The organism is Blautia pseudococcoides, assembly GCF_001689125.2.
In the GTDB taxonomy this organism is placed as follows: Bacteria; Bacillota; Clostridia; order Lachnospirales; family Lachnospiraceae; genus Blautia; species Blautia pseudococcoides.
The window spans coordinates 2,172,202-2,287,544 of sequence record NZ_CP015405.2 but is presented as its reverse complement, the minus strand read 5'-3'; the positions used below and the strand labels follow the sequence as shown (position 1 = coordinate 2,287,544).

The window sequence follows — 115,343 nt, the reverse complement described above, 5'->3', positions numbered from 1 at the left end:
AAGCCAGGAAAGTCTGTCAGGAATACCCAAGGCAGAGTAAGGCGATCAGGGTGCAGCTCAAAAAACTTTCCAATCTCGAAAAGAGGCAGGAGACGGATTTGGACTTGGTGTCCGGCTGTTTCGGGGAACTGATGGCAGAAATATTTGTTATCCGGGAGGATGTCTGGGAAGACTATTTAAGGAAATTCGGTTTTTATCTGGGAAAATTCATTTATATTATGGATGCCTACGATGACCTGGAAAAGGATATGGAGAAGGGCAGTTATAACCCTCTGAAATACCTTCATGAATCCTATCAGGAGGATAAAGAAGGATATGAGAAAGAAGTATATGATATCCTTCTCATGATGATGGCTGAGGCCAGCGGTGCCTTTGAGATGCTTCCCTGTGTTAAGGAGGCGGAGCTGCTTCGGAATATTATCTATTCCGGTGTCTGGTCAAAATATAATAAATTAAAAAAAGAAAGACAGGAGATAAAAGAGAACCATGATTAACAATCCTTATGAAGTGCTGGGCGTTTCACAAAATGCCAGCAATGACGAAATTAAGAGAGCATACCGGGATTTGAGCAGAAAATACCATCCCGATTCCTATGTAGACAATCCGCTGGCAGGGCTGGCAGAGGAGAAGTTCAAGGAAGTACAGGAAGCGTATGACCAGATCATGCGTGAGAGGGACGGAGGCTACCAGAGCGGTTACGGCAGCGGTTCAGGAAGCAGTTACAGCTCCGGAGGATACAGCCAGCAGAACTATGCGTCACAGGAGGACGGCGTGCAGCTTCAGGCAGCAGCCAACTACCTGAATGCCCGCCAGTACCAGCAGGCCCTCAATGTGCTTTCCCGCATACAGAACAGAAGTGCCCAGTGGTATTATTTGAGCGCAGTAGCCAACATGGGAATGGGGAATAACGTGAATGCCCTGAATATGGCAAGACAGGCATCCAGTATGGAGCCGGGCAATCCGGAGTATTCCAATCTGGTGAACCGCCTGCAGTGGAACAGCCAGCGCTACCAGGGCGGCGGCAGCCCTTACGCAAACAACGGCGGCTCCTCCTGTGGTACAGGTAACTTCTGCTGCGATCTATGGTGTGCTGACAGTTTGTGTGAGTGTATGGGAGGAGATCTTTGTCCATGCTTGTAAATGGAAAGAAAATGGCCGTGTCCGGCCTTCTGATGGCACTATCAGTAGTCATGATCATACTCAGCGGTGTTCTGGACTTTAACACTCTATTCTTTCTGGCAGCGGCAGCCTTCTGTGTAGGGATCATTGTCCGGGAATATGAGCTTAAGACTGGAATTGTTTTTTTTGCAGGAACTCTGCTTTTGGGTTTTCTTCTGGCACCTCAGAAGCTGTACTGTATCACTTTTGCCATGATGGGAGCTTATGTGCTTTTTGTGGAGGGCCTGTATCGTTTCCTCGGAAGACACCAGAACATAAAAAATCCGAAGCTGGTCTTTGGGGCAGGGAAATTTGTGATTTTTAATCTGATGTATCTGCCTGCACTTTTTCTGTTTCCCAAACTGCTTTTTGCAGGTGAGATATCAGGAAAAGTGATGCTGTTCTTCCTGTTGGGCGGTCAGATCGCCCTGTTTCTGTTTGACAAGGCGTATGAATACTTTTTGATCCGCATGTGGGGGAACTGGCGCGGAAAATTATTTGGGAGAGGGTAAAAAATGATGACAAATGAAATCATAGAAGATTATATAAAAATCCTGGAATCTGAACTGGTTCCTGCCATGGGGTGCACAGAGCCCATCGCGCTTGCGTACGGCGGTGCCAGGGCAAGGGAGATTTTGGGCGGAATGCCTGAAAAAGTCATTGCCAAATGCAGCGGCAATATCATTAAAAATGTACGCTGTGTGACCATACCTAATTCCAAAGGTCTGGTTGGTATAGAGGCCGGGGTACTTCTGGGCATTGCCGGCGGAAATGCCGGGAAGCAGATGGAAGTCCTGGAGGATGTTTCAGACGCGGATATTGAGATGGCGAAACAGATGCTGAAAAAAGGTGTCTGTAAGGTGGAATTCCTGGACAGTCCCAGTGTGCTTCATATTATCTTGGAGTTGTACACAGAAGAGCACAGCGCAATAGTGGAAATCCGTGACGGACACACCAACATCACCAGCATCCGAAAAGACGGAGAAGAACTGCTGAAGGGTGCCGCAAAATTTGAGTATGATGATACAGATGAGAGAAAAGTCATCCTGAATATGGAAAATATCAAGGAGTTTGCCGACACGGTGGATCTTTCCAAAGTGCAGCATCTCATTGAAAGACAGATCACCTGCAATATGGCCATTGCCAATGAGGGCATGAAGGGGGAATACGGTCTGGGGCTTGGGAAACTTCTGGTGGAATCTTATCCGGATACCACGCTGAACCAGATGAAAGCCTATGCAGCAGCAGGTTCAGAGGCCAGAATGGGCGGATGTGACCTTCCGGTCATCATCAATTCCGGTTCCGGCAACCAGGGCATTGCCTCCTCCGTACCGGTGGTGGTGTATGCCAGGATCAAGCAGGTGGACCAGGAGACGCTTTACCGTTCCCTGGTATTCTCCAATCTGCTGACGATCTACCAGAAAACTTATATCGGCAAGCTGTCCGCCTTCTGCGGTGCGGTTTCCGCTTCCTGCGCCAGCGGTGCGGCTCTCACCTATATGGTGGGCGGTACTCTGGACCAGATAAAAATGACGGTGGAAAATACACTGGCTAATATTCCGGGCATTATCTGTGACGGAGCGAAAATCTCCTGTGCAGCCAAGATAGCTACCAGCCTGGATGCAGCCATTATGGCCCACAACCTGGCAATGAAAAACAAAGTCTATGCCCCTTACACGGGAATCCTCCAGGAGGACACCCCTGAGACCATCAGTTGTGTGGGATACATAGGCAAGGAAGGCATGAAACAGACTGACAAAGAGATTCTGAAGATCATGATTGAACATAACGAATAAAACATAATGAATAGAAGGGATAGTAATGGAATTTTTACGTTTACTGGCCGGGCCGCTCATCGGAGCGGTCATTGGCTACTGTACAAACTATATTGCAGTGAAAATGCTTTTTCGCCCCCTGTATCCGGTGAAGATCGGAAATTGGACACTGCCCTTTACACCGGGTATTATTCCCAGAGGAAAAAGTAGACTGGCGAAGGCTCTGGGAAGTGCGGTGGGCGACCATCTGATCACTAAGAAGGACCTGGAAGATATGCTTTTGTCCGAGGGTGTGAAAAGTACCATTGTCAGCCGGATCAGCCAAGGCATACAGAACGTGCAGAACAGTGATGATACGGTTGAGGGTTTCCTGCAGCACTATGTGGAGCAGGATGACTATGAGACCATGCGGGGAAAACTGGAGGATTTTATTACAGACCGCATTACAGAAGGGCTGGACAAGCTGGATGTAGGTGCGATCATCGCGGAGGAGGGGGCCAGGGAAGTGAAGCAGAAATTCCAGGGCTCTATGGTGTCCATGTTCCTTACGGATGATCTGATCAACTCCATTGCGGAACCGATCGGCAGAAAAGTGGGGGATTATATCAGAGAGAACGGCCATGTCAAGATCCACCCGGTTGTGGTTGGGGAGATCGCGGCTGTGGAGAGCCGCAGGATCAGCGATATTGTGGAATCCCTCCCTCTGGGTGAGGAGAAGATCCGCGCCCTGGTGGAAAGCATCTACGTGAAATTTGTAGGTGACAAGGCAGGCGAACTGGCAGAAAAGTTCCAGATCGCAAAAGTAGTGGAGGAAAAAGTAAACGGCATGGACGTGCTGGAAGTGGAGAATATCCTCATGTCTATTATGAAGAAAGAACTCAATGCTGTCATTAATCTGGGCGCATTGATCGGATTTATCATCGGACTGCTGAATCTGCTGCTTTAAGATGGATGAACGGATATGGAATAGGAGAGCCGGGATGGATAATTTTCAGGTGTATTTGAAGCATATGGAGAGCCGCGGGCAGAATATGGTGCTGCTTCTGCGTGTGTCCGGAAAATATCTAAGCACCTGCTGTCCGGAAATACTGAAAAAACGCTTAATGGTGGTGCTGCATATCTTGCTGCACCATTTTTTTCCGGGGAAACGTATGAGTTGGGAGAAGTCATCCGGGATGGGAAGCTGTATCCCGTCCTTTCCTATATCAGTCAGAATTACAGGAGCCCGATCACGCTGGATACAGCTTGCGGCCCAGGGTGCCTATCTGTCCTATGTTTACCTGCATGCAAATAAAAAATATCATTACTAAGCTAAGAAATACTACAAGCAATGCCGAACAGTGCCCTTTACAAAACATAGACTGATAAGTAACGTTTCAAAAGCAGAAAAGAACTGACGATATTGAAATAATTTTCATATTGCCTAAACAATACACTGGAAATTGAGGAGGTACATAACCATGAAAAAATTGATTGCATTTTTGTGGGCTGAATTAAACAATGCACCTATTCTTCCTGAATATATTAATAATGACGAATTGTCCTCACTACCATTTAAGGAACAATGCTTGTATGTGGTAGAGGTGTTTCAGAAGATTGCTGAAAGAAGAAATATAAAACTGAAACTTACAAGAAGAAATGATTTTCAAATTTGAAGTTGTAATAAAGATTATTTATATAACGAATGGAGGTATACCTTTGGAAACAGTAGAATTAAGATTTCAATATACTCAAAGAGAATATATAAGAGCAGAAAGGCAATATTTAATTTCTAGTAAAATTATTCATAAATATGATATTGCTTTAGTCGCTGTATTTTTGCTGCTGTCGGTAGTTTATATGCTGTTCACCTCTTTTAGTATATTTAGTATTTTAATATTTGGATTGGTAATTGTTGTAACTGCATTGGGAAGCTATTTATATATTCTAATGCCTATACTGAAATTCAAACAAACTGCAAAATATCATGAGGAATATACGCTGGTATTCTCTAAGGAAACAATTAAATTTAAAACACAAAGCATTGAATCAGAAATGAAGTGGGATATTTACTCTGCACTATGGGAAAGCCATGATTTTTATTACTTAATGCAAGCACCACGAATATATACGTTAATTCCAAAAAGAGTTTTTAAAGACCTAAACGAAAAACAACTATTTGAAGAAATTGCACAATCAAGAGTAAAAACAACAAAACATGTATAATGAACATACCCCACAATGTAACAACTTCCAGTTTATATGACTATAGAAGATAAAAAAATAGAATTTGTAAGGAGGTGAAACCATAATGTGCATGGAATGCTATATTGATGAAAAGAGAATTACACCGTTGTTAAATCCGATAGAATGTTTACAAAATCATACACAGTATATCTGTGGGACTAACAAGGGGGGCACAAGAAACCTTATATCCTACAAGGCAGGAAACGCTGTATTCATAAGGCGAAAACGCATTTTATAGGGTGTGAAATAAAAAGTCCCTATTTCTCATATGAAAAATTGAATAAGAAACGGGATTTCCATTTCCTATATGGAGCAAAAGAAGTGTTTCATTCCATAGTTGGTAGATATAGAGGCAGGAAAAATCAACGGTGTTGTAACGAAAGACCTTTCCCGACTTGGCATGAGATACCAGCCGTAAAGTAAAATCGGCGTTTAAGACGAAATTTGCAGAGGGCCCGGCCTTTTCTTTGAAACGGAGTATGTGCCGGACAGAGGTGTTTTCTGTCCGGCACACTTACGTCAAAAGCCTTTAACTGCCGTTTTCTTTTTCCAGGTTCCGCAGATGCAGATATACGGTATTTTTAGAAATGCCAAGGCTTTCTGCTGCTTTGATGACAGCGTCTTTCATATTGAAAATACCTTTTTCGTACAGGAGATGGATAATCTCCTTATTTTTATTGGTAGTGGAGATCATAGGATTGGCGTATATTTTTGTTTTGGCCTCATCCAGGGCGGAGGCGATCAGGTCCTCCACATTGTCGCTGAAGGTCTCTGTCACACCGGGGACAATACTGCTTGCAGGGGTGAAGCTTGCCAGGATGCTGGCAAAAGAAACCTCTGTGTGGAAATTAATGCAAAGCAGGCCGATGATCCGTTTCTTTTCCCCAAGGATAGGAATGGTGGCGGATTTCAGGGTGTTGCCGTTTTTCTTATTAAAGTAACACAGGGCGGCCGGCTCTTTTTTCTGACGGATATTGTCCAGCATTTTCAGTGCCAGATCTGTGATGGGAGCGCCCTCCACACGTCCGGTGTAATGTCCGTTAATGATTTTTATGACAGAGTGCTCCAGGTTCTCCAGGCTGTGGAGAATCAGTTCATATCCGTCCCCTAAATATTCTGCAAGTCCGTCCAGGACTGTCTTATATGATTCCAGAATGGTTTTATCTGTTTCTGTCAGGGTAAGGTAATTCATGGCAAAATCCTCCTTTCGTTTTATTATAACTTTTTTATGAAGGAAACGCAATATAGACTGAAAAATATTTCAGTGAAAAGAGTAAAACAATGAAAAAACATCTATTGACTAAAAAATAGTTTAGTGATATACTCTTTAATATGATAAAACGACAGAGAAATGGGGGACTGAAATTATGGAAATTATCAGTACAGAAAAAGCACCGGCCGCGATCGGCCCGTATTCACAGGGAATGAGAACGAATGAACTTTTGTTCACTTCAGGACAGATTCCCATTGACCCGTCTACCGGTGAGGTTATGGAGGCGGAGATCACCGCTCAGGCAAAGCAATCTATTGAAAATGTAGGTGCTGTGCTTGCAGCAGGAGGCAGCAGCTTTGAAAAAGTGGTCAAGACCACCTGTTTTCTGGCGGACATGAAGGATTTTGCCGCGTTTAACGAAGTTTATGCAAAATACTTCACCACCAACCCGGCCCGTTCCTGTGCGGCGGTTAAAACACTGCCAAAGGGTGTGCTCTGTGAAGTCGAGGTAATTGCTGAACGTTAGAGAGGAGGAGAGGAAGCATGCATTTGCTGGAGACTTTTTTAGAGAAGACGGAACGGGTACCGCTTATGCCGGCTCCCACACCGCTCCATGGTCTGCACAGGCTGGAGGAGCAGTGGAGATATCCCGGAATTTATATCAAACGTGATGATATGACAGGTATCGGTCCCGGAGGCAACAAGATAAGAAGTCTGGAATACATACTGGGAGAGGCGGTAAAGGAGGGCAGCAGGACGATTCTGGCAGCAGGGCCTGCCCAGTCCAATCTCTGTACCCTGACGGCTGCGGCCTGCGCCAAATTGGGACTGGACTGCGAACTGGTCCACAACGGTACAGAGCCGGAGAAGAAAGAGGGGAATCTGCTGCTGAACCGGATCCTTGGGGTGAAATCCTATTTTCTTGGGGATGTGGATTCGGATGCCCGCAATGCCTTTGTGGAGGAACTGTTTGAAAAATACCGCAGAGATGGGAAAAATCCCTATGTGGTGAGAAATGGAGCAACCACAGGACGAGGGGCTCTTGGGTACACGGCAGCAGTGCCGGAGCTTATGAAACAATGTAAGGAGCAGGGGATCAGCACCATGACCATTTTCGCACCGGGAGGAAACGGCGGTGTGGCAGCAGGGCTGGTGTATGGGAATGCAGTTATGGGAAATCCCTTCCGTATTGTAATTGTCAGTGTGGAGGATGACAGGGAAAACCTGCGAAAACACATTGCGGATACTGTTCGGGAGGTGGAGGAGATAACGGGAATCCCGGCAGGAAAACCTGTGGAAGAGCTCTGTTTTATTGAGGATGGTTTCCGGGGCCGGGGCTGGGGCGCAAATACCAGTGAGAGTGCCAAGGAGATCTTTTCGTTTGCCAGAGCTGAAGGTGTTTTTATTGAAAACATTTATAACAGTAAAGTTCTGGTCGGTATGAGGGACTGGCTGGAAAGGGGAAAAACAGAGGGGCCTGTCTGTTATCTGCATACAGGAGGCTTTGGTTCTCTGTTTGCCCAGTATTGACACGAAAGAGGAGGGAAAACTATGGATTACGGATTTTTGACTTTGATTCCGCCAATCATTGCCATTGCATTTGCCATCGCGTTTCGGAAGGTGGCGCTTGCTCTTTTGATTGGTATTTTTTCCGGAGAACTGATCCTGTGCGGATGGAATCCGCTCACCGCTGTGAATGAGATGGTGAATCAGATTTTAAATGTCTGCGCAGACACCGGAAACCTGAAAACATTTTTATTTACAACACTGATGGGTGCATTTGTTATTCTGGTGCGTGTGTCAGGCGGCGTCAATGGCTTTGTGACGTATCTGACAGAGCAGGGCAATAAGGTTAAGAATAAAAAGATGGCTATGATGATCGCTTATATTATCGGTATCATTATTTTTATCGACGGGCTTTTAAGTATCATGTTCACAGGTGTTGTGACAAGGCCGCTGATTGACAAGTATAAAGTTTCCAGAGAAAAGCTGGCCTATATCTGTGACTCCACATCAGCACCGATCAATGCCATTATCCCGCTGAACTCCTGGGGCGCTATGCTGATGGGACTGATCGGGGCGGAGATAACGGCGGGTGTGATCACCGGGGATCCTATGAATCTTCTGATTCGGAGCCTGCCCTTCCAGTTCTACAGTATTGTTTCCCTTATCATGGTATTGTTCTATATATTAAGCGGAAAAGACTGGGGACCCATGAAAAAAGCGGAGGAGCGTGTGCGCACTACAGGAAAGCTGTATGACGACGGCGTTGTTCCCCTGCTTAACGACAGCGAGGGCTTTGATGAGCTGGTAGAACCCGGAAAAGAGAACAAGTGGAATATGATGCTGCCGCTTATTGTACTGATCGGCGGAACTTTTATCGGTCTGCTTGTCACAGGTAAGGGAAATATCACAGAGGGTGACGGAACTACATCCATTCTCTATGCAGTTACCATTACACTGCTGGTTATGTGTATCTTCTACACAAGACAGAAGATCATGACAGGAAAGCAGTTTGGGGATTTTGTATTGAAAGGTGTCAGCAATATGCTTACCCTTGTTATCCTGCTGGTTTTGGCATTTGCCATCGGCGGTGTGATCAAGACATTGGGAACAGGCACTTTCCTTGCAAGCCTGATCGGAGGCAGAGTCAGCGGTGCTTTCGGACCTGCTATTATTTTCCTGCTGGGCGCAGTTATGGCTTTCAGCACAGGCACAAGCTGGGGTACTTTCTCCATTATGATGCCTATAGCGATTCCAATGGCAGTTGCCATGGATTCCAATATTCTGCTGGCCATTGGCGCGGTTGTCTCAGGCGGTATTTTCGGAGATCACTGTTCTCCGATCTCAGATACAACCATTCTGTCCTCCATGTCGGTGGGCACGGACCTGTTCTCACATGTAAAGACGCAGCTTCCTTATGCAGTCGTGACGGCGGCAATTGCTACGGTGCTGTATGTGGTATGTGGTCTGGTGATGTGATTTTGTATTCATAATAAGGCGTCTGCCATCCGGGATACGGAGGGCAGGCGCTTATTTATTTTATGGTTCAATTTTGTCATCCGGAAAAGTAAGCAAGCCTGAGGTGGAGGAGTAAAATTCAGGGGTATTATACATTTGACAAGGGGGAAAGGAGAGGGTAGACTGGAAGAAAAGTGAAAATGGAGGCAGATATGGCTAAAGCAAATATGAAAGTCCGCCTGGCGGCCAGCGCGGAACAGGTTTGGAAGGCAGTTACGGATAATAAGAATTATGCCTGGCGCAGTGATTTGAGCCGGATAGAGGAGATGGGGGACGGCAAAACTTTTGTAGAGTATACAAAGAGCGGATTTCCCACAACATTTACGATCACAAAGAAAGTACCGTTCCGTCAGTATGAATTTGATATAGAAAATGAAAATATGAAAGGCCATTGGACAGGGTTGTTTCGTGAGAGCGGGAATGGGACGGAGATGGATTTTACTGAGGATGTGGAACTGAAGAAGCCGTTTTTGAAGTTCGCTGCAGGGAATAGTATGTGGTGGATAACTGATATGGGCACAAATTTATTAATTCCATTTAATAGTAGAGAATACGATATTTACCCATTGATAATTAATGACTCAGAAGAGATTTGTGTGAATGTTGGTGATAGGACATCTTCTTATACCGGAATAATTAAGACGAATGCTTTAATACAAGAACATGAAAAAAATAAATTTATTGCGGCATATTCATGCGGAAGTTATACATTTTCATGTGCCCCAAATTTTATATACCCATTGTCATATTATATTTTAATGGTGGATGAAGAGAATATTAACATATTACAAAAAGGCAAAAATGAAGAAGAATATATAGCAAGGTTATTTGACTAATAATGGAGTTGTTTGTGGATATACAGTGAAACATATTAATTAATTGATTTAAATAAATAATTAGAAGAATAAACTGAGTTTATATAAAGCGCACTTGATATCTATAACCAAAAGCTGTTTATGTATATACATATTTATTTAAATAAATCGAGTTATTAATGATTGTATAGGGGGGAAGAAATGATCTTCTTAAAAAAACTTCATAATGGTTTTTACGCATTGAATATGACATTCCAGGCATCACCTTTGTCAGCTATACTATATGTCATTTTGATAATTATTGAAGCTTTATCTTCAACTGCAGGTATGACGTTAGCAACAGCAGATTTTGTTAATACGGCAACAGAAATTTTGTTACGTGGGTTTTCAAAGTATTTAATTTACAAACCTCTTATTAATCTTCTATTGTTGTTGGGCATTATTAATACAGTTGGTACGTTTATATCATTAACTAGGTCAAGTATAAAACGGAATATTCAATGCAAATTCAGTCCAATGATTACAAAAAAGCTTTCATCGTTAGAATTTAAGCATATCGAGAGCAAAGATAGTTGGGAATTAATTTCTCGAGTATCAGATAATACGATTACTCTATTGATGGAAGTATATGATGCTTTTATGTCATTATTAAAAATTATTATATATATTATATCAGTATTAGGAATAATAATGGCTTATGTTTGGTGGGCAGCAATATTAATTTTTCTTTTTTCTGCGCCTTTGATGTGGCTTTCTGTACGTGCAGGAAGAAGAAACTATCAAGCAACTAAAGAATCAGAGGTATATAATAGACGTGTAAAGTATCTTGAGGATGTTATTACTGGCAAGGGCAATATAGAAGAGCGTACTTTATTTGGTTATGGAAATTATGTAAGTGATAAGTGGCAAGAGCAGTACGAAAAAGGACGTAAATATAGATTAAAAGTAAGCGCAAGACATTTATTACTCACAAGGGGATCTTCATTAGGATTAAACGTTATTATTGTATTGGTGGCATTGACTTTAATTAACCCAGTAATATCAGGTTATTTGTCAAGTGGTATGTATATGGGCTTGATTGGTGCTATTATTGGAGTTTTACACTATATGGGATGGGATATGGCGAGGTCACTAGAAACTATTGCTAATGCTAACGAATTTATGAAAGAATTTAAAAAATATTTAGAACTAGATGAATCCGAGGGCGCATTGCGCAAACCAGATGTTGAGCCTATAGTATTTTCTAGCTTGGAATTTCGGGGGGTTAGTTTTAAATATCCGAGTGATAAGAAATATATATTAAAGAATCTTTCTTTTAGACTAGAGAGTGGAAAGAACTATGCGTTTGTTGGGAAAAATGGGGCAGGAAAGACTACAATAACGAAGTTAATGACAGGTCTATATAAAGAGTATGAAGGGGAAATTTTATTAAATGGAAAAGAGTTGCGGGAGTATTCTGCTGGAACTCTTAAAGCAACATTTTCAATCATATATCAAGATTTTTCGAAGTATTATGTATCACTTAAAGATAATATAGTAATTGGTGATATCAGCGGAAGTGAATTGGACAGACGTATATGTGAAGTTATAGATGATGCCGGATTAAAAGATATAGTAGTAAAACTAAAAAATGGTACGAATACTTTACTGGGAAGGGTAAAGGAAGATGGACAAGATTTATCAGGCGGAGAGTGGCAACGAGTAGCTATAGCCCGTTCACTCATTAGTCGTGCGCCCATTAAAATAATGGATGAACCTACAGCTGCGCTTGATCCAATATCTGAAAATCAGTTGTATACTAAATTAAGAAGGCTTATGGAGGGGAAAACGACTGTATTTATTAGCCATCGATTAGGTTCAACAAAATTGGCTGATAAAATACTGGTAATAGAAGATGGGCATATTCTTGAATCTGGAACACATAATGAACTTATCGCTGCAAAAGGACAGTACTCGGAAATGTTTGAAGCGCAAAGGAGTTGGTATAGTTGAAGGGTGAAAAGTACAGTTTTATTAAAATAATTGTTTTAACTGTTAAAATGCAATTTAAAGCAGTTCCGGGTCATATGATAGTGTTTTTATTGCTAGCTTTTTTGGAAGCTTTGGGATTAACAATTAGAGTGGCAGCAATGCAAAGGCTTTTCGATGTTATTGCAATTGCAGCAGAGGGTAAACGAGATTTTACTGATTGTATTATGCCGTTATTTGTTTTGGTTGTAGTTACATGTGTTCAGCAAATAATGAATGGTATGAAGTTTTTTCATTGGAATGTAATTGTAGATAAATCCGCTGGAATTAATAACAAGAAATTATTTGAAAAAATACAGAATTTTAGTGCAGAACAGTTTGAAGATGCATTTTTTCTAGATAGCTTAAATAAAGCTAAAGAAGGAATTAAACCATTGACTGTTACTAGTCTTTTTATAATGAATCTTATATTTTTTGATGGTGTATATATTGTATCTATGGGGGCATATTTATTTAATTTAAAACCTGTTTTGCCGTTGACCTTATTGTTGGCTTTTATTCCTGCTTTTTTGTCTCAGGTATTTCGTATAAAAGGCTTTGCAAAGTTAGAGGAACAAAGCGCACCATTACGAAGAGAGTATGACTACTATAAAAAAATATTAAATGACAGGCAGTATATTAAGGAGACACGTACCCTAGGAGCGTTTGTATACTTTTTTAAATTATTTAATGATACGTTAATTAAATTAACAAATAAACAATGGGAAATAGAAAAAAAAATAGTTGTTCGAGAACAATTATTAAACAGTGTAACATACATTGGTATGGGTATTTCTACATATTTGTTATTTGTAGCAACCATATCAGGAGAAATTTCAGTGGGAGCTTTTGCGGCAATATTTGCTGCATTAACTCAAATATTTGACATAATGCAGACTATAATGACATGGGATATTAGTGGTATTAATAAAGATATCGGCAAGGTTACAAATCTTATAAAGATATATGATTCTGCAGAACTGTCAGGCTTATCAGGCACCCACGATTTTAGTAAAGGGATAATAGCTAAAAATGTGGGATTTATTTATCCGGGTAGAAACGAAATGGCTTTAGCTAATGTGTCAGTAACTATTAGGGATGGGGAGTTTATTGCAATTGTAGGTGAAAATGGTTCAGGGAAAAGTACATTGGTAAAAATTCTAACGGGACTATATCGTCCGTCAGTGGGAACGGCTATAATTGGTGAACTTGATAGTGAGGTTATAGCTCCACGTTATATATATAATGAAATATCAGGTGTATTTCAAGATTACCAGCGATATAAAATGACGCTTGCTGAAAATGTGTCTATTAGTGAGATTGGCATAGGAATGGATGAATTAAGGATTAAATCTACCTTAATGGATGTGGGGATTAACACAAAATATAACGAGATAAATTTAAATACAGTATTATCACCAGAATTTGGGGGTATAGACTTATCAGGTGGGCAATGGCAACGTTTAGCAATAGCACGTGGACTATATCGACACTATAAATTTATAGTTTTGGATGAACCAACTGCTGCAATAGACCCAATAGAGGAAAATATGATATATACACAATTTAAGAAATTAACTAAAAGAAAGTGTGCTGTGGTGATAACGCATAGATTAGGAACTGCAAAACTTGCTGATCGAATTGTGGTAATGGATAATGGAAGGATTGTTGATACAGGAACTCATGAAGAACTATTATCCCGTTCAGGTAAATACAAAGATATGTGGAATGCACAATCAATTTGGTATAAAAGAGAGGATATAAAGTATTAAATATATGTTGGTATTATGAAGATAAATCAGTAAATTAAGGCCGAAAAGAATGTAAGATAGGCAGACTCTTAGTAGACGAGGTACAAGCTGATTTCTGACTCCTTGAAGCAGCAGCCGGTGGTTCTGTGTATCGACGAAACCATGGTTTTTAAGTTTGTTAAAAAGTTGCTTGAGGAAGTGTTAAAGTTTTTTGACCTTCCAGCGAATAACGGCTCCAATTACTGGCCGGGCACTTTTTCGGAATATACAATTGCCTTATCGGGGGAGGTTTTTTAAAAAAATGTGAAGAGAGCGTATAGGAACTTCGCTTTTTTCTAAACGAATAAATTTGATATCAGGTATTTATGCTACTTTCGTGTACAATACCGCCGACATGCCGACATATGTAAAGTGGTGTAGAATTAGATATAAAAATGAATGGAGATTATCTTATCTAAGTTAGTTTTAATAAGTTTTTTGTTTAGTAATGACGAACTTTTCAGTATTATTTTATTTATCCATGTATCAGAATGAGGGGGTTAAAGATGGAAAAGTATAAAAAGATAGAAGAAATCTCGTATTGGAGAGAATTACTAAGTAAGTATAAAGAGTTTAGCAGTTTTAAGGAGGGTAGTGATAACAGTAATTTATTTAAACAAGAATGGGGTGTAGTTAGTGAGGTTATAACAAAGAAGCTTCAAGATCTGATTAAAAAAAATGATATATCGTTAAACACCATTGCGGAGTTGGCATGGGGGATTTCCCTATCGAGTCCAGGAACTGCCCTCGTGCCATGCCTAAAACTGCTCTGAAGTTTTGTTTGATAAACGATTAAGAGGTACCGCACCGAAGTGTGATTCTCTCTCCTTTACGGTAATTCCCCAGCGATAACTGAGCGGACCGTGTGATCATCAATCAACTTCTTGTTGTGCTGGGCGGCATTCATCAGGCCATGGGTATATACCTTATCGATCGCCCGCGCTGATTCGGCAGAATACTGATAGATCTCATCGATTGCTTTATTAGTAAAAATGTCCTGTGTACCATCGGCGTAACGAAGGTGGCATTGAATATATTTATCTATCTGTGCCCGGTCATACTGGGGAATCTCACAATCCTATCCTCAGTCCAAGTAAAACTATGGCAATATCTCGAAGCTCTACAGGTTTATTGTGTTCTGAACGAAATGTATTGATTCTCTGTTGAATAATCCGGTGTAAGGAAATCATAATTCCGGTGAATGGAAATCAGCATATAAATGATATTCTATGTGCCTTGATTTATCAAGGCTGCAAGCACCGCCAATGGCGGCAAGGCCTTGACAAAACAATCCTCATAGAATGATATGTAGTCAAGCTGATTTAAGGTGATTTCCGATAACCAGATTAATGCTTTCCATATTTCCGGACATGTGATATTTTTGAAGCAGAATATTCATCTGTAACGTAAACGCACCATAGTGGGTACTGCCATTATGGTGCGTTTACAAACAGAATCTATAAACTGGGCAATCGAAGCATTGAATACTATGCCTGGGATTGGAAGGCATAGCGCAGATGCACCTGCGGCTATCATTGGAGTGGAGCCGCAAAAGGGATTCGGAGGATATGAGAAAGAATGCAGTATTTCTCATCAGGGTGAATTGACAAAGGGGATAGATTCCATGATGGAAGGTATGATCATGATGATCGCGCTGTTGGTTTTAGGGGCTGTGATTCTGGGTGGTGTCATGCTCTATAATCTGGGTGTCCTTTCTTATTTGGAACGGTACCGTGAATTTGCCACCATGAAGGTTCTCGGGTTTGGAGATGGGAAAATACAGAATGTTATGATTGAGCAAAATGTGTGGCTTTCTGCTGTGGGCATACTTCTGGGACTTCCGGCAGGATACGGACTTCTGGTGTATATGCTGTCCACGATTCCAGATTCCATGGATGTGCCGATATATATAAGAGGAATATCCTGGATCTTCAGTGCCGCCGGAACTCTGGCACTGTCCTGGCTCATCAGTCTTGCTGTGTCCAGGAAAATTCCCCGTATTAATATGGTGGAAGCACTGAAGGCAAAAGAATAGAGTAGTAGAACAAAAAGGAAGCAGATTATATTTTCTGCTTCCTTTTCCATGATTATATTACCACAAAAACAGCGTTTTTTCAAGGCTTGTATTGATATCCCGGCAGGGTTATAATGATCGTTACCATTTACAGGCTGGCCTGTAAAGCGTAACGCTGTCTGCCCCGTAAAAAGCTGTCATCAGCCAGGGGCAGCCGCAGACAACCGTACAGTGCTGCATAAGCCCGGCAATCCTGTACAGGGAAAGCCGGCCTCAGGAATAACAGGAGGAATTGCCATGGAAAAACAGATTTTTGAGATGCTCACTAAGAAGCGGCAGAAGGATGAGCTGACAATGCTGGACGCTTACAATCAGAGGACAGAGAAATTTGGACTTGCGCTTTCCGAACAGGAGGCAAAAAAACTGATCGTAAGCAGGAATAACAGCCTGAAAAAGTATGGAAGGGTGGAGTTTGGCAGAGGAATACTGGATAAGATCATCTACAGCTTCTGTGATTCTCAGTATATCAGCCAGGACACGTATCTTGCCACATTAACAAGGCTGCAGGACATTTTTTACCGCTTTAAAAATGAATCTCAGGACAGGCTGACAGATGATGAATTGATGACGTTTATGAGACAGCAGTATGAGTCCGTATGTTTTGGGGATTTGGATTATCTGGAAAATACCTGCCTGGAACGTTTTTCAAGGGCTGTCCGAGAAGGGAATCTGGGATTTATACAAACCGGCGGTGCGGATGCTTATGACGAGCTCAGCGAGGAGGAGCGCTGGGACCCGGAGCTTTACCAGTCTGTTTTGAAGGAACTTTTTTGGGAGTAGAAGTAAATGACAGATATGACAGGAAGGGGAATATATATGGAATACCCGTTGGAAGAATTACTGCCTTTGACGGCATGGCTTGCAGATAAATACACCTCCAAAGAGAGCAGCTCTGTGACGTATGAAACCGCTCAGATGCTCATGGAGGCTGTGCTATATTGCGTACAGGAATATGAAAATATCACTGCAAGCGCATTGCTGTCAGAACATGCGGTGAAGGCAGAGGATGCATATAAGATCGGTTATGACAGGGTGGTGGAGAAAGTCCATAAGGCAAAAGAAATCTTTCATGATCTGACTGGAGATTTCTGCGATTACGGCTGCAGCAATTACAGGGGAACCCTGCTGGAAGGAATGCCCGCGTTCTTTATTGCCTATGATGCCAGATTCAGACCACAGGACCATTTGCTGACACTGGACTATCCAACTGTGAATTTTCGTGGGGAAATGTGCGGAATTGATATCATTTATCAATATTTATGTGATATAGTAGTGGAGAGAGGACTTTTGGAATGTTTTCCGGAACAGGCTGTGAGACGCCTTTTGAAGCAGGTGCAGGGCAGAACAGGCACCTCATATATGGGAAACCTAAGTGAGATGGTGCTTGTCACGGCATTTGGTTGTATGATCGCTGACAGGCGGCTTATGGAGCTTTCACTTTCTGATCAGGATATTGAGGCGGCAGAACAGTATTTTTCAGGTGATAACCTGCAAAAAACAGAGGGAAAACTGAAAACACTATTACGGATCCTGGCTGAAAAATCAGGCAGACAGGAGTGGGTTCCATATTTTTACAGCTTATGCCATGAATATGCCGTCAGAATCCAAAACGGCATAAAGTATGGGACGTTGGAAGCGGTATTTTTTGGGTCGTGAGCGGCTGCAAATGTGGTCGTACTCTGTGAAATTACCGAGCGTGGATGGAAACAAGGAGAAAACATGGAACGTAAGACAAAATATGCGCTTCCCTGGATCATTTATTTGGGAAGTTTAATGGGATTCGGCCTTGCTAAATTTATTCTGCGGGGAATTGGGGTTGAATTCAGAATGTGGGTGCAGGCTCTTTTATGGGCTTTGGCCTTTCTCTTCCCCGCCCTCCTGATCGGATATTATCTGACCAGGATAAAGTATAAAGTGGTGGCTGCGGTATTGACAGTTATCTATGCTGTTTTGGCAGTGATCGTATTTTTAGTGGGATTTGTTTACTTTCTGCTCAAGTCTCCCGAGGAGCATGATATTGGTTCCCGTATGCTCTGTGTGACAGAACAGTCAGGCGGAGATTCGACAAATTATACATACTGGGACAAGATATCTTTTTTTGGAAGGAAACAATTTGAGTGGGACGAGGAGAGGGATATCAAGCTGCTGGAGGAGAAATACAACATGCAGTTTGAGAAGAGATCCGGGGCATATATGACGGAAAAATATCCTATGGCAGCAGTTCATATTCTCAGATATCCTACTGTTTCGGGCAGTGAAGTCGCAGATGATTTTATAGAAAACATTGAAACATATTATTTTAAAGAGACATATGAGGCAGAGGGATTTCGCACAGAGTGGAGTGAAAACCATCTCATTATGAAGAATGAAGCGGAACTTAAACAGGTTTCAAAAGAGGCGGCAAAAATGATTTCCGATGCCATAGAAGATCCCATTTTTGAAAAATTTCCCGGTACTCTGCAGGTACAAATAGAGATAAAAGGGAGCAAAAGTGTATGCAGTCTGAACTTCAGCGGCAAGAAAAAATCTACGGATGAGGAAAGGGGAGGAGATTACTTTACAGATGCTGAGATTGTAGAAGAGACCCTGGAGGAGACTTACAATGCGTTGCTCTACTCCCTGGAGGAAAGTGATAGGATGGACCAGATAACTCAGGATACGGAGGAAGAAAACAAAAACTATGCCAGCCGTGTGGAGGAGGCTTACGACTGTTTGTATGAGAATAAGCTTTCAAAACAATTCACAACATCAGAAAAAACATATAATGCGAAGGGGAATTTTTACGCCATTTTGGGCGGGGATACGGCTGCTTATGTAAATAAAAATGATATTCCGTATGAGGTGACTGTGGTATACGACAGAGTGTCAGATGATGGGGAATCTTTACTATTTATCATGTATAAAAAGTATAATGAAAAATCAGATACTGCGGCTGGTTACTCTGTGAATGCGGAAGAGGGGAAGATTGAAGAGTATGATGTCCCATGGTACTGAAAATGAAAATATTGAGGAAGGCCCAGGCGGCTGACGCAGAGATTATTTGAAACACGTGTCCGACAGCGATTTCCAAACTAAGAGCTGGCAGACTATTTAAAAGATCACACACCACATTTGATTATAAAAGGGAGAGAAAGCCTGTGAAAGAAACGAAAAATGGCATACGCATAAGAATGGCAGAGCCGGAGGACGCTGAGATTTTACTGGAAATCTATACACCATATGTAAAAAATACCTGTATCACGTTTGAATACCAGGTGCCTTCTGCGAAAGAATTTGCAGGAAGAATGACAGAAACTTTGAACAAATATCCATACCTTGCCGCAGAACAGGATGGTGAAATAATTGGCTATGCATATGCATCCCCTTTTAAGAGAAGGCCGGCCTATGACTGGGCGGTGGAGACGACTGTTTATCTGAAGGAAAATGTCAGAGGAAAAGGCGTAGGCCGCCGGCTCTACACAGCGCTGGAAGATATTCTCAGGAAACAGAACATAACCAATGCCAATGCCTGCATTACATATCCAAATCCGGAAAGTATCGCATTCCATGAAAAAATGGGTTACCGGACTGTAGGACATTTTACAAAATGCGGATATAAAAACGGACAGTGGCTTGATGTGGTGTGGATGGAAAAATTTCTGCAGAAACATCCTGGGAGGCCAGCGGCAGTGATTCCGGTGGGCAGCCTGCGATTATAAACATGTAATTATGAGGGTACGGAACCGTTACAAAATGATATCTATATAAAGGGGGAAATACTTTGACAAGTAATGAAATCCTGTCAGAATTAAAAGCACTAAGTTCAGAAAAATACAAAGCCAATGTAGTAAAACTCGGTATTCCCGAAACATACAGTATCGGTGTGTCTACGGCAGATGTCAGGAAGCTTGCAAAAAAAGCAGGCAGGGACAATTCCCTGGCTCATGAATTGTGGAATACAGGATACCATGAGGCGAGGCTCCTTGCGGTACTGGTCATTGATAAAAAGAAGTTTACGCTGCAGGAGGCAGAGACACTTATGTACGATGTCATCTCCTGGGATTTGTGCGACCATCTGTGTAAGAATCTGCTCATCAAGATGAAAGGGTATGAAGAACTCATAGAAAAGTGGTGTGACTCTGAAGCGACCTATACCAAACGGGCTGCATTCACTCTCATGGCCACTGCAGCTATCCATGAAAAAAGTCTGAAAAACCATACTCTGGATCATTACCTTGAGCTTATCCGGATGAACTCCGATGATGAGAGAGAACACGTAAAAAAATCAGTATCGTGGGCGTTAAGAGAAATCGGAAAAAGAGATTTCGACTATCAGGAAAAGTCTGTACTGCTGGCTCATGAACTGCTGGAAAATGGAAACAAAGCCCAGAAGAGGATAGGAAAAGATGCTTTGAAGGAGCTGGAAAATTTGGTGAAGACAGAAGGGCGCAGCCGTCTGATCTCAGCAGATTCCCAGATGGGAAAAGAAATAAAGTCATGACCAGAAGGGGCGCAGGCCCCTTCTGGTACAACAATGTTAATCGTCTGTCTTAGACTGATAAGCGATAAGCACAATATCCTTATCTGTTTCTTTATTTAACTTATTCTGAAGTTCATTGATCTCAGAAACACAGTCCTCTGAGATTGAAGCTACCTGATAATCATTCTCCATAGTTATCACCTCCATGCATATAGTTTGCGAAGAAAGTGATAAATTATAACAAACCCGATTAAAATTAATCTTATAATATTTTCTGGAGCACATACCTTGGCAGACCACCGTAGAGATCAGCGGTCTTTACAATCTCATAGCCGTTACTTTGCATATTATGCAGGCTATAGCGGTTGTCAGGATGTACAGTCGCCAGAAGCCGGTTCCTCAGAACAGGGGAATCAGCAAGCATTTCCTCCGCCTTATGGAGCATACGGGACTGAAGGCCGTTTCCCTGCCAGGAAGGATGCACAACCGCCATATCCATATGGACAGTTCTCTGCAGTTCTTCCTCTGAATAATTCAGTAAATATCCCAGATTTTCCTCCGAAAGTCCCGGAAATTTTATAAGAAAAAAACCTGCCAGAGAACTACCTGAAACAGGCTCTGACACAATCGTAAAGCCACATGTCTCAATATGTTTTTTTATATATTCTTCACAATCAGAACAAAACCATTCCGGATGCTCCATAGCCTTTTGAGCATCTTTCATAACTGTCATAATACCGGGAATATCCTTATATTCAGCTTTCCTAATAACAAATTCCATATCTATACCCTTTCTATGCCTGCCGCGTCCCCGTTTTTTTACTTACCGGATGAGAAAACCGGGGCTGTTGGGACAGTAAAAAATCACCCCCATCTGCAAGGCAGAACCCCCATAAAATACAAAAAATAAGTGAGCGCCAGCATATCCGCACTTCCCCCCGGGCTGATACGTTCCTGCACAAAATATGCATCCAGTTTTGGGATTACGGCAAGCTGTTCCTCATAAGAAGCACATTCCAGAAAACGTGCCAGTTCTGCCTGTATCTTACCTGCCGTATCATAGCCGGAACGGGTGATCAGATTGGAATCTTCTGTATCTGCCATGTAGTGCAGAAGCACGATACACCCCGCTTCATTCATGGTATAACCATGGGCCAGCACCTGTTTAAAAAGAGGATATCCCATATGAAAAAGTGTAGGAAAACCAAGATGGGCCTCCCCGCGGATTCCGGTAATGCCATATCGCATATACAGGCGCTCCCCGTGACTCACATCTTTGGACGGCCGGGATGTACAGAGCATCTTATAATCATCCAGAAGGTGGACCAGCATATGCTTGACAGTGGTTTCCAAGTCCTGAAATGCCTCCGCCGGTTTTGCATATTTGGTACAGCCGTTCAGCCGGCAGGACCCGCCTAACCCACGGGACGCCATATCATACCCCAGGGCACAGCAGAGAATCCCGCCTGAGAAGATCATGCCTTTATGGGTATTGACCCCTCCTGTTGCCTGCCTCATAGCGGTTTCTGCAGCCATGCCAAGCGGACGGACAGAGGCAAACAGTTCCGGCAGTTCATCCTGACTTCCCCCATCCAGCGCAAACTCCATACCCCGGCGGGCCGTCTCGATAAAATAAGAAGTAAGTGCATAGGCACTGTCCCGGAAGGTATACCGGTCCATATCTGTGTGGGCCCCATTATGTACAAGGTCCACCAGGCCCGGTTTCAAAGTTGTGTTTACCTCATAAAAAAGTGCTTTCTGCATCAGCAGTCCCACATGGACGGAAAAACGCTCCGCAAAAAAATCCCTGATAAGAGCAGTTTCCCGTTCCACCAGTTCCTGTGCCGTATGCGTACGGGAGCGTCCGCACAGAAAAGCCGGATTATCACAGAGAAGACAGGTGCGCCCCGCATAACCGAGGGATTCCCTGGACACCTTAATGCCGTCAGACTGAAGTACATCAATGTCAAACAGACGTCCCACAGGATGTGTCTCCTCCAGTTCCGTGAGATATTCTTTACAGATATGCGCAATTCCCGGTTCCTTTTTTACGGAAAAGAAAGCCTCATATCCTGTGTTCTCCCGGACTTCCCGGAAGCCTGTGATATGTGCTTCCAGCCACATAAGGCATTCCCGGATGGCCGCAAGGCCAGCTTCGTAGGCCAGGATCGTATAGGGAAAGACTTTGACCGGGCCTACAATATTCAGGGTGAAGCTGATAAGCGCAGCCCCGTCCCCCTCTAAATCGCTCAACATTTCATTTTGTATGGCTGCCCGCTGTTCTCTGGCATCCAGCACCTGCTGCAGGGTGATGGCAGTACCTGTGCATAAATCTGTATGGTTCATGATTGTCTCTCCAATAGTTGTTTTCTAAGTGCAGTTCCCGCATCTGATACCAGATAGCAATAAGTCGTGTCAGGCACCAGGGAGCGCACAGACTCCATATCCCCTGCCAGAAACTTTTCTCGCACAAGGGTTGCGCTGATGACCGTATTCCCGGATGTCTTCCGGGGAATCTCCACCACTTCGATGCCATAGGCGGGAAGGGTTTGCTTCATCTGTTCATTATATGCCCTGGTGACCAGGGAAAACGGCTCCTCACCCACAAAACGCTTTACAATATGAAAGGCCTTCCGGAAATAGTCACCGAAAATTTTCAGATCCAGTTCTGCAGCCTTGTCCGAGGCCCCGGTCTTATCCTTCAGAAAGTAATCGGGAAAGGTGGCATGGGATATGAGATATTCGGAACTGCCGTGGACGATCACATTTTTAAGGTCTTGACAGCCCTCCTTAACGAGACGGAGCCTGACGTCAGCAGGAAATTCTGAGGCGTCGGCGGAGAGCACAAAGACATGCAGCAATTCACATGCCTTTGCAGCCGTTTCCGTCAGATACCGGTGTCCAAAGGTAAAGGGATTGGCGTTCATGACAATGGCCCCAGCCTCTTGGGCCTGTGGAGCAGGGCAGCGGGCCAGTTCTTCCTCCAGATAAAGAGAAATGCCGTCCTTTCGGTTCTCCAGCAGGAGCATGGAATCTGTCCCGGTTATGGGATAAAAGCCCATATCACCAAATATGACCTGATATTCCGGTTTCGTAAATAAAAACAAGTGGGAGATGCCACAGCCGTAAGCCTGCTTGATAAGCTGTGTGACAATTCCAGGCAGAAGCCCTTCCCCCTGATAAGAGGCGTCTACTGCAATGCATTTTAAGATATTTTCATGTCTGGAACCACAGCCTATGATCTCTCCGTCCTCTCTGCACAGAAGGACAGAATAGACAATCTCTGCGTCATAGGTCAGGCCGCTTTTTTCCAGAAACTCTTCCATTTTCTTTCGTTTCCGTCCCCGGAAAGGAAATCCCTCCTCCAGGTAACTGTTCGTCAGTTCCATAAGTAAATCCTCCTGTCTGTTACCCATTATTTAAGAAAAAACGTTTTACGTCAAGAGATTCTTGGAAATTAGACAAAAAACCAGAAGAATTTCAACGGTTTTTCAACGGAAATGATATACAATAGTCTCATCAGACAGAGGACAGACAAAAAAACGCACAAAGAAGTGTTGTAGATAAAAGGTAACTATTCAGTAGGTCGGCGCATCCACTGCGCTGACCGTAAGAGCCTGTAACTGTGAGGGTACTGAACAGTTACGATAAAAGAAAAAAGCAGGAGAGGATGAATAGAATGCTGCTCAGATGTATGATTAACGGAGAACAGGTGGAGAAGGAGACAGAGCCGACGAAACGTCTGCTCGATTTTCTGCGTGAGGACTGCGGGCTGACAGGCGTGAAAGAGGGCTGCAGCGAAGGCGAGTGCGGTGCCTGTACGGTACTGCTGGATAAAAAAGCTGTGACAAGCTGTACAGTTTTCGCTGGACAGGTCATGGACCGGGAGATCACCACCATTGAGGGACTGGAGAAAAACGGCGAGCTGGATGCGTTGCAGGAGGCGTTTATCAAGATGGGGGCTGTTCAGTGCGGTTTCTGCACACCGGGTATGATATTGTCCTGTAAGGCTCTGCTCTATGAAAATCCCCATCCCACAGTGGAGGAGATAAAGAGAGCGATTGAGGGAAACTTGTGCCGCTGTACAGGATATGAGAAAATCGTGAAGGCAGTCAATGCCGTGGGAGAGGGGGAGATCAAGTGAGTTTCCACATGCCGCATAATTTGGATGAGCTGGCTGCTGCCCTGAGAGAAAAAGACGAAAACACTTATCTCTGCGCAGGGGGGACAGATCTTGTCATCCATTTGAGAAAAGAGAAAATTTTTCATTATTCTTTGATTGACCTGACGCATCTGCCGGAATTGTCCCAGATTACAGAGACAGAGGATATGGTTATCATCGGCGCAGGCGTCACCATGACAGAGCTGGAGCAAAGTCCTGTTATCAGAACATGGATACCGGCTCTTGCAAAAGCCGCTTCCATGGTAGGTTCCACTCAGATCCGGAACCGGGCAACCCTGGGGGGGAATATAGCCAACGCGTCCCAGAGTTCAGACACCACACCGGTGCTCCTGGCTTATGGCGCAGAAGCGGAGATCCTGGATGAGAGCGGGACAGTGACAAGGCGTCTGACAGATGATTTTGTGGAAGGCCTGGAGAAGACCAGCCTTGGAGAGAGAGAAGTTATCCTGAAGTTTGTGGTCAGGAAACAAAAGGCTCTGTCAGGTTTTGCAAAAGTGGGTGCCAGAAAAGCAGTTACTATATCAAAGATCAATGGCTGTATCTGCACAGAGATCAAAGAAGGGTGTATGATACATCCTGTAGTATACCTGGGGGCAGTCGGCGCAAAAGCAAGCCGTGCCCGTCTGATAGAGGAGTGCCTGGAAGGCAGCATGCTTTCCGGCTGTGATGAGGAAAAAGTGCGGGACGCCGTGTATGCGCAGATTGAGGAAAACATCCCCGGCAGGCCCTCAAAGCACTATAAAAAATCAGCCGCTTTCGGGGTCATTGACCAGATTCTGGATGACCTTCGCAGGGCAGAAGAGGAGGCGGGCAGATGAGGGAAGAAAAGAAACGTGATTTAAAATATGTAGGAAAGAGCTACATCCGGGAGGATGTGTACGACAAGGCCAGAGGAAAGACGCAGTATACCTGTGACAGGCAGATCGCCGGCATGCTTTATGCCAGGCTGGTTCTGAGTGAGAAGGCAAATGCTGATATTACGGTTCATACGGAAAAGGCAAAGCAGGTGCCCGGTATCCGGGCGGTTTTTACCCACGCCAATGTCCCGAAAATAACCTATAACCCTCATAACTGGTCAGCCTGTCTGGATGCCCCTATGGACCAGTATATTTTAAGCGGGAAGGCCCGGTATGTGGGAGACCATCTGGCGCTTGTAGTTGGGGAATCCAAGGAGGCCGTGGATGAGGCGGTCAGCCTTGTGGAGATTGATTATGACGAAGCAGCTCCCATCATAGGTCTTGCTGCTGCCAGAGAAACAGACGGTATGCTGGCTTTTGAAAAAGAAGTGAGCTGCGGGGATTACGGGGCGCTTACCGGGGACGGGAAAGAGTCGGAGGAACTGGTGGTTATCCGCACAGAGGGCAGTACCCAGAAAATCCATCATAGCGCCATTGAACCCCATATTGCACTGAGTGAAATCGACGAAAGCGGGAATCTGGTACTCTGGACACCCTGTCAGACCGTATATCAGGTCAGATACCACATCAGCCATCTGCTGGGAATCCCTTATTCCAGGGTGCGGGTCATCAAGGCTGTGATGGGCGGTTCCTTCGGAGGAAAAGGCCAGACTGTGGTGGAGCCGGCCTGCGCATTTGCCACATGGATTCTGAGACGTCCGGTCATGCTGTATATGGACAGACAGGACGCAGTCATGGGAACCAGAAGCAGAAACGCGTCCGAAACCTGTGTAAAAACTGCAGTTACCAGAGACGGTATCATCAGGGGCCGCAGAATTGATACAGATATTGACGGCGGCGCCTATTACACCAACGCGTCAGCCATCGCTATGGCATACTGTAAAAAGCTGTTCCGTATGTACCGGATCGAGAATCAGACTTGTCATGTGCGGACTTACTATACCAATACCATTTCCGGCGGTGCCTGCCGGGGATACGGTTCTCCCCAGGCCCACGCCGTCACAGAGGTGAATCTGGACCAGACAGCCAATGCCATTGGCATGGATCCCTGTGAATTCCGCCTGAAAAATTTTGCGCATCCCATGGATGATGACCCTACAGGGGGGACGAATCTGGGAAATGTGAGAATAGAGGAATGTATCAGAAAAGGCAGGGAGGCATTTTCCTGGAAGGAAAAGAGAGAACATATTCACGAGAAGGATACAAAACGCTATGCTTACGGAGTAGGGATGGCCTGCGGTGCCCATGGAAACGGCTATAAAGGAGCATATCCGGAATTTACAAATGTGATCATGTCCCTTCATCCGGATGGAGCTGTGGAAGTACAAATAGGAATTCACGACCAGGGCTGCGGAACGGTCATGACCATGCAGCAGATCGCAGCAGAGGCGCTTCACATGGATGTGTACCGCATCAAAGTGCATGAGGCAGATACGTTTGTCACTCCTTATGACGCAGCCGGAACACAGGCGAGCCGGGTGACTTATGTATGCGGGCGTGCGGTGCAGAAGGCTGGGGAACAGCTTCTGGACAAACTGAAAAATGCATGTGTACAGATGTATCACTGGAAGAAGGATAACATAAAGGCCCATGATGGTATCCTCTACTGTGAGGAGGAGGAAAAGTCCTATAAGCAGATAGCTCTTGATTATGAGAGGCAGTGCTGCCGCTACATGCACACAGAGCTGGAATACGTGCCGCCGTCCAATCCGGGTTCCTACTGCTGTGCCTTTGCTGAGGTGAAAGTGGATAAATACACGGGACAAACTGAAGTGCTGGACCTGCTCTGTGTTCACGATGTGGGCCAGGTCATGAACCGGACACTCTCTGAAGGCCAGGTAGAAGGCGGTGCCCAGATGAGCCTTGGGCAGGCATTGTTTGAAGAGATTTCCTATGATGCTAAGGGAAGGGTAAAGACCAAAAACTTCTCCAAGTATCACATCATCAATGCACCGGATATGCCAAAGGTGCGTTCCATCTTTGTGGAGGACGGGGAACCGGATGGTCCCTACGGAGGGAAAAGCCTGGGGGAGATCGCAGCGGTGGCACCTGCGCCCGCAGTGGCAAATGCCATCAACTATGCGCTGGGAAGCTGTTTTGCAAGCTACCCCATCACACCGGAGAAGGTAGTGGCATATCTGGAAGAGAAACGTAAGGAGGGCAATTAACATGCAGGAGAAGGTAATTCGGCTGACGGGAAGTGAGCTGACGATTTCCCAGATAAAAGAAATCGCGTTTGAAAATGCAAAAGTGGAAGTGGATGCTGAGGCTATGGCAAAAGTGCAGAAAGCCAGAGAGCTGATTTTTGAGCTGGACAGACGCGGTATTGCAGTCTATGGTCTGAACACAGGCGTGGGCTGGAACAAAGATAAAGTGGTGTATGCTGACCGGTATGACGCGTACAATAAAAATCTGCTGAGAAGCCACATGATCGGTGTGGGGCCGGAGTGCAGTATCCCGGAGACCAGAACCATTATGGCTGTGCGGTTAAATGGGTTTCTCTGCGGACATACAGGGGTGGCTCCTGAGATAGTGGAGTATTATGTTGAATTTTTAAACAGGGGTGTGCATCCGGTCATAAAGAGCCGGGGTAGCGTGGGGGAAGCGGATATAGCAACCCTCCCGGCCATTGGCCTCACCGCTATCGGGGAAGGCGAGGCCTATTATCAAAGTCAGCGTATGGAAAGTGCAAAAGCGCTGGAACTTTCGGGCCTGAAACCTCTGAAGCTGGGACCAAAGGACGGCTTGGGCATTGTCTCCTCCAATGCCCAGGGAGCCGCTTTCGCAGCCATGGGAGTCATTGAGGCGGAACAGTTCATTGAGCGTTACAGAAAGGTATTCTGCCTGGCGCTTGAAGGGCTGAACGGCGTGCTTGACCCTATGGACGAAAGTGTAAACCGGGAACGCGGTTATCAGGGCCAGATGGAGTCAGCCAGAAAGTGCAGAGAGCTTTTAAAAGGCAGCTATCTTGAGAAACCCTGGGAGGGAAGAGCCCTTCAGGATCCGCTGAGTTTCCGGTGTCAGAGCGCCATAACGGGTTCTGTGATGGATGCCCTGGCCTATCTGAAGCAGCAGCTTAAAGTGGAGTTAAATGCCACGGATGACAATCCCTGTCTGCTTCCGGAGGAGGACAGGATGTGCGGAAGCCCTAATTTTGAGCCGCTGACCTGGGTTCTGGCAGTGGAGATGGCAAGCACGGGACTGGCTCATATGTCAAAAATGATATCCCAGCAGATCCTCAGGATCGGCGACCCGGGATTTACAAAGCTGAACCGTTTCCTGACACCTGCTGAGGGGGCTGTCATAGCATACGGAACCATACAGAAGACGGTGTCATATCTGGATACAGAGAACCGTATGTATGCAAATCCGTGTTCCCTTGACTTCCTTAGTATGGCAGGCCATATTGAGGATACAGCCAGCAATGCAACCATGGCTGCAGCAAATATGCGGAAAATCATAGATAACCTGTATTATATGGCTGCCATTGAGCTGATGCATGCAGCACAGGCCGTGGATTTAAGAGAAATACCACAGCTTGGAGAGGGGACAAGGCCTCTGTTTGAATCATACCGTAAAGAGGTTCCGTATCTGGACAATGACAGGAACATGTCAGTGGATATCCAGAAGACGTACGACTTCCTGAAGAGTCTGTAACGTACGGAAAAAAGCGGCTATGGAGGCCGGAACGCTGCAGAATGGTAGATTTGTGTAAAGTGCAGTAAAGCGGCGGGAAACCGTCCGCATTACATAGGCGGCTGCCCTGTTCGATACAGGGCGGCTGCGGGAAAAATTATATTACCAGGAGGTATTCTATGAGTGGAGAAAAGAAGCAACAAAAAGCTGTCCGGTGGAGTGTATTTATACCGGCATTCGCCATCATCGGCGGCGGCGCACTTCTGGGAATCCTGAAAAATGACTGGCTGACCAAGGTCTGCTCGGCTATTTTTGGATGGTCCCTGAAAAGTTTTGGATGGCTGTATCAGTTGGTAGCTATTTTCTGTCTGGTTGTGGTTATGATCCTTACATTTTCCAAACTGGGCAAGGTCAGATTCGGAGGGCGAAATGCGAAAGCGAAGCACTCCTTTGGTTCATGGTTCGCCATGACGCTGACAGGCGGTATCGCTACAGGATGTATCGTGTACGGTGCCAATGAGGTTATGATTTATTACGGCAGTATTTACGGGGAACTGGGAGGCTACGGCATAGAGCCGCTGACCCAGGAGGCTGCCATGTTTGGTATGGGACGTGTGTTCTATAACTGGACCTTTATCCCTTATGCAATGTACTCCATCGTTGGATGTGCAATGGCTTACATTTATTTCAACAAGAAGGAAGAACTGTCCGTGGCAGCTTCCCTGACTCCTCTGTTTGGACAGAGAGTCAAATACGGTGTGATAAGAAGTGTCATAGACGTGGTTTCTATTGTGGCTCTGGCCCTGGGACTTTCCAGTAACCTGGGTATGGGACTTGCACTGATCGGTTCAGGTCTTGAGGCGGCTTATGGCATCAAACAGGGACCTGTTGTGTGGTTTACCCTGTTTGTCATTATAACAGCTACCTTTACCATTGCGTCTGTGGCAGGTCTTGATAAAGGTATTAAGTGGCTGGCAAACGGAACCTCCAAGATTTTCTATGTGCTGCTTGCATTTCTGCTCATTGCAGGACCGACGGTGTACATACTGAATATGATGAATACAGGTATCGGATATTGGGGCGACCACTTCCTTTCCTGGGGACTTGACCCCGGTATTGTGGGCGGTGAGGCACTTGTTACCTGGTGGACCATGTTTGACTGGGCGTGCTGGATCGCATATGCACCGCTTATGGCTATCTTCTTTGCCATGATTTCTTACGGAAGGACCATCCGCCAGTTTATGATCGTAAACTGGATCATGCCGTCTACCTTTGGTCTGATCTGGTTCTCTGTATGGAGCGGAACAGCACTTAACTGGCAGGATATCGGAAAGGCGGATTTGATCGGGGCCATACAGAACGGCATTGCGGTGTCCGGTCTGTGGGAGCTGCTGAAAAAGATGCCCATCAGCTTTATCCTCATTCCTCTTATTATGATCACCATGATCGCGGCATTCTCAACTACGGCGGATACCATGTCCACCACCATCTCCCAGATTTGTACGGAGGGTTCCAGCTACGATGAGGAACCTGCAAACTGGCAGAAAATCGTGTGGGGCGTTTCCATTGGTATTATTTCCGTCATTATGGTAATCTTCGGCGGCGGACAGCAGGGCGTGGAAGGTGTGAAATACTTGTCCGGTGTGGGCGGATTCTGCGTACTGCCCATATTCCTGCTGCAGCTTGCAGCTACCTTTAAAGTCTTCTTCATTGATAAGATCATTGAGGATGTGGATGATGTGGTAGATGTGGAGCCTAAGGTGATTGCGGAACTGTAACAGTTCAGACCGCTGAACTGTTACATGCATCCAGCCATTAAAATCGCTTCGCGATGGGCTGGATGTTAACTGCCACCACGTATTCTTACGGTCAGCGCAGTGAAAGCGCAGACCTGTTTGACCTGTTACGAGGAATCGGAAAAAGCCTGATCTCAGTTTTTACTGCTGCTTTACAGAAAAGAGTTTTTGCAGTATAGTTAATTGTATAGGATGGATGCCCGGAACTTGCTTCGGGTATCCGCATAAGGCATAGGAGTAGTGAGCGTATGAAAAAAGAACCGGAAAGAGTGGAGATGGATCTCCAGAAAATATTTTTGACACCACCGAACACCATGAAGGAGAAGATAACGCTGGTGATCATAATGGTAGTGGTATTTGTGATGTTTTTCGGGCCGGTTACATTTACGGAAATATCTCCCGTTAAAGGGATTATTTTATCAACATTTCCCGCCCTTTCCATTTCCTGGGGCTGGATGGTGCTTTTAAGAAGCCTGTTTCGGAAGAGGGAATTCTGTAAGGACCCTGAGCCGAGGGCGAAGAAAGGGGAAAAACGTCATGAGTGCCAGTATCACTGTAAGAAACGCTGAGCAGTATCAGACTTCTGTCTGGTCAGGAGGAACCACAACACAGCTCTTTATCTATCCGGAGGATGGGGATTACAGGGAAGGCAGCTTTCAGGCACGCATCAGCAGTGCCACAGTGGAACTTCAGAAATCCAGTTTCACAAGCCTGCCCGGAGTAAAACGCTATCTGATGACCCTGAAAGGGCATCTGGATATGATTCACGGTGTCAACACCAAAGCGGAGCTGGAGCCATATGAGGTTGATTGCTTTGACGGAGGCGTGCCCACAGTCAGCTACGGGAAAGTGACAGACTTTAACCTGATGCTGAAAAACGGTGCGGAGGGCAGGATGGAGGCAGCTATACTGGAGGCCGGGGAATCCTGCGTGATAAATCCGGAGGGCGTCTTTAATCTTCTGGCTGTTTATGTGGGAGAAGGATGCATCCGCGTTTCGGAACATACGGTGAAAGAGGGCGAACTGCTTCTGTGTGAAAACTGGGAGGAAGCGCTTGCCGTGCAGAGTACAGGCGATACCGCCGCAAAACTGGGTATCTGTAAAATTAAGACAGCAGAATAAAATTTTCTGGCAGCAAGGCCGCCGCTTTGGTAAATTTCCAAAGCAGCAGCCTTTTTTCTTTACTTTATGTGGGATTTTGTATAGAATGGAGTGCAGAGAAGGCCGTTTTTTGTTACGATTTAGGGCCATTATACCGAGGCAGCCAGCGCGATATGGAGCAGAATGCTCCGTATCTGTGTATCGCGAAGCGTGTTACTGTTTACAGAACTGTGTTTTGCAGGGCTGTGGACAGTAACCGCTTTTTCGGAAAGGAGAAAAATTGTGTCAACAGTTCAGATATATGTGTTACAGACACCGCAGATTTTGCTGGATGAGGAACAGATCATCCTGCCTTATAAGAAGGCAGAAGCACTTCTGTACTATATGGCCATCGAGAAAAAAGCCACAAGGGATCAGATCGCAGCGCTTTTGTGGGATTCCTGCGATGAGGCAACTGCTAAGAAGAATCTGCGCCATGCCCTGTACACCATCCGCAAAATATTTCATACAGATCTTGTATCTTCACCCACAAGACAGACATTGGAGCTGAATCCGGAGCTTACTTTTCTTGTGGATTATGATGCATTTATGGAAGAGAGAGAACCAAAACTCTATCAGGTGGAGCTTCTGGGAGGATTTTATATAAAAAACGCTTACCCTTATGAAGAGTGGCTGACCATGAAGAGGGGACTGGCAAAAGAAGCATTTTTGCGTGCTATTTATGACAAAATGCAGAGCGCAGCCGGTCTGTCCGTGGCTGAGGGGGAGACGTTGTTTGAGCGTTATGTACAGGAGGACCCTTTAGATGAGCGGGTGTATCTGCGCATGATGGAGATCTATGAAAGTGCGCATCTTTACTATAAAGGGATCCGTCTGTACCAGCAGCTTGTGAATTTGCTGAATACAGAGCTTCGGGTAGCACCCCGCAGGGAAATACGGGAGCTTTACCGCAATCTTCTCCATGTCTGGTCTGAGGAGGGGGAGAAGGAGGTGGAACAATCAGGGGAAGTCTGTACGGGAAGGGAGCGGGAACTGCAGCTTCTCCAGGCTTCTTACCGGCAGTTCTTGTCCGGTGTCCCTACATCCGTGCTCCTTTCAGGCAAAAGCGGTGTGGGCAAAACCTATCTGGCGGAACGTTTCCTGGAAGAGATCACAGGGGAAAATACAATTGTCTTAAGGGCTGCCTGTCTGGAAAACGAACAGAATATTGTACTGCAGCCCTGGAATACCATAATGATGCAGGTGAATTCTCTTCTGAAAAAGCATGATTTTGCCCTGGATCATAAATACCTGCAGGCGGCAGAGCACCTGTTTCCACTTTTTAATACCAAACAAATGAAGGAGCCGGTCATGGGGGATACCACCATATCCTACAGTTACCGGGCCACCAGAAACCTGCTCTTAAAGCTTTTTGAAGAGATCGGGGAGCAGGCGCTGGTGGTACTGTTTTTTGACAACATCCAGTATATGGATGAGACAAGCCTGGAATTTTTCTCTCTGTTAATTCGGGCAAAGAACCCTAACATTATGGTGCTTGCCACCAGTCCCTGTATTTTCACGCAGACTTTAAGGACAGCCCTCAAACCGCTTCTGAAAGAGAGCTGTCTGCAGGAGATCACTCTGTTTCCCTTCACCAGAGAAGCGGTAAGAAAGATTCTGGCGGAAAGACTGGGGGAGGAGCGGGTCAGCGAAGAACTTTTGGACACGGTTTACGGTGAGACATCGGGAAATGCCCTTTATCTGAGGACACTGCTGGACTGCTGCGGAGATGGAAGGCTGGAGGCCGGAGATATTACTCCCCTGAATCAGGTTTGGGAGCAGAAAATGGCCGCACTGCCCAAAAAGACAAAGCAAGTGCTGGAGCTTATATCCTCCTGCCAGGCATGGGCGGATATGGATGCCTGTATGCAGATCCTAAAATGCGACGAGATGGGGATTCTGGATGCTGTGGAGGAACTGAAGGAGCAGGGATTTATCAGGGAGCAGCAGGAGGGGGAGACGGTGCGTTTCTTTTTCTGCCATGACAGTATACAGAAATTTATACATACCAAAATGTCCCCCTCAAAACGCCGGGTATTTCACAGAAAACTGGCGGAATATATTGAGGGACTGCCGCTTTATGAGGCAAACAGATATGAGAGGCTGATTTTTCACTATAACCTCTGTGGCGACAGAGAGAAAGCGTTGGTGTACAGGATTCGGGCGCTGACGGAATACTCTTACAGGTACTATGAGCTTTACCCGCTCTTTCCCGTTTCCGGGAAAAAGGAAATGCAGATGGATTCCGTATTAGATTACTGCAGACAGCTGGAGGAAGAGCTTTTGGAGCTGTGCCGGAGAAACCCGGAGAAAGAGTCCTATCTGAAACTGCATGTAAGTCTTATGCAGGCCACAGCCCAGTATTGTATCCCCCAGGGATATTACAGGGAAGGGGCTGAATGTATTGAAAAGGCATTGAAGACCAATGTTCTTGCAGGAGATGACCCCAGAGAGAAAATCAGATGCCTGCGTTTTCTCATATACCAGCAGATCAATCTGTGGGATATGGAGCCCACAGAGGAGTATCTGAAGGAAAGTCTGATCCTGGCGGAGAAAAACGGATTGCAGGAGGATTATGCCATAACCTGCCGGCTCTATGGGCTGTACCTGTCCATGAAGGGCAGATTTTGGGAGAGCATGGAGTTTCTGAAAAAGTCTTTGGGATTTTTCATGAATGCACCGCTGAAATCCAGGATTTATGCCCTGAATATTGCCGCGTGTTATAATTACATGGGAGAGATCCTGCGAAAGCAGAAGCATTTTCTGGAGGCCAATGCGTATTACAAAGAGGCAGTGGCTACCTGTGACAGCAATCACTGTCCCTGTAATGCCACGTTTTATTCCAATATTGCGCGTTCTTACCTGGCCATGGGGAAGACAAGGCAGAGTACGGAGGCACTTTACCGGGCAGACCGTGTGTATGAGGAGTCCTTTACGCTGATCGGCCGTTCCATAACCAAGGGATATCTGGCAGTTTTGGAGGCGGAAAAGGGAAATAAAGAGGGAGCTGTAAGGTATCTGGAGGATGCCCGGAAAAGTGCACGGCAGTTTGCATCCCCCTATGCCATAGGACTTCTGGCATTGACAGAGGCGGAGCTGCTGGTGCGCTTTCCGGAAGAGTTTCGGGAGATACTCACAGAACCGGTGGATGTGTATAAAGACATGGCGAAGCGCTGCCTGAAGGAAATACCCGGGGCATATGAAATAGAGTGGCTGGAGGATATTTAAAATTCCCTCTGTATTTTACGGGCCTTGTTGTGAAAAATTACGGTTTCATACGTGGCTTTGGACGAAATTAAGCTAAAAATAGTTGATACTTCACAAATTTTTAATAGTTTCTGCCGTTTCTTCGACGCTTTCTTGACTAACTGTATGATAAAGTCTATATAAACATTAGATGAAATAAACAGGAAAAGGAGAAGATGAGAGATGAACAATGCGGAAATCGGAAAAGCAATGGAAATCAAACTGGATCCCGTTCTGCCGGAATACCCGACCTTTAAAGAAGGTGTCAGAAGAGCCCCGAAGAGAGAACTGACCCTGAACAAAAGGGAGATCAAGCTGGCAGTAGCAAACGCCCTCAGATATGTGCCGGAAGAGCTGCACGAACAGCTTGCACCGGAATTTTTAGACGAACTTCTGACAAGAGGACGTATCTACGGATACCGTTTCATGCCAAAAGACAGGATCTACGGAAGACCCATTGATGAATATAAAGGAAAATGTGTGGAAGGAAAGGCGTTCCAGGTCATGATCGACAACAACCTGGACCATGAGGTGGCCCTCTATCCATACGAGCTTGTTACATACGGGGAGACCGGCCAGGTCTGCCAGAACTGGATGCAGTACCAGCTGATCAAGAGATACTTAGAGGAGCTTACAGATGAGCACACCCTTGTGATGATGAGCGGCCATCCCATGGGCCTGTTCAAATCCCACAAGACAAGCCCCAGGGTCATCGTGACCAATGGCCTGATGGTGGGCATGTTCGACAACCCGGAGGACTGGGCGAAAGCTGCAGCCATGGGCGTATCCTCCTACGGCCAGATGACAGCCGGCGGCTGGATGTACATCGGCCCGCAGGGCATCGTGCACGGCACCTTCAACACCATCCTGAACGCAGGACGTAAGTTCTTAGGCGTGCCCCAGGACGGGGATCTGTCCGGCCACCTGTTCGTCACAAGCGGCCTTGGCGGCATGAGCGGCGCACAGCCCAAAGCCATTGAGATCGCAAGGGGCGTGGGAATCGTAGCGGAGGTGGATGCCTCCCGTATCGAGACCCGGCACAGCCAGGGCTGGGTAGGCCTGGTGATCGAGGATGCGGCGGAGGCGTTCCGTGTGGCAGAGGAATATATGGAGAGGAAAGAGACCGTATCCATTGCCTACCACGGAAATATCGTGGACCTGCTGCAGTATGCAGTGGACAACAACATCAAGATAGAGCTGTTATCCGACCAGACAAGCTGCCACGTGCCTTACGACGGAGGCTACTGCCCGCAGGGCCTGACCTTTGAGGAGCGCACCGAGATGCTGGCAAACGACAAGGAGAAGTTCTGTGAGCTGGTGGACCAGACCCTGGTGAAACACTACCACCTGATCAAGACCCTGGTGGAGAGAGGCTCCTACTTCTTTGACTATGGAAACTCCTTCATGCGAGCCGTGTTCGACGCGGGAGCAAAGGACATCGCCAAGAACGGCGTGGACACCAGCGAGGGATTCGTGTTCCCGTCCTACGTGGAGGATATCCTGGGACCGGAGCTGTTCGACTACGGATACGGCCCGTTCCGCTGGTGCTGCCTGTCCGGAAAGCCGGAAGACCTGCGTGCCACAGACCATGCGGCCATGGAAGTGATCGACCCGAACAGAAGGAGCCAGGACAGGGATAACTATATCTGGATCCGTGACGCGGAGAAGAATAAATTAGTAGTGGGGACCCAGTGCCGTATCCTGTACCAGGATGCCCTGGGAAGAAGGGATATCGCCCTGAAGTTCAACGAGATGGTGAGGAACGGCGAGATCGGGCCGGTGATGCTGGGCCGTGACCACCATGACACAGGCGGAACAGATTCCCCGTACAGAGAGACCTCCAACATCTATGACGGCTCCAACATCACAGCGGACATGGCAGTCCACTGCTATGCCGGAAACGCAGCCAGGGGAATGAGCCTGGTAGCGCTGCACAACGGAGGAGGCGTAGGCATCAGCAAATCCATCAACGGCGGATTCGGAATGGTGCTGGACGGAAGCGGGAGAGTGGATGAGATCTTAAAGGCAGCTATCCCGTGGGATACCATGATCGGTGTATCCAGGAGGAGCTGGGGAAGATGCGGTCACTCCATTGAGACCGTAGCAGAGTACAACAAGATAAGGGAAGGGCAGGATCACATCACCATGCCGTACCTTGCAGATGAAGATATGATCGAGAGAGTATGTAAAGACGTAGTGGTAGAAGAGCATCACGCACACCACTGATCTGAGATAAAAAAGGCCACAATATTCATTCCTAAATAATAAAAACAAAAGAGGCTGCCGGGGTGCCGGAGGTCTCTTTTGTTTATACGGAATTTTATTTTTTATCTGTTTTATAAAACTTCATAAAGAAAATTGTGCTTGAAAATACAAAACTAAATTTGAGATTTTTCCTCATATGCAGACATGAAAGAGAGGAACGTTTTATAGCTCCTCTTTTTCATTGCTTACCGATTCTCTTTTCATCCGTTCCATAAAGAAAGATTTGTTATCAACTGCCCGCATGGTAGCCAGTATGCCGTCCAAATGGTCGTATTCATGCTGCAGAAGTTCGGACAAGTCACCTTCCAGGTGCATGGTGCAGGGCATGAAATCTACATCCAGATAAGAGATATCCGCACGTTTATAACGCTCTACTTTTACAAGAAGGCCCGGAAAAGACATGCAGTCATCCAGCAGGGTATATTTTTGGTCATCCGGAAAGGTTAAGGCAGGGTTTATAAACACATAGGGTTTATCTGTATACATGTACAGCAGACGTTTGCGGATTCCAATCTGCGGGGCTGCCACGGCCCGGCCTGCGCCGTATGTATGGCGGTAATCCATGAGTGTGTCGTGTAAGTCCGCAACCCATTGAGGGATAAATATTCTGTCGGCGTCCGTAACTTCCTCACTCATTTCATAGAGCAGAGGGTTTCCCAGCTTTAAAATTTTCTGAATCATGTAAGCGTCCTCTTTTCTTTCTGTTTTGTCTGATATCCTGATGGCTCAGGTCCCATACACATATTTTATCATACTTGATTTTTGTACACAACCCGTACTGCCATACGACAGATAAAGCGTGCTGCTTTGAAAGGCGCAGACTCAAACAGCTAAAGCTTATTCTGTTTCCGCCACGTGCTGGGTGACACTCCCATCTGTTTTTTAAATGCTCTTAGAAAGTTCAGTTCATTTTCATATCCCACATGGTAAGCGATCTGGAACACCGGGAGATTGGTGCTTGCCAGAAGGTCCAGAGATTTATTGATCCGAAACTGGATCAGATATTCCTGCAGGGACATATGCAGGTTGGCGCGGAACAATTTTGTCAGGTGGCTCCTGCTCACATTGCAATAGTTGGATATTTCATCTAGGGAGCGGATAGCAGCGTATTCCGCGCCTATGTACCGGACAGCCTCCGAGATGTACAGATCGGCGATCCGGATATTGGTGTGTCCGGATTTGATGGAGCCTGCCGCATTTTTTATGAGAGTGTCGAAAAACAAATGCAGATGCCCGATGATATATGCCTTGGAAGCATGGGGATGCTGCAGGATGGCGGACAGATGTTCTTTTATGCTGGTGGTGGTCTGGGCGCTGTAATCTTTTGGACGATAGACAGGGGTGCCGTGGTTGAGGCCGCAGGCCCTGAGATACTGGGGAACACTCAGACCCTTGAAAAGGATCCAGACGTAATGCCACGGCTCCTTCTCATCCGCATGGTATATGTGCCGGCTATGGGGTTCAAACAGGAAGCCTTCCCCGGCATTGATTTTTATACTGCCGGATATGTCTGCCAGGATCTTATTGTCAGAACAGGTAGACGGCGCATAAGAGATATAACCTTTTCCGGAAAGCACATAATGGAAGATATATTCATTCCTGATGTATGGACCAAAAGAATATAGAGGGGTACACTGCTGGTCACCAATTTCGAGTAAATTTAAGTCCTGATAATCACTAAAATTAAAGATATAGCTTTCCATACCTGTCCTCCTGAGTTCAGTAGAAATATATTCGCAAAATCGGGGATTGCATTGTTATTTTATAGACTGGAAAGAAAACTGTAAAGTAGAAAAAAATAAGATAAAAATGCGAAAAATAGAGGATGGAATTTAAATATACTATCAAAATCGCGCATGTATATACAAAATACTACTTTGTACATTCAAATTGTACACATAATGCTTCCTTATGATATTTTGTGGAAAATGACGAAATGTTATAATGATATACATCATATATGAGACATATTTCCTTATACAGATAAGAGATATGTAAAAAAATAATGACATATGGGAGGAAAAATTATGAGAAACAAAAATCGTTATTGGGCGCTTGGCTTAACAGCATGTATGCTTGCATCTGTTATGGCAGGATGCGGTTCCGGAGGAGGCTCTGATTCCAAAGAAAGTTCCGGCAAAACTACGGACAGCAGCACAGAGGCAGATGCAGGCGGAACCTCTTCCGGCAAAGAAGTGAAGCTTACCATGCTGGGCTGGGAGATTTACCAGCAGGCAGGTATGGAAGCCCTGGCAAAGGCTTATCATGAGCAGCATCCAAATGTAACGATAGACGTGCAGATCTCTACCTGGAGTGAATACTGGACAAAACTGGAGGCAATGGCAAACAGCAACTCCCTTCCTGATATTTTCTGGATGCATACAAATGAGTTCAGCAAATACGCGGAAGCGGGAATCCTGGCAGATGTGACAGATCTCTATGATGAGGGCAAAGAGTATTACACCAATAATTTTGCTGAGAATCTGGTACAGAATTTTACCTACGAGGATAAGGTTTACGGTGTGCCGAAAGATGTTGATACGGTAGCACTGGTCTACAACAAGGACATCTTTGATGAAGCCGGTGTCTCCTACCCGGATGATACCTGGACGTGGGATACCCTTGTGGAGGCATCCCAGACCATTTATGACAAGACCGGAAAATTCGGCATGATGGCTGACCACAATGAGCAGGAAGGCTGGCTGAACACCATTTACCAGGCAGGCGGCTTTTATGTAAATGAGGATAAGACCAAAGCCGGATTTGAAGACCCCGGTACACAAAAAGGCCTGAAAGAGTACATGGACTGGCAGTTAGCCTATGATTTCTCACCGAACCAGTCAGAGCTTTCCGACCTTGGAAAAGCGGAACGCTTCTTCGCAGGGGAGGGTGCCATGATGTACTTTGGAAGCTGGGGCATCAACAACCTTTATATCAATTATCCTGATCTGAACTGGGATGTGGCAGTGCTGCCAAAATGCCCGGATCCGGTCAAAGGCGACGGACGTGCCAGCATCTCCAACGGACTTGCGTATTCCACAGCAGCAGATAATCCGAACCTGGATGTGGTAAAAGACGTTCTGAAATTCCTGGGAACCGAGGAGGCAGCCATGATCCACGGTGAGAACGGGGCAGCTATCCCGGCATTCAACGGCACAGGGGAGTCCTGGTCCAAAAACTATGAGGGCAAGAATGTAAAGGCGTATGTAGACCAGTTAGAGTACAGTGTGCAGTATCCGTATTCCAAGACAAAATCCACCTGGTTCCCGGAGGTTGAGGCAACCCTTTTGGAGGTATACAGCGGAAATATGAGCTTTGAGGACGCATGCAAACAGTGTCAGCAGCAAGTGGATGAGAGCCTGGCTACAGAACACTGAGAATGAGAGGTGGACGAGGTGGCAAGACAGCAGAAGACAAAGACAAAATACGGCAAAGGTGCGGCAACGGGATTTTTTATGGTGATGCCTACTGTCATCGGATTGATGATCCTGAATATTTATCCGCTGCTTCGGACTGTTTACATGAGCTTCTTTAAGTCAGGGTCTTTCGGGAAATGGGCGTTTGTAGGTCTTGACAACTATATGAAAATGTTCCAGAGTGACAGTTTCTGGACTATTACGAAAAACACACTGGTATTTATGGTGATGACAGTGCCGGTCACGGTTATTTTCGGCCTTTTGATCGCGGTTCTGCTGGACCAGAAGATCAAGGGAAAGACCGTATTCAGAGCCATTTACTTTCTTCCCATGGTAGTGGCTCCGGCGGCGGTCGCCATGGTCTGGAAATGGCTGTTCAATTCTGAGTACGGGATCATCAATACAGTACTCAGCGCACTGCATCTGCCCTCAGACATCAACTGGATCGCAGACCCCAAGACGGCCCTTCTGACCTGCGCCATTGTGACCATCTGGAGCAGTGTGGGATATGATGCCATTCTGCTTCTGTCCGGGCTGCAGAGTATATCCAGGACTTATTATGAGGCGGCAAGAATAGACGGCGCCACAGGGTTTCAGCAGTTTCGCAAGATTACGGTACCTCTGGTTTCTCCCACCCTGTTCTTTGTGCTGATGATGCGTGTTATGGCATCCCTGAAGGTGTTCGATATTGTCTATATGATGATAGAGAAGACAAATCCTGCCATCCGCAGTGCGGAAACGATTCTATATAACTTCTACCAGGAGACTTTTGTAAAGAATAATAAGGGATACGGCTCCGCCCTGGTGGTCTGGTGTGTGATCTTGATCGCTATGATAACGATCATTCAGTTTATCGGACAGAAGAAATGGGTTACTTATGACGTGTGATGCAGGAGGAGGTTGCAGGTGATGGCTGGAACAGACAGAAAAAGCAAAAAAATCAGCAGGGGCCATATTTTCATATACCTTGTGCTGATTCTGGGCAGTGTGGTAATGATCTTTCCGTTTTTATGGATGATCTTGACAAGTTTTAAGACAGTACCGGAGACAACGCTGGTGCCGCCTACATTTTTTCCGGAGTCGTTTCAGAATACGGCGGCTTATATTCAGGTGACCAACAGTCTGCCGTTTTTGAAATTGTATTATAATACCTTGATGATGATCTTCATCCGGGTCATCTGTGCGGTGGTGTTTTCTTCCATGGCGGCTTATGCTTTTGCAAAGGTGCATTTTCCGCTGAAGAATCTGTGCTTTGCCCTGGTGGTATCCCAGCTTATGTTTCCGGCACAGGTGTTCATTCTTCCGCAGTATGAGATGATCTCTGCCATTGGGAAGACAGACTCCATCTTTGCGCTGGTTTTCCCGGGACTGGTAAGTGCCTTCGGAACCTTTTTCCTAAGGCAGACCTACATGGGAATACCCGATGACCTTATCGAGGCGGCAAGGATCGACGGATGCGGGCAGTTTCGGACGTTTGCAAGCATTGCATTTCCGCTTACCAAGACGGCGATCGCAGCCTTGGCTGTATTCACGGCATTGTTTGCCTATGCGGATCTGATGTGGCCGCTGATTGTGAATACCAAGCTGGATATGCTGACACTTTCCTCAGGATTGTCAACCCTCCGCGGACAGTTTTCCGTGAATTACCCCAATCTGATGGCAGGGTCGGTGCTGGCTATGGTGCCTATGATCGTGATCTATCTGATCTTCCAGAAGCAGTTTATTGAGGGGATCGCACTTACGGGGACAAAGGCATAATGTAAAATCCGCGGACAGCGGAACCGAAAAAGAAGGCTGATAATGTATGAAGATCAGCCTTCTTTTTGTTGTGTGCCTGGCGGCGCACGTTACTAACGGGTGAGAGTCCCCGATCCGCCCTGGTAGTGGGAAGGATACAGCCAAGACCAAGGGTGTCCTACCTATCTAAATTCAGTATTATGCAAATGCAGATATATCAATGAAGAGGGAAGCGATTGAAAAAGCAACTTCTGAACTAAATCCATTGTTCAAGGATAATCCTGATATCAATTGGGAAGATGATGAGGAATTGCTTAAAAAGTTATATGGATCAGCATAAAAGATTATCCCGACTTTTTCTTATTTGAATCGGCAATTGATAGGCATTACTGAAGCGATTCAGGATAACAATAAAGTCGGGATAAGTGGTGTGAGAGGTCGGCTAGTCACTTGATGACTAGCCTCCTACTCGATTGGGATTTCTGTAGGTCAAATGCTGTGCAGGAAGGTGACACATGCCCCGCCGGATTTCGAGTTTTCGATTTTGAGAGAGCCTCCAAGCTGTTCGGCCAGTTGCCCGGCAATGTATAGACCAAGGCCCGAATGGCCGCCTTTTGTCTGCCTGGCTTTGTCACCCCGGTAGAATTTATCTGCCGCCTTTTTCAAGTCAGCCGGACTGAAGCCTGTCCCTGTATCACAGACCGTATAGAAGATATGGTCTTTATCAGCCTTTACGGAAATATGGATCCTGCCGTCTGGCGGGGTATACTGCAGGCTGTTGGATATGATATTATCAAGGATCCGGGCTAATTTATCTGTGTCGGTCCGGATCACAGGGGGGACATTGTCATGTATGTGCAGCATCAGTGCAATTCCTTTTTGGCGGGCCGGCAGATCATAGTCATGTATTTTCTGAGTCAGAAATGCTTCCAAGTTTACCGGGGAGGATTCCGGTTGTATATAGGAATTTTCCAGGTCAGAAGTATACTGCATCTGCATAACAAGGTCAGCGCTTTTTTTCGTATTATTTCTTATGACTTTGAGATATCTGCATAGTTTTTCTTTACTGTCAGGGGGATTTTCAAGCAGAGAATCCGTGTACCCCAGTATGATAGAAAGAGGAGATTTCAGATCGTGTGCCAGGGATTCTACCATCCAAATCCGTTCCTGTTCCATCTCCCATTGAGCGGACAATGATTCTTTCAGCGCCTCTTTCATTTCCGAAAAAGCACTGCAGAGTCTGCCAAGCTCATTGTCTGAGGAATAACTGATATCAAAATCCAGGTCTTTTTCTTTTATTTTGCCGGATGCTTCAATTAAAAGCTGCAGCGGTTTATTGATATTTCCGGCAAATATTTTTGAAAACAGCAGTGTAAAACCGGTAATATAAAGAAATGGGGAGAACAAAGACACAATGATCACGGCAAAGATCACACGTCCCCTGTCATTGGCAAAGGTGGGCTTTATCTGATAGAAAAGAAGTACGGCACCTGCAGGGGAACCTGATGTATCCGTGAGGAGCACGGTATGAATGTAATAACCCTGCCGCAGGACCGTTGTGCCGGAAAAGCTGTCAAATAACTCCTCTGTTGTTGTAAATGGTTTTTCGGTATAAGTGCCGTACAGGATATTGCCGTAAGCGTCCACCGTCTGATAGAGCATCTGGTCACCCTGAATGGCTTTTTTCAGATTTTCTTCCCCTTGATCGGACAGTAGCGCCATATTTTTTTCCTGAATATATGCAGCAATGTCAGGAATCTGCTGCAGGTAATGATTTGCGGGCAGAATGTCTCTGTCTACAGCGTACAGAAACAGCATAACAGCCAGTGCATAGGTTAGGAGCGTGGCACCTATGCTGGCTGTTATGATATAAATAAAGGTATGCCTGAACTGGGCTGCAAGGGATTGCTTTTTCATAATATCATGCCTGCCTTTTCACGTTTTATTCCATTTGTAACCGATTCCCCAGACCGTTAAGATGTAATCTGTATCCGGTGTTACAGCGGCGAATTTTGCCCTTATATTTTTAATACGCTCAACAACAGTGACAGAGTCTCCTTCGGAATCATAGCCCCAGACCTTTTCATAAATCTGCTCTCTTGAAAAGACCTGACCCGCGTGAAGCGCCAGGAGTTCTACAATGTCGTATTCCCGCCTGGTCAAGTCAATATTCATGTCTTCGATTTTGACCGTCCGTTCTTTCAGGTTCATGCAGAGCTTTCCATAATATAATTTAGAACGTTTCTGTTCTGTATTGATATATTGTGACCTTTTTTCTCTCCGCAGATTTGCTTCAATTCGTGCCATCAGTTCCCGAAGCCCGAAGGGTTTCGTCACATAATCATCGCCGCCCAGGCTCAGTCCCCGGACTTTATCCGTTTCCGACTGTTTTGCGCTCAGAAAAATTATGGGGCACAGCACATCATCCCGGATTGCCCTGCAGACCTCAAACCCGTCTGTTTCAGGCATCATAATGTCCAGTATGATCAGATCCGGCTGTTTTTTAGAAAGCTCAATACCGTCCTTCCCATTATAGGCGGTCAGTACCTGGTGGCCCTTGGCGCACAGTTCGTCTTCCAGCAGCATGACCAGGTCTGTCTCGTCGTCAATGATCAATATTTTGCTCAATGTGTCATTCCTTTCTTTTTTGCTTATTCATAGTTTTTCCTTCCCTCCCATAAGTTAAACCAAATCATACCTCCGGCCAGAAAGAGAACGGTTCCCACTGTGACTGCCAAAAGTCCCAAAGCAGCGGTATGCTGTACGCCAAAGGAAATATCTGAGGCATTGGCAGAACCACTTTCTTTTAACAAAAGAGCACCTGGAAGCATTCCTAATTTTACCGGCCATGTCCAGGGGATCACAGGCCAGATTTTGGAGCCAAGGCCGGTAAGACCAAGGATTGCAGCCATTAAGAGGCCTCCCATGCTGATACCCACAGAGGCACCCATGCCCCATGCAAAGCTTATCCACAAATGAAGTGCCAGAAGGGGAAGTGTCCCCAGGATCACCAGTACGGCAGCAGTCAGGAACAGCATGTAAGAAGCACCGTCAGGAAGGACCAGATTCGTACTGATGCATAGGGTCAGTACGGCCAGGAGTGTGCATGCGGCAAGACAAAACAACAGGAGAAAAAACTTTCCCAGATATAATTTAAAACGGGAAATACCGGTGCCTAAAAAACCGTTAAAATTCCCGGCAAGTTCTTCCTCATGAACAAGAAATCCTGCAAAGACGCCTACCCCCACGGGAATGATGAATACCGTCCAGATCGTAAAAAAACCTTCAAAGGCAAAAGCCCGTGTGATCCCCGGATGGGTGGTAAGGTAGGCGGCTGCACAGAGGGAAAAAAGGACAGGCATACACAAAGTCAGGAAACGAATGGCTGTCCGTTTTGTCCGGAGCCATTCTGACCGTAAAAAAACTATCATTGTTCCTCCTTTCCGGCAAACCACACCGAGGAAAGCACAGTAAATACAAGAGATACGGTCAAAGATACAACAAGCCCCACAGGAATCACAGAAGGGTCTAAAAGAGGATCACCTGCTTCCAGGAGGACACCGTTGGGGTGGATATGTATTATAGGGCACATCAGCCTGGTAGCCAGGCTCCAGGGGACTGCAAACCAAAAGGAGGATGGTGCGGCAAGAATCCCGGCGATCATGCCTGCAAATCCGATTCCCATACTCAGGAACAAACCTTTCCATTCTGCAGCCCATAACTGAATCGGTATCAATGCAAGAGAAGAGAGCCAGCAGACAATGCCGGCTGCAAGAATCTCACCGAAAGGTATGGTTCCCGCCTTTGTTGTCAAACCCGCTGTGACTGCAGCAGCCATTAAGACCAGAGTGGAAAGCAGACTATAGATGGCTATGGCTGCAATTTTATTGATCCAGAGTGCCTTAGCTGAGATATCACGGGTTCGGAGAGAACGGTAATTGCCGGATTTTTTCTCCTGAGCAGCCGCCAGAGCGGCAAACAGCGCAAATCCCAGGGGAAGGAATACAAAAGGCCACCAGTTAAAAATAAGGGCTAAAAGGCTCTGCCACTTCCAGGAACTGTTCTCAGACTGAGGATTGTTCATGAGGGATACCTGAGTGACCAGTGCGTATACAGCAAAGAAAACAGGAATAAAAAGGATCAGTTTTCCCATAAATGTTCTTTTATATTTCAGAAGCTCAGATTGCAGACCATGCATTTCTTTTTCCTCCTTTGCGTATAACGTCCGTAAAAAAGTTCTCCAGATTTTCACCGGAGTCAGGTGTTCCCTGATACAAAAGCTCTCCGCCGCTTAATATCCCCACCGTATCTGCGATCTGGGCCACTTCTGATAAAATATGGCTGGAGATGATCACGGTGATTCCCTTTTCGGAAAAAGACGTGATCAGCTCCCGCAGTTCCTGGATACCGAAAGGGTCAAGCCCGTTGGCAGGCTCATCCAGGATCAAAAGCTCTGGGTCGTTTAGAAGTGCGCATGCAAGCCCAAGCCGCTGCTTCATGCCCATGGAAAACTGGGAGGTCCGCTTTTTGCCGGTGTCTTTTAGATTGACGGTTTTCAGGACTTCATGGATTTTTTCCGTTGGAATATGTAAGAGTTTTGTGTGTACCAGAAGATTTTCTTCGGCAGTGAGATTTCCATATAGGGCAGGGGATTCGATCAGGGAACCGATCTTGGAAAGGGATTCCCGTTTCCAGGGAGAGCCGTCTATAAAAATCTGTCCGCCTGTGGGGCGGAGAAGCCCCACCAGCATTTTCAGCGTTGTGGATTTTCCGGCACCGTTGGGGCCAAGAAGTCCGTAGATACTGCCCCGTTCAATCTGCAGGGAAACGCTGCGGACTGCCATTTGGCTGCCATACTGTTTGGATAAGTTTTTGGTTTCAAGGATTAAATCTTTCATGTGTTTTCCTTTCCTGTAATGTGGTATTTCCTGTTACAAGAAGGATCATAGCATGAAAAAATAACGTTTTTATAACGCTTAATAGATTATGTGTATTTCTCTTTTGTGTCATAGGAGCAATGGGATATCATCAGGGATACGGTCCTCAGAAAGCAGTACCAGAAAAGAGGTCAAAGGCCGTGTGTACCCGATAAAATCCAGGAAAGCTTCTTTTTCCGGAAAAAGAAGAGGCTTTAGATGCCGTTTCCGGATAAACTGCAGCAGAGTGGCAGCCACATCCTCATAGGCTGAATTATTCTCAAAATCCGAATGCTTGTGGTTCAGACAGAGGTTACTTCTTCTTTATGATTTTTTCAATATCTATAGTCTTATGGACCAGCCCGCTGTAGAAGCCCTCCTCATGGGAAACGAGAAGTATGCTGCCGGGAAAGTCCGAAAGGGCAGTCTTCAGAGAGGCTTTTGCCTGAAGATCCAGATGATTTGTGGGTTCATCCAGGATGAGGAAATTGCATGGGGTGAGGGTGAGCAGACACAACTTAACCTTGGCTTGTTCGCCTCCGCTCAGTGTCCCGATGGCCCGGGCAGCATGTTTGCTGGTGATGCCGCAGAGGGATAGGCGCTTCCGTATCTCCTTCACAGTCAGGTCAGGATAGGCGTCCGACACGATCTGAACAGGGGTTAATAGATTGTCCGGCCAATGCAGGTCCTGTTCAAAATATCCTATTTTTACCTGCTGGGAGAAAGAATAACTGCCGTTTTGTGCGGGAATCTGTCCGAGCAGGGTTTTAAGCAGCGTGGATTTTCCGATACCGTTAAATCCTGTTATGACCACTTTCTGCCCTCCGGTAACGGAAAAGTCCAGGTCAGATAAAAGGGGATAGTGGTATCCCACGGACAGGCGGCGGACAGACAGAGGTTCTGTGGCAGTCAGAGGAAGGACGGCAAAGCGAAAATATGGTTTTAACTCTCTTACATTAAGAGCTTCCATTTTGTCCATCCTGTCCAGTTGTTTCTGTCTGCCCCGTGCCATTCTGGTTTTCCGGCCTGCCATATTCTTCCTTATGAATTCCTCTGTCTTTTTGATCTCTTTTTGCTGTGCGGAATACTGACGGATGTAATCTTCCCTTAGCAGAGTCTTTTTCTTTAGAAATTCAGAGTAGGTGCCGTAGTATTTTGTGATCCTGTTGTTGTCAATATCACAAATCCGGTTCGCTATTTTTTCCAGGAAATCAAAATCGTGTGATACGGTGAGAAAGGCATTTTCCAGGGTGGAGAGATAATCCGCCAGCCAGGCTACATGCTCTTTGTCCAGGAAATTGGTGGGCTCATCCAGAAGAAGGACATCAGGCTTTTCCAGCAGCAGTTTTGCCAGAATGACTTTGGCCCGCTGTCCGCCGCTCATCTTTGACACCGGGCAGGAAAGCCCGAGAGCGCGCAGGCCGAGGCCGGAGACTACCTGTTCTATGCGGGTGTCTATGGTATAAAAGCCCTGTATCTCAAGCTCTTCCTGGCAGCCGGCTGCGGACTTCAGGGCTTCCATATTCCTTGATGCAGCCTCTTCATAGAGGCGGTTCATCTTTTCTTCCAGAAGATAGAGGGAACGAAAAGCAGAGCGTAGGAATTCCTCCATAGTTATGTTGGAATCGAGCTGTGCATATTGGTCCAGATATCCGATCGTAGTCTGCGGGTGCCAGGCAACGCGGCCCGTGTCGGGGATGACCTGTTCCGTGCAGATTTTGATCAGAGTGCTTTTTCCGGCTCCGTTTGGGCCTACGATTCCTATATGCTCTCCTTTATTGAGTGTCAGTTCTGCGTTTTTAAAAAGCTGGCCTTCGCCAAAGGAATGGGTAAGGCCGGTGATTTCCAGTAAACTCATGATTTTTACAGATCCTTTCTTTTTTGTTGTATTAAAATTTTTGTAACCGGTGTATTGATGCAGGATATCTGCCTTCCCAATCATTTTTCATGAGCAGTATTATTTACACAAAAAAAGCAGAAGACAGTGATACATTTCAGATGTATCTGCCTTCTGCTGTGTGCAGGCTGGTCACAGTAAAAACCGTCCGTAAAAAGCCGCAGTCATATCCCGGTATAACAGCAAAAGGCTACAGACAAAACATTGTCCATAGCCTTTTACACAAAATAGTCACGGGAAAATAAACAATAAAAGGGAAGAGGATATCAGCGTATTTCTGAGTACGGCAAATAAGCGGAAAGCACGTTTTGCAGACTTCCCCTGTCGTATAGAAGCACCGGCACGGCAGGCGCTTTGAACTTCCCTGTGCAGCAGAAAAGATCTCCGGGCAGGATCACCTATGGGTAAGATAACTGCAAGCAGCCGCGCTTCGGCGCATGAGTCCGCCGAGCCATACTTTTTATTCCGTTTTATTATTTTATCTCCCGATGAAATCTATAGCGTATATCATATGCCATACTCTGTACAATGTTTCATCGGTGTGGATCGTACAGAGATAGTTTTGGCAACTGGTTTTGGTTGGTTTGTTGAATTATAACCCATATGGAAGCTCCTTACTGTTAATGCGGTCACTATAGCATAAGCCTGACCGTTTGTCAAATTTAATTATTTGATCCCTTTTTATATTCAGCCATTTTTTTATTGTATTCCTGAATTGGGATAAACTCCTGTTCCGGATTGGAATACGTTTCCTTGTATTCTGCGGCAGGTACGGAATCCTTATCCTGACCGGAATATTTTTCGTTGTACTCCGACAGGGGGACAGATTCTTTTGTATGGTCAGAATATTTTTCATTATATTCAGAAAGAGGTATGAATTCCTCCGGCTGTCCGGGTTTGGCAGTTGAACAGCCAAGTACGAACATAGTAAAAATGGTGGCTGTACAAGCAATTTTTTTTGATGTTTTCATGGATAGTCACCTCCGGTTTTGTGGAAATAATTTTACAATTTGAAAGGTGTCTGTTATTATTTATTATATATTCATCATATAGGTACATATTTTCCTGTTCATATATGAATATTGTACAATGCCTAAGCCGGATTGTCAATGAAGCGGAAAATGGTCATAAAGAAGCTGAGACATAAGCGTAACAGTTCAGACAGGTCTGCGCATTTACTGCGCTGACCGTATGAAAAAGTAGTGGCAGCAGGCATCCAGCCCATCGCGAAGCGATTTTTAATAAATATTCAGCACCATATGCAACATAATGAACAGCAAGGACGTTTACATGGCAAAAAATATACCATATACTTGTAGTAACAACAGATCTTCTGCGTCTGACAGAAAGGTATTTCCCTGCATGTGGAACAGGGCTTCTGCAGTGCTGATAACTTAGGAGGGTAAAGTATGGAAGCTGTATTTGAAGGGATCAACAGTGTTTTCGGGTTTATCGGACCACTGTCTGATTTTTTGTGGGACTTTCCCACGAATTTTGCGTGGTATGCGGACATTCCCATTCTGGGCAGTTTTTCGTTCGCCATAATCCTGCTTTTAGGGTCCGGGATTTTTTTTAGTTTTAAGCTGGGATTTATGCAGGTGACACATTTTAAAAAGGCGATCAAAATTCTGACAGAGAAACGTTCCGTGGAGACAGGCATATCACCGCTGGCGGCATTTTTCCTCAGTTCGGCCATGCGTGTGGGACCGGGCAACATTATAGGTGTGACCGGAGCTATCGCTGTGGGCGGGCCGGGAGCGCTGTTCTGGATGTGGGTATCCGCCTTTTTCGGAATGGCAGTAGCCTATATGGAGGGTGTGCTGGCACAGATCTTCAAGGAGAAAAAAGAAGAAGAGTTTGTGGGGGGCCTGCCTTTCTATGGAAGAAAACTGCTGGGGAATAAAGTCTGGGTGGGTATCTTTCTGTCAGTGCTGTATATACTTTACGCGCTCTGCTGCCTTCCGGCCCAGGGGTTCAATGTGGTGTCCTCTGTTGGGCGTATGGCGGAGATCGTGACAAGTTCCACGATTCAGACAGATTCTGTATTTTACTATTTGGTAGGCGCGGGCATTATTATCCTGACGGCTGTCATTGCCTTCGGCGGTATCAGAAAAGTGACAAAATGGACCGACAAAATGGTGCCGGTCATGGCTGTATTATATATTGTAGTGGTGCTGCTCCTGGTTGTGATGAACTTTAAGACCATTCCTTATTTCTTCCGGGCTGTATTTACCGGCGCTTTCAAGCCGGATGCATTTTTCGGCGGAGTATTCGGAACTGTTCTGGCCCAGGGTGTGAAGCGCGGGCTTATGTCCAATGAGGCAGGGCAGGGTACCATCACTATGTCAGCGGCAGCAGCGGACGCAAAACATCCCTGCGAGCAGGGTATGATCGCCTCCATCGGTGTTTTTCTGGACACCATTGTCATCTGTACCCTGACCGGATTTGTAGTCGTTATGGCTCACTGCTGGACAGGAGCAGGGGCGGACACCTGGGCAGCCCTTGACAAGCTTCCGAAATTCACGGGATCCATTGCAGTGCTGACACCGGGAACGGCTATGAACGCTGTGATGACTTTTCTTGTGACATTGTGTTTCTGTCTGTTCGCGTTTACCTGTCTGATTGGAATGATCAGTTTTTCTGAAATAGCGGCGAACAGGATCAGGAAAGATAAAATCTGCATCAATACTGTGCGCTGTGTTGCGCTTTTTGTGGCGGCATTCGGAATCCTCTGCAATATTGCAGGGCTGGAACTGGGCAATCTGTGGGCGTTCTCGGATCTGGGAAATATCCTGATCGTGTATTTCAATGTTCCCATTGTATATGTTGGGGCCAGATATGTATTCCGGGCAACCAGGCATTATAAGAAGCATGACGGCACACCCTTTACTTCAAAGGTTATCGGCAGGGATGACTGCCAGTATTGGGATAAGAAAGCAGAGAACAAAAATAAAAATTAGCAAGACAGGGCCGGAGAGAGACATTCTTGTTTTTCTTCGGTCTTTTCTATTCTCCGGCATGGGATACAGTGGACACTAAAACAAATTTCAGTTAGAATAGTAATATCATCCCGAAGCCATCCGACATTTTTTCGACAATAAAGCGCTACGCTTTCGATAACTGTATTTACGGGAAAAACAGGAATCGGGGGATAGGTATGAAGGAAATTTACAGAAAAGCAATGGAGATATGGGAAGTGCCGGAAGCGTTTTATGAGGCGGCACTGCCCATGTACCGTGAGTATGAGGCTGCGCTTGCCGTCAGCTTCGGAAGAGATCCCATACCCGGCCGGGAAATATGCCGTCTGCTTGAAGAATGGGGAAATGCGGATGCAGAGTGCCTTCTTTTTGAAAGCTACCAGAGAAATGTGCTGGAAAAATGTGAGGGTGGCTGCAGTGGAGAAATGTGTTACAGAATGACAGATTTCTATTCCCGCTATCCGTATTTTGCCCAGTATGAACCGGAAGCCTATGCGGAATTTTCTCAGGAGACAGTGGACAGCTTAAATGAATGGGATTTGAAAGTATACATGGACCGCACAGCCCAGGCAGCCCTTGCCATAGCTGCCGGCAAAGATGTGCCCATGCACCAGACCCAGTATTTGACCCTGCAGGAGTCCTTTGATATGATGGACACACTGGGGGAGGCGCTTATAATTCTGCCCTGCAACTGCAAAGCCATGGGCAGATGTACCGAAAAGCCTGTGAATGTGTGTATAAACAAGCTGGAAAAAGGACCAAACACGCCGTATGACAGGAAACTTGGAACCATCCTCACGCTGGAGGAGACGAAAAAACTGATCCGCCGGATCAATAAAAAAGGGCTTATGCAGTCAGGGGAAAATAATGTGCTGTGCAACTGTGACGGTGTTTACTGTTATCCCACCAAAATGGCCAGGATACTGGGAACCAGGCTTCATTATCCAACCTCACACTACGAGACTTTGTGGGATGAAAATCTCTGTGTCCGGTGCGGGAAATGTACGAAAATCTGTAATTTCGAGGCCTTCTACAAGGACCAGGCAGGTAAGGTGAAGTTCGATCCTGAGAAATGCTGGGGCTGTACCATCTGTTCTGCAAACTGTCCCAAAGGCGCAATTTCGTTAAAGAAAAGAGTGACAGAACCGGGAAGTAATCTTACAGAAAATAGGTAAAGGTGAAAACATGGATAGAAGATATTCTCATGACATAGAAGTTCAGCTTATGGGACGGCCGGGTGTACTGCTTTTTGGGGAAAAGGTTTCTTTTCCCTATCAGAAGGTGGAAGGCCTGTTTTATTATTTGTGTGTGAATAGCCAGATATCCAGAAGCCAGGCAATCAGCGTTTTGTGGGCAGAAAGCAGTGAATCCATTGCCAGGAAGAATCTGCGGGACGCTGTCTATAATATCAGAAAAGTGCTGGGACAGGACATTCTCACCGTTGAAGGCAACACGTTGATCGTTCTGAACCGGCAAAGGGATATAGATATAGACATTGAACATATTACAAGGGAAAACCTGCTGGAAAGCTGGAAAGGGGAATTTCTCCAGTTTTTCTTTGTGAAGAATTGTTATGAGTTTGAAGCTTGGGCAGAAGGGGAAAGGTCTGAGCGGAAACGAAGCTACATAAAGGCACTGCAGCTTAAAATTATGGGGCAGAAGATTGGACATGGGCTAGAATTTCTGGAAGAGAGCGGCAGGATCCTCATACAGAACGAGGTGCTTGACGAGGAACTATACCGCATTATCATGAAAAAACTGGCGGAGGCGGGAAGATATCTTTCCGCTATGGAAATCTTCCAGTCCCTGAAAACCTTTCTGGAGAAAGAAGTGGAGGAGACGCCTGAGGAGGAGACACAGAAGCTTTACGAGAAAATATCGGATATGAAGAACAGGCTGAAACGCCGGCCCAAGGAGAGGGGAGAATATTTTTTCGGAAGAACGGATATTCTCTATGACATCTATTCCCGTATCGGCACAAGGGACGGGGATATGGAAAGGCGGTATCGTTCTTTTCTTATTACAGGGGAACCGGGCGTGGGGAAGAGTATGCTCCTGGAACAGATCGGGAGAATGGTGGAGGACTCGGATTATCTGATGTTTACCTGGGCCTGCTGTGAGACGGAGAAAGATCTATATCTGATGCCGTGGCATGGGATCATGGCAAAGGTGGATGAATACTGTAAGAAAAACGGATTGGATGTGGAGTCCCCCACAGATATTCTGCTGCGGCAGAACGCTTCGGATGTACAGTTTTTTATGACCCGTTTTGAAATACTGACAGAGTCGGTCTTCCGATACCTGACAAAGTATTTCCGTGACAGAAAGATCCTGCTTTTTATTGATGATATTCAGTGGATGGATTCCATGAGTATGCGGCTTATGAGTAATCTGCTGTTCCGCATGGGGCAGGGGCAGATGCTTGTGGTGGCTGCCAGCAGGGAGGATGACGGCGATGACATTAAAAGCTTCAAGATCCCTCTGATCGGAAGGGGAATCCTGAAAGAAATTGAGTTAAAGCCATTTACCCTGGAGGAAGCCAGGCAGGTTATTGAGGAAACCGATGCAGGTATTTTGGACAATCCGCGGCTTGTGGAACAGATTTATAAAAAGACCCAGGGAAATCCCCTGTTTTTTATGGAATCCCTGCGGCTGTATGAGCGAAAAGAGAACGGCGCTGCATTTACGGACAGAATGTCAAATGTTATCCAGAGCCGCCTGTTAAGCCTCTCCAGACGGGAAAGGGTCATGCTGGATATTGTGTCCATTTTCTCCCTGCCTGTGACCAAAGGGGAGATCAATCAGATCCTGGGTATGGAGGAACTGCAGCTTCTGCAGATATTGGAGCCTCTGCTGGATAAAAAGATCCTTTATGAAAAACTGGTGAGCGGTGAAGTACACTATGGGTTCCGCCATCAGATCATCCGCGAATATGTATACAGCTGCCTGCCAAAAGAAAAAAAGGATATATACCATAATTACATTGCCAGGTATTATGAACAGGAGTACCAGCGCCATAGGAATCTGGGGACCTGTTCCCTGGTCATCCATCACTATGAACAGTGTGGGGACCGGTATAAAATGTATTGGTACAAAGTGGAGTATTTGGAGGCGTTCTACAGGATTTCCTATGACTTTTATCCTATGTTAGCAAGGAAAGCGGTATTCAGCGGTAATATCGACGGCTTTTTGGCAAAGGAAGACGAGCTTGTGGAGCTGGCGGAGGAGATCAGGCTCCTGCAGGAGACGGATTCCCGGATGACGCCCATACGCATGCGTGTGGAATATCTTCTCGGGCGTTATGAGATGTTTGTCAGGGACTGCCACAGAGGAAAAAAATACATTGAGAAGAGCCTGGAACTGGCAAAGGAGATCTCAGACAGGAATTATATTTTTTACAATTACCTGCAGCTTATTTTATACGGAGACCTGACAGGCCAGAATGCGTTTATGCAAAATGTGATCGAAACCTGCATGGCTTTTATGAGGGACTGTACCCATCATCATCTGGAGGAGGAGTGTATGCTGATACGGTATCTGGGCATCTGTATGATGAAAGACGGAGAGTATCAGCAGGCAGAGAAGCTTTTTATGGAGGCAGTAAAACGCCTTGACCATGCAGATGACAGAACTGAGCATTACAGAAGAGAGTTGTCAGCCTGCCATCACCATATGGGAATCTGTTATATCAGGCAAAAGAAGTGGGATATGGCCAGCGGCTGTTTAAAAAGAGCAGTGGAAATCGGAGAGAAATATATGGTATCCGGTGAGGCGGGGGTATTCTACTCAGATATGAGTCTTGTGCTGTGCCGGATGGGAGATTTGAAGGGGGCAAATGCATTTGCCGAGAAAGCACGTTCCTGTTTTATGCAGGCCGGTTCCCTGTGGGGGGAGGCCAAGACGGATCTGTGCTGCGCGCTGATCGCAGAGGCGGAAGGCAGACCGGAAGAGGGAAAACGCTGCCGGGAGCTTGCGGACCGGACAGCTAAGAAATTAGACAGTAGTTTTTTATGGGAAGAACTGAAAATGATGGAAAATTAGGGACAGATGCGGTGAGAGATCTCCGTATCTGTTTTTTTATAAAAAGCAGGAAATCGGCAGATTTTTGAAAATAGTATTGGACAGCAGACGGTTTTCCGACGAATTGCTGGTACAAATAGAGTATCCGTCAGATGACGAAAATGGAAAGGAGTTACAGCAAAAATGAAGAAAGAAGTATTTACCCCAAAGGGAATGAAAGTGTTCGGAGGCCCTGTGGCTGAGGCTGCCATTGCAGGCGGTTTTGCCTTTGTCTCAGGACAGATAGCCCTTGACCCTGAGACAGGAGACATTATTCACGGAACCATCCAGGAGGAAACAAGAGCAGCTCTTGGCAACCTGAAACTGCTGGTGGAGGAGATGGGGGCAACTCTGGAGGATGTGGTGAAATGCGATGTGTTCTTATCCACAATGAAGGATTTTGATGCCATGAATGAAATATACACAGAATTTTTCGGCACGGAATGTCCTCCTGCAAGATGCGGTGTTGCCCTTGAGCTCTGGGGAGGCATGAAGATTGAAGTGGGAGCCATTGTAAAACTGTAAACGGAGGATGGCATATGTTAATAAATCAGATAAAACAAACGGAACTGGAGACTATTCATGAAAAGACTCTGTATCTGCTGGAGCATGTAGGTGTGGATTTTGAGCACCCTGAGCTTTTGGAACTGTACAGGAAACAGGGGTTACGCACAGAGGGGAACCGGGTGTATTTTGACAAAGAAACAGTGGAGCGTGCACTGTCCACAGCACCGGCCAGCTTTGTGATGAAGACACCTTTTGAGGAACTGAAGATCGGTGAGGGGGGACAGGCCATTTGTTCCGCATCAGGGTCCAGGAAAATCCTGAGGGACAATAAAGTCTATGACCCCACACCGGAGGACTATGTGAATATCCGTAAGCTGGATGCGTCCAGCAATATGATCAACCTGTCCAGCTCTCCGCTGACCTATATACCGGCATTTCCAAAGGAGAGGGCAGAGGTGATCAAAGGGGCGCTTACCCTGAAATATTCCACTCATCCTGTCATCATGTCCTGCTTCGGTAAGACGGACGCAGAGGAGACCATACAGCTTGCACGTGATTTTTACGATACGGACGAGGGGTATTACACCATAGGCGTGGGAAATGTTATTTCGCCCATGCGCTATGCCAAGGATGACATAGAAGGACAGCTTGCCTATACAAAAAGAAATCTTCCTGTGGTAATTGCCTGCTGCGCCATACCGGGCATGACAAGTCCTGTAACACTGGGCGGCACCATTGTCCAGAACAACGCGGAGGTGCTGGCAGGTGTCATCATGACCCAGCTTGTGAATCCGGGGGCGCCGGTTGTCTACGGAAATACCACCTATGTCTCCAATATGAGAAAGGCCATGCCTGTTTCCTGGGGCTGTGAGGAAGCAGTGTTTATCCAGTATGCAAAGGCTATGGCAGACTACTATCACATTCCCTGCCGCACCGGCGGTTCCCTGTCTATGGGGAAAGAGCTGGATTACCAGAACGGCGCGGAGACAGCCATGTCCCTTATGACCAGCCTGGATGTAAAGGCAGACTTTATTTTCCATTCCTTCGGGGAGATGGATGGCCTGAATGTATTCAGCTTTGAGAAATATGTGCTGGATGAACAGATAATGGCTGCCAGAAAATCTGTGGAGAGTATTGACATTTTCTCAGAGGAAGATATGGATCTGGAAACCATCTCGGAGGTAGGGCCGGGAGGAAATTACCTGGCAGAGGAGGAGACGATCCTGCGCTACCGGACAGAGATATATTATCCGGAGCTTTACAGTCTGGAAAATTATGCGGATTGGGAGCGGAACGGAAGAGTCTCCGTAGAACAAAAAGCAAAAGAACGGGTGGAAAAACGCCTGAGAGAATACACACCGCCAAAGTTCACGGCGAAGCAGAGAGCTGTGCTTGAGAAGGCTCTGGAGGGATTTGACCTGTAACGGGGAAAAGGCATACGGCAAAGCCGTATGATGACAAAAGGAAAAGCAAAAGAAGAGGGAGGTTGTTTTTATGACCATTATTGACAACATAGTAGTCGTGATCTGTTTCATCGGTATTCTGGCAGTAGGATATTATTTTTCCAAGACCTCACAGGATATGGACAGTTTTTACAAAGCAAACCGGGCCCTGCCCTGGTCTTTGGTGGTGGGTACCCTGATGGCATCCTGGTACGGCGGCGCAGGTGTTGTGGGAACCGTAGGCTATTCCACAACCATGGGTTTTGCAGGATTTTTTATCTGGTCGATCGGTGCCCATGCGGTGCGTTTTCCCCTGGCCCTGTGGGTGGCACCCAGAATTTCCGTGAAGGCAAAGGGAACCATCCCTGACCTTCTGCGGGTGCATTACGGAAAATTTGCGGCTGTCCTGGGCGCGATCGTTATTGTGATCACCTGTCTGTCGATCGGTGAGATCGCAGCAGTGGGATATGTAGGCGAAGGTGCCTGGCATGCGGATAAAATCATGGTGGCAGCCATTGTAGTTGCCATTTCCATTGTAGTCACCTGTCTGGGCGGCTTAATGGGGGTAGCTGTGACGGATATGATCTTCTTTTTCCTGATGGTTACCTGTGTATCCTCCGCATTCCCAAAACTGTTTTTCAGCGTGGGCGGACTGGAAGGCATCAAAGCGGCCCTGAGCGGTCCGGCTCCGGAGATGCTCACTGCGTTCGGCGGAATTCCTGTTCCGCAGGCTGCTATTCTGATCATTCTCTGTATCAACCTGTATAAGGACCCTGCGTTTTATCAGAGATTTGCAGCAGCCAACTCTCCGAAAACAGGCAAAAGAGCCATGCTTTTATGTTTTTCCATCTGGCTGTCCTTCGACGTGGTCACCATTATGACAGGGACCATTATCCGCGTCCGTGACACAGCACTGGCTGTGCAGCCGGAAGTTACCTATGTGGCTACCGTGATCGAGTATCTGCCTGTTGTGGCAAGAGGCTTGTTTGTGGTAGGTATTCTGGGAGCCATCATCTCCACGCTGGACAGTTATTACCTGATTGGCGGAGAGATCATCTCTAATGATATTATTTACATGCTCAGAGGAGACAAAAAGCTGAAGGATAAGGTCAGCATTACGATCACAAGAGTGGCAGCAGTTATTTTCGGTATTATCGGTCTCTTTACCGCATTCCGATTTGACCGCGTGTATGACGCGTTCCTGTTTTTGAGCAGTATCAGTATGACGCTGTTGTTTGTGCCAATCATTGCGGCCCTGATGTTTGACGGCAGAAAGACGAATGTGGCAGGTGTTGCCAGTATGCTTGTAGGTGGTGTTACCTGGATCATATTCCAGTATGTATGGCCTGTTACCATATCAGGCGTAACCATTGACCCGGTTCTCATCGGTCTGCCCCTCTCCTTTGTGGCCTTCCTCATTGGAAACCGCTTTGGTAAGGATTTGAACGCAGAACGCAGACTGAAAGGAATGTAAGGAGGAAGCAGAGATGAAAGATCCCAAAGAAAAGACAAGTGAACTGACAGAACAGGAAAAATCAGAGCTGAAAGTGGAATGGCTGGGCGTGGACGGCGCTTTGGTGCTCCTCTATATTGTGCTGGCATGTATTTATGGATATGGAATGCTGAACAGTGTGGATTTTATTATCGGTATCATGGCTCCGGGAATCGCCATTCTTATAACCGTGGGCGTTTTCCTGAAATATTGTACAGAAGTTGTTTCATTTGCCACCGGCAAAAAAGGCAGTGACAAGAAAAAGAAAAAATAAAGAGATCGCAGCACAGGGCAGCGCGGCATTTCAACTGCAAAGTCCTGTGCAGAAAAAAAGAGAAGAGACGGCACATATGGCTGTATGGGAAGTTCCGGTCACAAAGCGGCAGGCAGTCCGGCAGAGGATAAGGTTTGTAAGGAGGTATAGGTAAATGAAAATAGAATGTTTTCCTGTAAAGATGAAAGAGGAGGAAGCTCTCAGAATTGCAAAAGGTGGGAAAAATCCCATCGTGCGCGCCCTGTTTGGAAGTAAGAAAATCAACCTCCGTATTATGTATCTGGAAAGCCGTTATATTACATATGAAATGACGTACAAAGACAACATTATTGTCAAGACCATCAAGAAGAAAAATGACGAGGACAGACAAAAAATCCGTGTGATGGTGGAAGCCACCACCTGCAGTGCCTCCTATGTGGAGGACGATATAGCAACAGAAGTAAAGGATGTGGAAGAAAATGATATCCAGCCCACATATTATGAAGATAAGAGGCTCACGGACTGCGGCGCCATTATGGCAGGCCGGATGGTGAGACGCCATGTGGGCAGGAATTTAGCCATAAAGCCGGTTGAGGAGCGCAAGGTTTACCGTCCGTTTTACATTGCCATCTATGGGGACATGGTGGAGGGGACAAAAGCCAGATACATGCCTATAGCGGCAGACGGAAATGTAGTGTGCAGAAACTTTTAAAGGGGGAAACCAGATGAAGGAAGAAAAAATGACAAAAGTAGTTTTAGGCAGGAAACTGACCATAGAGGAATTTATGGCAGTGGTGCGTTTTCATGCGGAGGTGGATTTTTCCCCGGAATACAGGCAGCGGGTAGAGAGATCCAGAAAAATTGTGGAGACATGCGTGGAGGAGGAGCGGGTAGTCTATGGCACAACCACAGGTTTTGGAGCCTTGGTCACAAAGACCATAGGAAAAGAGGACGCGGAAAAATTACAGCGTAATATTATCCTGACCCATTCCACCAGTGTGGGGGAGCCTTTCAAAGAGGAAGAGGTAAGGGCCATTATCCTGATGGTTTTACAGAGCCTTGGCATGGGTATGAGCGGTGTGCGGATGGAGCTTTTGGAGCATTACCGGGACTTTTTGAATAAGAATCTCATACCCTGCACGCCACGGGAAGGTTCGGTGGGATATCTGTGCGCGGAGGGACATATTGCGGCAGCTTTGATCGGAGAGGGAAGGATGTATTACCGGGGGGAGCTGTCTGACAGCAGGACCGCACTTAGGAAGGCCGGCATGGAGCCGTTGGCACCCAGCTACAAGGAAGGGCTTGCGCTTCTGAACGGGACTTCCTCCCCTACGGCCCTGGCAGCTATGGGTATTTACGATCTGCTGAAAGCAGTGGAATCTGCTGACGTGGTGGCAGCCATGTCTTTTGAGATGCTGAACGGGCTACTGCGGGCCTACGATGACAGAGTGCTCAACTGCCGCCCCCAGAAAGAACTTTTGGAGACGGCTGCCCTTATCAAGCAGATGCTCCGTGGTTCCCAGGTGATAAAGAAGGCAGAGGGTACCCATGTGCAGGATCCCTTGTCACTGCGGTGTATCCCGCAGCTTCACGGCGCGGTGAAGAAGACCCTGCGGGATGCCTGGGCGGCAATTGAGGTGGAGATCAACGGATGTGCGGATAATCCCATAGTATGTGGGGAGCCTGATGACCCGCAGGTGTTTTCCAACGGAAATCCGGATGCCTCCTATGTGGGGATCGAGATGGATTCCGCCTGTATTGCAGCCACAGCGGCGGCGAAAATGTCGGAGCGCAGAAATGTGCGCTTCCTGGATGAAAAACTGTCGGAACATCCTTACTTCCTGATCAAAAAACCTGGCCTGAATTCCGGCCTTATGATACCCCAGTATACACAGGCAGGGCTTCTGAATGATATGAAGATCCTGTCCACTCCGGCTTCCGTGGACAGTGTGACCACAAGTGCCAATCAGGAAGACTATGTATCCATGGGATACAATGCCTGTAAAAAAGCGCTTAGTGTAGCAGAAAAATTCGAGTATGTCCTGGCGATCGAACTGCTCTCCGCTTACCAGGCACAGCAGTTTGTGGACGCATCCCTGGCAAGGGGAGAGGGAACCGGGGCTGTACTGGAGGCAATGAAAGACCTGGTCCCTGTCATGGAGGAGGATATTTATATATACCCCTGCCTGGAGAAACTCAAAGACTGGATCCATGACGGCGGGCTTTTAAAAAGTGCCCGGACAGTACTGGATAAATAAAAAAACAGAGGAGGATCATACATGCAGTTGACACAGCACCAGCAGGACATGCTGGATGGAAAATATGGAAAGGGAGCAGCCTATGCCATGAAAATACAGGCGGCGATCGGCGAGTCTTTCGGCGCTGAAAGGATGGTTCCCATCACCAGGGCACATGTTGCCCTGTCAAATCAGGAGGCAGACCTGTGGTTTGCAGAGAAGATGCTTGCAGGCGGCGCGAAATGCAGGGTAATCCCCACAGTTAATCCTGGCTTCTGCCTGGAATTTTTCAAAAACAGGGACATGGTGGCACCGGAATATGCGGATCTGATGCAGAGAACACACAATGCCTACAAAGCACTGGGAGCACAGCTTTCCTATAACTGTACCCCCTATATTGACACAAATGTACCGAATTACCGGGAGGTGATCGCCTTCTCGGAATCCAGCGCCACACCTTATGCCAACGCGGTGTGGGGAGCCAGGACCAACCGGGAGGGGGCTAACAGTGCCCTCTGTGCAGCCATCACAGGCTGTGTGCCGGAGTACGGGCTTTTGCTGGACGAGAACAGAAAAGGTGATATCCTGGTGGAGATACAGGCAGATGTGAAGAATGATTTTGACTACCATATCATCGGTATGCTGGGTAAGAAGATCGGGGAGGGCATTCCTGTATTTACCGGCTTTCCGAAGGAAACCATCACGAAGGAGGCGCTGAGAAATCTGGGTGCCCAGCTTAATACATCAGGCGCTTACGGCATGTACCATATTGTGGGAGTTACCCCGGAAGCCCCTGACCTGGGGACCGCTCTTGGAGGTAAGGCGCCAAAGAGAACGGTGGTGATCACCAATGAGGATAAAGAAGCAATTTTAAAAGAAATCTCTCTGGAAGGCAGCAGGACAATTGATTTTGCCATGTTTGGATGCCCTCATTTTACACTGGAGGAAGTAAAATACATAGCGGAAAAACTGGAAGGAAAGAAGCTTAAAAAAGAGATGTGGATCCTCACATCCAGCCACGTAAAAGAGATGGCAGTACGCATGGGATTTGACCGGATCATCACAGATGCAGGCGGTTTTATCGTGCCTGACAGCTGCCCGGACCAGCCCTGCTGGAGGCATTTGACAGGCAAAGTCGGAATCACGGAGTCACCGAAATGTGCTTACTATCCCCAGAGGAGAGGCATTCATTTTGTTATCCGGGACCTTGACACATGTATCGAAGCAGCACTCACCGGGGAGGTAAAATAATATGGGAAAAAGATTTACATGCCATAAAATTTCTGAGGGCCGGGCGGAGGCGCAGGCCATTGTATCAAAGGACCATATCATGTTCTATCTGATAGACCCTGCCACAGGCACTGTCATAGAGAAGGCCCATGATCTGGAGGGAAGATCCATTGCTCATAAGGCACTGATTTTTCCTGGCGGAAAGGGCAGCTCCGTGGTGCAGGCAGATGGCCTCTATCAGTTAAACCAGAGGGAAAATTCACCGGCAGCCATGATCATTGAGCATCCGGAAACGGTGCTGGTGTCCAGTGCCATCATTATGGAGGTGCCTATGGTGGACAGAGTGGACCCTGCATTTTATGAGACCGTGAAGGACGGGGACCGGATCGTAGTGGATGCAGACCAGGGGATCATTGAGATCCTGGAGGAAACGGAGGACAGCAAGTGATTCATTTGACAGAAGAAGAGCAGGAGATCCTGGACGGAAAACAGGGAAAGCTTCGCCAGACTGCTCTGGAAAATATCGTGCAGTATGCCCGGGTCCTGGGGGCGGAAAAACTCTGTAAAGTGACAAAGGCCACTGTGTTCTGCGGGAGCCATACCTATCTTGGCGTCTGTAAAAGTAAAGATTTCCATGAGGTATTTTCCAGGATGAACCTGGCCCGTGATGAGCGGATCGTCTTTGACCGTGTGGACAAGGACTGCTATGTGCAGTCCTGCGTGGCTGCCAGCGACCAGTTTGATCATGAGATCTTCAACCAGCCCAAAGAGGATTTTGATAAGAACAATTACTATCTGGAGGAGTCCAGAAAAGCAGGTGTTACCATAGCCGGTTCCTGTTCCCCTTATCTGATGGGGTGGCTGCCTGTGCGCGGGGAGCATTTTGTGACCACAGAGTCAGGGGTTACCATCATGGGCAATTCCATATGGGGAGCGTGCTGCAATGCAGATGGGATCGAAGCGGCTTTCTGGTCAGCCATCTGCGGCAGGACACCTTACTGGGGATACCATGTGAAGGAAAACCGTTATGGAACCCATTTGATCCATGTGGAGGCGGACCTTGACTCCCCTGTTGAATGGGAGTTGCTGGGAAAAGCCATGGGAAAACGGCTGCCGCTGACCGGCTGCACACCGGTCCTTACCGGCAATTTTGAGGGTGTGGATTTTGTAAAGCTGAAAAGTTTTTTTACTGCCCTTGCCATTACCACCAACTGCAGGATGTGCCATATTGTGGGGATCACCCCGGAAGCCAATACCCTTGAGGAGGCTTTTATGGGACACGAGGTGCAGGAGGAATTTACGCTGACGCAGCAGGATATCTGTTCCGCTTATGAGCCTCTGTGTGAGACAGAAGGAGGCTCTGTGGATCTGGTCAGCCTGGGCTGCCCTCATTATGATATCCATCAGATTAAAGAGGCAGCGGATTATATTTGTGGCAAAAAGATACACGATGGTGTAAGATTTATGATATGGACCGTATATCCCATCAAGGCCATGGCGGATTTAAACGGATATACGAAGATGATCGAAGATGCAGGAGGAACCATACAGACAAGTACCTGTCCGGTCACCATAGGAGACTGTTTCTTAAAGCGCTACAAAGGGCAGGTCTATGACAGTCTGAAACAGTCCGGAAGCGTGCGCTCAGAGGGCTGCGCCGAACGTGTCTATTATACGGATAAATACCGCTGCATAGACGCAGCAGTATCCGGCGTTTGGAAGGAGGAATACCGGTGGAAAAAATAGTGCTGCAGGGCAGAGGTGTGATACCGGGCATTGTGGAAGGCAAAGCATTGGTGTGCGCGGACAGTATCACAGGATGGGGCGGCATCGACCCGGAAACAGGTGTGATAAAGGATTATGAGAACATCAATAAAGGGAAAAGTATAAAGGATACCATTCTGATCATGCCGGGCAGTAAGGGATCCAACGGATGGTCCTGCTATTTCGGGGCAGCAAGAGCCGCCGGCTCTGCGCCCAGGGGATGGGCATTTTCCAAAATAGACAGCAGTGCGGGGGTTGCCAGCGCTGTTATGCAGATTCCCACAGTGGTGGATTTTTCAAAAGAGGATGACCCGTGTGTCCGGGTGAAAACCGGGGATTTTGTAAGACTTGACGGAACAAAAGGTACGCTGGAGATCCTGAAGGCATCTTTGCAGTAAGAACATGTGTTATAAATTGAAGGCCGGGACCATGGCAGAGCCGGCATAGGAAGAGAGGAAGAACCTGCTATGCTCGTGAAGAAGATAAAAGATTCAGAAGTGCAGATGATTCATGAGAAGTCTCTGGAAATTCTGGAGAGTGTGGGCGTGAATTTTGAACACCGTGAAATTCTGGAGGTATTCAAAAAGAGAGGAATCCGTGTGGAGGGACAGAGGGTTTATTTTGAACGCTCTTTCACAGAGGAAATATTGAAAGGCCTGAAGCCCAGCTTTACCATAGAGACGCCCTTTGCCAGCCTGAAAATAGGGGATGGAGGCAAGGCTGTTTCCACCGCTTCAGGTGCCATGACCATATTGAGAGACGGGGAGATATGTACCCCCACGGTAAAAGATTATATTGATGCCACGAAAATGGACGAGACAAGCCGTCTGGTGAATCTGTGCTGCGTGCCGGGTATCTATGCCTCAGGGCTTCCGGATGGCAAGGTGGAACTGCTAAAGACCGTCCTGAGCCTGAAATATTCCAAAAAGCCGCTGATCGCATCCTGTGAGACAGGAAAGAGCGCAGCGGAATCCATTGAGTTCATTAGGGACTTTTACGGAGAGATGGGGGAATATTTTACGATAGGCGTGGAAAATGTAAGTTCCCCCCTCAGGTACAGCAGGGAGGACGTGGCAGCTACCCTGGCTTATGTAAAAAGGAACCAGCCGGTTGTGATCACCTGCTGCTCCGCACCGGGGATGACCAGCCCCATCACGGTGGGCGGGACTGTGGTGCAGAACAACGCGGAGGTACTGGCAGGCATTCTCATGACTCAGGTGGTAAATCCCGGCGTTCCGGTGGTCTACGGCAATGTGACCTACAGCGCAGACATGAGAAAGGCAGTTCCCATCTCCTGGGGGCCGGAGGTTGCGGTCTTCATGCAGTATGCAAAGGCGATGGCTGACTTTTACGGCATTCCCTCCAGGGTAGGCGGCTCCCTCTCAGGCGCAAAGCAGCTTGATTGGCAGGACGGCGCCGAGACGGCTGTGTCCCTGATGACCACCTTTGACTGCGATACGGATTTTATTTTCCATGCATTTGGGGAGATGGATTGTCTGAATGTGTTCAGCCTGGAAAAATATGTGCTGGATGAAGAGATGCTGGAAGCCAGATTCTCAGTGGAAAACCGTGATTATATAACAGAGGAGTCCATCCATATGGACATGATCAGAAGGGTAGGGCCAGGGGGGACCTATATGCTGGAGGATGAGACCCTGGAGCTGTATCAAAAAGAATTATTTCATCCCAGGCTGTTCAACAGTGAGATATACCATAACTGGAAGCAGCTGGGTATGCCCTCTGTCATCTTAAAGGCCCAGGAACTGGTAAGAGAGCGCCTGGATGGGTACTGCCTGCCTGTATATGATAAACGGCAGACCCAGATGCTGGATGAGCTTTTGGCAATACTATAGAGAGGATGTAACGATTCAGCAGCCGGGCAAAAATCCCGTCGACAAAGACGATTCTGCATGGATTTTGCTCGTAACTGTGAAGGTACTGAACCGTTACGAGAGGATAAAAATTTATGGGTGTTACAGTAAAAATAGAAGAAATAAAAGAGCTGATGCACAAAGCTTTGGCACTAAGGGGCATTACAGGGGAATATGCGGAATTTATGATCTCCGATTATCTGGAATCCGAACTGGAGGGGCACAGAACCCATGGCCTGTCAAAATTCCTGACTGTGGATGCAGGTCTTTCCAGAAGAAGCGGAGACATGAAGCTGATCAAGCAGAAAGGCTGTTATGCCCAGGTGGACGGTAACGGAGAACTGGGGCATATTGCGGCCCTGTACTCCACCAATCTGGCAATTGCTGCGGCAAAAGAACACGGTGTGGGGATCACAGCCCTGAAAAATGTGGGGCGCTATTCCAGGATCACGCCCTATGCCAGAAAAATTTCTGAGGAGGGGCTTGTGGGTATGATCACCAACAACGGAGGTCCGGCCTGCGTGGCTCCCTTCGGAGGGGCGAAGGCCATGTTCGGTACCAATCCCCTTTGTTTCTCCTTCCCCAGCAAAAGAGGAAAGCCTTATATTTTTGATTTTGCCACTTCCCAGAAGGTATGGGGCGAAGTCCGGCAGTCCATTGTGGAGAACCGGCCCCTTCCGGATAACTGTTTTATAGACGGGGAGGGGAATTTTACCACAGACCCGGAGAAAGCAGAAGCAGGAGTGCCTTTTGGCGGACCAAAGGGTTATGCGCTCTGTTATGCGCTGGAAGTGATGACAGGTGCTTTTGTGGGAGCAAAAATGGGGTATCATGCCGGGGATGAATATGACCTGGGATATCTGTTTGTGGCATTTTCGCCGGAGATGTTTACGACTCTTGATGCTTTTACGGAGGAAGTGGACGGCCTGGCAGGGGATGTGCGGAATTGTCCGCCTATGAAACCCGGCGGCCAGGTGTTTGTTCCCGGTGAGATATTCGGAAGCAGACCCGTAAGCCAGATGCCGTCCCATGAGGCAGAGGTGGAGGAAGATGTTTACCGGAGACTGAAAATAATGAGTGTGTCCCTGGAAGGGGGATATGAAAACAATAAAAAGCTGAACTGAGGAGCGCACGCAGTGGTTTTGCCCTGCGTGCGCCTCTTGGCAAATGGAGGTATCTATGGATCTTGTTACTTTAGGAGGAGAAAATTCGCTGGAGCAGGTAGTGTCTGTAGCCAGGTACGGCGCAAAAGTGGAGTTTTCAGAAGAATATAAAAAGAGAGTGAAGGCCTGCAGGGAACATGTGGAGCGTTTCAGCCGTGAAGGAAAAGCTATTTACGGCATTACGACAGGCCTGGGGGATAACTGCCGAAAATTTATTCCTGAGGAGGAGCGGGTTAAAATCCAGAGGAATCATATCCTGGCCCACACAGTCTCTGTAGGGGAACCTCTCTCGGAGGAGGGGGTCAGAGCCATGATATTTGTCATGCTCCTGCATTTTGGAAGCGGGCACACCGGATTTCGCCTGGAAACCCTGGAGCTTTTGAAAGAGCTGCTGAACAGGAACATCACGCCCAGGGTTCCGAAACATGGCTCTGTAGGTTATATTGGTTTGGAAGCCCATATCGGAATGGTGCTGATCGGGGAAGGAAAAGCCTGGTATGAGGGAAATCTTCTGACAGGTGCGGAGGCACTAAGGCGTGCGGGGTTAAAGCCGGCAGTTCTTGGCTCAAAGGAGGGGCTGACTCTTGTATCGGGAACCACATCTGTGACAGCGCTGGCCTGTCTGGCCTATTCTGATAGTATCATCCTTGCGAAAACAGCGGATGTGGCAGGGGCATTTTCCCTGGAAATGCTGAAAGGTACGCTGAAAGCCATGGATGAAAGGCTTATGCAGGCCAGACCCCATCCGGGACAGATGCAGACGGCTGAGAATATCAGAAATATTTTGTACGGCAGTCAGATCGCGGAGAAGTACAGGGATTACCGGGTACAGGATGCTTTGTCCCTGCGGTGTATGCCTCAGCTCCACGGCGCGGTGAAAAAGGTGTTGAAGGATGGTTTGGAATCCATTGAGATTGAGCTGAATTCTTCTGTGGATAATCCCCTTATTTTTGAGGGGGAGAATGGGGCGGAGGCGCTTATGGGATGTAATGCGGATGGTACCTATCTGGGAATGGCATCTGATTTTCTTTGTATTGCGCTTGCGGATATGGTGAAAATGGCGGAACGCCGCACGGACCGTCTGGTGAACAGGCATCTCAGTGAACTGCCGCCGTTTTTGAATGCCAGTGCGGATTTTAATGATGGGCTGATGATGATCCAGTATACGGCAGCGGGGCTTTCGGGGGAGATGCGGCTTTTGGCTCATCCTGCGGTGGTGGATAATGTGCCTACTTGTGCAAATCAGGAGGATTATGTGAATATGGGGTATAATGCGGCAAGGAAGGCATGTGACGCGGTGGAGACTGCCAGGTATGTGCTGGCGATCGAGTTGATCTGCGCGGCGCAGGCGAAGGAGTTTTATCCTGCCGGACAGTCTTCGCCGGCTATTGAGGCGGTTTATGGGAAGATTCGGGAGGTTATGCCTTGTTTGAAGGAGGATGAGGCGTTGGAGCCTTATATGGAAGAGGTGAAGAGGTTGATCTTGGAGGGGGAGATATTGGATGTGGTGAGGGAGTGTGGAGTTTTGGTGGAAATCTAGGGAACTGCGGGCGGACGGAACTGCGGGCATAGCCTTCCCCCGCCCCTTTCCCATCCCCTTCCTGGTTTTCACTGGCCGCGGAGATATGCTGTATTATCCTAGAGCGTGTCTGAAAACAGCTTTCGCTTTCCGAAAGCAATTTTCAGACACACTCGAGTGCTGCATCCGGTTAGAAACTAGACCGGATGCAGCACTGCTGTGACAATATGTATAAATGCTGCTCTATATGACAGGCGTAATATAAAATATTCCTGTCTTTATGTTTGCTGAATGTCCTGTCAAAGAAATTCTTTTCCTTAGCATTCCTTTTGTTCATTCTCTTTTCTTGTTCCAGGAGACGGGAACTGTACCTTGTGTGCGTGGAATGCTTTTATTATTTCATCAGCTTGCTTCATATCATTTGGGCATGACTTGATATCTAATGACTGTATTGTCTGAGTCATTTCTCTGTATGTTATATTGTATCATGGAGTATTATGCCGGTTTCATTTAAGGATAAACCGACGGTCTTCATAGATTCTATCTATTGCATAAGTAAAAGCTCCGCGCCATTGTAGCAGTGATAATCATTTCCCCCTTTTTCGGCTTAACTAAACCAACTGGAAATGTTCTCCTGCTGAATTGGATGGGGATGAATGATAAAATGTGTTTTTAGGTGCTATCCAAACGGTGCGTAAAATAAGAGGAAATATTCTGCCGTATCGGGTATAATGAGAGGAAGACAGGAGGAAAGGGGCAGAAATATGGAGTGGGATGAAAAATTGCAGTTGATTATTGATTATGTGGAAAATCATCTGCAGCGGAAACAGGAACCCATTGATCACCAGGAAGTTTCAGTGATCGCAGGCTGTTCTTTTGATTTTTTTCTGAAGGTGTTTTCTTATATGAAAGGTATCAGTTTTTCAGAGTATGTCCGTTCCAGAAAACTTACTTTAGCGGGTTATGATTTAAAAAGTACGGATCAGAGAGTGGTTGATATCAGCTATCAATATGGGTATGATTCACCGACGTCTTTTACAAAGGCGTTTCAGCAATTTCATGGGATGACGCCAAAGGAAGCCCGGAGCGGAAATGCCAAACTGCGGGTGGTGCCGAAAATGCAGATTTGGGAGAGGCAGCGATATTCCTGGAAACTGGAACAAAAGCCGGGGTTCAGGTTAATAGGAAAGAGTGTTTGGTGCGCCCATGGGCAACAGGGTTCAAAGATACCGGAGTTTTGGAGTGATTGTCAAAAGTCCGGTGTTTTTTCAAAATTGATTTCTATAGATATAGGAAAACCGGGAGGTTTATTTGGTTTGTACCGCAATGGGGAGAGCAGCGCAGGGGTGATAGAATATTCTATTATGGTGGCTGCAGAGGGGGCCTTGCCGGAAGGATATGGTGAAATCCGGATTCCTGAAACTACATGGGCAGTCTTTGACTGCAGGGGGGCTGTTCCCCAGGCGATTCAGAGTGGGTGGAAATATCTGCAGGAAGAGTGGTTGGTGAGATATCCGTTTGACCATGCGGATTGTCCGGAACTGGAATGGTATAGCACGGGTAATGCTTATGATAAGGAGTATCTGAGCCAGATATGGATACCGGTTATTGACGGGCATAAGGAAAGAAATAGATAAAACAGGGAGGACCATAACATGGAGTTACCGTTTCGTATAGAAAAAAAGGAGAGTTTTCGTGTTGTCGGGTATCGGCTCCGGACAACAAACCGGAAAGGGGAGGGCAGAAAAGCCATCCCACTGCATTGGGCTAAAATGAAAGAGGCCGGTTTTGAAAAAGTTTTCATGGAGTTGGGGTATCAGGAGCCTTGCGGATTATTTGGAATCAATATATATAATACAGATGTTGCGGATCCCAGAAAATTTGAGTATATTATAGCTATAGCCAGTGACTGTGACGCCCAGGGTGAACTTGCCGAATATACTGTGCCGGATATGACCTGGGCAGTGTTTCCGTGTACCAAGGAAACCATAGGGAAAACGGAAGCTCAGGCAATCACGAAATGGCTTCCGAAATCCAAATACAGACCGTTAAATAAGGGCTATATCACAGGCAGGATGAAAGCGGGAGCGCCGGATATTGAATATTATGGAGCAGACGGGCATGTGGAAGTCTGGGTTGCAGTGAGAGAAAAATAGAGAGGAATTTATTGTGATGGATAAGAAGATAGATTTTAATGAGTTTGTTGCTTCTGTGGCGGCTGAGAATCAGGATTTTGTAAGAGATTTACATGAAAGCTTAATTGGACTTGGCTGTAAGATTGAGATTAAAACTGCAAAAAGCGGTTATATGGTTTCTTACATATATAACAAGAGAACGATTGCAAATTATGTGTTTCGGAGGAAAGGGATGCTTGTGCGGATTTATGGAGTCCATGTGAACCGGTATGAAGAGGTGCTGGAAACATTGCCGGATGAAATGATACACGCGGTTGAGAAAGCCCCTATTTGTAAGCGTATGGCGGATCCGGATGCCTGTAATCCAAAATGTTCTATGGGGTATGACTTTTGGCTGAAGGGCGAGCATTATCAGAAGTGCCGAAGCAGTGCTTTTATGTTTTTGGTCTGCCCTCAAAACCATCCGTTTATCCGGACATTAGTATTAAAGGAGGCGGAAGCATGGGGAATGGGAGCGTGACCCACAGGCCGGTATTAGACAAAAATACAGACAGCAGAGCATTTCGTGATTTTTATTATCTGAAAGAGGAGCTGACAGACTTTTGCAGAAAAAATGGTCTTCCTGTTTCTGGTGGGAAAATTGAGCTGACAGACAGGATCGCACATTTTCTTGATACGGGTGAGGTGCTGTCTGCTAAAAAGGTAAAGAGAAAGGCGGCATCTGTTTCCCATATTCGTATCAGCGAAGATATGAAAATTGAGACGGATTTTATCTGTTCGGAACAGCACAGGGCTTTTTTCAAAGCGCATATCGGGAACAGCTTTTCTTTTTCTGTGGCTTTTCAAAAATGGCTGAAAGACAATTCGGGGAAGACTTACAAAGACGCAATCGCGGCTTATTATCAGATCCTTGAAGATAAGAAAAAAGGGAAAACAAAGATAGATAAGCAGTTTGAGTATAATACCTATATCAGGGATTTTTTTGCGGATAATCAGGGAAAATCTCTGGAGGATGCTGTCAGGTGTTGGAATTACAAGAAGCAGCTGCAGGGGCATAACCGTTATGAGAGGTCAGACTTAGCCGCAATAAAAAAGAAGGGCAGCGGTTCATCCGGTACATAAGTGAATTGCAGCCGTTAACCTATGAGCAGCGCCGCCTAAGCAGAAACCACAGGCGGCGCTTCTTATTCTCTGCTCATGGAAAAGGAGCGTCAGTCTCCATGGCAGGACGGCAAAGTCTGCATGAGGGCAAAGAAATGTTCCGATGCACCGGTACTAAAATATGCATACCAAGAGTCCAGTGTATCTGCCTGGAAGACACCTAAATGTTCCATGATTTGTTTTGCCCACAATAAAGCCCCGGTGCAGCCAGCAGTAATAAGATTATTGTCGGCTACAGACGGTTTGTCGATATAAAAGTCCTGCCCTTTATAATTGGGACAAAACATTTCGAGAAATCCCGGTCCGTTACTGGTGTGCGGACGCTGATCCAACAGCCCAAAACCGGCAAGCGCCGTGACAGCCCCGCAGATTGCACCTACTGCAGCTCCTAAAGCGAGAAATGCACTTGCTTTTTCCAGGATAGCAGCATGCTTTCGGTCGTTCCATGTATCTGCGCCCGGTAAGAGCAGCACACTTGTTTCACTCACAACAATATCATCAATCAGGCAATCGGGCACTATTGTCAACCCGCCCATTGAACGGATGGGTCCTTTAGAATAACTGACCGTTTTGAGTGATATACGCGGCGCGTCCTTTTTGAAAAATCTACCGGAATTCAATTCTGAAATAGCATACCCCATTTCCCAGTCAGCGAAAGTATCAAGAACGTAAACATAGATCGTAAACATAAATATCCTCCAATTTCATTGTTTTATTGATTGGTTTGCTGTAACGTATTTAGTAGGTCTGTGCATTTAACGGAACAGTTGCCATTTGTTTTTTAATAGTACCATGTAATTGTTGACAACAGTATGGCAAGAATTAAAAAAAAATTGAAAGGCGGAAATTAAATGAAAGTTGACAGACTTGTTAGCATTATCATGATACTTCTCGATAAAGGGCGCATCGGCGCACAAGAGTTGGCAGATATGTTTGAAGTTTCACCCCGCACGATCTATCGCGACATAGACGCTATCAATATGGCGGGTATTCCTGTACGCTCTTCAGCGGGAGTGGGCGGCGGTTTTGAGATCATGGAGAGATACAAGATGGATAAAAATGTCTTTTCATCTGCCGACCTTTCCGCTCTTTTGATGGGGCTTTCCAGCCTCTCCAACATGGTGCGGGGGGATGAACTGGTACATACCCTCACAAAAGTCAGGAGCTTTATCCCGGCCGGCAGAGCGAAAGATATTGAAGTGAAAGCGAATCAAATAAGTATTGATCTAAGTCCGTGGATGGGCAGCAGGAACATACAGCCATATTTAGAAATCATCAAAACAGCATTGCAGGAGAGCAGACTGCTTGCGTTTGCGTATGCAGATCAAGACGGAAATAAGACTGCACGAACAGCCGAACCATATCAGCTCGTATTGAAAAGCAGTCATTGGTATTTTCAAGGGTATTGTCATAAAAGAAAGGATTATCGCTTATTCAAACTGACCCGCATATCAAACCTAAAGATGCAGGAGGAAACTTTTATACCGAGAGACTTTCAAAAACCCACTTTAGACTTTGAAGAAATGTGGGATACGATGCAGACAAAAATAAAAATCCGTATCCATAGATCAGTGATGGACAGGGCACTTGAGTTTTGCCCTTATGAAGACTTCTCTCCGGATGGCAGTGAGCATTACATTGTCCGGTTCCCTTTTATAGAGAACGATTATTACTATAATATCCTTTTTGGTTTTGGGGATAAATGTGAGTGTTTAGAGCCATTACATGTCCGTACAGAAATGAAACGCAGAATACAAAAGATAGCTGCCATGTACGGGAATCCGCATAGGTGTAATACAAAAAAATAACAGCTGCCTATTGACAAGTGAAACTGTAACTGATATAGTGACAGTATAGAAACTGTAAACAATAATAATACAGATAAAAAATCCGTCATTTCGGATACCAAATACGAAAGGATGATAAATTATGTCAGTAAACACAATCGAAAAAACAAAATTCCAAACAGAAGTATTAGAATCCCCAAAACCGGTGGTTGTAGACTTTTGGGCTCCGTGGTGCGGTTACTGCCGCAGACTTGCCCCTGCGGTAGACAGGCTGGAAGCGGAAATTAACGGTAAAGTCACAGTGTCCAAAGCAGATATCGACGCACTTCCGGAAATAGCCCAGCAGTACGGGATAGACACTATCCCCACACTGATCCTGTTTAAAGACGGAAAAGAAGCAGACCGTGTCGTCAACCCTCCCTCCCAGGATGCAATAGAAGAGTGGCTGAAGGCCAATCAGGTGATCTGATAAAATCAGTCCGGATGATCCGAAAAACAGCAATAAAGTCAGGATCAGGTCCCGGTTTCAATATAAAGCAGCAGGAGGAAATACAAATGAGACAAGACATATATGATGTGGCTGTTATCGGCGGAGGACCCGGCGGATATACGGCGGCTCTCTACTGTGCCAGAAGCGGGCTTTCGGTTCTGGTACTGGAAAAATTGTCACCGGGCGGACAGATGGCAACCACCAGTATGGTTGACAACTACCCCGGATTTGAGGAGGGTATTGACGGCTTTGAACTTGGAGAGAAGATGCAGCGGGGAGCCGAGCGCTTCGGTGCGGAGACGGCCTTTGTAAATGTGACTGCCGTAGATTTGAAAAATGATATAAAGGTGATCGACACATCCAAAGGCCAGGTAAAGGCAAGGGCAGTAGTGCTCGCGACCGGGGCTTCCCCAAGAGAGATCGGACTGCCCGAGGAAGCCTCCCTGCGGGGACGGGGCGTTGCGTATTGTGCCGCCTGTGATGGTATGATGTACCGCAATAAGACCGTAGTTGTAGTAGGCGGCGGCAACAGTGCTGCGGCAGATGCCCTGTACCTCTCCAAAATATGTAAAAAGGTCTATCTGGTCCACAGGAGAGATACGCTGCGGGCTTCAAACATTTATCTGGAACCCCTGAAGAACAGCAGTGTGGAATTTATCTGGAACAGCCAGGTAAAAGAAATTCTGCATGATAAAAAGGTGACAGGTGTTGTGGTGGAGAATCTTGAAGGACAGCGGTCAGAGATTTCCTGCGACGGTGTATTTGCAGCCATTGGCAGGGTTCCCGACACGGAACTATTTAAAGGCCAGACAAAACTTGACGGCCAGGGTTATATTCAGGCGGACGAGTCAACCAGAACCAACCTGCCCGGTGTGTTTGCAGTCGGTGACGTGAGGACAAAACCCCTGCGGCAGATCGTGACGGCAGCCTCAGACGGCGCGGTTGCATCCCACTTTATTGAGGAATACCTGGTATAAAAAAACGGTTCAAAAACACTCTATAGGTATTCGGCATGATACCTATAGAGTGTTTTTAGCATGTGCGGTCTTATCTGCTTAAAAAAGACTGCAGTCCAGCTTTTTCGCCAGATATTCCAGAATTTTTATTCCTCCAATACTGTTTCCTTTCTCATCCAGGGCCGGCCCGTACACACCGATTCCCATCCGGTCCACAACCACAGCGGCAATTCCTCCGCCCACGCCGCTTTTGGCCGGAAATCCCACTTTCATGGCAAACCTTCCGGAACCGTCGTACATGCCGCAGGTGAGCATCAGTGCCCGGAGCGCTTTGGCGCAGGAGGGTTCAATGAGATTTTCCCCTGTAAAAGGATTTGTCCCGTGATTTGCCAGCACGGCGCTCAGATTAGCAATATCAAGCGCCGTCACGTCCACAGAACACATACGGAAATAAAAATCCAGGCATTCTTCCACATCTCCCTCTAAGATGCCGGATGCCTTCAGATAGTATGCCAGGGCACGGTTCCGGTCCCCTGTGCTTTTTTCGGAGAGATAGACATTCTCATTCAGATAAATTTCATCATTGTTGCACAGATGCCGGATGTAGGTGAGGAACCGTCCAAATCGCTCCTCCGTATCCTTTCCCTCAATACAGCTTGCCACTGTGATGGCACCGGCATTGATGAAGGGGTTAAAGGGCCGTGTCCTGGTCTCCAGTTTTATGATGGAGTTAAAGGGGTCCCCTGTAGGCTCCACACCTACCTTGTCCTGAAAAAGATATTCCCCTCCTCTGTCATGGAGCGCAAGGATCAGGGAGACCAGTTTGGAAATGCTCTGTATAGTGAAAGGCCTGTCATAAGCCCCCTCTTTTAGAATTTCCCCGTCCAGACTTACAATGCAGACACCAAGCTGGTGCTTGTTGACCCGGGCAAGCTCCGGAATGTAATCTGCCGGCCGTCCAAGACCTGTAAAACATTTTCCGTAGGACAGGGCATCGTGCAGGCAATTCTGTGATATCATGTGTTCTCTCTCCTTTATCATGCATTCATTCTTCCTTTATTGTTCATCAAAAGTATTTTCTTATTCTCTATTTCTTCTTTGATTCAAAAATAGCCAAAATACTTTCTGGTGTATTAGTACATTTTCCCTTTATCAAACTAAAATGCAGAAGGGATTTCGGTTAAAATATCTAAAAAAATTTCATACCGTCCAGGAACTTTATCGGAAATAGACGTTTTTTAGACTGTCCCGGTGCTAAAATCATAAAAAAAGTAAAGGAGACGATGTGAAATGAACAATGCGGAAATCGGAAAAGCAATGGAAATCAAACTGGATCCCGTTCTGCCGGAATACCCGACCTTTAAAGAAGGTGTCAGAAGAGCCCCGAAGAGAGAACTGACCCTGAACAAAAGGGAGATCAAGCTGGCAGTAGCAAACGCCCTCAGATATGTGCCGGAAGAGCTGCACGAACAGCTTGCACCGGAATTTTTAGACGAACTTCTGACAAGAGGACGTATCTACGGATACCGTTTCATGCCAAAAGACAGGATCTACGGAAGACCCATTGATGAATATAAAGGAAAATGTGTGGAAGGAAAGGCGTTCCAGGTCATGATCGACAACAACCTGGACCATGAGGTGGCCCTCTATCCATACGAGCTTGTTACATACGGGGAGACCGGCCAGGTCTGCCAGAACTGGATGCAGTACCAGCTGATCAAGAGATACTTAGAGGAGCTTACAGATGAGCACACCCTTGTGATGATGAGCGGCCATCCCATGGGCCTGTTCAAATCCCACAAGACAAGCCCCAGGGTCATCGTGACCAACGGCCTGATGGTGGGCATGTTCGACAACCCGGAGGACTGGGCGAAAGCTGCAGCCATGGGCGTATCCTCCTACGGCCAGATGACAGCCGGCGGCTGGATGTACATCGGCCCGCAGGGCATCGTGCACGGCACCTTCAACACCATCCTGAACGCAGGACGTAAGTTCTTAGGCGTGCCCCAGGACGGGGATCTGTCCGGCCACCTGTTCGTCACAAGCGGCCTTGGCGGCATGAGCGGCGCACAGCCCAAAGCCATTGAGATCGCAAGGGGCGTGGGAATCGTAGCGGAGGTGGATGCCTCCCGTATCGAGACCCGGCACAGCCAGGGCTGGGTAGGCCTGGTGATCGAGGATGCGGCGGAGGCGTTCCGTGTGGCAGAGGAATATATGGAGAGGAAAGAGACCGTATCCATTGCCTACCACGGAAATATCGTGGACCTGCTGCAGTATGCAGTGGACAACAACATCAAGATAGAGCTGTTATCCGACCAGACAAGCTGCCACGTGCCTTACGACGGAGGCTACTGCCCGCAGGGCCTGACCTTTGAGGAGCGCACCGAGATGCTGGCAAACGACAAGGAGAAGTTCTGTGAGCTGGTAGACCAGACCCTGGTGAAACACTACCACCTGATCAAGACCCTGGTGGAGAGAGGCTCCTACTTCTTTGACTATGGAAACTCCTTCATGCGAGCCGTGTTCGACGCGGGAGCAAAGGACATCGCCAAGAACGGCGTGGACACCAGCGAGGGATTCGTGTTCCCGTCCTACGTGGAGGATATCCTGGGACCGGAGCTGTTCGACTACGGATACGGCCCGTTCCGCTGGTGCTGCCTGTCCGGAAAGCCGGAAGACCTGCGTGCCACAGACCATGCGGCCATGGAAGTGATCGACCCGAACAGAAGGAGCCAGGACAGGGATAACTATATCTGGATCCGTGACGCGGAGAAGAATAAATTAGTAGTGGGGACCCAGTGCCGTATCCTGTACCAGGATGCCCTGGGAAGAAGGGATATCGCCCTGAAGTTCAACGAGATGGTGAGGAACGGCGAGATCGGGCCGGTGATGCTGGGCCGTGACCACCACGACACAGGCGGAACAGATTCCCCGTACAGAGAGACCTCCAACATCTATGACGGCTCCAACATCACAGCGGACATGGCAGTCCACTGCTATGCCGGAAACGCAGCCAGGGGAATGAGCCTGGTAGCGCTGCACAACGGAGGAGGCGTAGGCATCAGCAAATCCATCAACGGCGGATTCGGAATGGTGCTGGACGGAAGCGGGAGAGTGGATGAGATCTTAAAGGCAGCTATCCCGTGGGATACCATGATCGGTGTATCCAGGAGGAGCTGGGGAAGATGCGGTCACTCCATTGAGACCGTAGCAGAGTACAACAAGATAAGGGAAGGGCAGGATCACATCACCATGCCGTACCTTGCAGATGAAGATATGATCGAGAGAGTATGTAAAGACGTAGTGGTGGAAGAGCATCACGCACACCACTGAGAATCGTTAAAAGGAGATAAGACATGAAGAAACGTTACATCCGCCATGCCTCCGAGCTTGTAACCTGTAAGGGAAAAGCGCCGAAGCATGGAAAAGAAATGTCAGATATCGGCCTGATCTATGACGGCGCAGTGATCATCCATGATGATAAGATCATAGCCGTGGGTACCACAGAAGAACTGGATAAACAGGTAAATCCGGAAGAATACGAAGTGATCGACGCAGCGGGTAAGACCGTCATGCCGGGATTCGTAGATTCCCATACCCACTTTGTCTTTGGCGGATACCGTGCAGATGAATTCTCCTGGAGACTGAAAGGCGACAGTTACATGTCTATTATGGAACGCGGAGGCGGGATCAACGCCACCGTGGTTCCTACCAGAGAAGCTTCAGAGGAAGAACTGATGGAAGCCGGGAAAGAGCGCCTGAACCGTATGCTGGAATTCGGCGTGACAACCGTGGAAGGCAAAAGCGGCTACGGTATGGACTGTGACACAGAGCTGAAAATGCTCCGTGCCATGAAAAAGTTAAACGAAACCCATCCGGTGGACATTGTTTCCACATTCCTGGGGCCTCACAGTGTGCTTCCCCAGTGGAAGGGAAAAGAAAGAGAATTTTTGGACGAACAGTTAAATCATGTAATGCCAAAAGTAAAAGAGGAGAATCTGGCAGAGTTTGCGGATATCTTCACAGAGAAGAATGTATTTACGGTGGAAGACTCGGAGTATTATATGACAAAAGCAAAGGAAATGGGCTTTAAGCTGAAAATCCATGCAGATGAGATTTACCAGCTTGGAGGCTCCGAACTGGCGGCGAGAGTGGGCGCGGTTTCCGCAGACCATCTGCTGAAGGCATCTGCTGAAGGCATCCGCCAGATGCGGGATGCCGGTGTCATCAGTACCATCCTGCCCCTGACCGCTTTTGGACTGAAGGAGGAATATGCGCCTGCCCGCAGGATGATCGACGAGGGCTGCGCGGTTGCGCTGGCTTCTGATCTGAATCCGGGAAGCTGCTTCTCCAATTCCATTCCTCTGATGGTTGCCCTTGGATGCATTTACATGAACATGTCCATAGAGGAAGTCATCACAGCCCTTACCATCAACGGCGCAGCCGCTGTTGACCGTGCGGACAAAGTGGGAAGCTTAGAACCGGGAAAAGCCGCAGACATTATTTTCTTAAAATTCCCGTCCATTCATTTTATGCCCTACCATACAGCTATCAACCTGGTGGAAACGGTGATCAAGAATGGCGATACTGTTTATCATAAAAAATGGTAACCCAAATTTATTACAACATAAAGGAGAAAATATCATGGAAAGAATTATCGAATGCGTACCTAATTTCAGTGAAGGAAGAGACAAAGAAAAATTAGAAAAAATCGTTGACTGCTTCCGTAACAGAGAGGGCGTTAAGCTTTTGGACTACACCTCCGATGAAGACCACAACAGAAGCGTTGTAACGGTTATCGGTGAGCCGGAGCCGTTAAAAGACGCAATGGTTGCAGCAATCGGTAAAGCAGTGGAACTGATTGATATGACAAAACATCAGGGTCAGCATCCCCGTATGGGCTGTGTGGACGTTGTTCCGTTCATTCCCATCCGCGGCGTGACAGTGGAAGACGCTGATGCAGTGGCAAAAGCAGTGGCAAAAGAGGCATCTGAGAGATTCGGACAGCCCTTCTTCTTATATGAGAAATCAGCCACAGCGCCTCACAGAGAAAATCTGGCTAAGGTTCGCCAGGGACAGTTTGAGGGCATGGCTGAGAAAATGAAAGACCAGGAAAAATGGAAACCGGACTTTGGCCCGAATACCATTCATCCCACAGGCGGTGTGACAGCCATTGGCGCAAGAATGCCTTTGATCGCCTACAACATCAATCTGGATACTCCGAATGTGGAGATCGCACAGAAGATCGCAGATAAGATCCGTCACGTAAAAGGCGGCTTCCGTTTCTGCAAAGCCATGGGCGTTATGCTGGAAGACAGAAATATCGCTCAGGTATCCATGAACCTGACAGACTATACAAAGACTTCTGTTTACACGGTATTTGAGACTGTACGCATGGAAGCAAGACGCTACGGTGTCAATGTACTGGGCAGTGAGGTAGTAGGACTGATCCCGCTGCAGGCTATCGTTGACTGCGCGGAATACTACTTAGGCTTTGAAGGCTTTGACTCCAAACAGGTTCTGGAGACACGTCTGTAAGAAAGAAATAATTACGACATATATCGGATTCGATTAGGAGAGGTTACACATCATGAAAAATATGACAGTTGAACAGTTTGCCATGCAGACAGCCTCCAATGAACCAGTACCGGGGGGCGGAAGTATTTCCGCCCTTGCTGGTGCCCTGGCGGCGGCTTTGACAGAGATGGTGGCAGGACTCACCATCGGCAAGAAAAAATATGCGGAAGTGGAAGAAGAGATGAAGAAGGCAGTTGCTCCCATGCATGAGATCTGCGAGCATCTTCTGGATGACATCAAGCGCGACAGCGAATCCTTTGACCTGTACATGCAGGCCCTGACCCTTCCGAAAGAGACAGAGGAGGAGAAAAAAGCCCGCACAAAGGCCATGCAGGATGGCCTGAAGGCAGCCGTTGCGGTTCCTTTATCTGTTGCAAAACGCGCCTACGAGGTTATGCCCTACGCGGAAGCTATGGTGACAAAAGGCAACAAGACAGCAGTGACAGACGCTCTGGTAGCCACAATGATGGCAAGGACAGCAGTTTTAGGAGCGCTTTTCAATGTAAAGATCAACCTGGAATCCATCAAAGACGAGGCTTTTGTGGAAGAGACCGCCAAAGAAGCCGCAGTCATAGAAAAAAATGCCCTGGCATATGAGAAAAAGATCCTGGCACAGGCCGGTGTCTCCAGGAGCGCGGTGGAAGAATGAGAATAAGCCGATTGATTTCGGCTTTTCCAGAAGGTACCGCATATGCCAAAGGTGTACTGTGAGGCGCGGAGTGATCCTGCCGGAACTTTCTGCAAAAGCCGAAGTCGACGGATTTTTGCGCGGAGGAAATGAGTAAAAGAATGTGTAATGTGAAAGGAGAAAACCTGTGAAGATTCTCAAGAATGCAGTAGCAGGAACCCTGGAATCCAGTGATTTGTTCATCCAGATCGAGCCGGACGACAAAGAACTGACACTGGAAATTGACTCTGTAGTAGCCAACCAGTATATGGATTCCATACGGGCCGCTGTACTGGACACACTGAAAGAATTTGAAGTGTCTACAGGGAAAGTTTTTATCAAGGACAAGGGCGCGCTGGATTGTGTGATCCGCGCGCGTATGGAGACCGCATTAAAAAGAGGGGGAGTTGAGCAGCCATGAGACGAACCATGTTATTTTTGCCGGGAAATACGCCGAACATGCTGATCAACGGTGATACCCTGGGCGCGGATACGATCATCTTCGATCTGGAGGATGCCGTATCTCCGGACGAAAAGGATGCAGCCAGAATACTGGTGAGAAATGCCCTCCGCTACCAGTCCTATCCGGGCTGTGAGACTGTGGTGCGGATCAATCCCACGGATACGGCGTTCTGGAAAGAGGACTTAAAAGCCGTCATCCCCCTGAAACCGGATGTGATCATGCCCACAAAGGTAAGCGGCGGTGATATGATCCGGGAGGTATCCGCTTGTATGGCAGAGGTGGAGCGGGAAAACAAAATGGAGGAGGGAACCGTTAAGATCCTTCCCCTGATCGAGACTGCTATGGGTGTGGAGAAGGCATTTGATATTGCATCTGCGGATACAAGAGTGATCGGCTTGTTTTTAGGCGGTGAGGACTTTACCGCTGACCTGCACTGTAAGCGGACAAAAGAGGGAAATGAGATTTTCTATGCCAGAACCAGGCTGGTGTGCGCTGCCAGGGCCTGCGGCATTGAAGCATATGATACACCATTCACGGATGTGGAGGATATGGAAGGTCTTGAGAAGGATACAGAGTTTGCAAAAAGTCTGGGATTTGCCGGAAAAGCCGTTATATCTCCCCGTCATGTGGACATTGTCAATGCTGTATTTTCTCCTACGGAGGCGGAGATCGCCTATGCCCACGACGTGATGGATGCCATCGAAGAGGGCAAGCGCCAGGGCAAGGGTGTGATCTCCCTCCGCGGTAAAATGATAGATGCCCCCATAGTAAAACGCGCCTCCCAGGTGCTGGAAATGGAGAAAGCCATTTATGGAGGTGCACAATATGAGTAAATTACTCGGCTCCTTAAAAGAAGCCATGGAAAAGACAGGTTTAAAGGATGGGATGACCATTTCCTTCCATCATCATATGAGAAACGGCGACTATGTGCTGAACATGGTGCTTGCCCAGGCAGCGGACATGGGGATCAAAGACTTAAATGTGAATGCAAGTTCCATATTCGATATCCATGAGCCGATCCTTGAACACATAAAAAACGGTGTTGTCACAGGCCTGGAATGCAACTATATGGGCGGCAAAGTGGGCAGAGCCATCTCCCAGGGCATCCTGGAGCGCCCGGTGATCTTCAGAAGCCACGGGGGAAGAGCCGGGGATATGGAAAACGGCTCCTCAAAAGTTGACATTGCGTTTATAGCCGCACCCTGCGCGGACTGCATGGGGAACTTGAGCGGCAAGTACGGACCTTCTGCCTGCGGCTCCATGGGTTATGCATTCTCGGATGCCATGCACGCAAAGAAGGTTGTGGCCCTGACTGACAATTTGGTGCCATACCCATTGAAGGATACCTCCATTGCGGAAGGATACATTGATCATGTGGTGGAAGTGGAGCAGATAGGCGACCCCACAAAGATCGTCTCCGGAACCACAAAGATCACCCGTGACCCGGTGGGCCTGCGGATCGCAGGACTGGCCGCACAGGTGGTAAAGAATTCCGGATATTTAAAGGACGGATTTTCCTTCCAGACAGGAGCCGGCGGCGCGTCTTTGGCTGTTGCCAAATATGTGGAGGAAATGATGGAAAAGGACCATATCAAAGGCAGCTTCTGCATGGGCGGCATCACCGGATATCTGGTGGATATGGCAAATAAAGGATATTTTGAGACCATTCTGGATGTACAGTGCTTTGATCTGAAAGCCATTGAGTCCATCCGTGAGAATCCGAAGCACCAGGAGATCTCCGCCATGCGTTACGCTTCACCGGCTGCGAAAAGCGCCGCGGTGGACAGCCTGGATGTGGTGATCCTGGGGGCCACCCAGGTGGACACAGACTTTAATGTAAATGTACATACGGATTCCAACGGTTACATTATGGGCGGCTCCGGCGGACACTGCGACACAGCGGCAGGAGCTAAGCTGGCGATCGTGGTGGCCCCCTTGATAAGAGCAAGACTGCCTCTCATTGTGGATGAGGTACTCTGCAAATCCACACCGGGCAGCACCGTGGATGTGATCGTAACGCAGAGGGGCATTGCAGTCAATCCGGCCCGGATAGAACTGAGAGAAAAATTAGAAAAAGCCGGACTTCCGGTAAAAGATATAAAAGAATTAAAGAAGATCGCAGAAGAGATTGCGGGTGTACCGAAGGCCGTGAAACGGGGCGACAGGGTAGTGGCAAAAGTCCTGTACCGTGACGGCACACTTTTGGATACCATTAAAAATACTATATAACTGGAAGGGAGCGGTTTACAGTGGATAAGAAAAAATTAGTCATTGGTGTTATCGGAGCCGATGTACACGCGGTAGGCATCAGTATTCTGGAACATGCATTTACGGGTGCGGGATTTGAGGTGGTCAACCTGGGGGTTATGGTTTCCCAGGAAGAGTATATTGCAGCAGCGATCGAGACCAATGCTGACGGCATCATGGTTTCCTCTCTCTACGGACACGGAGAGCTGGACTGCAGAGGCCTCCGCGACAAATGTGATGAGGCCGGATTAAAAGGGATCCTCCTGTATGTGGGCGGCAACATTGTGGTCGGAAAACAGCCTTTTGATGAGGTTGAGAGACGTTTTAAAGCCATGGGATTTGACCGTGTATTCGGACCGGGGACCACACCGGAGACTACCATCGCAGCTTTATATGAAGACCTGGGTGTGCCGGAAGAAGATCGTAAGGCAGCAGAGTAAAAGGGGCGATATATCATGAAACCAGTTCTTTTGGTGGACTTTGGAAGCACCAACACCAAAGTGACTGCTGTTGACGTGGAGAATTGTGAGATTCTGGGAACGGCGGCAGCGTATACAACAGTAGAGACAGATATCAACAACGGTCTTCATGACGCCATAAAGGTTATGGAGAAGACCACAGGCCATCTGGAATTTGCGGAGACGTATGCCTGCTCCAGCGCAGCCGGCGGACTGAAGATGATTTCCTGCGGACTGGTTCCGGAGCTGACGGCCCAGGCGTCCAGGGAGGCTTCCCTGGGAGCGGGCGCAAAGGTGTGGAAGACTTATTCCTTCCAGCTCACCAAGGGCGATATGAAGGAGATTGAGGAGTACCATCCTGATATTATACTGCTTACCGGAGGAACAGACGGCGGTAATACGGAATGCATCCTGTACAATGCAAAGATGCTTGCCGGACTCAGTTATGACTGCCCGATCGTGATCGCGGGCAACCGCTGCTGTGCGGACGACTGTCAGGAGATCCTGGAGGGAAGGACCACCTATATCTGCGAAAACGTAATGCCAAGGCTGGGTGAGTTAAATATTGAACCGACCCAGAAGCAGATACGGGAAATTTTCCTGAACCGTATTGTGCAGGGAAAAGGACTGACCCAGGCCATGGATCTGATGTCCGGCATTATCATGCCCACCCCGTCGGCCATGCTGACAGCCATGGAGCTTCTCTCAGACGGCTGGGACGAGATACCGGGGATCGGGGAACTGGTAGGTGTGGATCTGGGCGGTGCCACCACAGATGTATATTCTGTTGCTGACGGAAGTCCGGCCAATACCATGACAGTCATCAAAGGACTGCAGGAGCCTTACACCAAGCGTACCGTTGAGGGTGACATTGGAATGCGTTACAGCGTCAGGGGCATCATGGAGGCAGCGGGAGACAGAAAGCTGGCAAAGATTTCGGGACTTGCCCGGAACAAGGTAAACGAGCTTGTGGACTACCTGGAGCACCATACGGATTACATACCTGACAGCGAAGAGATGGAAAAAATGGACTATGCACTGGCATGTGCTGCCGTGGAGACCGCGGTTGCCCGTCATGCCGGTTCTCTGGAACAGGTCTATACCCCCTGCGGTCTGACCTATGTCCAGAGCGGAAAGGATCTGCGCCGGGTAAAATATGTGGTAGTTACGGGGGGCGCACTGATCCACGCAAAACATACGGAAGAAATTGCAGAGCACGCACTATATGATGAAAGCAATCCTGCCTCATTAAGGCCGGAGAAGGCGGAAATCTTAGTGGATAGAAAGTATATCCTGGCTGCCATGGGACTGCTCTCAAAACAGTACCCACAGGCTGCTCTGGAAATCATGAAGAAGGAGATTGCTTATTATGGACATAAGGAATAAGAAATTATCTGATGATGAGTTCTATGGAATACGGAAAGAGGTTATGGAACAGTGGCCTACCGGAAAAGAAGTAAATTTCCAGGAAGCTGTTGATTACCATAAAGCCATGCCAGAGAGCAAGAGCTTTTCACGGAAACTGGCAAATGCCAAAAAAGAGAGAAAGACATTGATCCAGCCAAGAGCCGGTGTAGCATTGATCGACGAACATATCAAACTGCTTCAGTATTTACAGGACAAAGGCGAATCAGATTTACTGCCGACCACCATTGACTCCTATACCCGTCAGAACCGGTACGAGGAGGCTGAAGTGGGGATCAAGGAATCTATCCACACACAGAAATCCATGCTGAACGGTTTTCCGGCTGTAAACCACGGCGTATTCGGCTGCCGTTCCATCATTGAAAATCTGGATACCCCGGTACAGGTACGCCACGGCACACCGGATGCCAGACTGCTGACAGAGATCTGCTATGCAGGCGGATTCACCAGCTATGAAGGAGGCGGTATCTCCTACAATATTCCTTACGCAAAGGATGTGCCCCTGGAGAGGACCATCTATGACTGGATGTATGTGGACCGTCTGACCGGTATTTATGAGGAGGCAGGCGTTTCCATCAACCGTGAGCCTTACGGACCATTGACCGGAACACTGGTTCCGCCTTCCATGTCCAATGCAGTGGCGATCATTGAGGCCATGCTTGCGGCAGAGCAGGGCGTAAAGAATGTGACCGTTGGCTACGGCCAGTGCGGTAACCTGGTACAGGACGTTGCGGCTTTAAGGGTTCTGGAGGAGCTGACAGAGGAGTACCTGGATAAATACGGCTATGAGGATGTGACCGTTACCTCTGTACTCCATCAGTGGATGGGCGGTTTCCCGCAGGATGAGTCCAAGGCATTTGCGGTAATCTCCTGGGGAAGCTCCGTGGCAGCACTGGCAAAAGCCACAAAAGTTATTGTTAAGACACCTCACGAGGCAATGGGCGTTCCCACAATGGAGGCCAATGCACAGGGGCTTCGCTGTACAAAACAGGCCATCTCCCTGCTGGCAGACCAGGAACTGAAGAGCTCTGCCTTAGAGCTTGAAAAAGCCATTATCAAGGGGGAGACCTGTGCGATCGTGGACAAGTGCTTTGAACTTGGCATGGGCGACCTGGCACTTGGCGCTATCCGCGGAGTAAAAGCAGGCGTGCTGGATATTCCCTTCGCACCCAGCAAGTACAATGCAGGCAAAATGCTGCCGGCCCGTGATTTTGAAGGCGCTGTGCGTTACCTGAACGTAGCCAACGTGCCGCTGCCAAGAGAGCTTAAAGACTTTAACCAGGGCAAGATCGAGCACAGGGCAAAAATGGAGAAGAGAAAAGCATCCTTCCAGATGGTTATCGATGATGTATATGCGATCAGCAAAGGCAGACTGGTTGGAAAACCGAAATAAGATAAATCAGGACTGCGGCTCATAACCAGAAAATCACAATAATAGGAGAAGTGTATCATGAAAATTATAGATGTTGTTTGTTCCAAAGCAAGAACAGGTTTTTTCTTTGACGACCAGAGAGCGATCAAAAAGGGTGCTGTAGCAGACGGTTCCGCATACTTTGGCGAAACTGTGACACCTGGATTCAAATCTGTAAGACAGGCAGGGGAAGCGATCTCTGTCATGCTGATCCTGGAGGACGGACAGATCGCATGGGGAGACTGTGCGGCTGTTCAGTATTCCGGTGCAGGCGGAAGAGACCCACTGTTCTTAGCAGAGGACTTTATCCCGATCATTGAAAAATACATCAAACCGGAACTGGCAGGCAGGGAAGCGGACAGCTTTAAAGACCTCTGTGCAATGCTGGAAAACCTGCAGGTAGACGGAAAAAGGCTGCACACAGCCATCCGTTACGGTGTGAGCCAGGCTATCCTGGACGCGGTTGCAAAATCCTCCAACAGACTTATGTGTGAGGTGGTGGCAGATGAGTACGGCACCACAGTATCCGAGGAGCCGGTTCCCATCTTCACCCAGTCAGGCGACAACAGATATGACAACTCTGACAAGATGATCTTAAAGGGGGCTGCGGTTATGCCTCATGCCCTGATCAATAACGTGAAGACAAAGCTGGGCGAACACGGCGAACTCTTAAAAGAGTATGTAAAGTGGCTCAGTGACCGTGTGCTGAAGCTGCGCAATGACGAGAATTACATGCCCGTATTCCACATTGACGTATACGGCACCATCGGCGCTGTCTTCGGCGTGGACAACTATACAGCTATGGCAGATTATCTGGCAGAGCTGGAGGAGGCTGCAAAACCGTTCCATCTGAGGATCGAAGGACCTATGGACGCAGAGGAGAGAGAAAAACAGATGCTCTGCTTAAAAGGCCTGAGAGAAGAAGTGGACAGAAGAGGCATTGACGTGGAGCTGGTTGCCGATGAATGGTGCAACACCCTGGAGGATGTCAAATACTTTGCAGACAATAAAGCAGGCCATATGGCTCAGATCAAAACACCTGACCTTGGCGGCATCAACAACATTGTGGAAGCTGTTCTCTACTGTAAGGAAAAAGGCTTCGGCGCATACCAGGGCGGTACCTGCAATGAGACAGACCGTTCCGCACAGGTCTGCGTGAACTGCGCTATGGCCACCAAACCGGATCAGATCCTTGCAAAACCGGGTATGGGTGTTGACGAGGGTTACATGATCGTCTATAATGAAATGCAGAGGATCATTGCACTGAGAAATGCAAAAAAAGCAAGATAATTAAATGAAACCTTTTTTACATGCCAGACCATTTGACGGGCTTATGCCAGCCAAATGGTCCGGCTGTTTCAGCATTTTGGGAAGGAAAAGTCTATGGCATATTCAAAACAGATGCAGGAAGGAAACCTGTACAGCTTTTATTTTGCACCCAGAGGAAACCGGAGAATGGCGGATTTGGGAATGCAGCTCAGCCAGATGTATTTAAGCCCTTTTGACCATATTATAGGGATCATTGGAGATGCCGGGGCGGGCAAGAGCCTGCTCATCAAAGGTATGTTTCCCGGTATTGACCTGACTAATGACGATGAGGGCGTGAACATCAGGCCACTGCCCCTTCTGCATGAGGATCTGACGGACCCGTTTTCCCCCCACACCTATCATCTGGACATCCGTTTTGAGTCGGCATTTACCCAGATGCATGTGCTGGCGGACACGATCCTGGATGCAGCCAATCACGGAAAGCAGGTTATTGTGGAGCATTTTGACCTGATCTATCCTTTGCTCCACAGAAACGCGGACCTGCTTGTGGGAATCGGCGAGGAGATCATCATCACCAGGCCCAATATGTTCGGCCCCCTGCCGGAGAACATAGCCAACATTGTGCACAAATCCGTAAAATACAGAAAGATGGCCCACACCCTGGAGGACTTGTGTGTGTATTACATGGGTGACGGATACGCCCAGGACGGCCCCCGCTCCGACGTGCGCCATGGGTTCGTGCTGGAGTTTGAGGAAAAACCGGATGTGGACTTATATGAGCTGGAGAAAAAAGTGAAGGACGCGGTAAAACAGGATTTATCCGTATCTTACTATGATGAGAACCACGTGCAGATCGGCGAGATGGTCCTGGAATGCCTGGGGCCGCGGATGCATGTGTCCAGCACAGGAAAGATAGAAGATTTCACCCTGGTAAAAGACTTTCCCATTGACCCCAGAACCGGGTATTACATGCTGGTGGGACTGATCGGTAAGCACAGGTCTGAGGACTTGTCAGACTTTAACCGCATTGACGTAAAGCAGCAGTTGAGCTGAGCTGGAAGCAATAAGATTTGGAGGAGAAAGGCATGGTTCGTAGTGTAAACGTTGAACTTTTAACAGATAACATCAAAGAGATGTGTATTCAGGCCAATCACTATCTTGCCCCGGATATGGACAAGGCAATGAAAACTGCCTGTGCAAAAGAGACAAAACCGCTGGCAAAACAGATTTTGGGACAGTTATTGGAAAATCTGGATATTGCGGGCAAGGATATGATCCCCATCTGTCAGGACACAGGCATGGCGGTGGTTTTCTTAAAAATCGGCCAGGATGTCCATTTTGAAGGCGGCAGTGTGGAAGAGGCTGTGAATGAAGGGGTCCGCAGAGGATATGAGGAGGGATACCTGCGCAAATCCGTAGTGGGAGACCCGCTTCTCCGAGTAAACACAAAGGACAATACCCCTGCCATTATCCATTATGAGCTGGTGCCGGGAGACCGGGTGGAGATCACCGTGGCACCCAAAGGCTTTGGCAGTGAGAATATGAGCAAAATCTATATGCTGAAACCTGCGGACGGCGTGGAAGGTGTGAAGGATGTTATTGTCAGCGCTGTGAGAGAAGCCGGGCCAAATGCATGTCCGCCTGTAGTTGTGGGCGTGGGTATTGGCGGCACTTTTGAGAAGGCAGCCATTCTGGCAAAGAAAGCTCTCACAAGAGAGGTGGGGACCCGTTCGGAACTGGAACATATCAGGGAACTGGAAGAAGAACTGCTGGCAAAGATCAATGAAATTGGCCTGGGACCTGCAGGGCTTGGCGGTGACACCACAGCACTTGCGGTGAACATCAATACCTATGCCACTCACATTGCAGGCCTGCCTGTGGCGGTGAATATCTGCTGTCATGTAAACAGGCATATTGTAAGGGCAATCTGATTTTGGGGCTGCCAAGGCCCGGATCTTGCCGCGCGCAGCGCAGCATCCCCTTTAGGGAAAACGATCGGGACAGTGGCAATGAATAATGACTAGGAGGTTCCGTCATGGATAGATATTTGAACGCACCGCTTGACAGGGAGGAAGTAAAGACGCTTCAGGCAGGCGATTATGTGTACATTACAGGCACCATTTACACGGCAAGGGACGCGGCCCATCTCCGCATGGATGAGGCCCTTAACAGAGGGGAGAAGCTTCCCATTGAGATGGAGGGCAATGTGATCTATTATATGGGTCCCACACCCGCGCGGGAGGGCCGCCCTATCGGTTCCGCAGGCCCCACTACAGCCAGCCGTATGGATAAATACGCCCCCAGGCTTCTTGACCTGGGTCTCACAGGCATGATTGGCAAGGGAAAAAGAAAAAAAGAGGTTACGGATGCCATTGTCAGAAACGGCGCCGTATTCTTTGCAGCCGTGGGAGGGGCAGGTGCCCTTCTGTCAAAATGCATCAAGAAGGCTGAAGTCATTGCATATGACGATCTGGGCACAGAGGCCATCCGAAGGCTTCAAGTGGAAAAGTTCCCTGTTATTGTAGTCATTGATTCCCAGGGAAGGAATCTTTACGAAGAAGTATGTAAATAAACAACTCATAAGTGCAGCGGAAGAGAACCTCTCTCTATCCGCTGTATTTTTATTACCGTTTTGACCCAGGAAGTGAAGGAAATCTGGCACTGCGGGCTTTGTGCTTTTTATGGTTATATCTGTCATTGGAATAAACGGAAACTTAGGGTATAATATGAAATATAAACAGGAAAGGAAAACGCCATGAAAAAAAAGACGATCGTTGTAATTGCAGTGATAGGTGTACTGGCTGCTGCTGCGGCTGTTTCGGTTTTCTGGATCGGGAAGGAAAAAAGAGAGAAAGAGGCAGAGGATACAGCCCTTGAAGCTTTGTTTTTACGGGACGGCAGCGGTGAGACAGTGGGAAATTATCTGTTTGTGGATACCCGGAACCAAACCCCGTTCACGGGACCGCTTGAAGGCAGTATTACAGACGAACAGGGAGAGAAACTGGAACCGTGGGAATTGGAGAATGGCGATGTGGTAAAAATCTACGGCAACGGTATTATGACCATGTCTTATCCGGGACAGTATCCGGGCATTACCAAAATTGTGCGGATCCAAGAGCAGAACCAGGAGCTTCTGGAACAATACGGGGAACTTTTAAAACAATTCAGCTACCAGGAAGAGGCTTCCGCTCTGCCGTTTTTAAACCTGGAATACAGCCAGCCTCAGGCCGTCGTTACCGCCGCTGTGAACACCACAGGCGGATACCGCTGGGAATACGAGAATGAGGCTGGTGAGACCGTTAGCGAAACAACAGATGCGGCATTTATTCTGCAGTGGGACGAATATGAGGAGATAAAAATACCGGAGCACACGGATGTGAAACTTATTTTCTCAAAGGAACCGGAAGAGATAACCGTGACACGCTATGAATCCTCTATGCAGGCACAGACAGAGGTATCCGAGGCAGAACAGCACGGTGAGGCTGTAACGGTCACAAAAGAGGAAGAAGGCAGTGTTTTACAGGCAGAACCGGGCTATATTTACAGCGTGAAGGCAAAATGGGATAACGGGGAGGCAGAATACGGATTCCAGACCTTCCCCATGCTCTCCTTGCAGTAAAGGTACCTGCATTACCGTTTTGAAGCAAGGGGAAGGTATATTACAGGCAGGGACTTTTGGCAGAACATGGGCTGTCCGTTGTCATGGAGGAGCGTAACAGAAAATTTTTGATGGATACCGGGCAGAGTGAAGACAGGGAGATAGCGCCCGGTTTCTGGGTGATCGGAAATATACCATACCGCACGGATTTTGAGTCACATGGAGATTCCTGTTCTTATCCCTGTCCACTGCACGGGAAAAAGGGCTGCGGGAATGATGGCATCCGCATTTTGGGATTCCTGTATTTGGGCTGAGACCGGTCAGGTGTTGGTATTTTGACCTTGCCATAGAGGCTTTGCAGGACAGCAAAATACAAATTTAAGAGGACAAGAACAGGATTTGGGTGTATACTAAAAGAAGAAAAAGCTGACAGCAGCCTGCTGTTAAAAAACACGTAACTGTTCAGGAGCTTCCCAGTTACAAAAATATAACACAACAGGAGAACATAGAACCATGGACAAAGTAAGAATGGAAACAATTAAGAAAATCCAGCAGATGGAAGCATTTTATGTGCTCTTTTCCAGAGGGACCAACAATCCTTTTATCATCTGCGATCCGGATACATATAATGATCAGGTGTGGGTCTTTGAAGACAGCAAGGATTTGGAGGAAAAGGCAAAACCATACATGGAGCAGAAGAATCCAGTAGCATCCATCAAAGTGGAGAACAAAAGTTTTCTGAACTTTTATTCCACTCTCTTTACACTGGGGGTCAATGAAGTGGTGTTTGTGGAAAAGGGCAGTACAACTGCATTTGATCTGGAGGAGATTGTGAAAAGACCGGATTTTTCCCAACTTCCGGAGAATCAGAGACCGCTGTTTAACCCGCAGCTTCAGCTTACGGGCATTTATTTCATGCAGGAATTCAGAAGAGGCGTGGAGATGTCCGAGAAGGAGAGTTTAAATGAGCTGGAGGAGGAGATGGCAGCCAACCTGGTGAAAAGCAAATTCCTGGTGGCAGTGGAGAAACAGGAGGAAGGTAAGGAAGAGAACGTTCAGGTCCCCTATATCAAAAATAAAAATGGCGATGTGTTCCAGCCCATTTTTACAGACCCCGGTGAGTTTTCCAAATTCAACAAAGAGAAAAAGTTCAAGGCAGTGGTGGTAGAATTTAAAAATCTGGACAAAATATTAATCCCTTTGGCAAAAGGCGTTGTGGTAAATCCCCAGGGCTTTAATCTGATCGTCATGAGTGAACAGTTTGAGAACCTGCTGAAACGTTTTGGAATCCAGAAGGAAAACAAATAAGCGGGGCCGGAGAGATGATAATAGATTTCCATACACACATATTCCCGGATAAGATAGCCGGGGCAACGATAGAAAACCTTTCCAAGGCATCAGATTCTAAAGCGTATACAGACGGAACAAAGGACGGACTTCAAAAATCCATGGAGGCATCCGGTGTGGATATATCCGTGGTGCTGCCGGTGGTAACAAAACCGCAGCAGTTTTCATCCATCAACCGCTATGCAAGAGAAATCACTCCGGAGCAGTTCCTGGGCGGCGGGGAATTCCTCTCTTTTGGCGGCATCCACCCGGACACGGAGAATTATAAAGCAGAAGTGGATGAAATTGCAGATATGGGTCTGAAGGGGATCAAACTGCATCCTGATTATCAGCGAGTATTTATTGACGATATCCGCTACATGCGGATCATGGACCGGGCAGCAGAGCGGGGACTCATTGTCATTGCACACGCAGGTGTGGATGTGGGGCTTCCGGAGGTGGTACACTGCACGCCAAAGCGGGTGGAACATGTGCTTGGCCAGATAGACGGGGGCATTTTAGTGATGGCGCATATGGGCGGCTGGAACTGCTGGGAGGATGTGGAAAAGTACCTGGCAGGCAGCAGGCTTTATTTTGATACAGCTTATAGTCTGGGGCATATGGAGGATGAGCATTTTATCCGCCTTTCCAGAAAACATGGCGTGGATAAAATTTTATTTGCTACAGACAGTCCCTGGGACGGTCAGAAGGAATTTTTATCACGAATACGGGAAATGAATATGAAAGAGGATGAGAAAAAAGCCATATTGGGGGAGAATGCGAGAAGAATTTTAAAGCTGTAGTTTTGATATAAAATCTGCGGCGTGTTGGGAAGGAGATGTTTTGTCGTGAAAATTGACATGCACTGCCATACAAAAGAAGGTTCTATAGACGGCAAAGTAAGCATCGAGGAGTATATCCGTATGCTGAGAAACCAGGGATTCGGCGGAATGCTTGTGACAGATCATGATTCTTATGGGGGATTCCGTTATTGGAAAAAGAATATCAAAGGCCAGAAATACACAGATTTTGTTGTACTCAAAGGAATTGAATACGACACTCTGGATGCAGGCCATATTATTGTGATCATGCCGGAGAGCATCAAACTGCGTCTTCTGGAGCTGCGGGGGATTCCCATACAGATGCTGATCCCCATAGTGCACAACTATGGGGGAATACTGGGTCCGGCCCATCCCTGCGGGGAAAAATACATGAGCTTTATGAATGCAAAAGCTTATAAGAGAAATCCGGATATTTTAAAAGAATTTGACTTTATTGAAACCTTCAATGCCTGTGAATCCATGGAAGTCAATGAGAGAGCAGCAAAATTAGCGGAAAAGTACAATCTGACAGGCACAGGCGGAAGCGATGCCCACAGGGCGGACTGTGTGGGAAAGGCATATACAGAAGTGCCGGACACGGTTACCTGTGAGTCGGATCTGATCACAGAGATCATCAAGGGTACCAGGTTTGAGTGCGGCGGTGAGATCTACAACAAGACGACCAAGGACAAAATCGGCAAGGTCAATGCAGTTCTGGTCCATTCCTTCTGGGTATACAATAAGATTGGAGGATGGAGCAAGGCCTTTAAGCGGAATAATAAGATGAAAAAGGGATTTATTGAAAGGGTGGAACAGGTCGTGAAGCCCAAAAAGGATGAGCCGGAGGAAAAAGAAGAATCGTTATGAGTGAAAAAGTGATAAAAGCTGCCCTGCTGGGGCTTGGAACCGTGGGAAACGGTGTATATAAAGTTCTGAAGATCCAGAAAGAGGAGATGGAGAAAAAAATCGGAGCCGTGGTCCGGGTAGAAAAAATCCTGGTCCGCAACATAAAAAAAGCGGCTGCCAAGGTGGAAGACCCATCTGTACTCACGAATGACTGGAAGGCTGTTTTAGAAGACCCGTCCATTGAGATCATCATTGAGGTAATGGGCGGATTTGAACCTGCAAGGACTTATATTCTGGAGGCACTGCGTGCAGGCAAGCATGTGGTGACCGCCAACAAGGATTTAGTGGCCTCCAATGGGGGAGAACTGCTGGACTGTGCGGCAGAGCATCAGTGCGATTTCCTTTTTGAAGCAGCAGTGGCCGGAGGGATTCCCATTATCCGGCCATTGAAACAATGCCTGGCCGGCAACCACATTCAGGAGGTCATCGGCATAGTCAACGGTACGACCAATTTTATTCTGACAAAAATGACCCAGGAAGGCATGGAATTTTCCGAGGCTCTTGCTCTGGCAACAGAACTTGGCTATGCGGAGGCAGACCCGACAGCAGATATCAGAGGATATGACGCGGGGCGTAAAATGGCGATCATGGCCTCCATTGCCTTTAATTCCAGAGTGACCTTTGACGATGTGACAACAGAAGGCATCACGCATATCTCAGCTAAAGATATCCGGTACGCGAAAGAGCTGGGCTGCCTGATCAAATTGCTGGGACTTGCCAGGTATACAGAGACGGGAATTGAGGTGCGGGTGCAGCCTATGCTGATTTCCGAGAGCCACCCCCTGGCCGCTGTCAATGACTCTTTCAATGCTGTCTTTGTGAGAGGAGATGCAGTGGGAGATACCATGTTCTACGGGCGGGGTGCGGGTGAGATGCCCACAGCCAGCGCTATTGTGGGGGATGTGTTTGACATTGTGAGAAATATACGGTTCGGCTGTACCGGAAGGATAAGCTGTACCTGTTATAAAGAACTGCCTGTGAAGAAGGCAGATGATATGGAAAGCCGCTTTTTCCTGCGTCTGCAGGTGGACGACAGACCGGGAGTACTTGCCAGCATTGCCAGTGTATTAGGCAATAATGATGTGAGTATTGCACAGATGATACAGAAAAATAAAGACGGAGATTTGGCGGAGATCGTTGTTGTGACCTCAAAAGTCAGGGAGGGCAATTTTAATGATGCTATGATGATCATTGAGGGAATGAGTGTGGTACATAAGGTTTCTGCCCTGATCCGTGTATATGGAGACTGAACATGACGGACAAATTATTCTACAGGGACAGTATGACAGACACATTTCAGGCAGAGGTGCTGGCCTGCAGACCGCTGCCAAAGGTAAATGAAAAAATAAGCGGTGCCCATTATGAGGTGGTTCTTGACAGAACCGCCTTTTTCCCGGAAGGGGGCGGACAGTACGCAGATACAGGGATGCTGCTTTTAAAAAAGAGCGGGGACCAGGAAGTTAAGATACGAGTCCTGGATGTGGGAGAAAAAGACGGAACGGTCATCCACTTTACAGATAAACCCGCGGATATGGGAGCTGTTGTCACCGGCGTACTGGATTTTGCGGAACGGTTTTCTAAAATGCAGCAGCACACAGGGGAGCACATTGTGTCAGGGCTGGTGAACCGTCATTTTGGTTACCGCAATGTGGGATTTCACCTGGGAAATGAAGCGGTGACCATGGACTATGACGGCCCTCTAACAAAAGAGCAGCTCTGCATGATAGAACGGGAAGCCAATCAGGCGGTGGCTGAGGATGTACCCATAGAAGTTTTGTATCCCACAGAGGAGGAACTGGGGGAGATAGCCTACCGGAGTAAAATCGAAATTGAGGGACAGGTGCGCATTGTCCGCATTCCCGGATATGATACCTGCGCCTGCTGCGCCCCCCATGTAAAGACAACGGGGGCTGTTGGGATCATTAAGCTGACCGGGGCGATTCATTATAAAGGCGGGATGCGGGTGAACATGCTCTGCGGTTTCCGGGCACTGGAGGATTACAACCAAAAGGAGGAGAGCGTGACAGCCATATCGTGCAGGCTTTCCGCGAAGCAGGAGGATGTTGTGCAGGCAGTCTGCCGGCTGGAAGAGGAGATCACCCGGCAGAAAGAAAAAATCAGGCGGCTTCAGGAACAATATCTGAGACGGCGTCTGTCTGAGGTGAAGTCCCGGACACAGGCTGTACTTTTATTTGAGGAGGAGCTGGATCCGGCTGCCATGCGGCATTTTGTCAATGATGCCATGGAGATAACGGAGGGTGTCTGCGGTGTTTTTGTGGGCAGTGACACGGCAGGATACCGTTATGTTCTGGGCAGTTTAGGCAGAGATATTATGGCTCTTGCAAAAGAGATGAACCAGGCCTGCAGCGGGAAAGGCGGAGGAAAACCGCCTATGGTACAGGGCTCTCTGACGGGGAATAGGGAACAGATTGAGAAGATACTACTGGGTTAGCCTGTGTTTGAAAACTAATCCGGCAACAGAGAAAGGACCGATAAAAACTGCTGCCAGGTTGAAAAATGGGAGGGTTTTACATTCATGAAACGAATTACAACTGTGTGCGGAGATATTTCACCGGAGGAGCTGGGATTTACGGATATGCATGAACACATTATGTTCAACGGTGCGGATATGGGGGCAATCTGCAGACCGGCTATGCCCACGGATCTGCCGGTGAAGTATGAGGATAAGGTCTCACTGGAAAACATCGGGTTTTTGAAAAGGAATTTTCCGCTGGTACGGGATGCCATGGATTTGAACGATGAAACAGCCATGACCAGGGAGGTACAGGAATATAAAGTCTCAGGCGGAGACTCTATGGTGGAGCTGAGTGTACCCGGAATCCGCCTGGATGTGGAGGCAGTGAAGCGGATCTCAGAAAGGACAGGGGTTCATGTCATTACAGCTGTCGGCTATTATGTGGAGTCCTCCTGGCCGGGAGATTATGACGGCTGGAGTATCCGCCAGTTTTACCACCATATGATGGATGAGATTGAAAACGGAATTGAGCACACAGACATAAAGCCGGGGTGCGTGAAAATTGCACTGAATGATTTTACAGAGGCAGAGGAAAAAGCGCTCAGAGCAGGCGGCCAGGCCGCGAAAGACACAGGTATGTCCATCACGGTACATCCGGATTATGCTTACGGGGGGACACCGGGTGAAATCGTGGAGATACTGATGGAAGAGGGCGTCAACCCGGAAAAGATCGTGATCGCCCACATGGAGACTACTGTAAAAAGGCCCATGAAGGAGATGATCCTCTACCCGGAAAAATGGGGTCTGGACCTGGATGTGGCGAAACGGGTGCTGGATAAAGGAGCAAACTTTTCAGTGGAATTTTTATCCGGGGATATTGGCCTGGAGGCGTTGGGAACTGCACCGATTCCGGACTGGATGAAGATGGCCGGGATTGTACGTCTTATCCAGCAGGGATACAGCCGCCAGATCGTACTTGGCACTGACATGTGTGTAAAGACTATGTGCAGGCAGTTCGGCGGAGAGGGATACTGCAGGCTGACAAAATTCGGAGTTCCTGCACTGAAGAAATACGGGGAGGTCTCTGACCTGGCGATTCGCAACATGACGGTAAATAATCCGGCCAGGATTCTGGCCTATTAAAAATAGATCAGCGCAATACATAAGAATCAGGAGTTCGGTTCCGGTTGGGAATGGATACTCCTGGTTTTTGTTTATGACAATATCTGGAACAGGAGGGCATCCGGTCTCTGGGAAGCATACTGCTGGGGATGGGACAGACAGGAGCCTGCCATGAAATAAATATAGCACCGTAAAAACATAATAGTGTTTATAATAAACAATGTATACCCTAAGGACTTCCTGCAATTTATGCAGCAGCAAGTGCTGGTACTATAAGGTATAAATAAGATATTGCAATATATATAGTTGTCTGTCCTGAAACACGTTAAGATTTCCAGGCAGCTGGATTAAAGTTGACGTTCCGATCAAAATCATTTATGATGAGTATTGTCAGTATGAGAATAAGAGGAGCGTCACAAATGAACATATTAAATATAGAACATATCAGTAAAATATACGGGGATAAGATCATCTTTGAGGATGCATCCTTTGGCATTCACGAAGGGGATAAAATCGGGATAATCGGCATTAACGGTACAGGAAAGACTACTTTGCTCCGAATGGCTGCCGGGATTGAGGAACCGGATTCAGGGCAGATCGTCAGGCAGAATGGACTGCGCATTGCGTATCTGCCTCAGAATCCGGAATTTCCCCGGGATGCAACCGTATCCTCCTATGCCCTTGGAAAGTCAGTGGAGACGGACTGGATGGTAGAAAGCAACCTGACAAAGCTTGGGATTGTGCAGTATGACACACCGCTGGCACAGTTGTCGGGAGGGCAGAGAAGGAAGGTAGCTATGGCCAAGGTGCTGGTTTCTGATTTTGATGTCCTGCTGCTGGATGAGCCTACCAACCATCTGGATGAGGAGATGATCACCTGGCTGGAAGAGTATCTGAGGGAATACAAAGGAGTGATTCTCATGGTCACCCATGACCGTTACTTTCTGGATAAGGTATCCAACCGGATCCTGGAGATCAGCCGGGGAAACATGTACAGCTATGATGCCAATTATTCCAGATTCCTGGAACTGAAAGCAGAGCGGGAGGAGATGGAACTGGCCTCTGAGCGCAAACGGCAGAGTGTCCTGCGCATGGAACTGGAGTGGGCCAAGCGGGGCTGCCGCGCCAGAAGCACCAAGCAGAGAGCCAGACTGGAACGCTTAGAAGCTCTGAAAAACGGAAAGGCCCCGGTGCAGGACCAGGCTGTGGAGATGGATTCCGTGGAGACGAGAATGGGAAAAAAGACCATTGAGCTGCACCATGTGGGAAAAAGCTATGGCGGGACAAAGCTTGTGGATGATTTTGACTATATTGTGCTGAGAAACCAGAGGCTGGGCATTATCGGTCCAAACGGCTGCGGAAAGTCCACTCTGATCAAAATGATAGCAGGTCTGATACAGCCGGACTCCGGGGAGATCGAAATCGGAGAGACGATCAAAATCGGATATCTGGCACAGGAGGAGCCGGATATGGATACGGACCGGCGGGTCATTGATTATATCAGGGATATCGCTGAGTATGTACAGACAAGAGACGGAAAAATCAGTGCATCACAGATGTTGGAGAGATTTTTATTCACGCCGGATATGCAGTATACTCCTGTGTGCAAACTCTCCGGGGGAGAGAAGCGTAGGCTGTACCTGCTCTCCGTACTCATCAGCGGGGCTAATGTCTATATCCTGGATGAGCCATCCAACAATGTGGATATCCCCACACTTACAATCCTGGAGGATTATCTGAACTCTTTTTCAGGGATTGTGATCACCGTATCCCATGACCGGTATTTTCTGGACAATGTGGTGGACCGGATATTTGAATTTGACGGCAATGGACATCTGCAGCAGTATGAGGGAGGCTATACGGATTATCTGGAGGCAAAGGAGAGAAGACTTTCAGTCGGGGACAGCAGCAGTTCCCTGAAAAAACAGGTTCCGGAGAAAAAGGAGGCAGCCAAAGACTGGAAGCAGAACCGCCCGGCAAAGCTGAAATTTACATTCAAAGAACAGAGAGAATACGATACCATAGATGATGACATCGCAGCTCTGGAGGAAATAATAGAAAAACTGGACGGTGATATGATGGCAAATGCCACAAACTCCTTAAAGCTGTCTGAGCTGACGGCCGAGAAGGAAAAAGCAGAGGCAGAACTGGAAGAAAAGATGGAACGCTGGGTATATTTAAACGATCTTGCAGAAAAAATCGAAGAACAGAAAAATGCCTGAATCAAATCACGTATATGGTTTATAAATGCCGCACATCCTAAATGTGTCCAAAAGCAGATGCAGACATGGGGAACCGCCAGTGTATCACCGGCACCCCATGTTCGGATAAATTTAGACACAGAGGTGAAGAACATGAAAAAGACATGTATTCAGAGGGGATGTGCGGCATTTTCCTTTCCTTATTTTGAAGGATGGTATCTGAAACACCAGAATCAAGAGAATACCATTGCATTTATCCCTGCCGTACATGGGGATAAAAACGGAAAGTGGACCGTATCTCTTCAGGTCATCACAGAGGAGGGAGCATGGTATTTCACGTATCCCAAAGAGGCGTGCCGCATCAGCAGGAATCCTTTTGGCGTCAGAGTGGGGAGAAATATTTTCACGGATAAGGGGATCCAGGTAGATATAAAGAGCAGGGACCTGACTGTAAAAGGCTGTATTGCATACACACCGTTTGACCGGCTGTCATATGACATTATGGGATTTTTTAAATACATCCCCTTTCTGCAGTGCAGTCACGGTGTGCTGAGCATGTATCACAGTCTCAGGGGCAGCCTCCTTGTAAACGGCAGAAAAATCTCCATGACAGGAGGGCGGGGATATATAGAGACAGACAAAGGACGCTCCTTTCCAAAGACATATCTCTGGACTCAGTGCGGGTTTGGTAAGAGCAGCAGTGTGATGCTGTCTGTTGCGGATATTCCATTTTTAGGCACTCATTTTCAGGGCTGTATCTGCGCGGTGCATTGTGGAGGAAAAGAGTACAGGATGGCCACCTACCTGGGAGTACGCATAGAAGAATATGGGGACGGCAAAGTGACGGTCAAGCAGGGAAAGATGCGTCTGAAGGTGCGCAGACTGGAGGAAGCCTCCCATGACCTGAAGGCACCCCAGTGCGGTGAGATGACCCGTATTATCAGAGAAAGCCCGTCCTGCCGTGTCAGATATGAGTTTTGGTCAGGAGGCGGGCTGGTATTTGACGTGATATCAGAACAGGCTTCTTTTGAACAGGTGAAAGACAGCTTATAGGGAACAGGCTATTTCGTGTCTCTGCATTCTCTGCAGTATGGGGACTGAGTCTGCATTCTGTCCATATGGGTTTTTCCCCATTCGGACAGGCTGTCCAGCGGCTCTAAAATACTGCGTCCCTCTTTCGTGAGGGAATATTCCACCCGGGGCGGAATCTCATTATACTGCTCCCGGTGGACAATGCCGTTTTCCTCCAGTTCTTTTAAGGACTGGGACAGCATCATGTTGGTAATGCCGCAGAGCTTTCGTTTCAGGCTGTTATAACGCACAGATTCTTCACGTGCCAGAATACAGATAATAGGAAGCTTCCATTTTCCACCCACCAGATTCAAAGCATATTTCAGCGGACAGACAGCTTCCCTTTCCTCTTTTTCCATTGATGCTGCATACATAACCGGTTTCCTTTCCTCATGAGGTAGTAGGTATGAAAAAACATACCAGGTATGAAAATACTGCGTACTTGTAAAATGTTTATTTAATGATAGAATTATATCACAATATTTGGCGGATTCCAACGGATTCGCTATATATTTTAATTTGATACTAGCACTCGATTAAAATGAGTGCTGATAATGCGAGGAGGATGCACATATGATTACAATACCGATTTACGATATGATGATACTGCCCGGCGTTACCTTCTTTTTCAAAAAGGACATTTTCACAGACCGGGAAATCACTGCGGAGCATGTGGGTGAGGATGTGTTGTTCCTGATGATGAAGCAGGATAAGAAGCGGGAAGATATGACGCCGGAGGATATCTGCCCTATCGGGGTTTCCGGCAAGATTGAGAGTATAGACGAGGAAGGCAATATTCGTGTCCATACAAAAGAGCGTGTTCTGATCACGAATGTGGAAGTGACCACGCAGTCCATCTCCGCTTCGGCAGCGGTCTGTGGCGAGGTGGAGGATATCTCGGATGAAAAGATGCAGAAGCGTTTTGAAGCGCTCAAAAGAGATCTGCTGAAATTTGTACAGATGTTTCAGTGGGGGGTGTGGGCGAGAAGCTTTATCCTGCACTGGAAAAATATGAACGAGATTCTCTGTGCCCTTTCAGGCTATCTGAATCTCTCCTGGCCGGAAAAATATGCCGTTTTAGAGGCGGAGACCAGGGGACAGCGCTGTGAACGGATTGAAAAGGCGATCTATGAATTTATTGAATTGTTCAAGGTCAGTGAGGAAGCCCAGAGTGCCCAGAAGGAGACGCATGAACAGGCATACAGGGAGTCAGCCATTAAAAAACAGATTGATTTTCTGCAGAACCAGCTGGATGAGATGCATCCGGAGAATATATCCGATGTCCGCAGATTTGAAAATAAAATAAAAGAAGCAGGTATGAATGAGGAGGCAGAAAAGGAGGCCGGAAAGGTTCTGAACCGGATGAAACAGGAGGGCAAGGACAGCCATGAGTATGGCCTGCTCTATGATTATCTGGATTTTGTGACAAGCCTTTCCTGGAAAACAGAGGAGTTACCGGAGATAGATTTGGAGGAAGCGGAGAAGATTCTGGATGAGGAGCACTATGGTCTGAAAAAGGTAAAAGACAGAATCATCCAGCAGATAGCAGTCATGGCTCTGAATAAAAAACAGTCCGGTTCTATTCTGCTGTTTGTGGGAGCACCCGGTACAGGCAAGACCAGTATCGGGCAGAGCATAGCCAAAGCTCTGCACAGAGAATATGTGAGGATCAGCCTGGGCGGCATCCGTGACGAGGCTGAGATCCGAGGCCACAGGAGGACGTATGTAGGTGCCATGCCGGGCAGGATTATGGAGGGTATGAAACGAAGCGGTGTCCAGAACCCTGTCATGGTGCTGGATGAGGTGGATAAGCTCACAAAGGATTATGGCGGAGACCCTGCAAGTGCCCTTTTGGAGGTACTGGACCCGGAGCAGAACAACAGCTTTACAGATCACTATATGAATGTGCCCTATGACCTCTCCAATGTATTTTTTGTCTGTACTGCCAACAGCACGGATACCATACCGGAACCACTTCTGAATCGTATGGAAGTGATTCAGTTTCCGGGTTATACACCCATAGAAAAGTCCCATATCGCCAGAAAACATCTGCTTCCCAAGGCAATGAAGAGCATGGGGATCAAGGCTCAGAACCTGAAAGTGACAGATGAAGCGATCGGGAAGATCATCAGCGATTATACGGCTGAAGCGGGAGTCCGCGGTCTGAAAAAACAGATGGATATTCTGTGCCGTTTTGCGGCAGTGAAGCTGGTAAAAGGAGAGCAGAAGAGTATCACGGTCAGTGAAAAGCGTGTCCCTGAGTTTTTAGGAAGAAACGCCATGCATCACGAGGGTATACTCAAGGAGGCTGCACCGGGTGTGGTGACAGGATTAGCCTGGACCAGAGCCGGAGGAGAGATCCTGTTCGTGGAGACGACGCTCACGAGAGGCAGCGGTAAAGTGAGGATCACCGGACAGTTGGGGGATGTGATGAAAGAATCCGCTGAGCTTGCCCTGACGCTGGTAAAAGCCATGTATCCGGAAGAGGCCAAACAGCTTGATGAAAAAGACCTTCATATCCATGTTCCGTCCGGAGCAGTTCCAAAGGACGGTCCCTCTGCGGGCATTACTCTGGTCACAGCGCTGTCCTCCCTTGTAACGGGAAAAGCAGTTGATCCTGAATATGCCATGACAGGGGAAGTTTCCCTTCGGGGCGGTGTCATGCCTATTGGAGGTCTTCCGGAAAAGCTCATGGCAGCGCAGAGAGCCGGCGTGAAAAAAGTATTTATCCCTTATGATAACGTGGAGGATCTGGAGGAAGTGGCAGAGGAGATAAAGGAAAAACTGGAGATCATCCCTGTAAAGAAAGCCACAGAGGTTCTGGAACGAGTTTTCCATGAGGAAAATTAAAGATAGAAAAAAATTACGGTCAGATACGAATCCGGTATCTGACCGTAACTTTTTCTGCCTGTAATGGTCCGAAGCGGACTGCTGTGTATAAACGTTAAAATCTTGTCTGCACTTGGATTTTATAATAATTCGTCTTCACTATGCTGTTTCAGGCGCAGATACAAGATACGGCATTTTTCAATCGCCAGTGTAAGATATCTGAGCACAGGCTCTGTGGCAATGGCGAAAACCACAAAGAGCATGATGCATTTCTTGGACATGCCGGTCAATGCAAACAGATTGTTCAAAAACAAGCTGCAGAATATAAGTCCGGCAATGGTTCCAAGTAAAATCCCCACACGGATCTTGTTCATAGGTGCACTGATCTTGTAAAGGATCATAAATCCTACGATGGCCAGCAGCATGGTAGCAGCGGTTGAGATATCCGTGGAATTTACCCCGAAGGTCTTTCCGAACACCACCAGCGCGCCCACAGCGAGAACATCTGTCAGCGCCGCAGGCATGGCTTTCAGACATACATTGGTGAGAAAATGCCCTTTGATAATATTTTTGTTTGGCTCAAGCGCCAGGAAAAATGCAGGGATGCCAATGGTGAACATACTGATCAGGGATACCTGTGAGGGTTCCAGAGGATACGTCAGCATAAATACAACAGAGAACAGGGAGAGCAGGAAGGAAAAAATATTCTTGACCAGGAATAAACTGGCAGAACGCTGGATATTATTTACCACCCGTCTTCCTTCCAATACCACCTGGGGCATACAGGAAAAGTCAGATTCCAGCAGTACAAGCTGGGAGGCCTGAGCCGCGGCATCACTGCCTGAGGCCATGGCAATGCTGCAGTCGGCATCTTTCAGTGCCAGCACGTCGTTGACACCGTCTCCTGTCATGGCAACGGTTTTTCCCGCAGCTTTTAATATCTGTACAAACTGCCGTTTCTGGTTGGGGGTGACACGTCCAAAGACAGCGTTGTTCAGAACCGCTTGCTGTATTTCTGCGTCAGTCTCCAGTTCTGAGGCATCCACATAATTCTCTGCTCCGGCTATGCCGGCCTGTTTGGCAACCTCAGAAACGGTGGCAGGATTGTCCCCTGATATAACCTTCACCTCCACACCCTGTTCGGCGAAGTAAGTAAAAGTTTCTTTTGCCTGCTTGCGGATAGGGTTCGCGAGAAGAATATAGCATAAAGGTATAATGGGGGCGGAAAGTGCCTTGCCGTCAATCTTCTCATCATAAGTTCCGAATACCAGGACACGTGAGCCTTTGGATGCATATTCTAAAATTTCCTCTTTGTAGTCATCATAGTCTTCCTTCAGGACAAATTCCGGAGCGCCCAGTACATAGGCAGTATCTTTAAAGGTGACGCTGCTGTATTTGGTTGCAGAGGAGAACCCTGTTTTACTGACAGGTTTCTTTTTCGCGGCAGTTTTAAAATGCTTTTTGATAGCTGCCATGGTAATGTTATCGCTGCTCATGGCTGCCGCAAAATCACTGATCATCACAGACAGAGGCTCCATCTCATTGGGATCGTATTCTTCTGTCTCTATGACCTCCTGGACTTCCATGGAATTTTCTGTGATAGTTCCTGTCTTATCTACGCAGAGCACATCTACTCTTGCCAGGGTTTCAATACATTTCATATCGTGCAGCAGGACTTTTTTCTGTGCCAGCCTGATAGAACTCACTGCCAAGGCAACACTTGCAAGAAGATATAAGCCCTCAGGGATCATACCGATGACAGCAGCCACCATGGAGGTCACACTGGAGCGGAAAGCCTCATGCTGAAAGAAAAATGCCTGTATAAAAAGTACAAGGCCGATGGGGATAATGGCAATACCCACGAATTTTACCAGTTTGTCAAGGGAACGTATCATCTCGGACTGCTCCCCGCTCTGCATTTCCTTGGCCTCCAGCGTCAGGCGGGAGATATAGGAGTCCTCCCCGACTTTATCAAGCTTTGCGTGGCACTGCCCCGACACAATGAAGCTGCCGGACATAAGCTGGTCGCCTTTTCTCTTGGTGATCTCATCCGCTTCTCCGGTGAGCAGGGATTCATTGACCTGTACTTCCCCGGCGCTTACCAAAGCGTCAGCACAGACCTGGTTGCCGGCTTTAAAGATGACCATATCGTCCAGCACCAGCTCCTCGGCATTTACTACCGAGGTTTTGCCGTTTCGCACTACGGAGGCATTAGGGGCGTTGAGCATGGTCAGATTATCCAGAACCTGCTTGGCCCGTATCTCCTGTATGATACCGATCAATGTGTTGGCAATGATAACCGGGAGAAAAGTCAGGTCCCTGAAAGAACCTACAATACACAGCAGGACTGCCAGCACTACGAAAATCAAGTTAAAGTATGTGAAGACATTGTCATGTATGATCTCTTTCGTTGTCTTGGACGGCGGGTCCACAGCTTTGTTGGTCCAGCCGTGAAGCCTGTGTTCCTGTACCTGCTGGCTTGTCAGCCCGGTTTTATGATCCGGGTTATACCGGGTGGTTGGAATCCTGCGGTCTTTTTTCTCCACCTGATTGTCAGACAGCTGCGGTTTTGTTTGCTTTTTCAGTTTTATCTGTTTTTTCACCAGTATACTCTCATTCCTTCCTGACGAAGACCCTTTGTCTTTAGTATTTTCTAACTCTAATGCATATATTCTAACACAAAAGGAAGAAAATTACCAATTTATACAAACAATTTTAGGCTATATTTCTATTTCAGCAGGAAGCTGCCACCGTGGTGCTGGGAATTTAACTGGCAGTTCAATCCTAAAAAAGGCTCTGAACTGGTCAGAGGCTGGCCCCGAAACCAGCTTGTCAGAACAACCCGGGGTCTGGATGCAGATGCGTGCGGGCTGCTTGTGACAGACGATTCGGGACATACCTCACGGCCTGATGGCGGAGGCCATGGATTTATATATGAAAGAAACTATGTGATCGTGACGGCACAGCACAGTCCGGGAGGGCTTTTGGGCTGTGCTTTTTTTGAAAAAGGGTATTGACTTGGAGTTGACTTCAAGGAATACAATCTTATTGAACCCGCAAGATGCACACTGTGCCTGCGGAAATCAAAAAATGGGTTCATGAAAGGAAAAATTTATCACAGGAGGATAGGAATATGGTATATAAAAATTATAAAGATATGAAGCTTTCAGCGCTGGGGTTTGGCGCTATGCGGCTGCCGACTGCGGACGGGAATCCGGATGCGCCCATAGATGAGAAAAAGACGGCGGATATGGTGGCTTATGCCATAGCACATGGTGTCAACTATTTTGACACGGCGTATGGCTATCATGATGGAAATTCGGAAATTGTGATGGGAAAGGTTCTGGGGGATTATCCCAGAGAATGCTTTTATCTGGCTACCAAGTTTCCGGGATACGATTTGGCGAACATGGATAAAGTGGAAGCTATTTTTGAAGAACAGCTTAAAAAATGTAATGTGGATTATTTTGATTTCTATTTGTTCCATAATGTTTATGAAAAGAATATCGAGCCGTATACGGACCGGAAATACGGTATTATGGATTATCTGATGAAACAGAAAGAGAACGGAAGGATCAGGCATCTGGGATTTTCTGCACACGGGCGTTATGATACGATGAAACGTTTTCTGGAAGCTTATGGAGACAGGATGGAATTCTGTCAGATTCAGCTGAATTATCTGGACTGGAAGCTCCAGGATGCGAAGGCTAAGGTGGAGCTGCTCCGGGAATATAACATTCCCGTATGGGTCATGGAGCCTCTCAGGGGAGGACGGCTGGCAAGTCTTACACCGGAGAACGAAGAGAAATTAAAGGCTCTGCGACCGGATGAAAAGATTCCGGCCTGGGGATTCCGTTTCCTGCAGTCTGTTCCGGAAGTGACTATGGTATTGTCCGGCATGTCAAGCATGGAGCAGATGAAGGAAAATATCGCCACCTTTGCAGAAGATAAACCGGTGACGGATGAAGAGATGGAGACGCTGATGGAAGTGACGGACAGTATGCTGGATATCCTGCCATGCACGGCCTGTCGTTATTGTACAACACATTGTCCTCAGAAACTGGATATTCCCACACTATTAGCACTTTATAATGAGGTGCGTTTTGCGAATGGTCTGATCACGCACATGGCGGTGGAAGCCATGCCGGAGGATAAACGCCCTCATGCATGCATCGGATGCCAGAGCTGTGAGGCGGTATGCCCGCAGCAGCTTGAAATAGCCAAGGCAATGGCTGATTTTACAGAAAAGCTGAACCAGCCTGCCGGTTTGTAGATGGTCAAAATCATAGTTTTGAGTGGGAGCAAACCGCAAAGCGGTATTGAATAGTACTTATAAATCACATTCATTTTCAGATACCAAGCACGGCCCATTTTTACTCCTGCATATACACGTCCGCTGCCGGAAAAAGAACAGATGAAAGACGGATACATTCATCGGGGATTGTTAGTAAAGAACCTTTAGGATGAATGAGTTTTTGTTAATATTACTTGTACACAGTAACAGCCGGGTTCCATAAAGGTAGGGATCCGGCTGTTATTAAGGGTATAATTATGATACGGGAATCACAAGTGGCCACCTTTCATTCATTTTATCATTTGATCAAACGGGGGATCATCAATGAAGAATTTTTTAAAGCCGGTATTATACTTTTGTTTGCTTTGCTTATCTTTTGGGCAGGATATACGGTAGGACAGAACAAGACCGTGGAGGGTCTTTCAGATGAAGGTGATTCCATCACTTTTTATGCTCAGATCAAAGAGATTAACGGAAATTCCATGCGGGTATCCGGCTTGAAAGAAAATGATATGAATTTCAGAAGTGAATTTCATCTGTACATTACTGCCAATACAAAAATGGAGTGGCACTTTACTGATATCGCATTGTCAGACTTCATGCCGGGACAAAATATATCGGTTACTTTTTCCGGGGAAGTACAGGAAACCTACCCTGCTCAGATAAAGAGCGTAAATAAAATCTGTCTTCTGGATGCCACAAATCCGGCGCTTGACCGCGTGGAGACTTCATCGGCAAAAACGTATTACATGAATGCTACAAAAAGAACAGTGAGGAAATAAAGATGAATACAAAGACATATGAATTTGAGGCTGTTATAAAAAAGGTTCCCGATATAGATGGGGCATATATTGAATTTCCTTTTGATGTGAGGGAGGAGTTTGGCAAAGGGAGAGTGAAGGTACATGCCACATTTGACAGCCAACCTTATGACGGAAGCCTGGTACGGATGAAAACACCGGGGCATATTATTGGAATAAGAAAAGAGATCAGGCAGAAAATCGGAAAACAGCCGGGTGATATAATTAAAGTTACTATACAGGAAAGATAAAAAGCAGAAGCCGGCTTTGTTTTTATGCAGGGATACAAAAAAAATTACTCTATATTTCGTTACAGATGGAATGAAAAAAGTGGTAAATTAATTTGCAAACGCAAATTTATAATGGAAATTTTAAATACTATGTGATATAATCAAACCAGAATTCCTCTGCCCATGCGGAGGTTGTTTATGAACCAAAACAGAAAACTGGCACAACTGAAGTTTAAAGATAATTTTATGTTCGGTGCAGTTATGGTAAATGAGGAAATCTGCCGGAATTTTTTGGAAATGGCGGTGGGTGTTCCGATTGAGAAAGTAGAAATCAGTAAAGAGAAAAGTATGATTTACCACCCGGAATACCGCGGTATACGGCTTGATATTATTGCCAGAGATGAAAAAAGAACACATTACAATGTGGAGATGCAAGTGGCAAAAAAGTCCCATTTGGGCAAAAGAGCCAGATATTATCACAGTCAGATGGATATGGAGCTGTTGCTGACAGGAGAAGACTACACATTACTCCCTGCTTCCTATGTGATTTTTATTTGTGATTTTGACCCGTTTGATAAGAAAAAATACCGTTATATCTTCCAAAATGTTTGCAGGGAAACCGGACTGTCTATGGCTGACGGGAGTACTACCATTTTTTTGAGCACCTGTGGGGAAAATGAAGCGGAAGTACCGGGAAAGCTAATAAGATTCCTGAAATTTGTCAAAGCCGACTTAACAGACAGTACCCGTGACTATCAGGATGATTATATCAGAAAGATCCAGGAGTCTATAGCAAAAATTAAGGGAAGCCGGGAAATGGAGGAGAAGTTCATGCTGCTGGAAGAGTTATTGAGAGATGAACGTGCCGAGGGAGAAGCAAAAGGACTGGCCATGGGGAAAACAAAAGGAAAGGCAGAATCCATCCTGCTTCTGCTGGAGGATTTAGGCCCAGTACCTGATGAACTCAGAAAAGCGATCCTGGAGGAACAGAATATAGATATTCTTTCAAGATATCTGAAGCTGGCGGCACATGCAGACTCTATTGCGTATTTTGTGGATGGGATAAACCATATCTAAGAATCTTTATCTTACATAAATGACGCTGCTTATATTTTGCCAAATGCAGGCAGCGGGCTTCTTTTATGCGTTTAAAATTCTAAAAGCAGATAATGCAGTCATCTGACAGCATTATCTGCCCTTTCAAATCTATGCCGGATCAGGCATGTGACAAATCCAACAATTGACTACATATTTAAGAAGACGGACAGAGGAATTCTAACATATTTCAGCTTACGGAGCAGTATTATCTGAGAGGCCGTGGGTTCCGCGGCTGTCAGACAGCGGCGTATATTTGTGTATCTCAATTGTAACTTGCAGGATATAAGCAGAACTTGTTGAAATAAATGTTTAAATGTCTTTTTATGAAAGACATTTATAACAGAAACAAAGAATATCAGTTAATTTATATACAAAGTGTCCTTTATATGAAGACAAATGTATATCTACAGATAAACGCCTTATGAAAAAATGCAGGAAAAGGGAAAATAACCTGCAAAAAATAAATGTAATTATACAGTGATGATTAAAAAGCAGCGACCCTATCTCATGTTTTGAATTAATACTTAAAAAATCCCAGCCGCATAATCATACAATAAATGCAGGATGAGAAATTAAAACTTGTATTTTTTCTCCTTCTATAGTAAAATGGTTAGCACAGAGTTCTTTGTGTTTACCACGTCAAAGTGGTGTTAGAATGACAGAGCACAGGGAGGACTGTGTGAATCAAAGGAGGGATTTTCTATGAAAAGAAAAGTAATTGCGGCTTTACTCTGCACATCTATGGCGATCACCATGATGGCAGGATGTGGAAGTAACAAGAAGACTGGTGCAGATAACACTGGCGGCACAACAAAGACAGAAACTTCCGGTGAAGAAGGAAATGCGGATGCAGAAACAGAAACCGGCACAACAGAAAAGAAAGCCAGCGGCCAAATGCTCACAGAGTTTACTGAGGTTCCGTCTGATGTGGACACAGAGCAGACACTGCGATATGCGCAGGGTGCAGACCCCCGTGGTCTTGACCCGGCTATGATTGATGACGGAGAGTCTTCCAAGCCAATCTGCCAGATGTATGAAGGCCTTCTGAAATACGGTGACAGCAATACAGAAGTGGAACCGTGCCTGGCTGAATCTTGGGAAGTAAGTGAAGATGGGCTGACTTATACCTTCAAACTGAGACAAGGCGTAAAATTCCATGACGGAACAGACTTCAACGCAGAAGCAGTAAAATACAATGTGGACAGACAAACAGTCAATAAAACAGAGGACATGCTTTATGCAGACTTTGTTTACGGTGATGTTACAGAGTGTAACGTGGTTGATGACTATACAGTAGAGTTTAAACTGGGCAAAAAATCCACGCCATTCTTAAACAACCTGGCAATGTCCCTGGGCGCACCCATGGTAAGCCCTACAGCATGTGACGCAGCAAACGGCAACCTGAATGAAGCGCCATGCGGAACAGGCCCGTACAAATTTGTAAGATGGAACAAAAACGAAGCCGTAGTTATGGAAAGAAATGAAGACTACTGGGGCGAGAAGGGTGTTGCAAAAGAGATCATTTTCTCCACGATCCCGGATAACTCCGCACGTGTGGTTGCGCTGACAAACGGTGAAGTGGATATTATTGATGGTATTGACGCCACCGTGGTAGACCAGATCACATCTGCCGGCTGTCTGTTATATCAGGCAGAGGGTATGAATATCAACTACATGGCTTACAATACACAGAGAGTAACAGACCCTGAGATCAGAAAAGCATTAAATGAAGCAGTTAATGTACCGGAGTTGGTTGAAAGCATTTATAAAGGTTACGCAACCCAGGCTGCTACAATTCTTCCAACGTTCATGCCTGGCTACAGTGCAGACGTAAAACAGACGGAATACAATCCGGAAGAGTCCAAAAAGGTACTGGAAGAAAAGGGTATTACAGAACTGAAGATGATGGCTTACACAAACCCAAGACCGTACAATACTGCAACCGGCCAGACACTGGCAGAAGCTCTCCAGGGTTATTTCGATAAAGTAGGCGTTAAAGTTTCTATTGATTCCTATGACTGGACAACCTACAAAGAAAAACTCGGTGCCGGCGATTATGATATGTGTCTGTACGGCTGGATCGGTGACAACGGTGACCCGGATAACTTCATGTATCTGCTGACACATGAGGACCCGGCAATGAACGTTGCGCTGTACCGTGATGACGAATACAACACCATGCTGTCAGAAGCAGCATCCATGGAAAACGGTGACGAAAGAAATGGAGCTTACGGCAAAATGGAACAGAAGATTGCAGACGAAAATGTGTGGCTGCCGATTTCTCATCAGCAGAACCTGTCAGGTTATGTGTCAAATGTACAGA

General features: G+C 47.1%; 105 protein-coding genes (2 of these 105 only partly in view). 87 read left to right on the top strand and 18 right to left on the bottom strand.

Annotated elements, in window-relative coordinates; all coding sequences use genetic code 11:
- From A4V09_RS10860 to A4V09_RS10825, 8 genes are all read left to right on the top strand, one after another.
- Nucleotides 1-494, top strand: partial view of a DUF5685 family protein gene (locus A4V09_RS10860; RefSeq protein ID WP_065542368.1) — the 3' portion only. The gene continues 364 nt to the left of window position 1, outside the view; 494 of the gene's 858 nt are visible here — the last part of the coding sequence; the start codon falls outside the window, past its left edge; its stop codon occupies nt 492-494.
- Entirely contained in the window at nt 487-1,140 is a 654-nt protein-coding gene (locus tag A4V09_RS10855; protein ID WP_065542367.1) for a J domain-containing protein, read from the top strand. The genes A4V09_RS10860 and A4V09_RS10855 overlap by 8 nt, the downstream gene beginning before the upstream one ends.
- The gene (locus tag A4V09_RS10850; RefSeq protein ID WP_065542366.1) at nt 1,131-1,670 is read left to right on the top strand and encodes a hypothetical protein; all 540 of its coding nucleotides are present in this window, start codon (nt 1,131-1,133) and stop codon (nt 1,668-1,670) included. Before A4V09_RS10855 ends, A4V09_RS10850 begins: the two co-directional genes overlap by 10 nt.
- A 3-nt stretch (nt 1,671-1,673) precedes the next feature.
- Nucleotides 1,674-2,954, top strand: coding sequence for an L-cysteine desulfidase family protein (locus A4V09_RS10845; RefSeq protein WP_065542365.1), 1,281 nt, complete (start codon nt 1,674-1,676; stop codon nt 2,952-2,954).
- Nucleotides 2,955-2,979: 25 nt separating this feature from the next.
- Nucleotides 2,980-3,879, top strand: coding sequence for a DUF445 domain-containing protein (locus A4V09_RS10840; RefSeq protein ID WP_065542364.1), 900 nt, complete (start codon nt 2,980-2,982; stop codon nt 3,877-3,879).
- Nucleotides 3,880-3,913: 34 nt separating this feature from the next.
- On the top strand, nt 3,914-4,243 hold the full coding sequence (locus A4V09_RS10835) for a hypothetical protein (RefSeq protein ID WP_065542363.1): 330 nt from the start codon (nt 3,914-3,916) through the stop codon (nt 4,241-4,243).
- Nucleotides 4,244-4,393: 150 nt separating this feature from the next.
- The gene (locus A4V09_RS10830; RefSeq protein ID WP_065542362.1) at nt 4,394-4,588 is read left to right on the top strand and encodes a hypothetical protein; all 195 of its coding nucleotides are present in this window, start codon (nt 4,394-4,396) and stop codon (nt 4,586-4,588) included.
- 43 nt (nt 4,589-4,631) lie between these two features.
- Nucleotides 4,632-5,138 (top strand): YcxB family protein, encoded by a 507-nt coding sequence (locus A4V09_RS10825; protein ID WP_065544732.1) that lies wholly within the window; start codon nt 4,632-4,634, stop codon nt 5,136-5,138.
- A gap of 550 nt (nt 5,139-5,688) precedes the next feature.
- On the opposite strand, the gene A4V09_RS10820 is transcribed toward A4V09_RS10825, so the two are convergent.
- Complete coding sequence (locus A4V09_RS10820) at nt 5,689-6,351, bottom strand: helix-turn-helix transcriptional regulator (RefSeq protein ID WP_065542361.1); 663 nt, start codon at nt 6,349-6,351, stop codon at nt 5,689-5,691.
- 175 nt (nt 6,352-6,526) lie between these two features.
- Between A4V09_RS10820 and A4V09_RS10815 the strand changes: the two genes are divergently transcribed.
- The 13 genes from A4V09_RS10815 to A4V09_RS10755 all read left to right on the top strand — a co-directional run bounded on the left by A4V09_RS10815 (nt 6,527) and on the right by A4V09_RS10755 (nt 20,559).
- Nucleotides 6,527-6,898 (top strand): RidA family protein, encoded by a 372-nt coding sequence (locus A4V09_RS10815; protein WP_065542360.1) that lies wholly within the window; start codon nt 6,527-6,529, stop codon nt 6,896-6,898.
- A 17-nt stretch (nt 6,899-6,915) separates the two neighbouring features.
- Nucleotides 6,916-7,902, top strand: coding sequence for a 1-aminocyclopropane-1-carboxylate deaminase/D-cysteine desulfhydrase (locus tag A4V09_RS10810; protein WP_065542359.1), 987 nt, complete (start codon nt 6,916-6,918; stop codon nt 7,900-7,902).
- A 21-nt stretch (nt 7,903-7,923) separates the two neighbouring features.
- Nucleotides 7,924-9,354 carry a Na+/H+ antiporter NhaC family protein gene (locus A4V09_RS10805; RefSeq protein WP_065542358.1) on the top strand — a complete coding sequence of 477 codons (1,431 nt, stop codon included), beginning with the start codon at nt 7,924-7,926 and terminating at the stop codon, nt 9,352-9,354.
- A 179-nt stretch (nt 9,355-9,533) separates the two neighbouring features.
- Nucleotides 9,534-10,229, top strand: a complete 696-nt coding sequence (locus tag A4V09_RS25365) for an SRPBCC family protein (RefSeq protein ID WP_242964066.1) — start codon at nt 9,534-9,536, stop codon at nt 10,227-10,229.
- Between the two features lie 180 nt (nt 10,230-10,409).
- Nucleotides 10,410-12,200 (top strand): ABC transporter ATP-binding protein, encoded by a 1,791-nt coding sequence (locus A4V09_RS10795; RefSeq protein WP_065542357.1) that lies wholly within the window; start codon nt 10,410-10,412, stop codon nt 12,198-12,200.
- Nucleotides 12,197-13,987, top strand: a complete 1,791-nt coding sequence (locus A4V09_RS10790) for an ABC transporter ATP-binding protein (protein WP_065542356.1) — start codon at nt 12,197-12,199, stop codon at nt 13,985-13,987. The genes A4V09_RS10795 and A4V09_RS10790 overlap by 4 nt, the downstream gene beginning before the upstream one ends.
- Before the next feature lie 524 nt (nt 13,988-14,511).
- On the top strand, nt 14,512-14,778 hold the full coding sequence (locus A4V09_RS10785) for a hypothetical protein (RefSeq protein WP_065542355.1): 267 nt from the start codon (nt 14,512-14,514) through the stop codon (nt 14,776-14,778).
- 662 nt (nt 14,779-15,440) lie between these two features.
- Nucleotides 15,441-16,040, top strand: coding sequence for an ABC transporter permease (locus A4V09_RS10780; protein WP_065542354.1), 600 nt, complete (start codon nt 15,441-15,443; stop codon nt 16,038-16,040).
- Nucleotides 16,041-16,316: 276 nt separating this feature from the next.
- Complete coding sequence (locus A4V09_RS10775) at nt 16,317-16,859, top strand: DUF6323 family protein (protein WP_065542353.1); 543 nt, start codon at nt 16,317-16,319, stop codon at nt 16,857-16,859.
- Nucleotides 16,860-16,865: 6 nt separating this feature from the next.
- A complete protein-coding gene (locus A4V09_RS10770) occupies nt 16,866-17,735 on the top strand; it encodes a DUF6179 domain-containing protein (RefSeq protein ID WP_065542352.1) in 870 nt (289 codons plus the stop codon).
- 63 nt (nt 17,736-17,798) lie between these two features.
- Nucleotides 17,799-19,073: a hypothetical protein gene (locus A4V09_RS10765; RefSeq protein ID WP_065542351.1), complete on the top strand. Its 1,275-nt coding sequence runs from the start codon at nt 17,799-17,801 to the stop codon at nt 19,071-19,073.
- A 176-nt stretch (nt 19,074-19,249) separates the two neighbouring features.
- On the top strand, nt 19,250-19,777 hold the full coding sequence (locus A4V09_RS10760) for a GNAT family N-acetyltransferase (RefSeq protein ID WP_065544731.1): 528 nt from the start codon (nt 19,250-19,252) through the stop codon (nt 19,775-19,777).
- Between the two features lie 62 nt (nt 19,778-19,839).
- A complete protein-coding gene (locus tag A4V09_RS10755; protein ID WP_065542350.1) occupies nt 19,840-20,559 on the top strand; it encodes a DNA alkylation repair protein in 720 nt (239 codons plus the stop codon).
- Nucleotides 20,560-20,595: 36 nt separating this feature from the next.
- On the opposite strand, the gene A4V09_RS25750 is transcribed toward A4V09_RS10755, so the two are convergent.
- From A4V09_RS25750 to citC, 4 genes are all read right to left on the bottom strand, one after another.
- Nucleotides 20,596-20,730, bottom strand: a complete 135-nt coding sequence (locus A4V09_RS25750) for a hypothetical protein (protein WP_274537199.1) — start codon at nt 20,728-20,730, stop codon at nt 20,596-20,598.
- A 70-nt stretch (nt 20,731-20,800) separates the two neighbouring features.
- Nucleotides 20,801-21,319, bottom strand: a complete 519-nt coding sequence (locus A4V09_RS10750) for a GNAT family N-acetyltransferase (RefSeq protein WP_065542349.1) — start codon at nt 21,317-21,319, stop codon at nt 20,801-20,803.
- 83 nt (nt 21,320-21,402) lie between these two features.
- Nucleotides 21,403-22,884, bottom strand: a complete 1,482-nt coding sequence (gene citX, locus A4V09_RS10745) for a citrate lyase holo-[acyl-carrier protein] synthase (protein WP_065542348.1) — start codon at nt 22,882-22,884, stop codon at nt 21,403-21,405.
- Nucleotides 22,881-23,927: a [citrate (pro-3S)-lyase] ligase gene (gene citC, locus A4V09_RS10740; RefSeq protein WP_065542347.1), complete on the bottom strand. Its 1,047-nt coding sequence runs from the start codon at nt 23,925-23,927 to the stop codon at nt 22,881-22,883. The genes citX and citC overlap by 4 nt, the downstream gene beginning before the upstream one ends.
- A gap of 290 nt (nt 23,928-24,217) precedes the next feature.
- On the opposite strand from citC, the gene A4V09_RS10735 reads away from it, so the two are divergent.
- The 9 genes from A4V09_RS10735 to hutU (A4V09_RS10695) all read left to right on the top strand — a co-directional run bounded on the left by A4V09_RS10735 (nt 24,218) and on the right by hutU (A4V09_RS10695) (nt 37,682).
- Nucleotides 24,218-24,682: a (2Fe-2S)-binding protein gene (locus A4V09_RS10735; protein ID WP_065542346.1), complete on the top strand. Its 465-nt coding sequence runs from the start codon at nt 24,218-24,220 to the stop codon at nt 24,680-24,682.
- A complete protein-coding gene (locus A4V09_RS10730) occupies nt 24,679-25,539 on the top strand; it encodes an FAD binding domain-containing protein (RefSeq protein ID WP_065542345.1) in 861 nt (286 codons plus the stop codon). Before A4V09_RS10735 ends, A4V09_RS10730 begins: the two co-directional genes overlap by 4 nt.
- Nucleotides 25,536-27,806, top strand: a complete 2,271-nt coding sequence (locus tag A4V09_RS10725) for a xanthine dehydrogenase family protein molybdopterin-binding subunit (RefSeq protein WP_065542344.1) — start codon at nt 25,536-25,538, stop codon at nt 27,804-27,806. Before A4V09_RS10730 ends, A4V09_RS10725 begins: the two co-directional genes overlap by 4 nt.
- Before the next feature lies 1 nt (nt 27,807).
- Nucleotides 27,808-29,295, top strand: coding sequence for an HAL/PAL/TAL family ammonia-lyase (locus A4V09_RS10720; protein ID WP_065542343.1), 1,488 nt, complete (start codon nt 27,808-27,810; stop codon nt 29,293-29,295).
- 158 nt (nt 29,296-29,453) lie between these two features.
- A complete protein-coding gene (locus A4V09_RS10715; RefSeq protein ID WP_065542342.1) occupies nt 29,454-31,052 on the top strand; it encodes a BCCT family transporter in 1,599 nt (532 codons plus the stop codon).
- 266 nt (nt 31,053-31,318) lie between these two features.
- On the top strand, nt 31,319-31,639 hold the full coding sequence (locus tag A4V09_RS10710) for a hypothetical protein (protein WP_065542341.1): 321 nt from the start codon (nt 31,319-31,321) through the stop codon (nt 31,637-31,639).
- Entirely contained in the window at nt 31,608-32,192 is a 585-nt protein-coding gene (locus A4V09_RS10705) for a HutD/Ves family protein (protein ID WP_065542340.1), read from the top strand. Before A4V09_RS10710 ends, A4V09_RS10705 begins: the two co-directional genes overlap by 32 nt.
- A 261-nt stretch (nt 32,193-32,453) precedes the next feature.
- Complete coding sequence (locus A4V09_RS10700) at nt 32,454-35,438, top strand: ATP-binding protein (RefSeq protein ID WP_065544730.1); 2,985 nt, start codon at nt 32,454-32,456, stop codon at nt 35,436-35,438.
- Between the two features lie 201 nt (nt 35,439-35,639).
- Nucleotides 35,640-37,682 carry a urocanate hydratase gene (hutU, locus tag A4V09_RS10695; RefSeq protein ID WP_065542306.1) on the top strand — a complete coding sequence of 681 codons (2,043 nt, stop codon included), beginning with the start codon at nt 35,640-35,642 and terminating at the stop codon, nt 37,680-37,682.
- 201 nt (nt 37,683-37,883) lie between these two features.
- Here the strand turns inward: hutU (A4V09_RS10695) and A4V09_RS10690 are convergent, their stop codons facing one another.
- Together A4V09_RS10690 and A4V09_RS10685 are read right to left on the bottom strand one after the other, a co-directional pair.
- Nucleotides 37,884-38,402, bottom strand: coding sequence for a peptide deformylase (locus tag A4V09_RS10690; RefSeq protein WP_065542339.1), 519 nt, complete (start codon nt 38,400-38,402; stop codon nt 37,884-37,886).
- Between the two features lie 149 nt (nt 38,403-38,551).
- Nucleotides 38,552-39,424, bottom strand: a complete 873-nt coding sequence (locus tag A4V09_RS10685) for an AraC family transcriptional regulator (RefSeq protein WP_065542338.1) — start codon at nt 39,422-39,424, stop codon at nt 38,552-38,554.
- Between the two features lie 324 nt (nt 39,425-39,748).
- Between A4V09_RS10685 and A4V09_RS10680 the strand changes: the two genes are divergently transcribed.
- The 3 genes from A4V09_RS10680 (at nt 39,749) to A4V09_RS10670 (ending at nt 42,895) form a co-directional block, all read left to right on the top strand.
- Nucleotides 39,749-41,098 (top strand): ABC transporter substrate-binding protein, encoded by a 1,350-nt coding sequence (locus A4V09_RS10680; protein WP_242964064.1) that lies wholly within the window; start codon nt 39,749-39,751, stop codon nt 41,096-41,098.
- Nucleotides 41,099-41,176: 78 nt separating this feature from the next.
- Nucleotides 41,177-42,025, top strand: coding sequence for a carbohydrate ABC transporter permease (locus A4V09_RS10675; RefSeq protein WP_065544728.1), 849 nt, complete (start codon nt 41,177-41,179; stop codon nt 42,023-42,025).
- Nucleotides 42,026-42,046: 21 nt separating this feature from the next.
- Nucleotides 42,047-42,895 (top strand): carbohydrate ABC transporter permease, encoded by an 849-nt coding sequence (locus A4V09_RS10670; RefSeq protein ID WP_065542337.1) that lies wholly within the window; start codon nt 42,047-42,049, stop codon nt 42,893-42,895.
- Between the two features lie 468 nt (nt 42,896-43,363).
- Here the strand turns inward: A4V09_RS10670 and A4V09_RS10665 are convergent, their stop codons facing one another.
- The 6 genes from A4V09_RS10665 to A4V09_RS10640 all read right to left on the bottom strand — a co-directional run bounded on the left by A4V09_RS10665 (nt 43,364) and on the right by A4V09_RS10640 (nt 49,648).
- Entirely contained in the window at nt 43,364-44,791 is a 1,428-nt protein-coding gene (locus A4V09_RS10665) for a HAMP domain-containing sensor histidine kinase (RefSeq protein WP_065542336.1), read from the bottom strand.
- A gap of 18 nt (nt 44,792-44,809) precedes the next feature.
- Nucleotides 44,810-45,502: a response regulator transcription factor gene (locus A4V09_RS10660; RefSeq protein WP_065542335.1), complete on the bottom strand. Its 693-nt coding sequence runs from the start codon at nt 45,500-45,502 to the stop codon at nt 44,810-44,812.
- A gap of 23 nt (nt 45,503-45,525) precedes the next feature.
- Nucleotides 45,526-46,305 carry a lantibiotic immunity ABC transporter MutG family permease subunit gene (locus tag A4V09_RS10655; protein WP_065542334.1) on the bottom strand — a complete coding sequence of 260 codons (780 nt, stop codon included), beginning with the start codon at nt 46,303-46,305 and terminating at the stop codon, nt 45,526-45,528.
- On the bottom strand, nt 46,302-47,072 hold the full coding sequence (locus A4V09_RS10650; protein WP_065542333.1) for a lantibiotic immunity ABC transporter MutE/EpiE family permease subunit: 771 nt from the start codon (nt 47,070-47,072) through the stop codon (nt 46,302-46,304). Before A4V09_RS10650 ends, A4V09_RS10655 begins: the two co-directional genes overlap by 4 nt.
- A complete protein-coding gene (locus A4V09_RS10645; protein ID WP_065542332.1) occupies nt 47,053-47,772 on the bottom strand; it encodes a lantibiotic protection ABC transporter ATP-binding protein in 720 nt (239 codons plus the stop codon). The genes A4V09_RS10650 and A4V09_RS10645 overlap by 20 nt, the downstream gene beginning before the upstream one ends.
- 331 nt (nt 47,773-48,103) lie before the next feature.
- Nucleotides 48,104-49,648: an ABC-F family ATP-binding cassette domain-containing protein gene (locus A4V09_RS10640; RefSeq protein WP_065544727.1), complete on the bottom strand. Its 1,545-nt coding sequence runs from the start codon at nt 49,646-49,648 to the stop codon at nt 48,104-48,106.
- Nucleotides 49,649-50,087: 439 nt separating this feature from the next.
- On the opposite strand from A4V09_RS10640, the gene A4V09_RS24385 reads away from it, so the two are divergent.
- Nucleotides 50,088-50,285 (top strand): hypothetical protein, encoded by a 198-nt coding sequence (locus A4V09_RS24385; protein ID WP_157123492.1) that lies wholly within the window; start codon nt 50,088-50,090, stop codon nt 50,283-50,285.
- Between the two features lie 64 nt (nt 50,286-50,349).
- Here A4V09_RS24385 and A4V09_RS10630 read toward each other — a convergent pair whose 3' ends face one another.
- Complete coding sequence (locus tag A4V09_RS10630; protein WP_065542330.1) at nt 50,350-50,658, bottom strand: hypothetical protein; 309 nt, start codon at nt 50,656-50,658, stop codon at nt 50,350-50,352.
- Between the two features lie 438 nt (nt 50,659-51,096).
- On the opposite strand from A4V09_RS10630, the gene A4V09_RS10625 reads away from it, so the two are divergent.
- From A4V09_RS10625 to A4V09_RS10535, 20 genes are all read left to right on the top strand, one after another.
- On the top strand, nt 51,097-52,647 hold the full coding sequence (locus tag A4V09_RS10625; RefSeq protein WP_065542329.1) for an alanine/glycine:cation symporter family protein: 1,551 nt from the start codon (nt 51,097-51,099) through the stop codon (nt 52,645-52,647).
- Nucleotides 52,648-52,844: 197 nt separating this feature from the next.
- Nucleotides 52,845-53,840 carry a 4Fe-4S binding protein gene (locus A4V09_RS10620; RefSeq protein WP_065542328.1) on the top strand — a complete coding sequence of 332 codons (996 nt, stop codon included), beginning with the start codon at nt 52,845-52,847 and terminating at the stop codon, nt 53,838-53,840.
- Between the two features lie 10 nt (nt 53,841-53,850).
- A complete protein-coding gene (locus A4V09_RS10615; protein ID WP_084043533.1) occupies nt 53,851-56,706 on the top strand; it encodes an ATP-binding protein in 2,856 nt (951 codons plus the stop codon).
- Nucleotides 56,707-56,868: 162 nt separating this feature from the next.
- Nucleotides 56,869-57,249 carry a RidA family protein gene (locus A4V09_RS10610; protein ID WP_065542326.1) on the top strand — a complete coding sequence of 127 codons (381 nt, stop codon included), beginning with the start codon at nt 56,869-56,871 and terminating at the stop codon, nt 57,247-57,249.
- Nucleotides 57,250-57,263: 14 nt separating this feature from the next.
- Entirely contained in the window at nt 57,264-58,655 is a 1,392-nt protein-coding gene (locus tag A4V09_RS10605; protein ID WP_065542325.1) for a trimethylamine methyltransferase family protein, read from the top strand.
- Nucleotides 58,656-58,725: 70 nt separating this feature from the next.
- Nucleotides 58,726-60,147 carry a sodium:solute symporter family protein gene (locus A4V09_RS10600; RefSeq protein ID WP_065542324.1) on the top strand — a complete coding sequence of 474 codons (1,422 nt, stop codon included), beginning with the start codon at nt 58,726-58,728 and terminating at the stop codon, nt 60,145-60,147.
- 13 nt (nt 60,148-60,160) lie between these two features.
- Nucleotides 60,161-60,439 carry a hypothetical protein gene (locus A4V09_RS10595; RefSeq protein ID WP_065542323.1) on the top strand — a complete coding sequence of 93 codons (279 nt, stop codon included), beginning with the start codon at nt 60,161-60,163 and terminating at the stop codon, nt 60,437-60,439.
- A gap of 154 nt (nt 60,440-60,593) precedes the next feature.
- Nucleotides 60,594-61,130 (top strand): hypothetical protein, encoded by a 537-nt coding sequence (locus tag A4V09_RS10590; RefSeq protein WP_065542322.1) that lies wholly within the window; start codon nt 60,594-60,596, stop codon nt 61,128-61,130.
- Between the two features lie 13 nt (nt 61,131-61,143).
- On the top strand, nt 61,144-62,676 hold the full coding sequence (locus A4V09_RS10585; RefSeq protein ID WP_065542321.1) for an HAL/PAL/TAL family ammonia-lyase: 1,533 nt from the start codon (nt 61,144-61,146) through the stop codon (nt 62,674-62,676).
- Between the two features lie 21 nt (nt 62,677-62,697).
- A complete protein-coding gene (locus A4V09_RS10580) occupies nt 62,698-63,906 on the top strand; it encodes an aconitase X catalytic domain-containing protein (protein WP_065542320.1) in 1,209 nt (402 codons plus the stop codon).
- Between the two features lies 1 nt (nt 63,907).
- The gene (locus tag A4V09_RS10575; RefSeq protein ID WP_065542319.1) at nt 63,908-64,333 is read left to right on the top strand and encodes an aconitase X swivel domain-containing protein; all 426 of its coding nucleotides are present in this window, start codon (nt 63,908-63,910) and stop codon (nt 64,331-64,333) included.
- Complete coding sequence (locus tag A4V09_RS10570) at nt 64,330-65,631, top strand: aconitase X (protein WP_065542318.1); 1,302 nt, start codon at nt 64,330-64,332, stop codon at nt 65,629-65,631. Before A4V09_RS10575 ends, A4V09_RS10570 begins: the two co-directional genes overlap by 4 nt.
- Nucleotides 65,619-66,047 (top strand): aconitase X swivel domain-containing protein, encoded by a 429-nt coding sequence (locus tag A4V09_RS10565; RefSeq protein ID WP_065542317.1) that lies wholly within the window; start codon nt 65,619-65,621, stop codon nt 66,045-66,047. Before A4V09_RS10570 ends, A4V09_RS10565 begins: the two co-directional genes overlap by 13 nt.
- A 69-nt stretch (nt 66,048-66,116) precedes the next feature.
- Nucleotides 66,117-67,502, top strand: coding sequence for a trimethylamine methyltransferase family protein (locus tag A4V09_RS10560; RefSeq protein ID WP_065542316.1), 1,386 nt, complete (start codon nt 66,117-66,119; stop codon nt 67,500-67,502).
- A gap of 113 nt (nt 67,503-67,615) precedes the next feature.
- Nucleotides 67,616-68,644 carry an Ldh family oxidoreductase gene (locus A4V09_RS10555; RefSeq protein ID WP_065542315.1) on the top strand — a complete coding sequence of 343 codons (1,029 nt, stop codon included), beginning with the start codon at nt 67,616-67,618 and terminating at the stop codon, nt 68,642-68,644.
- A 55-nt stretch (nt 68,645-68,699) separates the two neighbouring features.
- Nucleotides 68,700-70,223, top strand: a complete 1,524-nt coding sequence (locus A4V09_RS10550; RefSeq protein ID WP_171285331.1) for an HAL/PAL/TAL family ammonia-lyase — start codon at nt 68,700-68,702, stop codon at nt 70,221-70,223.
- Between the two features lie 743 nt (nt 70,224-70,966).
- Nucleotides 70,967-71,839, top strand: a complete 873-nt coding sequence (locus tag A4V09_RS24380; protein ID WP_065544726.1) for an AraC family transcriptional regulator — start codon at nt 70,967-70,969, stop codon at nt 71,837-71,839.
- Between the two features lie 18 nt (nt 71,840-71,857).
- Entirely contained in the window at nt 71,858-72,358 is a 501-nt protein-coding gene (locus A4V09_RS24375) for a GyrI-like domain-containing protein (protein WP_065542313.1), read from the top strand.
- A 16-nt stretch (nt 72,359-72,374) separates the two neighbouring features.
- The gene (locus A4V09_RS10540) at nt 72,375-72,857 is read left to right on the top strand and encodes a hypothetical protein (protein WP_065542312.1); all 483 of its coding nucleotides are present in this window, start codon (nt 72,375-72,377) and stop codon (nt 72,855-72,857) included.
- Complete coding sequence (locus tag A4V09_RS10535) at nt 72,854-73,459, top strand: DUF6434 domain-containing protein (protein ID WP_089280618.1); 606 nt, start codon at nt 72,854-72,856, stop codon at nt 73,457-73,459. Before A4V09_RS10540 ends, A4V09_RS10535 begins: the two co-directional genes overlap by 4 nt.
- Nucleotides 73,460-73,548: 89 nt before the next feature.
- Here A4V09_RS10535 and A4V09_RS10530 read toward each other — a convergent pair whose 3' ends face one another.
- Complete coding sequence (locus A4V09_RS10530; RefSeq protein WP_065542310.1) at nt 73,549-74,187, bottom strand: type 1 glutamine amidotransferase family protein; 639 nt, start codon at nt 74,185-74,187, stop codon at nt 73,549-73,551.
- A gap of 162 nt (nt 74,188-74,349) precedes the next feature.
- Between A4V09_RS10530 and A4V09_RS10525 the strand changes: the two genes are divergently transcribed.
- The 3 genes from A4V09_RS10525 to trxB all read left to right on the top strand — a co-directional run bounded on the left by A4V09_RS10525 (nt 74,350) and on the right by trxB (nt 76,752).
- The gene (locus A4V09_RS10525; RefSeq protein ID WP_065542309.1) at nt 74,350-75,306 is read left to right on the top strand and encodes a helix-turn-helix transcriptional regulator; all 957 of its coding nucleotides are present in this window, start codon (nt 74,350-74,352) and stop codon (nt 75,304-75,306) included.
- 121 nt (nt 75,307-75,427) lie between these two features.
- Entirely contained in the window at nt 75,428-75,754 is a 327-nt protein-coding gene (gene trxA / locus A4V09_RS10520) for a thioredoxin (protein ID WP_065542308.1), read from the top strand.
- A gap of 86 nt (nt 75,755-75,840) precedes the next feature.
- Nucleotides 75,841-76,752, top strand: coding sequence for a thioredoxin-disulfide reductase (trxB, locus tag A4V09_RS10515; RefSeq protein WP_065542307.1), 912 nt, complete (start codon nt 75,841-75,843; stop codon nt 76,750-76,752).
- Between the two features lie 78 nt (nt 76,753-76,830).
- Here trxB and glsA read toward each other — a convergent pair whose 3' ends face one another.
- The gene (gene glsA, locus A4V09_RS10510; protein WP_065544725.1) at nt 76,831-77,751 is read right to left on the bottom strand and encodes a glutaminase A; all 921 of its coding nucleotides are present in this window, start codon (nt 77,749-77,751) and stop codon (nt 76,831-76,833) included.
- Between the two features lie 270 nt (nt 77,752-78,021).
- On the opposite strand from glsA, the gene hutU (A4V09_RS10505) reads away from it, so the two are divergent.
- The 24 genes from hutU (A4V09_RS10505) to A4V09_RS10390 all read left to right on the top strand — a co-directional run bounded on the left by hutU (A4V09_RS10505) (nt 78,022) and on the right by A4V09_RS10390 (nt 103,751).
- Nucleotides 78,022-80,064 carry a urocanate hydratase gene (gene hutU, locus A4V09_RS10505; RefSeq protein ID WP_065542306.1) on the top strand — a complete coding sequence of 681 codons (2,043 nt, stop codon included), beginning with the start codon at nt 78,022-78,024 and terminating at the stop codon, nt 80,062-80,064.
- Between the two features lie 23 nt (nt 80,065-80,087).
- Nucleotides 80,088-81,341 (top strand): imidazolonepropionase, encoded by a 1,254-nt coding sequence (gene hutI, locus A4V09_RS10500; RefSeq protein WP_065542305.1) that lies wholly within the window; start codon nt 80,088-80,090, stop codon nt 81,339-81,341.
- Nucleotides 81,342-81,375: 34 nt separating this feature from the next.
- Nucleotides 81,376-82,269, top strand: coding sequence for a glutamate formimidoyltransferase (gene ftcD, locus A4V09_RS10495; protein WP_065542304.1), 894 nt, complete (start codon nt 81,376-81,378; stop codon nt 82,267-82,269).
- 52 nt (nt 82,270-82,321) lie between these two features.
- The gene (locus A4V09_RS10490; RefSeq protein WP_065542303.1) at nt 82,322-82,957 is read left to right on the top strand and encodes a cyclodeaminase/cyclohydrolase family protein; all 636 of its coding nucleotides are present in this window, start codon (nt 82,322-82,324) and stop codon (nt 82,955-82,957) included.
- A 166-nt stretch (nt 82,958-83,123) separates the two neighbouring features.
- Complete coding sequence (gene citD, locus A4V09_RS10485) at nt 83,124-83,396, top strand: citrate lyase acyl carrier protein (RefSeq protein WP_065542302.1); 273 nt, start codon at nt 83,124-83,126, stop codon at nt 83,394-83,396.
- Entirely contained in the window at nt 83,393-84,271 is an 879-nt protein-coding gene (locus tag A4V09_RS10480) for an HpcH/HpaI aldolase/citrate lyase family protein (protein ID WP_065542301.1), read from the top strand. The genes citD and A4V09_RS10480 overlap by 4 nt, the downstream gene beginning before the upstream one ends.
- Complete coding sequence (gene citF, locus A4V09_RS10475; RefSeq protein ID WP_065542300.1) at nt 84,264-85,667, top strand: citrate lyase subunit alpha; 1,404 nt, start codon at nt 84,264-84,266, stop codon at nt 85,665-85,667. Before A4V09_RS10480 ends, citF begins: the two co-directional genes overlap by 8 nt.
- Nucleotides 85,668-85,687: 20 nt before the next feature.
- Nucleotides 85,688-86,125, top strand: a complete 438-nt coding sequence (gene glmS, locus A4V09_RS10470) for a methylaspartate mutase subunit S (protein WP_065542299.1) — start codon at nt 85,688-85,690, stop codon at nt 86,123-86,125.
- Nucleotides 86,126-86,140: 15 nt separating this feature from the next.
- A complete protein-coding gene (gene glmL, locus A4V09_RS10465) occupies nt 86,141-87,529 on the top strand; it encodes a methylaspartate mutase accessory protein GlmL (RefSeq protein WP_065542298.1) in 1,389 nt (462 codons plus the stop codon).
- A complete protein-coding gene (locus A4V09_RS10460; protein WP_065542297.1) occupies nt 87,513-88,961 on the top strand; it encodes a methylaspartate mutase subunit E in 1,449 nt (482 codons plus the stop codon). The genes glmL and A4V09_RS10460 overlap by 17 nt, the downstream gene beginning before the upstream one ends.
- A 57-nt stretch (nt 88,962-89,018) precedes the next feature.
- The gene (locus A4V09_RS10455) at nt 89,019-90,269 is read left to right on the top strand and encodes a methylaspartate ammonia-lyase (protein WP_065542296.1); all 1,251 of its coding nucleotides are present in this window, start codon (nt 89,019-89,021) and stop codon (nt 90,267-90,269) included.
- A gap of 93 nt (nt 90,270-90,362) precedes the next feature.
- Nucleotides 90,363-91,301 (top strand): alanine-tRNA synthetase second additional domain-containing protein, encoded by a 939-nt coding sequence (locus A4V09_RS10450; RefSeq protein ID WP_065542295.1) that lies wholly within the window; start codon nt 90,363-90,365, stop codon nt 91,299-91,301.
- Nucleotides 91,302-91,333: 32 nt separating this feature from the next.
- Nucleotides 91,334-92,179: a fumarate hydratase gene (locus A4V09_RS10445; RefSeq protein WP_065542294.1), complete on the top strand. Its 846-nt coding sequence runs from the start codon at nt 91,334-91,336 to the stop codon at nt 92,177-92,179.
- Nucleotides 92,180-92,283: 104 nt separating this feature from the next.
- Nucleotides 92,284-92,820 (top strand): Fe-S-containing hydro-lyase, encoded by a 537-nt coding sequence (locus A4V09_RS10440; protein ID WP_065542293.1) that lies wholly within the window; start codon nt 92,284-92,286, stop codon nt 92,818-92,820.
- Between the two features lie 183 nt (nt 92,821-93,003).
- The gene (locus A4V09_RS10435; RefSeq protein ID WP_065542292.1) at nt 93,004-93,867 is read left to right on the top strand and encodes a hypothetical protein; all 864 of its coding nucleotides are present in this window, start codon (nt 93,004-93,006) and stop codon (nt 93,865-93,867) included.
- A 56-nt stretch (nt 93,868-93,923) separates the two neighbouring features.
- Nucleotides 93,924-94,160 (top strand): hypothetical protein, encoded by a 237-nt coding sequence (locus tag A4V09_RS10430; RefSeq protein ID WP_065542291.1) that lies wholly within the window; start codon nt 93,924-93,926, stop codon nt 94,158-94,160.
- 199 nt (nt 94,161-94,359) lie between these two features.
- The gene (locus A4V09_RS10425) at nt 94,360-95,154 is read left to right on the top strand and encodes an SseB family protein (RefSeq protein ID WP_065542290.1); all 795 of its coding nucleotides are present in this window, start codon (nt 94,360-94,362) and stop codon (nt 95,152-95,154) included.
- Between the two features lie 14 nt (nt 95,155-95,168).
- On the top strand, nt 95,169-95,975 hold the full coding sequence (locus tag A4V09_RS10420; protein WP_065542289.1) for an amidohydrolase family protein: 807 nt from the start codon (nt 95,169-95,171) through the stop codon (nt 95,973-95,975).
- Between the two features lie 45 nt (nt 95,976-96,020).
- Complete coding sequence (locus A4V09_RS10415; RefSeq protein WP_065542288.1) at nt 96,021-96,860, top strand: CehA/McbA family metallohydrolase; 840 nt, start codon at nt 96,021-96,023, stop codon at nt 96,858-96,860.
- Nucleotides 96,857-98,149 carry a homoserine dehydrogenase gene (locus A4V09_RS10410; protein ID WP_065542287.1) on the top strand — a complete coding sequence of 431 codons (1,293 nt, stop codon included), beginning with the start codon at nt 96,857-96,859 and terminating at the stop codon, nt 98,147-98,149. Before A4V09_RS10415 ends, A4V09_RS10410 begins: the two co-directional genes overlap by 4 nt.
- A gap of 2 nt (nt 98,150-98,151) precedes the next feature.
- Nucleotides 98,152-99,351, top strand: a complete 1,200-nt coding sequence (locus A4V09_RS10405) for an alanyl-tRNA editing protein (RefSeq protein ID WP_065542286.1) — start codon at nt 98,152-98,154, stop codon at nt 99,349-99,351.
- Between the two features lie 84 nt (nt 99,352-99,435).
- Nucleotides 99,436-100,518, top strand: coding sequence for a phosphotriesterase family protein (locus tag A4V09_RS10400; protein WP_065542285.1), 1,083 nt, complete (start codon nt 99,436-99,438; stop codon nt 100,516-100,518).
- Between the two features lie 398 nt (nt 100,519-100,916).
- On the top strand, nt 100,917-102,719 hold the full coding sequence (locus tag A4V09_RS10395; protein ID WP_065542284.1) for an ABC-F family ATP-binding cassette domain-containing protein: 1,803 nt from the start codon (nt 100,917-100,919) through the stop codon (nt 102,717-102,719).
- A gap of 132 nt (nt 102,720-102,851) precedes the next feature.
- Nucleotides 102,852-103,751 (top strand): tocopherol cyclase family protein, encoded by a 900-nt coding sequence (locus A4V09_RS10390; protein ID WP_065542283.1) that lies wholly within the window; start codon nt 102,852-102,854, stop codon nt 103,749-103,751.
- A gap of 8 nt (nt 103,752-103,759) precedes the next feature.
- On the opposite strand, the gene A4V09_RS10385 is transcribed toward A4V09_RS10390, so the two are convergent.
- A complete protein-coding gene (locus A4V09_RS10385; RefSeq protein WP_242964062.1) occupies nt 103,760-104,143 on the bottom strand; it encodes a winged helix-turn-helix transcriptional regulator in 384 nt (127 codons plus the stop codon).
- A 199-nt stretch (nt 104,144-104,342) separates the two neighbouring features.
- Here A4V09_RS10385 and lon point away from each other — a divergent pair, with 199 nt between their 5' ends.
- The gene (gene lon / locus A4V09_RS10380) at nt 104,343-106,619 is read left to right on the top strand and encodes an endopeptidase La (RefSeq protein WP_065542282.1); all 2,277 of its coding nucleotides are present in this window, start codon (nt 104,343-104,345) and stop codon (nt 106,617-106,619) included.
- Nucleotides 106,620-106,738: 119 nt separating this feature from the next.
- Here lon and A4V09_RS10375 read toward each other — a convergent pair whose 3' ends face one another.
- Nucleotides 106,739-109,183, bottom strand: a complete 2,445-nt coding sequence (locus tag A4V09_RS10375; protein ID WP_065544723.1) for a cation-translocating P-type ATPase — start codon at nt 109,181-109,183, stop codon at nt 106,739-106,741.
- A 548-nt stretch (nt 109,184-109,731) separates the two neighbouring features.
- Here A4V09_RS10375 and A4V09_RS10370 point away from each other — a divergent pair.
- The 5 genes from A4V09_RS10370 to A4V09_RS10350 form a co-directional block, all read left to right on the top strand.
- The gene (locus A4V09_RS10370; RefSeq protein ID WP_065542281.1) at nt 109,732-110,871 is read left to right on the top strand and encodes an aldo/keto reductase; all 1,140 of its coding nucleotides are present in this window, start codon (nt 109,732-109,734) and stop codon (nt 110,869-110,871) included.
- 278 nt (nt 110,872-111,149) lie between these two features.
- Nucleotides 111,150-111,674, top strand: a complete 525-nt coding sequence (locus A4V09_RS10365; RefSeq protein ID WP_089280613.1) for a hypothetical protein — start codon at nt 111,150-111,152, stop codon at nt 111,672-111,674.
- A gap of 2 nt (nt 111,675-111,676) precedes the next feature.
- On the top strand, nt 111,677-111,943 hold the full coding sequence (locus A4V09_RS10360) for a DUF1905 domain-containing protein (protein ID WP_065542279.1): 267 nt from the start codon (nt 111,677-111,679) through the stop codon (nt 111,941-111,943).
- Nucleotides 111,944-112,120: 177 nt separating this feature from the next.
- Nucleotides 112,121-112,999 (top strand): Rpn family recombination-promoting nuclease/putative transposase, encoded by an 879-nt coding sequence (locus tag A4V09_RS10355; protein WP_065542278.1) that lies wholly within the window; start codon nt 112,121-112,123, stop codon nt 112,997-112,999.
- Between the two features lie 723 nt (nt 113,000-113,722).
- Nucleotides 113,723-115,343 carry the 5' portion of an ABC transporter substrate-binding protein gene (locus A4V09_RS10350; RefSeq protein ID WP_065542277.1) on the top strand. 56 nt of this gene lie beyond the right edge of the window, so 1,621 of the gene's 1,677 nt are visible here — the first part of the coding sequence; it begins with the start codon at nt 113,723-113,725; the stop codon falls past the right edge of the window.

What these genes read in the sequence shown, in the direction of transcription:
- A4V09_RS10855 (WP_065542367.1), top strand. Translation starts at nt 487, where the DNA reads ATGATTAACAATCCTTATGAAGTGCTGGGCGTTTCACAAAATGCCAGC.
- A4V09_RS10850 (WP_065542366.1), top strand. Translation starts at nt 1,131, where the DNA reads ATGCTTGTAAATGGAAAGAAAATGGCCGTGTCCGGCCTTCTGATGGCA.
- A4V09_RS10845 (WP_065542365.1), top strand. Translation starts at nt 1,674, where the DNA reads ATGATGACAAATGAAATCATAGAAGATTATATAAAAATCCTGGAATCT.
- A4V09_RS10840 (WP_065542364.1), top strand. Translation starts at nt 2,980, where the DNA reads ATGGAATTTTTACGTTTACTGGCCGGGCCGCTCATCGGAGCGGTCATT.
- A4V09_RS10835 (WP_065542363.1), top strand. Translation starts at nt 3,914, where the DNA reads ATGGATAATTTTCAGGTGTATTTGAAGCATATGGAGAGCCGCGGGCAG.
- A4V09_RS10830 (WP_065542362.1), top strand. Translation starts at nt 4,394, where the DNA reads ATGAAAAAATTGATTGCATTTTTGTGGGCTGAATTAAACAATGCACCT.
- A4V09_RS10820 (WP_065542361.1), bottom strand. Translation starts at nt 6,351, where the DNA reads ATGAATTACCTTACCCTGACAGAAACAGATAAAACCATTCTGGAATCA.
- A4V09_RS10815 (WP_065542360.1), top strand. Translation starts at nt 6,527, where the DNA reads ATGGAAATTATCAGTACAGAAAAAGCACCGGCCGCGATCGGCCCGTAT.
- A4V09_RS10810 (WP_065542359.1), top strand. Translation starts at nt 6,916, where the DNA reads ATGCATTTGCTGGAGACTTTTTTAGAGAAGACGGAACGGGTACCGCTT.
- A4V09_RS10805 (WP_065542358.1), top strand. Translation starts at nt 7,924, where the DNA reads ATGGATTACGGATTTTTGACTTTGATTCCGCCAATCATTGCCATTGCA.
- A4V09_RS25365 (WP_242964066.1), top strand. Translation starts at nt 9,534, where the DNA reads ATGGAGGCAGATATGGCTAAAGCAAATATGAAAGTCCGCCTGGCGGCC.
- A4V09_RS10795 (WP_065542357.1), top strand. Translation starts at nt 10,410, where the DNA reads ATGATCTTCTTAAAAAAACTTCATAATGGTTTTTACGCATTGAATATG.
- A4V09_RS10785 (WP_065542355.1), top strand. Translation starts at nt 14,512, where the DNA reads ATGGAAAAGTATAAAAAGATAGAAGAAATCTCGTATTGGAGAGAATTA.
- A4V09_RS10780 (WP_065542354.1), top strand. Translation starts at nt 15,441, where the DNA reads ATGGTGCGTTTACAAACAGAATCTATAAACTGGGCAATCGAAGCATTG.
- A4V09_RS10775 (WP_065542353.1), top strand. Translation starts at nt 16,317, where the DNA reads ATGGAAAAACAGATTTTTGAGATGCTCACTAAGAAGCGGCAGAAGGAT.
- A4V09_RS10770 (WP_065542352.1), top strand. Translation starts at nt 16,866, where the DNA reads ATGACAGATATGACAGGAAGGGGAATATATATGGAATACCCGTTGGAA.
- A4V09_RS10765 (WP_065542351.1), top strand. Translation starts at nt 17,799, where the DNA reads ATGGAACGTAAGACAAAATATGCGCTTCCCTGGATCATTTATTTGGGA.
- A4V09_RS10760 (WP_065544731.1), top strand. Translation starts at nt 19,250, where the DNA reads ATGGCAGAGCCGGAGGACGCTGAGATTTTACTGGAAATCTATACACCA.
- A4V09_RS25750 (WP_274537199.1), bottom strand. Translation starts at nt 20,730, where the DNA reads ATGGAGAATGATTATCAGGTAGCTTCAATCTCAGAGGACTGTGTTTCT.
- A4V09_RS10750 (WP_065542349.1), bottom strand. Translation starts at nt 21,319, where the DNA reads ATGGAATTTGTTATTAGGAAAGCTGAATATAAGGATATTCCCGGTATT.
- citX (WP_065542348.1), bottom strand. Translation starts at nt 22,884, where the DNA reads ATGAACCATACAGATTTATGCACAGGTACTGCCATCACCCTGCAGCAG.
- citC (WP_065542347.1), bottom strand. Translation starts at nt 23,927, where the DNA reads ATGGAACTGACGAACAGTTACCTGGAGGAGGGATTTCCTTTCCGGGGA.
- A4V09_RS10735 (WP_065542346.1), top strand. Translation starts at nt 24,218, where the DNA reads ATGCTGCTCAGATGTATGATTAACGGAGAACAGGTGGAGAAGGAGACA.
- A4V09_RS10725 (WP_065542344.1), top strand. Translation starts at nt 25,536, where the DNA reads ATGAGGGAAGAAAAGAAACGTGATTTAAAATATGTAGGAAAGAGCTAC.
- A4V09_RS10720 (WP_065542343.1), top strand. Translation starts at nt 27,808, where the DNA reads ATGCAGGAGAAGGTAATTCGGCTGACGGGAAGTGAGCTGACGATTTCC.
- A4V09_RS10715 (WP_065542342.1), top strand. Translation starts at nt 29,454, where the DNA reads ATGAGTGGAGAAAAGAAGCAACAAAAAGCTGTCCGGTGGAGTGTATTT.
- A4V09_RS10710 (WP_065542341.1), top strand. Translation starts at nt 31,319, where the DNA reads ATGAAAAAAGAACCGGAAAGAGTGGAGATGGATCTCCAGAAAATATTT.
- A4V09_RS10705 (WP_065542340.1), top strand. Translation starts at nt 31,608, where the DNA reads ATGAGTGCCAGTATCACTGTAAGAAACGCTGAGCAGTATCAGACTTCT.
- hutU (WP_065542306.1), top strand. Translation starts at nt 35,640, where the DNA reads ATGAACAATGCGGAAATCGGAAAAGCAATGGAAATCAAACTGGATCCC.
- A4V09_RS10690 (WP_065542339.1), bottom strand. Translation starts at nt 38,402, where the DNA reads ATGATTCAGAAAATTTTAAAGCTGGGAAACCCTCTGCTCTATGAAATG.
- A4V09_RS10685 (WP_065542338.1), bottom strand. Translation starts at nt 39,424, where the DNA reads ATGGAAAGCTATATCTTTAATTTTAGTGATTATCAGGACTTAAATTTA.
- A4V09_RS10680 (WP_242964064.1), top strand. Translation starts at nt 39,749, where the DNA reads ATGAGAAACAAAAATCGTTATTGGGCGCTTGGCTTAACAGCATGTATG.
- A4V09_RS10675 (WP_065544728.1), top strand. Translation starts at nt 41,177, where the DNA reads ATGGTGATGCCTACTGTCATCGGATTGATGATCCTGAATATTTATCCG.
- A4V09_RS10670 (WP_065542337.1), top strand. Translation starts at nt 42,047, where the DNA reads ATGGCTGGAACAGACAGAAAAAGCAAAAAAATCAGCAGGGGCCATATT.
- A4V09_RS10665 (WP_065542336.1), bottom strand. Translation starts at nt 44,791, where the DNA reads ATGAAAAAGCAATCCCTTGCAGCCCAGTTCAGGCATACCTTTATTTAT.
- A4V09_RS10655 (WP_065542334.1), bottom strand. Translation starts at nt 46,305, where the DNA reads ATGATAGTTTTTTTACGGTCAGAATGGCTCCGGACAAAACGGACAGCC.
- A4V09_RS10650 (WP_065542333.1), bottom strand. Translation starts at nt 47,072, where the DNA reads ATGCATGGTCTGCAATCTGAGCTTCTGAAATATAAAAGAACATTTATG.
- A4V09_RS10645 (WP_065542332.1), bottom strand. Translation starts at nt 47,772, where the DNA reads ATGAAAGATTTAATCCTTGAAACCAAAAACTTATCCAAACAGTATGGC.
- A4V09_RS10640 (WP_065544727.1), bottom strand. Translation starts at nt 49,648, where the DNA reads ATGAGTTTACTGGAAATCACCGGCCTTACCCATTCCTTTGGCGAAGGC.
- A4V09_RS24385 (WP_157123492.1), top strand. Translation starts at nt 50,088, where the DNA reads ATGGGTAAGATAACTGCAAGCAGCCGCGCTTCGGCGCATGAGTCCGCC.
- A4V09_RS10630 (WP_065542330.1), bottom strand. Translation starts at nt 50,658, where the DNA reads ATGAAAACATCAAAAAAAATTGCTTGTACAGCCACCATTTTTACTATG.
- A4V09_RS10625 (WP_065542329.1), top strand. Translation starts at nt 51,097, where the DNA reads ATGGAAGCTGTATTTGAAGGGATCAACAGTGTTTTCGGGTTTATCGGA.
- A4V09_RS10620 (WP_065542328.1), top strand. Translation starts at nt 52,845, where the DNA reads ATGAAGGAAATTTACAGAAAAGCAATGGAGATATGGGAAGTGCCGGAA.
- A4V09_RS10615 (WP_084043533.1), top strand. Translation starts at nt 53,851, where the DNA reads ATGGATAGAAGATATTCTCATGACATAGAAGTTCAGCTTATGGGACGG.
- A4V09_RS10610 (WP_065542326.1), top strand. Translation starts at nt 56,869, where the DNA reads ATGAAGAAAGAAGTATTTACCCCAAAGGGAATGAAAGTGTTCGGAGGC.
- A4V09_RS10605 (WP_065542325.1), top strand. Translation starts at nt 57,264, where the DNA reads ATGTTAATAAATCAGATAAAACAAACGGAACTGGAGACTATTCATGAA.
- A4V09_RS10600 (WP_065542324.1), top strand. Translation starts at nt 58,726, where the DNA reads ATGACCATTATTGACAACATAGTAGTCGTGATCTGTTTCATCGGTATT.
- A4V09_RS10595 (WP_065542323.1), top strand. Translation starts at nt 60,161, where the DNA reads ATGAAAGATCCCAAAGAAAAGACAAGTGAACTGACAGAACAGGAAAAA.
- A4V09_RS10590 (WP_065542322.1), top strand. Translation starts at nt 60,594, where the DNA reads ATGAAAATAGAATGTTTTCCTGTAAAGATGAAAGAGGAGGAAGCTCTC.
- A4V09_RS10585 (WP_065542321.1), top strand. Translation starts at nt 61,144, where the DNA reads ATGAAGGAAGAAAAAATGACAAAAGTAGTTTTAGGCAGGAAACTGACC.
- A4V09_RS10580 (WP_065542320.1), top strand. Translation starts at nt 62,698, where the DNA reads ATGCAGTTGACACAGCACCAGCAGGACATGCTGGATGGAAAATATGGA.
- A4V09_RS10575 (WP_065542319.1), top strand. Translation starts at nt 63,908, where the DNA reads ATGGGAAAAAGATTTACATGCCATAAAATTTCTGAGGGCCGGGCGGAG.
- A4V09_RS10560 (WP_065542316.1), top strand. Translation starts at nt 66,117, where the DNA reads ATGCTCGTGAAGAAGATAAAAGATTCAGAAGTGCAGATGATTCATGAG.
- A4V09_RS10555 (WP_065542315.1), top strand. Translation starts at nt 67,616, where the DNA reads ATGGGTGTTACAGTAAAAATAGAAGAAATAAAAGAGCTGATGCACAAA.
- A4V09_RS10550 (WP_171285331.1), top strand. Translation starts at nt 68,700, where the DNA reads ATGGATCTTGTTACTTTAGGAGGAGAAAATTCGCTGGAGCAGGTAGTG.
- A4V09_RS24380 (WP_065544726.1), top strand. Translation starts at nt 70,967, where the DNA reads ATGGAGTGGGATGAAAAATTGCAGTTGATTATTGATTATGTGGAAAAT.
- A4V09_RS24375 (WP_065542313.1), top strand. Translation starts at nt 71,858, where the DNA reads ATGGAGTTACCGTTTCGTATAGAAAAAAAGGAGAGTTTTCGTGTTGTC.
- A4V09_RS10540 (WP_065542312.1), top strand. Translation starts at nt 72,375, where the DNA reads ATGGATAAGAAGATAGATTTTAATGAGTTTGTTGCTTCTGTGGCGGCT.
- A4V09_RS10530 (WP_065542310.1), bottom strand. Translation starts at nt 74,187, where the DNA reads ATGTTTACGATCTATGTTTACGTTCTTGATACTTTCGCTGACTGGGAA.
- A4V09_RS10525 (WP_065542309.1), top strand. Translation starts at nt 74,350, where the DNA reads ATGAAAGTTGACAGACTTGTTAGCATTATCATGATACTTCTCGATAAA.
- trxA (WP_065542308.1), top strand. Translation starts at nt 75,428, where the DNA reads ATGTCAGTAAACACAATCGAAAAAACAAAATTCCAAACAGAAGTATTA.
- trxB (WP_065542307.1), top strand. Translation starts at nt 75,841, where the DNA reads ATGAGACAAGACATATATGATGTGGCTGTTATCGGCGGAGGACCCGGC.
- glsA (WP_065544725.1), bottom strand. Translation starts at nt 77,751, where the DNA reads ATGATATCACAGAATTGCCTGCACGATGCCCTGTCCTACGGAAAATGT.
- hutU (WP_065542306.1), top strand. Translation starts at nt 78,022, where the DNA reads ATGAACAATGCGGAAATCGGAAAAGCAATGGAAATCAAACTGGATCCC.
- hutI (WP_065542305.1), top strand. Translation starts at nt 80,088, where the DNA reads ATGAAGAAACGTTACATCCGCCATGCCTCCGAGCTTGTAACCTGTAAG.
- ftcD (WP_065542304.1), top strand. Translation starts at nt 81,376, where the DNA reads ATGGAAAGAATTATCGAATGCGTACCTAATTTCAGTGAAGGAAGAGAC.
- A4V09_RS10490 (WP_065542303.1), top strand. Translation starts at nt 82,322, where the DNA reads ATGAAAAATATGACAGTTGAACAGTTTGCCATGCAGACAGCCTCCAAT.
- A4V09_RS10480 (WP_065542301.1), top strand. Translation starts at nt 83,393, where the DNA reads ATGAGACGAACCATGTTATTTTTGCCGGGAAATACGCCGAACATGCTG.
- citF (WP_065542300.1), top strand. Translation starts at nt 84,264, where the DNA reads ATGAGTAAATTACTCGGCTCCTTAAAAGAAGCCATGGAAAAGACAGGT.
- glmL (WP_065542298.1), top strand. Translation starts at nt 86,141, where the DNA reads ATGAAACCAGTTCTTTTGGTGGACTTTGGAAGCACCAACACCAAAGTG.
- A4V09_RS10460 (WP_065542297.1), top strand. Translation starts at nt 87,513, where the DNA reads ATGGACATAAGGAATAAGAAATTATCTGATGATGAGTTCTATGGAATA.
- A4V09_RS10455 (WP_065542296.1), top strand. Translation starts at nt 89,019, where the DNA reads ATGAAAATTATAGATGTTGTTTGTTCCAAAGCAAGAACAGGTTTTTTC.
- A4V09_RS10450 (WP_065542295.1), top strand. Translation starts at nt 90,363, where the DNA reads ATGGCATATTCAAAACAGATGCAGGAAGGAAACCTGTACAGCTTTTAT.
- A4V09_RS10445 (WP_065542294.1), top strand. Translation starts at nt 91,334, where the DNA reads ATGGTTCGTAGTGTAAACGTTGAACTTTTAACAGATAACATCAAAGAG.
- A4V09_RS10440 (WP_065542293.1), top strand. Translation starts at nt 92,284, where the DNA reads ATGGATAGATATTTGAACGCACCGCTTGACAGGGAGGAAGTAAAGACG.
- A4V09_RS10435 (WP_065542292.1), top strand. Translation starts at nt 93,004, where the DNA reads ATGAAAAAAAAGACGATCGTTGTAATTGCAGTGATAGGTGTACTGGCT.
- A4V09_RS10425 (WP_065542290.1), top strand. Translation starts at nt 94,360, where the DNA reads ATGGACAAAGTAAGAATGGAAACAATTAAGAAAATCCAGCAGATGGAA.
- A4V09_RS10420 (WP_065542289.1), top strand. Translation starts at nt 95,169, where the DNA reads ATGATAATAGATTTCCATACACACATATTCCCGGATAAGATAGCCGGG.
- A4V09_RS10410 (WP_065542287.1), top strand. Translation starts at nt 96,857, where the DNA reads ATGAGTGAAAAAGTGATAAAAGCTGCCCTGCTGGGGCTTGGAACCGTG.
- A4V09_RS10405 (WP_065542286.1), top strand. Translation starts at nt 98,152, where the DNA reads ATGACGGACAAATTATTCTACAGGGACAGTATGACAGACACATTTCAG.
- A4V09_RS10400 (WP_065542285.1), top strand. Translation starts at nt 99,436, where the DNA reads ATGAAACGAATTACAACTGTGTGCGGAGATATTTCACCGGAGGAGCTG.
- A4V09_RS10395 (WP_065542284.1), top strand. Translation starts at nt 100,917, where the DNA reads ATGAACATATTAAATATAGAACATATCAGTAAAATATACGGGGATAAG.
- A4V09_RS10390 (WP_065542283.1), top strand. Translation starts at nt 102,852, where the DNA reads ATGAAAAAGACATGTATTCAGAGGGGATGTGCGGCATTTTCCTTTCCT.
- A4V09_RS10385 (WP_242964062.1), bottom strand. Translation starts at nt 104,143, where the DNA reads ATGTATGCAGCATCAATGGAAAAAGAGGAAAGGGAAGCTGTCTGTCCG.
- lon (WP_065542282.1), top strand. Translation starts at nt 104,343, where the DNA reads ATGATTACAATACCGATTTACGATATGATGATACTGCCCGGCGTTACC.
- A4V09_RS10370 (WP_065542281.1), top strand. Translation starts at nt 109,732, where the DNA reads ATGGTATATAAAAATTATAAAGATATGAAGCTTTCAGCGCTGGGGTTT.
- A4V09_RS10365 (WP_089280613.1), top strand. Translation starts at nt 111,150, where the DNA reads ATGATACGGGAATCACAAGTGGCCACCTTTCATTCATTTTATCATTTG.
- A4V09_RS10360 (WP_065542279.1), top strand. Translation starts at nt 111,677, where the DNA reads ATGAATACAAAGACATATGAATTTGAGGCTGTTATAAAAAAGGTTCCC.
- A4V09_RS10355 (WP_065542278.1), top strand. Translation starts at nt 112,121, where the DNA reads ATGAACCAAAACAGAAAACTGGCACAACTGAAGTTTAAAGATAATTTT.